This is a genomic window from Paenibacillus sp. J2TS4 (assembly GCF_018403245.1).
In the GTDB taxonomy this organism is placed as follows: domain Bacteria; phylum Bacillota; class Bacilli; order Paenibacillales; family NBRC-103111; genus Paenibacillus_L.
In genome coordinates, this window is record NZ_BOSH01000015.1 from 1 (window position 1) to 115,343 (window position 115,343).

Genomic DNA, 115,343 nt, shown 5'->3' on the forward strand with positions numbered 1-115,343 from the left:
GACGCCGTTGGAATATAGACAATACCTTCTAAATTCAGCAGCATAGAAAATGGCACCAACCATAAGGATACGGTCAGTGCCACAACTTTTTGTTTTTTATACTGTCTACTTGACAGGGGGCAGATCAAAGGCAGCCGAAGGTGGGTTTTTATACTATTCATTACTTTTCTATAGACAAAACAGAGTCCCGAATTTTTCAAGACCTTATAGAGGGTTTAAATAATGCTTTCAGTGCCTTTCTCGCATATTTCCCTTCTGCACCAGGCCAACGGCTGATAAGTCGAAAATCTGTATTGTCGGTAATCTGATCCATGTTACCGATTAAGCGTCTATCAGCTAACTGGCGAATATCCACATCCTTAATATGGTTCAAAATCGTTCTTGCAATCCCTTCACCATCCATCACTTTGAAGGGACGATCATGGAAGTATGAAACGTCAGCAGGAATCATTTCAGTAATCTCTAATCTGTTATGCAACCTGGATAATTGCTTGAAAGCATTATTAAACGCTTCCTCACGTTCTCTCCATATAGTTGCTGTTTGCGCCGCCCAAAGATAAGGCATTAATTCCTTGGAGCATTCCAAATGATTAAAGGCAGTGCCAAACCATTTGGGATAAGGAGCATACTGACGTTCCAACAGAAAACACAGATTTATGATATCGCGGACAATACGTGAAGCAATAATAGCTGATCCAAGTTCATCTCCCGTAAAGCCCGAACGAAGCATCAGATGTTCTTCCTGACCAATGCGCTGCCAGCTTGATGCCATTAAATACAACCAAATATTATGAGGATAGTAATGGAATTGTTTGCGCAACACGGAAAGTTGGCCCGTATCATCCCTGTAGACAGCGCCTCTAGTAATCTCAAGAAACGATTGCGAGGGAACGGATAGCCAGTCCTCTACTCTTACAGGTTCGTTCAAGTTAACACCCAAGCAGTTGTCAACGTACCTGGGGACCGTTGTAATTACGCTCATATTTACATCTACCGGAAAGCCATAGAACTGTTCAGGTGCCCGCTCACGTAGAGATTCCACTATTTGTTCGGAATACCCGATATCTTCTTCCCTCAAAAAAAGATATACCCGTGGTCCCCAATCGTGATCGGTTGACATTTCCGTATCATAACCCAGCACTTCACTCCCAGGACCCATTAGGGCGGATGAATAGAGCAAGGAAGGATAGTTGTCCACCAATACAGGCTCAACGACTTCCTTATGAAATCGTCGACATAATTCTATCCCATTAATAAAAGTCATTTTCTATTACCTCCTCTGCCATTTCGTTATCGCAATACTTGAAAACTATCCATCCGTTGGCTTTGTACTATAATATTTCAGCATAAATGGAATGGGAAATGATCGTTATATTCATTATTGTCCCATAGCCCTTCACAAATCAATTGATCGGTGAACGATTGTTCTACGCCAAAGCCGCTTTTAGTTCGTTTAATCTTTCTGCTGCCTCCGTCACTTCCCTAATCTCTTGATCAGAAAGCGGTAAATTATCCGCCTCTCCCATAAAAGCTCTCGCAAGATTTAGGTCATCCATTGAGATGGCGATGTCGGCTCGCAATACATAAGCTTTATAGCGAAGGATTGCTGATGCTTCTTCAGCTTGCGAAAGAACAAGGTCCAGCACTCTAGCCGCTTCTGCAGGCTCATCTTTGGCATACGCCAATCGATATGCAGTTTCGAAAGCATTTGTAAATCTTGACGGGTGCACTACAATATATGGATCGTCCTGTATAACTTCGGAAGAGGCATGCTTCTGCCCAATCAATAGACGATTTCCGGCAGGATCAATGAGGTTAAATCTCCGGTCTTCTGCAAGATTATTGAGTTTGGTGATTCGCGGAAATCCCTTGGAGGGGACCTTTCGGTAAGTTTTTTTTAGATTTTCGCAAAATTCTTTGTATACGGCATCCACTTCAGGAACGCTTACATAGCACATGCTGTAAGAATTAGCGGGATCCAACTGTTTGAGTACAAAAAAATGCAATTCCACAATACGGTGACGGACGCAAGCGTATAGATTGGGTCTGGCTTGCCGATAAGTCAATTCGAAGCCTAAGGCTTGATAGAAATTCAACTGTTCGTCAATGGACCTGCAAGGGAATATAGGAATGGTTGCCCCGATCCGCTTTGTTGACAAATTACCAACCTCCCAAGACCTAATTCCGGCCTTAATGTAATCCTCACCCTTATAGTACAACATTAGTGCAAATGCTAACGTTAATGAATTTATCCTTATATTAAAAATAACGAATAATAAAAATCCCGCCATCAGGTTGAATTATCCTTGGAAGGTTTAAGGGGAAATTCTCATTTTTGTTTACAAGTCGTCTAACGGAAAACAAAAGAGGGCCGCAACAAGTTACTAGCACCAACCTGTCACAGCCCTCCGATCCGCATCCAGCGAAGGCCTTTCGGCTCTTACTGCTTATGCTTTTATCTCCGTCGCTGGGCCGAATCCTGGAATCCATATCCGAACTTTTCATTCGTTTAATCCGGAATGACCCTCTTGGCAAACAAATAATTTTGGTACCAATATTCCCCTTCTTTCTCGTCATGATGAATATTGCTGATGACTACCCCGACTCCGGGTTCATACGTATGAAGAATTTTCCCCTCGCCCATATAGATGCCGACGTGCCGAACTTTGTCCAATCCCGTTTCGTTCGGGAAATCTTCATCGGAAAAAAACATCAGATCCCCTTTGCGCAAATTGATAAATGGAACTTCGATGCCTTGCTGGGCCTGCTCTCGCGAGTTGTATCCTAACGCAATGCCATGTTTGTTGTAGAGGAACTGGACGTAAGAGGAGCAGTCGAACGTTTTGTCGTTGAACCGCTCTGCTCCGTATACATAGGGGGTTCCCATATATTGCATCCCTTCGGTGACGATCGAGTCGGCGATACTTCTCCACTGTCCAGTGCCTTGTTGTTCTTTGATGCTCAAGCGTCTCTCTTCCTGTATCGCATACGGCTTGTCTCCGCCTTTTCCTTGCAATCCGCTCCCCTTGTTTGTACAAGCGCTCAATCCCCCGGTGATAAGCACACAGAAAACCAGCGTGACCCATATGTTTTTTCCCATTTCCTTCCCTCCTGTGAGGTAGTATTCATGACTGAGGGAATCTTTATTCCATGAATTCTAAAGAAGGATACGAAAAGCCCAAATAGGGCCGCAACAGGTCCCTTCCTCCTGACCTGTCACAGCCCCCAAACCCGCGTCCGACGCAGCCTCTCAGTCCTTACTCTTCTCCCGTCGCGATCGGATTCTCACTGTACGAAATCCAATCGCTCCAGCTTCTTACTCCCCCACGAACCCCCATGCTCGAATGGTTCCGATACAAATAAGTAGGGGTTTGGAACAGCGCGGCGGGAATGCCTCGGAGGATATGCCAGTGTCCAAGTGCAACGACCTTGTTCAACCATGACCGACTGAAGCTTACTCAAAAATCAGATACCAGAATATCGCGATTTCATCACTGTTTTTATGAATGCCCTGATACAAGTGAAAATCAAGCCCTCCTATCACAAAACCACAGCTTGTATAAAATTTGCACGCGTTTACGTTATTGCTTTGCGTCTCCAACATGATTCCAGGCATTCCACCATTTTTTGCCCACCACTTAGCCTGTTCGATCAGTTTACGGCCTACTCCATGCCCTCTATAATTTTTGTCTACTGCTATGTCTTCTACAAGAGCATATTTGTTCCAGTTCCGTTTCAATATAATACGGCCTACTACTTGATTCTCGGCCCACGCCAAGTATACAATTTGATCCGGGCTATCGATGTAGTCTGAATATTCCTCGTCTGCCGCTTCGTTAAACGGTCCTTCCGAATAGCTCTTGGTATAACTGGGAATTTCTTTAACCGTGAATCCAATTTGTCGACCCATCAGGGACAGGACAAGGGTAGAATCAACAGTAAAACTGTCATCTATATCCTTCCAGGCATTTTCATCTCCAACCGCAAGCTCCCGAATCACAATATCCATACTCGTCCTCCTCGTAATTAAATTATATGAAAGTCTTAACTGGCGGAGCGTACGGAATGAGATGGCGGACCTCGGACTTAATGGAATACGATTTTCATAGTCATCGCAACCCCTCTGTGGTATTATTTGGATTTATTGTACCAAACATATTATCCAATCTACAAAACAGTTATGAAGGTAAAGGGCTTCGATCGTCTCTATGAGCCGATGCTGTTAGCAGGTTGTTGGCGATTTGCAGGTCATCAAAATGAACAATCGTTCTTCGTTAGGAACGTTTAGGGGTAGTCCAGTCTGCAATGGCTATTGTATGCTAGCCCTCAATAAATCTCAATGCATACTTAGAATGATGTTCTGCCAAGTCTTTTGCAAATTGTTGATCTGGAAATCCTCTGTGAAGCAACTTCAAACCACCTGAGGTTAACGATATATGGTGGTGGAACCGATAGAACAACATCCTGTCAGGATCGAGAGCATCGTTCTTTAGATATCGATAGAAATCTCCAAAGCGAAACTCTAAAAAACTATGCTCATGTTCAATATCAAAATACATAGCCCCTTCGATATCGATTAACAAGGGGTTTAGTTTTTCATTAACCAGGATATGGTCAGGACCCAATTCCCCGTGGATAAACCCATACTGCGCTCTAGGTTTAATCCTTGATTCAAGCTCATACAAGGTATCGAGGAGCTTGTTTTGATTGGACTTAATGCTCTCAATATAGTGGGAGGCATATGATAACTGCACTTTAGCATTTTCCATTTGTATGAGATGACCATTTTCTGTGGCGTTGATTCCGATTTCATTTGGTTTACCAAAATAATGTCTCTCGTTGGCATGCATGCTGGAAAGCATTTCTCCCAACCGCAGAAATACTTTATCTTGGACTTTTGAATCGGAATGATAAAAATAATCTTCTGCCTTTTGTCCATTTACATATTCAACGAGGGCGTAATCAAAAGGGTAATGGTTTCTTTCCTTATTCAGATCATAAAGAAAGGGGGTCTGAATCCCATGTTGTATTAAAAACTTATTATTGATTTCAAAAAGACTACTTCCATAGGATTGTTCGTTTATATCTTGGTTTGCTATTTCTTCTTCAAAATAATTCATAGATAGATCCCACACATACAGAACACAGGAAAAACTATTGCTGCAGTCGATCTTGTAGACCATCTTTTGTGCGCCTCCACGCATTTTCGTCACGGTATCAACTACATAACTGGCACCAAAGACCTTCCGCACATACTCCTGTAGATCAGCTTGAGCAATGTGGCAAGTAATGTCCATTGAACATCTGCACCCCTTTTTATCAATTTTGCCGGCAACCCAATAGTAGATAAAATCCACCAAAAAATATAGACTGTTTCCTTATGATTTGTTATGATGTTGAATAAGGTCTTGAAAAAAATAGTTATACAAAATCCATACCTTGTCCGGTTGGATTTCCATAATTAAAGATTTAAAAACAGGAGTATTGCCGCCCACTTTCTGGCGGTTTTTTTGCATCGATTTTGAGAAGAACGGTTCATATGCCAAAGGGCAGCAGCAACACGTGAACGATTAACCTCTACTACGGTTTCCTTGCAGCCTCACTGTAGCTAACTTCAGGGTTCCCGCAACTTCTTTCCCCGGCCTCCTGTTTGCAGCTGTTGACAGAAAAGCCAAAAGAGGGCCGCGACAGCCCGCCTTCCGGCAACCTGCCACAACCCTTCATCTTGCGTCCAATGAGGTCCCTCGACTCTACTTTTCACCCAAGTTTATCTTAGCGAAGCAGGTGATCTCAAACATAATTCCGCCGAGAGTTCTGAAGTACAGCGTATATCCATCCCTAATCTTCTTGGGTTTATTCTCAATCGGAATACCAGCCGCCTCCAGACGACGCAATGCCGATCCACCTCTTCCGGCGTTTCGATAGAAGCCTATATGAAAGTCTTTAGGGTATCCGGGATCACTCCCCCAAAAAGCACCGGATTGCTTAAGACGAGCGTGAAACCATGATCGTCGTTCATTACAACCTTGGATGCCAATTTTAGAACCTTCTTCACTGATCCGCTTGACTAACAGAGGACTTCGACAGTAAATCCTCCTGGCGCTTTAACATAAAAAGTATAGCCATGGCTGTGTTGCGGAGGGCTGACATCATAACCATCCTCCCTCAGTTTTTGATTGATGTTATAGCGGCCGGGTTCGATGACAGTCAGATTCCTTGGATCGCTTCCATCCTGAAGAACTATGTGCTTGGATTCGTGGCGGAAGAAACGCGACTCGTCTCTTGGGCGGATCAAAGCGACGCCACGCCTGAGCAATTCAGTCAGGAGTATCAGCAAATGTACAGCATCCTCCCGAAGGAGCAGTTTCCCAACATCATCCGCTTGGCGACCTACACCACAAGTACGGACTGGCAGCAAGAATTTCATTTTGGCTTGAGCGTATTGATCGACGGGCTATCGGCTAAAAAGCCATAAAGGATTGCAAAAGGCCGCCAACCGGCGGCCGATTCAAGCGTCCAAGTGCAACGACCTCCTTTGGCTACGCTTGGGAGGAGTTGTGGAGCAAGACATTGAACTATTGTATCCGATAGTTTAATGAAACAGACTAATTAAGACGTATATTCCTGAATGAGTTGTCGAAGCGCTTGCTTTACAATGCCATGGAATAAACCTCCATGATAACAAATGATCTGATCAATGTCATAGTCAAGTAATCGCTGAACGGAGCGTACGGCCTCAACCATATCCAATGTAAATTTGGGATTAGCGATATCCAACTTTCCCCGTTCGATGACAACGACGTCCCCAGCGATCAACGTTTTGCTTGCGGGCAAATACAACGACATATGCCCCGGCATATGTCCGGGCGTGTGGACTATGTCGATGCCGCCACACCAAGGCAGTCGCTCATCATTGGAGACTGTCCGATCGACAGGAACCGGCTCGATCGATTGTAAAAAACGAATAAACTGTTCCGCATGCGGTTTTGCCTCATCCGGCAATGCGTCAAACGTTAATTCCGCCTGTTCAAGTCGTAGCGACTTTTTCTTTCCTTCAATGTACGGCGCTTCCAACTCGTGCGCGATGATATTGATATGTGGATACGCCCGCTTCAACGCAGCGAGCGAACCAATATGATCCATATCGTGATGCGTCACGATTAGTTTTGTAATCGAATCTAATGTGACGTCGTACCTGTTAGCCGCTTCTTCAAGATGAGGTATAAAATTTGGATAACCGCAATCGATAAGGATTATATCGTATTCATCTTGAAGAATGACTGGGGTAATGGTTTGTTTTTGTCCATTATACTCAAACTCTATTTCCAGTAAATTAGTTTTATCCATCTATGTGGCTCCTCTTTAAATAAACAATTGGGGTAGCAATCACTTTTCATTATCGTTTCCCCAGCAATACTAATAATTCATTATTATAAATCAAAAGTCCCATTCAAGATTATTCATTGCGCATAACACCCGTAGCGATCTTGCATTAAGTAATACGTAGATGGATTGTCCGCTTACGCCGAGGTCACTTTGCACCATGCTCGATTATTATTTGACATGTTTCTTTGCGCCGCGCCAGCTTATGGATGGACGGAAGTAGGGCGCATGATACCATTCAACAACTACCTGTCCCAACTGCGGTTGAATCCGAGCCTCCTTCAACTGTTTACTTCAGCCTCATGTTTGCAAACTATTGAACAGAAAAGCCAAAAGAGGGCCGCAACAGGTCGCTTGCTCCCAACCTGTCACAGCCCTCAAACCCGCGTCCGACGCGGCCTTACGCCTTTCCTTCTTCCCCCGTCGCCACCGGATTCCCCTCATAGCTAATCCAATCGCTCCAGCTTCTTACTCCCCCACGGACCCCTATGCTCAGAGGGCTCCAACACTGAAAGGTAGGGGTTCTGATCATCGCGGCGGGAATGTCTCGGAGGATATGCCAACGCCAATGGGCAACGACCTCCCTTGGCTTGCTTGGGAGGACTTGTGGAGCAAGAAGCCCGTGGAGGACGGGGCTGGCGAAACAGTATGGTTTGAGCCAAGGCGAGTCATCCACCTGTGGCTGGGGCAAGCCGAGCGGATCGCCAACAAAAGGCCAAATGAGTAAGGTAACACCCGGAGGGGGGATGGGCTGGGTTGTGGACGGATGGGAGCTGTTTGCAAATTGTTGAATGGATGTTGGCAGGTTGTTTGCAAACCAGTACCGTTGAACTATCGTTCCCCGTTAGGTCAATCGTCAATTCCATAAATAACTATTTCATTTCGCATAACTGAACAAATTTTAAAGAATAAGGGATCCTCTGACTGCCGCTACAGCCGGAGAATCCCTATTAAAGTAACGTGCCCTTTAGGCCGCTGGGTCAACCGCACAACTAAGCTGGAACGTAGGTCAACCTGATCACCTTCTCGCCAATTCGATCGCTTGCCACGAGGCGCAGCGGCGGCCGCGGACCGGCGAAGAACGGCTTGCCGTGACCCAGCACGACTGGATGGAGATAGAGTCGATACTCATCAACGAGACCGAGCTCCGTTAGACTGTGGGCCAACTCCGGCCCGGCAACTTCAATCTCCCCTTCATGCTGAGCCTTCAGCCCACGTATGGCCGCTGCGAGGTCGCCCTCGATCAGAGAAGCGTTCGGACCGACGGACTTTAACGTCCTCGACACCACCCACTTCGGTTTGCTTTGCCACGCAGCTGCGTATTCCCGTTCCGGCGCATCCCATTCAAAATGGTCTCCGTCCCAATACCGCATGATCTCGTACATGCGGCGCCCGTACAGGCTGCCCGCCAGGCCGCGCACGTCGTCAATGAAATGACGGAATAGCACCGGGTCGGGCTGAAATGCCGTGTGGTCGTGGTCGACGAATCCGTCCAGAGACTGGTTCAATGCGAAAACGATCTTTGCCATGCGACTGACTCTCCTCCCTGGTTTTCTCGCACATTCATCATCAAGATTACACGTTCCATATGCAGCCTCCTTTATGTCTACATTTTATCATCCAACAGCATGTCCGGTTTCTCATGGATTGCTAATGTGCACAGTCCTGGCCTGACCGAATACAAATTTAATTTAACGAAGGATGGTAAATTAACCAATTCTGCCCGTTAGTTTAGCGATCTTGCTTTAAGTAATATGTAGATACCTTGTCCGCTTGGGTTCCCAGATTTTATAATTATTATAAATGGATCAGGTACTTGCCGCCAGCCTTTGGCGGCTTTTTCGCACCCATTTTGAGAGGAGCGATCCAAATGCCCACTGCAACAGCAACACGCGAACGGTTGACTTCCATAGCGATCACCTTGCACCATCCACTTGATCATTACTCCGCCTTGTTCCTTCGTGCCAAGAAAACAGAAGGCTTGAAGCCCCGGATGCTGAACGACCACGAGAGCCACTACCGCTACCTGCAACGTTGGTTGGTCGAACAGTACCCGACGCTCAAACTTGAAGAACTGACCGCCGACCACGTTCGCCAGTACGTCGGGCACATGCTGACCGAACAAACGCTGTACAACGGACACCCGACACTGCAAAGCCATAACATCGTCAAAGGTTTATCTCCCGCAACCGTGAACGTACGCACCCGGACGCTCAAGTGCTTCCTTCGGTTCCTCCACGACGAAGGCTACCTGCAAACCGACCTCGCCTCTCGCATCAAGCTGCAAAAGGTTGCAGAGGACACCATCGGCGCTTTCGAGAAGGAGCAAGTTCTGCAACTGCTAGCCGCACCGAACCATTGGAAGTACACAGGCTTCCGGGACTATGTGTTGCTCACTGTGCTTTTCGACACCGGATTGCGGATCAACGAGGCGCTGAACCTGACCGTGGACGACTTGAACCTGACCGACAAAACGATCACCATCCGCGCCAACGTTGCCAAGAACGGCAAGTCGCGGATTGTACCGATGAGTAAACGTACTGCGGAGCTTCTCGACGCGCTTGTCCAAGAGAACCGAACGCAATTCCGCAACAGCAGTCCTTCCACTGTGTTCCTCCTGAACAACGGCAAGCCGTTGACGTCCAACCAAGCCTATGAACGAATCCGTTTGCACGGTGAGAAAGCTGGCATCACTGGCGTCCGAGTTTCTCCCCACACGTTCCGGCACACTTTTGCCACGCTGTTCGTCATGAACGGCGGCGACCTCAATTGTTCTTACTGAATCTGACTATTTTAATAGACTGGAATTTGAATCTCCTATAGATATAAAATTGCGTTCAGATCTCATTGGTAGAAGCATTCTATTTATGGGTTACAGTTTCTCTGACTTAAACATTCGATATATATGGTATAAGCTTAAAAATATGATGAAGACGATAAATGATTTCGAGAAGCCTAAATCATTTATTTTATTATCTGAATCGGATAAAATTATGAAAATTGATAAGGAAACCACAGAGAAGGAGTGAGCGGAACCGCCACCACGGTGACAGAAGGTGACAGCAGGTGGCGGAGGAGTGCCAACAAGAGAAGAACAATAATAAATAATCAATGTTCTTGAAGCTAAGCGCTCCGCTTTTGACCCTACCGGGGTGTGGCTGAATCATTCTTTTGACCTTGCTAATCATTCAACAACAACTGTCCCGATTGTCCGACTGTGGCTGGCTCTGGGGTTCCTGCAACTGTTTTCCTCGACTTCTTGTTTGCAGGCTGTTGACAGAAAAGCCCAAAGAGGCCGCAACAGGTCACTTACTGCTAACCTGTCCCAGCCCCCAAGCCCGCGTCCGACACGGCCTTACGCCTTTCCTTCTTCCCCCATCGCCACCGGATTCCCCTCATAGCTAATCCAATCGCTCCAGCTGCCGGAATAGAGCTTCACCTGACTAAATCCCGCTTCGGTCAGCGCCAGTATATTGGGACAGGCCGTTACCCCTGATCCACAGTATACGATGATTTCTCCCTCTGCAGGCAGATCCGCAAAGCGTTCGCGCTGGTCGTCTCCTTGTTTCCAACGGCCGGCATCGTCCAATGCGGCCTTCCAGAAAAAATTACGCGCCCCCGGAATATGTCCGGCCACCCGATCCAACGGTTCCTCCAGACCTAAGTAACGCCGCTCATCGCGGGAGTCGATCAGCACCGTATCCGTCTGCCCCAGACGATTCCGCACATCCTCCATACTAACCAGCATTGGAGTTTGAACCTGAGGCACGAACGACCGGGGAGATCGGGACGGCGCCTCTTGAGTGACCGGATAGCCCGCTTCCTTCCAGGAGGAGAAGCCTTCATCCAGAATACTAACTTGTGCATGACCCATAAATTTCAGCAGCCACCAGAACCGGGAGGCCATCGCCCCGCCTTGGTCGTCATAGGCCACGACCTGAACCGTGTCGTCTATTCCTGCCTCGCCGAGCTTAAGGGCGAGCGTCCCCAGATCGGGCAACGGGTGCCTTCCCCCGTGCTCTCTTACCGGCCCGGACAAATCCTTTTCCAAGTCAAAATGAACAGCTCCCGGAATATGCCCTTCCCCATAAGCCTGTCTTCCCGCATCCGGGTTACCCAACACAAACCGGCAATCGACCACGACCACATGGTCATCGTTCAAACGTTCGCGCAACCACTCTTTAGAAACCAGATTGGACATCGGCTCACATCCCTTTTCTTTTTATTATAACGGTCTTGCCGGATCTACAACAATCCTTTCCCAAGCTTCTATATATCTGGCACTAAAGAAAGCGATCATTCCGTTCCGAAGGAAAGTGCCTCCGAGGCTTCAAACATCATACTCTTACCCCAAAAAGTGAGGATATGCTTCGTAGTGAATTCCGATTACTTTTCGGGGACCCCGAACCAACAGATTCCTTCTATAGGGATGGGCCTTCGGATGGTAGGAATACAAAGCCAAAACTCGCCCTGGAAGCATCTTTCTTTCTACACTCCATGATCTATGGTATCTTTAGTTCATTTATATAGTCTCTGCTTAAAGCTGCCTGACGGCATTCGGCTCCTCCAGCGATTCCGACGCCCCTTGCTGAAGCCGGTACATCGTATAATATAACCCACGCTCGTTAAGCAGTTCCTGATGCGTTCCCCTTTCGACGATCTCTCCCTGGTGCAGGACGAGGATCAGGTCGGCGTCCTGGATGGTCGACAGCCGATGGGCTACCGCCAGCGTCGTGCGTCCCTTTCGCATCCGCCCCAATGCATCCTGAATCGCTTCCTCCGTCTCCGTATCGACATGGGCCGTGGCCTCATCCAGAAGCAGGATCGCCGGCTGGCGCGCCATCGTCCGGGCGAAGGAAAGCAACTGCCGCTGCCCGCTGGAGAAAGTGGCCCCTCTCTCGACGACCGGCTCCTCATAGCCATGGGGAAGCTTCCTGATAAAAGAATCCAGCTGCACGAGCTCGACGGCTTCCCGAACCGCATCCTCATGGACCGTGCCATCGTGCAAGCGGATATTGTCCCGCACCGTTCCGGTAAACAGGAACGGGTCCTGAAGCACCAGCCCCATTCGACGCCGAAGCTCTTCGTTCGTATAGTCGGACAAAGGAACGTGGTCGATCCGAATCTCTCCCCCCCGAATCGAATAGAAGTGCAGCAGCAGATTAATAATCGAGCTTTTTCCGCTGCCCGTATGCCCCACTAGCGCCACCGTCTGGCCCGGGAGTGCCGTGAACGAAATGTTCTTCAGCACATCCGTCTGACCATCGTAAGAGAAGGTGACGGAATCGAAATCGATTCGTCCTTCCTGAATCGTCGGCGGCTCACTGCCTCCCTCTTCCGCCCGTTCCCGAACGTCAGGCTTTGGCTTCTCCCCGGGAGACCATTCCTCGGAATCCAGCAGTTCGAACACCCGCTCCCCGGCAATTAACGCCTGTTGAAGCTGGCCCAGCCGCATCATCATCGTATTGACCGGTTCAAAGAAACGGTCCAAATAGTTTATAAAAGCATAGACGACGCCAATCTCAATCACACCATGCAGCGATTCCCTGCCAAAAAAATAAACAACGAGCATTAAAGCCATAATGCGCAGCAAATCGACCGCCGGACGCAGCAGAAGCCCGTTCAGGCGGATATTTTTGATCGAGGCCGTGTAATACTCCCCGTTGATTTTGGCAAATTGGTCTCGCAGCCTTTTTTCCTGCCGCATCGCCTGAATAATATTCATTCCCTGCAGCGATTCATTCAGAATCGCATTCAATTGCGCCAGCTTCTCCCGGGTTACGCGGAACACCTTGGAGCTCAAGCGTCTAAAGACATTCATCAGCACCAGCAGAAGCGGGAGCAATAACAAGCATACAGCGGCCAATCGGACGTCCAGCAGAAACATTGCCGCAAAAATACCTAACAAAAATACAATATTCTGAACAAAAGTGGAAAGCACGCTGACATACAGTTCTTTGACCGCTTCCGTATCATTCGTAATACGGGATACCAGCCCCCCTGCGGCGGTCCTGTCAAAGAAGGACAGCCCCAAATGCTGCACCTTGCCGAACACTTCCGTTCGCAATTGGTGAACGATGCGCAAGGCAACCTGTTGAAACGACAGCAACTGAAAATATTGAAAAACGACGGAGCTGACATGCAGCACCAAGTAGCCGGCCGCCAGCCCAATCAAAGCTCCAAACGGGAACCAGCGGGGCTCCAAATAATCATCGATAAACACTTTAATCAAATACGGGCCGGCGAGATCAGCAAGAGTCCCTAGCAGCAGAAGCAAGAATGCGCCGGCGAGAGCTTTGCGGTGAGGCTTGGCATACCTAATCAAGCGGCGAACGACCATGCTCGGCACCTCCTTGCATAACTAACGATTCGAGCTGCTGACGACGGTACATCTCCGCGTACCAGCCACCCGCCGCCATCAATTGTTGATGTGTTCCACTCTCGGCCAGGCGCCCTTCGTCCAGCACGAGAATGAGGTCCGCCCGCTCTACTGCGCTCAACCGGTGCGCGGCGATCAAGGTCGTGCCCTGCCGGCGATTAGCGCCAAGCGAATCGATGATCGCCTTCTCGGTGCGCGCATCGACTGCGGACAGCGCATCGTCCAGCAGCAGCAGCTCCGGCTGCATGAGGAGCGCGCGAGCGATCGACAGCCGCTGCTTCTGCCCGCCCGACAGCGTCACCCCGCGCTCCCCGACTACCGTCTCGTAGCCGTCGGGGAAGCGGACGATGTCGTCGTGCACGGCGGCGATCCGGGCCGCCGCCTCGATCTCTTCGGCGGTTGCCTCCGGCAGGCCGAAGGCTATGTTCTCGGCAATCGTTGCCGAGAACAGCACGTGCTCCTGCGGGACGTAGCCGATCGAACGGCGAAGCGCCTCCAGGCGGAAGTCGTAAATCGACTTGCCGCCGATAGCGATATCGCCTTCGACGCCGTCGAACTCCCTCAGGAGCAAGCGCAGCAGCGTTGTTTTGCCGCTGCCCAGGCGGCCGACCAGGCCGAGCGTCATTCCCCGTTCGAGCCGGAACTCGATCCCGGTGAGGGCCGGCTCCGAATACCCGGGATAATAGAAAGAGGCAATCGCCACCTCCAAATCGCCTTGTGGAGGCTCGGTCTCCGCATTCTCCCGCTCCTGCACCTCCGATTTCGTCATCAAGAGCGACTGGACCCTTTCGTATGACGCTCGTCCGCGCTCCATAATATTGAACAGATACCCGATAGCGAGCATCGGCCAAATCAAGTGTCCCAAATAGATGGTGAATTGGGTCAGCCCTCCGAGAGACAATTCACCGCCTACGACAAGCTTGGCGCCGTAAGCGATGGCCAGAAAGAACGACAAACCGACAATAAGGGAGATCGTAGGATCGAACAGGGCGTCTATCTTGGCAACCGCCACGTTCTTCTCTACCGCCTGCTCCGAGAGATGGCGAAATCCCTTTTTCTCTTCCTCCTCTTGGCCGAACGCTTTAACAACCCGAACCCCTGAAATATTTTCCTGCACCTTGTCATTCAGTGTGGAAAAGGCCGCTTGAGCGGCATGGAACCGTTCATGAAGCAGGTTGCCGTAGTAGCTTGTAGACCAGGCAATGAAGGGCATCGGCAGCAGGGCAACGAGGGTCAGCTTCCAATCGATAAACAGAGCCATTGTCGCGATGACCATCAGCCCCATGACCAGCGAGTCGACGAGCGTCAATACTCCTTCTCCCGCGGTCAGTTCAATCGCCAATATATCATTCGTCGCATGCGCCATTAAATCGCCCGTTCTCTTTTGCTGATAGAAACGCGGCGACAAGCTTGTAAAATGCTGATACAGACGATTGCGCAGCACCTGGCTAAGCCGGGCGGCGGAGCCGTAGATCATCACCCTCCAAACATACCGGAGCCCATACATCAACACGCCAATAACCGCCAGGAAAAGAAGCCAGCGTACCATGGCGCCGCCGCTCAACGTCCCGGCCGCTATTCCGTCCACCATGACCCCAATCACATAGGGAGGAAGAAGAATCAGCAGACTAACCACAACTAAAGTGAAGATTCCGCCTATGTATCTCGCTTTTTCCATTCGAAAAAACCACATTAAATCAATAAATACCCGCATAAGTTCACCCATTTACCAAAATAATCAATCAAATGATCCCTCTATTCTGCATTGTAGAACACGTTGCCATGTTTTACCACTGCCAAAATATACACTTTTATTCCAAATCATATCCTTGTTATAATGGAACAGCATTTTCTCCTGACGTGCTCCATCTAATTCACTTCATGCTTCGCGGATGTCCAGACAGGGTAACGATGTATAGGATTAACCGACGGAAAGACCGCGAGGATGGAATGGAAATAACCGTGAGGTGACCCTTTGGAATGGCCGATACTTTATTTCGCATTGCCCCTCTAAGCTTGCAGCACTGCCAGGAAATCTGTTCTTGGAAATACGACCCCCCCTACGATATATATAATTGGAACTCCTGGGAAAAAATGAAGAAGGACCAAGAAGAATTTGCCGATCCTCTCATCCGCCAGGAACAGTATGGCTCCGTGCTTGACCGTTACGGACTGCTATGCGGCTTTGTCCAGTTCTTCCCGCTCGTGGATGGGACTCGGCTTGGCCTGGGGATGAGACCCGATTTATGCGGACAAGGGCTGGGAGTTCCTTTTGTCAAGGCGATCGTGCATGAAGCGGTCCTCCGAGATTCGAGGAAAGAAATTGATTTGGAAGTGCTGGTCTGGAATGAACGGGCCTTTAACGTCTATTCCAAAGCTGGTTTCGTTGTTACCGACCAGTATGTCAGAAATACGCCAGCCGGACCAGCCGAATTTTATTGTATGGTGTATCAGCCGCCATTCTAAGCCTGGCATCCATGCCACAAAAGATCGGCTCAAAACCGGAAATCCGTGCTAGACGAATTAAGGTGCAATTGTACACCCCAATTCTGCCAATTTAGCCATTTCTGTGATTAAGGTGTAAAAATGTGCTCTATACTCCACGATTTTAAAAAAACGATGATTTCGCCCATTTAGAGGGTACTTTTGCGCTTTAATCTCCATTTTCGGGAAAAGTCAGGATTTAAGACGCATTTTTGCACTCCAATCCTCCTCCATTTGCTTAGAAGGAGATTGAGCGTCAAGCACTGATTGCAAGCTAGAGCCACAAAAGATCTATCGGATTTTTTCATTCTAAACAAAGTTTATTGCCCCGTAAGGCCACTCTCAATAAGCATTTTCACATAAAATCTGATACTATAGAAGGTAAGCCTTTTTTTGCTTACGGAGGGTTTAATACAAATGCTGAGGGTCAAAATTCCTAAAAACCGGATGAATCTGTTAATCGACAAGCTGCAAAACCGGTTCGATCCGGAAATATTGGAACAAGGATGGGAGCACTACCATAAAGGATTCGTATCCAAGCTGACGCTTCAGCATGGAATAGTTCTGCGTGCCATCGTACATGGAGTCGAGCCTTACGAGGTAAAAATCGATCTGGAGCAGTTTGAACGAAGTGAATGTACTTGCTCCGAGTCACGGGAATGTGCCCATATGGCTGCCGCTATATTTATGGCTTATACCGCCCATGGGAGGCCGGAGTTGCTTCTTATTCAATTGAAGCATACTCTGTTGACCCGCTCCAAGACCGTTCGAGCCGCTGCCAAAACGAAGGCCGAGGAACGTCCTGCAATCCCAGTATCCAAAGAGCTTCCCAGCCAGTGGCATAAAACGCTTGATCAGCGGTTTTACGGATTTACGTTAAGCCATCAGCATTCGGTCGATACGTTCTATTCGACCGCTTTGGATTCTCTTCTTCCCTTTGCCCAATCGTGGAGCGAGGAACTTCGCTTTCTATATAAAATGCATGTTTATTTGTTTGTCCTGCGTAAGCTGGACGAATTCCATCAAATCCATCAGACGACTTATTTATCCACCTACCATGATTCGGGAAGCCGGGCGGTCGCGATGCAATGTTTGGAGCAAATGACCGCAACGGCCGAGCTGGCCGATCCGCTGGCAATTCATCGCCGGTTCCCCCGACATTGGGAAACGACCCTCCGGCTTGTGCACGATTTATCTCTTAACGGCAAACCGGGGCCGGTTCCCTGGCTCGATGTCTATCGGATGCTCTGGACCCGGTGGTTCGAGCCCACGGCGGACCCGGCCGAAGAGCGCCGCAGGCTGGAGCTTCAACTGGAGCAGCCGCGCCTGACTCCCCGTCACGAAGATACCTTGCGGCTCGCCTTGGCTCACTTCGACATAGTCGACGGAGACGATGACTCCGCCTTACAGCAACTGAACCGATTGCACAGCAAATTAATCAGCGATTTCCTGTTCGTACTGAAGCAGCTGCGGCTGGCGGGGGACCTCCAGCGTCTGCTGCGCTGGCTGCGTTGGCTGCTGCCGGTTATGCCGCGGCTCAAGCAGGACGAATTTCATACGCTGTGCGGTTACTGGGTCGAAGCGATGAAGGCCCAGCCATCGGACGAGGAATGGCTCCGCGTCATGGTCGCCCTGCTGCCCCGAAGCTATTCGTATTATGCGGACTATCTAATGAAACAAGGCAGATATCGGCAATGGGTGGATCTCCAGCTCGCTAACTTTGTAGAGCCGGCTAACCTCTATCCGGAGGAGCTGAAGGCGGTCGAAGCTTTCGACCCGGAGCTGCTGCTCCCGATCTACCACCAGTCCATAGAGCGGGCGATTCAAGAGAAATCCCGGCTCTCCTATAAGACTGCCGTCCGCCAGCTAAGAACCCTGCACCTTCTCTATGAGAAGCTGGACCGGCTGGATCGTTGGCAGTTATTCGTTCAGATGCTGGCACATAAATATTCCCGGTTGCGCGCCTTCCAGCAAGAACTGCAGAAAGGACAGTGGCTGTCATGATTGCTAATGCCTCTTACATCGTTCACTCCGTATGGACGCAAGCGGGCTCCTTCTTTCTCTGGGCTGATCGCATGACCGGGGGAAGGGTCGATGCCTTCGAGCTGAAGCAAGCGTTATTTGCCTGGCATGCCCCTTCCTTCTACGGAACGTTCGTAGAAGTATCCGAATTGGGAGACAAAGAAGGGATCCAGCTGCCTGCCGAGCTGGCGCTTGACTATTTGTCCGATCCCTCCTGCCCGGTTCACAGGCAGCTGGAATGGGACAGCGAGCTTCAAGATTTGCGCAAGCTGGCTCCCCAGGTGCGTGACGCCCTGGAGCAAGGACGCTTCATGCCGGATTTCGCCAAATGGAGCAAGGGAGAACCCGGCTGGAAGCTGGAGCTGGCTCCGGAAGCCCGGGCGCTCTTGTCTCCCGCGGCTAAAGAGTGGACCGACCGGCTCATTGCCGATCGGGTCCAAGAGCAGCAGGAGCTGCGGCAAGCGCTCAGCCGGCTGGAAGAGACGTACGAGCGATTACAGCAGGACTCACCCGAGACCGAGACCCCTTGGTGGCGGGACGAGGAAGACTGGCTGATCGCGATCGGCTGGAAGAGCGATCCGCGCCCGTTCCGCACCTGCCTCCAGCTGCTGGAGCCCGAGGAAGGGCGCGGCTGGCGGCTGCGGGTGCTGCTGCAGGACCGCGAGAGGGCGTCGGTCCTCATCGCTGTCGACGATCGGGCTGTGCCGATCGAAGACGAGGCCGCCCTGCCCGAGTCGTGGCAGGCGGAGCTGGACCGCGCCGTGGGAGATGTGCAGCAGTGGCTGCGCATTCTCCCTTGGCTGCGCGACAAGCGCGAGCCGGAGCGGCTGAGGCGGGAGGAGCTTACCCACGAGGAAGCGTGGGAGTTCCTCAGCCAAGGCAGCCTGCGGCTCGCGGAGGCCGGCTTCGCGGTCTTCCTGCCCGCGTGGTGGGACCGCGTCAGGAAGCTGAAGCCGCGGATGAAGGCCCGGCTGAGATCCGCTGCCGGGCCGCAGGGCGATTCGCTGCTGGGGCTGAATCAGCTCATGCGGTTCGACTGGCGCTTCGCGGTCGGCGATATCGAAATGACGGAGGAAGAGTTTCAGCAGCTCCTCCAGCACAATCAACGAATCGTCCGCTTTCGCGGCCAGTGGGTGCTCCTCGATCCGGATCAAATCGCGCAAATCCGCGAAGTGATGCAGCGCATGAATCCGAATCGGGGACTGTCCTTCCGGGATGTCCTTGAGCTTCACCTCAAGGAAGCCTCCGCACCGTCTCCGGAAGATACCGGCGAGGGCGAGCACGACATCCGGATTGAAGTGGAGCTGAACGACCATTTGAAGCAGCTGATGAGCCAGCTGAAGCAGTTGGAAGCCATCCCTCCGGTTAACGTTCCGGACAGCTTCCAAGGCTCGCTTCGCCCCTATCAGCGGGATGGGGTCTCGTGGATGCTTTTTCTCCGGCGCTTTGGTCTTGGCGGCTGCCTGGCCGACGACATGGGGCTCGGCAAAACGATACAATGGATCACCTACTTGCTCGCCGTACAGGAAGAGGAGAAGAGACAGGAGAAGGAACAGGGACGGAAGCAGGCTTCCCCCCCTTCGCTGCTGATCTGCCCGACATCGGTTCTGGGCAACTGGCAAAAAGAGCTCCGGAGGTTCGCTCCTTCTCTTAACGTTCGGCTGCATTACGGGCCCAACCGCCATAAAGGCAAACGTTTTACCTCCTGGGCCCAGGAGGCTGATCTTGTGCTGACCTCCTACAATCTGGCTCATTTGGACGAAGAGGAGCTTCGTTCATTAGCCTGGAACTCTATCTGTTTAGATGAGGCCCAGAATATCAAGAACGCCCATACGAAGCAGTCGTCTTCCATTCGCAGGCTGGAGGGAGGACACCGCGTCGCTCTGACCGGAACGCCGATTGAGAATCGGCTGACGGAGCTGTGGTCGATCTTCGACTTTTTGAATCCGGGATATTTAGGTTCATTGAGGGAATTTACAGGAAAATTCGCCCAAGCGATTGAACGCTCCAGCGATCCGGCCGCATTGCAGGCCGTGCAGAGCCTGATACGCCCCTTCCTGCTGCGGAGAGTTAAGAAGGATCCGGCCATCCAGCTGGATCTTCCGGACAAATACGAGTCCAAAACTTACGTCTCCTTAACCGCGGAGCAGGCTTCCCTATATGAGAACCATATTCAGCAAATGTTCGAGCGGCTGGACCGGCTAACCGCGATGGAACGCCGCGGGCTGATTCTGTCTTCTTTGACGAAGCTGAAACAGCTGTGCAATCACCCGGCCTTGCTGCTGAAGGAGCCCGCCCCCATCCTGTGGGAGGACCGCTCCAACAAAGTGGAGCGATTGCTGGAAATGGTTAGCGAGCTGCGCCAGGAGGGAGATCGCTGCCTTATTTTCACGCAGTATGTAGATACCGGAAAAATGCTTCAATCGATTTTGAATAGCACGCTTCAGGAACCGGTAATGTTTCTGCATGGGGGCACACCGAGGGCAACCCGCGAGCTGATGATCTCGCATTTTCAGGGAGAGCCGACACCAGTGCTTCCTTGGAAGCAAGAAGTGGGCAAGCAGGCAGAGGAACAGCAGGAGAGATGCGGGATCTTCCTGCTCTCTCTCAAAACCGGGGGCACCGGGCTTAATCTGACAGCGGCCAACCATGTCTTCCATTTTGACCGTTGGTGGAATCCTGCCGTAGAGAATCAGGCGACGGACCGGGCCTTCCGGATCGGGCAAACAAGAGATGTGCAAGTGCACAAATTCGTCACCCTAGGTACACTCGAGGAAAAAATTGACGAAATGATTGAGCGGAAGCAGGGGCTCAGCCAGCAAATAGTCGGCAGCGGGGAAAGCTGGATTACCGAGCTTTCTACAGAAGAACTGCAAGATCTGTTCACCTTGCGCCAGGAATGGGTCGAAGCGTGATTATAGTATGGCGCCTCATATGAAACTTTCGGAGCAAAATAAATGCATTTGTACCTCTATTTCAGAGCATTTTAGAATCTGGGGGGCGAAACAGATGCATGTTTCAGACTGTTGAAAAAGTGCTCTTTGGACAAAAACTATCCATGAAAAAGCGCGTAGATACTGGGTTTTTGTACCGCTATTTTTGCAGAAAACGGGGTTTCTCAACAGTCTGGCTTTTGACATTAATTTTACACTGTACTGGGAACTATCCATGCGACATAATAAAGGCTATTTTCAACAGGCTGAGGTGTTCCATTTATACTGCAATACCTGCTTGGTATGGCTGGATTACCTGCACAAAATCCATTTAGCTGGAAAGGATAATGGATGTCAAAAGCCATAGTAAACAAGGCTGTCCTTCAGGTTGGTCACAACCTTCTAGGACAGCCTTTGTTTTAGTTGATCAATGCCTATACCTCAAGCAGCAGCAGAATGATAGAGGTCAAGCTGAAGCAGACACTCACGAGACATAGGAACGCAACGATCTGCTTCGGATTCAATCCGGCGGATAATAACCGGTAATGAATCTGTGTGGCGTCGGCTTTATAAATCGGCTTTCCTTCCTTGAATCTCTTGAGCACCACAAAGATGTTGTCGAAAATCGGCACTCCGAGCGCCAAGATCGGAATGAACAGCGACAGCACCGTAGCCTGCTTGAAGGCGCCATCCAGCGCAATAACACTCAATATAAAGCCGAGAAAGGTTGCCCCGGCGTCTCCCATATAGATTTTGGCCGGTGGCTTGTTGTACTTCAAATAACCAAGACCGACCCCTACTAACGTAATCGCCATAATGGCAGAATCACTCTGCCCCATAGTGACCGCAACAATAAACAGAGTCATAGCCGAAATGACGGATAATGCGCCGGCCAAGCCGTCCATCCCGTCGGAGAAATTGATGACGGTCGTCACCCCAAAGATCCAGGTGATCGTCAACACAAACTGGAGCCAGCCGGGAAGCACAACCATCTGCTCGGTAAAAGGATTATAAAAGCCGGTAAAAACTATCCCCGCTTGATAAATAATATAAGCGGCAAATATTTGCACGAGAAATTTAGGCCAGGCCGGGAATTCCTTGCCTTGGGTTTTAAACCAGTCATCGACCGTACCAATCGCCAGAATCAACATAGACCCCAGCAGCACGGCCATCGTCTCCCCAGCCGGCGCTTCGTTGAAGATCAGGTACGCTACGACAAAGCCTACAAAAATCGCAATGGCCGCCGTCAGTGGAACCGGCTCTTTATGTAACTTCCTGGCGTTATTTTCCTTAGGCTTGTCCACAAAGTCGATTTTTAGCGCAAAACGTCTTAATACAGGAATCGATAAATACACGATAACTAGCGACAAGATAAAAGCGGCAAGATAATGAATGAGTGCTCCTCCTCTCTAGGAAACAAAAGGAAATAATTTGCAGAGCCTGAATCATTATACCACGATCTTGCCGCTCTGTTAAATACCAAGGTGCTTCTTCCTGACAATTATCCGCATATTTCTCGTCAGTCTTCGTCGTTTTTACCGCTCATTTGATGCAATAGCCCTCGAAAAATGTAGAGATAAATGTCATCGATGTCAATCTTTATTTTTCCTTCTCTGCCTTACTTATTTTTCCCTTTGCCGTTGTCATTGTTGAATACCTTGACCCGGATTTTAGCCTTTTTCCCCTCATACTCGACGGTTATGTCCGCACGTCCGGGTTTAAGGGCGGTCACCAGCCCGGCCTCGGTAACCTCAGCCACCCGTTCATGAGAGGAACGGTAAACCGCTCCAGTCACCCTCTCCCGGGTACCGTCCTCATAGACCGCAAATACTTCGGTTTGGTGAGTCTGACCGACGATAAGACTGTAATCGCCCTCGTCAACTTCAATTCTTTGTAATTGGGCCCGCGGGATAACGTTGACCTGAGTCCTTGCCGTCTGACTCCCATATACGGCGGTAACGACCGATGTTCCCTCGTTCAGGCCGGTTAATGTTCCATCCACAGCGATGGAGACCACGTTAGGTTGGGAGGAATGATACTCGACACCTGCCCCGGCTTCTCTCCGGCTTCCATCCGAATAGACTGCGGTCAGCTTCGGCTTTATCGAATCTCCTGCACGAAGCACGTATTCCGCCTGTTCAAACTCCAGACCCGTCAGCTCCGCCGTTTCTCTCGTTACTTTTACCGTTTTACTGTTCGTTTTTCTTCCATCTACCCATACGTTAATTTCTATCGTATTGGGTCCAGGCTGCAAATCTACCCTGCCAACAAAATCCCCCTGATCATCTATCGCTGCAGGAGTTCCATTCAAGGTTACCTGTGTCTGCGCCCTTCCCGGTCCAAACACTTCGACATTTCCCTTCATCTCGAGCACGGACTCAGATATTGTCACTCCATCGTAATCCAAATGTCCGCGAAGCGCAGCCGCTCTAACGTCATCATCCAGACTGTAAGAATACGCGAGAAGCTGGCGCAAGGTGCGGACTCCATCGTTGTCCAGCGCTGAAACCACGAATCCCCCCTGAGGAATGGCACTGTTATTCGGTCGATTGCCGCTCCAGTTCCAATTCATCGCCTGCTGTTTGTTAACGACATCCCGCACGTTGCCATCCGAACCGACGATGACCTCGACGCCGTAGCTTCCCGACGTTCCGGTTGTCGGACCGAACAGATCCGAATAGACGGCCATAGTGCCGACTGCCCGATTCTGGTTATAATAATCAGCTTCTATGAAGCCATTGGCTACCAGCGGCTGCAAATGCTCAGGGAGAGTGAGGTTATCCGGGAGGCTAAGACCTAGCTGATATGGCTTCACATAAGGACGGTCCTCCAATGCCGCTTTTTGAATATCCCAATTGATAACGGACAGATCAAACAGCTTAATTCCATTTGTAAACTGGAGGGCCGCCTGAAAAGATTGTCGCTGGTCCTCGGGATCGGGCAGTTGTTGAAGCTGGAAACCGGCATAGACCGGGAACTCTTCTTCCAGAAGGGTATGAATCATGGTAATGCCGCGCTTTACCGCTGAAGGTGTATTGTAGTAAGTGCCGAGAATCATATAATCGAATATGTCCCTCGTGCCAAAGCCCGTCTGAGCATACTCCTCCGTATACAGGTCTGCCAGAGGCAATCCTAATCTGGCATCATAAGGCACATTGGGATTAGCCCAGTTTTGCCCTACTTCGTAATATGACGAATACCAGGAGCCCAGAGAGATCGCGAACGGAATTTGCTTTCCGGTCTCCGCATTAACCTGATCGATCCTCTCTCTTAGCTTAGTGAAAAACTGTTTGGATACGGTAGAGCGATAAGTAAGCCAGTCATAGAACAGCGGTCCCCGTTCTGTCTGTAAATAGGTTCCTTGCTCGTCATATAGATGCTCCATAATATCCTGGGGCCATCGGGCCAATGATTTTCCTTTACCGGCCAAATAATTTTCGAACTGAAGCCGCGAGATGGGACTGAAATCGGCATAAAGATTATCGTATCTGGCCCGGTCCAGCACAACGCCATCCACGTCATAGTTGCGCATCACTTCTTCAATGACCTTCATTTGGTACTGCTGCGCCCGCTCGTTAGCCGGATTCATGAAGTAGACTGAAGGCTTGTAACGGCTTTGGCGAATCGGCACGATCTGCCCCCCATCCTCCGGCCGGTACACCCACTCCTCGAAATCGTCGAACTGCTCCGGAGTTAATCCTGTATCCCTGGCGGTACCGGAGCCATACAAGTTGAAGACCGCATCAATTCTCAAGCCGAGCTCACGGGAATGATCGATATAATACTGCAGGACATCCATGTCTTCGGGGACTCCTTGTTTAGAAGGCTCTGTAATTTGGCTGATATGAGGAATACCGGACAAATCATTCTGGAGATACGAGGCGAAGCCCTCATGACCCTTCACTGGAAAAGAAACCGCCGTCACTCCGGCATCTTTAGCCTTGACAAGCATTCTGCGAATCGCTTCGGAAGTAGGATATTTGTTAAGATTGGTGGACTGCTCAATCCACAGGTAGACCTCCCTTCCTTCCTGAAGCTTCATATAGCGGTAGACAACAACCGAGAATCGGTTCTGGACTACCTCACCTCTCTGAACCTTCACTTCGATATAATTCGTTTGCGGCTCCAAGTCGACTTCGTGAGCAAATGCACCGTCATTCTGAATGGATACCGGCTGATTAGCTATCAGAATTCGATAAGGTCCCTCTTTATCATAATTGGTCAATTTGCCTGATATAACGGTGCGGCTCTGCTCCTTAGGCACAGTGAACATCGCATCCTGATCCAGGACTAACGTAGACGGCTGCGCCAGCTCCTCGGTCCGTTCCTTGAATTCGGCCATCGATACGGCTTGTCCATCCAGCTTAAGCTTAACCTTGTCTCCAATTTCGAAATTTTCCGCTGCGAATTTTTTGAACCCCTTCTGCTGATAGGAATCATCCACGGCCAGCAAAACGAAGCCGCCTCTCGGAATCTCCAGATTAGGGGAATCCTGCCAGATCGGGGCCACTCCCGGAGCCGGAGCTTTATTCGCGATCTGGGTCACTGTGAAGCTGCTGTCCACTTGTACAGCTACATTATATTTGCTCGTATTGTTGGTTCTGTCGCCATAACGATCCGTCAATACAGCCAAGTAATCCCCCTGCCCCGGAGAGTCTACCACCTGAATTTGTCTAGTAATATTGGAAGCGGTTTCAATTCCGATAAGAAGCTGCTCTGCGGATGCTGATAGATCGAGCGCGGGCTCCGCGGCAGCATCCTCGCTGAACCAAGCCCCTGCCGATCCTGCTCCTGTGAAGCATAACGCGATAACTAACAATAGCGTAAAATACACTTTTGACTTCATAATTTTATCCCTCCCGATTCCGTTTTGGTACATCCTATAGCCTTTTTCCAGTCAGCATTGCCGAAACTTTACGGATTCTCCTCCTTTCGCAAGCAAAATTATCCCTCTACCCCCACCTTTTACAAAAATTATACGTGTAAGAAACAGTTATTTCCATTTGAGAGTGATTGCTTTTTCTGGTACTTTCATTACTTTATTGTCCGAATCGGTACTCTATCTGGTCTCTATTAGAGTTTCTATTTCTTCATAGCGGAGTTCAAATAAGCGGAAGAATGACGCTTGAGCAGATTTCTTCATCCTAATGGTCAATGCCCCGGACTTCTCCAATCAGAACAATGCAGAATTTAAGATAACTATTCAAGTCAGCGCTTCTGTCTATATATGTGGCACTAAAGAAAGGGATCATTCCGTTCCGAAGGAAAGTGCCTCCGAAGCTTCAAACATCATACTAACTCCCCAAAAAGTGAAGATATGGTATGCAATCCGTATATCACGAAACCAGAAGATGTTAAACAAATGAAGAAAAGGCCTGCAGGGAGCAGACCTTTTCTTCTTCGTTACACTTGCAGAGAAATCTCTGGAGTAGAGAGATTTTGAACCATTCGGCTTACGTTCTCCTTGAGGATCTCAAATAGAACGGCTATACTCCCCTTTCTCATTGCCGCACGGCCAAGGTTCCCGCTTTCGGCAAATTGATCCACGACTACTTCCCCTGGGCGCTTGATTGCCTCAAGAATTGCCTCATGCAGCTCAACAGGTTTTTCGGCTTGCCAGCCGGATCCCCGGCGTAACGGACGACGGATAGAGCCGGAAATCCTGATACGGCGATGTGAACTCCGGCAGGAGCCTGTGCGCATCGGCGCGCATGGAGTCTTCGTATAGATCGAACATGAGAGCCTCCTGCATTGATAAATGTTAAAAGCGAACTAGCCCCATTCCCCGACAGCCTGCGTTATTTCCCAGCGGCCGTCCTTTCTTCCGAGCAGAGAGATAGAGCTTCCTGCAGCCGATGCGCTTATTTCTGCTTTGGGACCGGAAGGTGTGAGAATCGTTCCGCCGGCCGCAGCCGCCACGGTCAACCCATACGGCGCCTCCACGAAGAACGTATAGGCGATCGCCGATTTCGCGGCCGGAAGCACCAGCCGGATATCCCCTGCTGCGCCCGTATTGGTGATTTTGCAGCCGATATGGCTCGGGCTAACAGCCCCGGAAGACGGGAACGCCTGAACCAGCTGCGGATGATTCTCCGCGTGGATGTCCTCCGTCGCCGGATCGATCGAATATAAGCTCTGGCCGCCTCCCTTGACGGAGCAGTTCACATAGCGTACGCCGCGAATCGTTTCGGCTTTATTCTGCTTGGCGGCAAATCCCCGCTTCATGAGCGGTGCCTTGCGCGTATCTATCCCTTCGCAGTCGATATAGACGGCATTTCCGATCGCATTTCTCGGTTGAGCGGGCACGGTGGTCAGGATGAAGGAAGAGCCGAATCCATATGGATCGTCCGGTTGGTTGACCGTGTTGCAATTGACGGCCTTGCAGCGAATATACGAGCGCTTCGCGCTGTCCGCGGAGAAGGACAAGTCCGAGAAGCCTGCATACTGCTCGCTTTCCGCCGTGCAATCGATCAGTTTGATGTCGCCCTGCACCGCATTGCTGCCGTCTCCCCCGTAATTCATCGAATACCCATAGGAATTCCCCTTCGTCCTGCAGCCCTGGAAGACGATGTCGATGCGCTCGCTGGCGTCGGTCTGTCTATGTACGGAGACCAGGAAGCCCCGTCCTACATTCCCGTCCGCCGTACAATTGACGAAGCGGATATGCTTCAGCAGATCGAGCTGGCCGTTCGGTTCGATGTCGACACCGCTCTGAGGAGCGGTTCCCTTCGTGTTCGAGAACCGGCAGTTCTCGACTTGCAGGCCGTCCACCGAAATGACCGACAGCCCTTGCCGGCGGTTGTTGTCGGCCCGGCAATTTCGCAGGGTAATATTTCGGTTATACGGGGTCGTCGACAAGTACGCGCCGATGTAGAAGCCGTCCCCTCCGCTGTCGTTGGCGTTGATATCCTCAATGACGACGTTCTCGGAGCCGCTTATATCGAAAATGTGCGCCTGCTCGCCGGACGTATAAGCCGCCTTGTTCATGCGGAGCGTTGCGCCGTTGCCGCGGACATAAACTTCCTTGGCATCCCTGATGCGGATGAGCCGCTCGTACGGCGCGCTCCGGCTCAGCGAATCGACCGCCTGCACGACTGTGCCGGGCTCGAATACAATGACGGATTGGCTGGGCACTAACAGCTGGCCGGTCAAGTAATAGCCGGATTTTTGCTGCGGTATCAGCAGCTTCCGGCCCGCTGCGGCATAGAGCGCCGATTGAAGAGGCTCCGTGTCAACCGTCACGCCATCCGCCTTCGTCCCGAACCAGGATGCGTATACGGTGTCCCCGTACATGCGCTTGAACCGCTTGCCGTTTACGGAAACAAGCACCGTGCCGGTATTATCCATGGTCGCCGTATCGTTCGGGTCGTACCGGAAAACGCCTTCCTGTCCTTCGTTCGTCACGTAATACGCGAAGAGCGGATCGGGGTCCGTTTTCGCACGCAGCTCTTCGATCGTGACGGCCAAGACGAAGTGCAGGTCATTGAGGTAGAGCAGGTCCTTCCAATGCTCCGGCTTGCCGGTCCCGTATACGGCATCGGTCACCGAATCCTCCTTGGCGAAGGCAGTTCCAAATCCCGCGCTTTTCAAAATCCCCCCCGAGGCAGCGGCGACTCCCACCAGCCCGATGGAAGCAAGAAGCTTCCTTCGGCTGATCATGGACTCTTTTTCCGTTTCCGGCATTGTCTCCTCCATCGTCAAGCGGTTGTTCGATTCGTTATTCATCGCATTTTCCCCTTCCTCGTTCCCGAATTGGTATTGGGTTCACGATTCTTTACACGGGTGCCACAGATAACTGTCCCGAATCGTTCACGGTAATTTGATAGCGCGTTCCGTTGGGAGATTTCAGAATGAGCTTCGATTCGCCGATGATGCCGAACGCCTCCCAGACGCCCGGCTGCACAACGTCGTCAATGCACATCCATCCGGCAGGCGCGCCGCTTCCCGGCTGTGCGTTCCAGAGCACGGAGCCTTTTGTCCATGTGCCGCCTCCGGCGCCAGCCGGCGGCTGGGTGCTCCAGCCCGAAAACGCCCCTTTCTTGACGATTTCCGGCGTCCCCCATTTTGTCACGTTAGCGGAGTTCTCTACCGGAGCGCCGGCCCCGGCAAAAATGTTGTTCGTCGTAATCCGGATATCCGATCCTGCTGCGCCGGTGTCCAGCTGGATGCACTTGCTTGAGCATTCCGTGATGTTCCCGTCAAACAGCGTTCCCGTGATCGCCGCATTGCCATTTCCTCTCCTTTGTGAAAATGTTATGGAAAACAGCGACCCGTCGAGCTCGATTTCGTAGCGGAAACGTGCCACTGGGTATAAGGGGCAACGATTTGCTTAGGAATTTTAGAGATTAGTAGCTTACAGTCCTCCGTACGCGAGCCTGCGCACGACGTCCCGGACCATCTCGTAGTCGCCCCCGCTGTGCCTCGAGCTTAAGAGGAACGACCAGCTCCTTCCGTCCGTCGAAATGCAAAATCTCGATTTCGTTATGGTCCAGGTGGCCCCGTAGCATTGACATACTCATCGGTTTTCAGGTCGCGTTTTATGTACGGCTCGAGATACTCAGCCCCCCCCGTTTACCACAATCAAAATGACAGCGTTTTCTTAAAACCAAATGTCAGGTGGATTATTGCCGGCGATGCAGGTCACGATTTTCTGGACAAAATCGCCCCAAAGCGCTTCATCCATTTCCAGCTTGATGTTCGGGAGCTTGGCTTGAAAGCCGTCGATGATCTTCTAATTCGTAATATCATAGCCGCCGGACAGCCCGATCTTCAGCGCTACTTCCTTTGGCAGATTCGTCTTCTCCGGTTGACCCTTGGGCGGATTGTCGTCGTCTTGCCCGCGGAGCTCCCTGTGACCGTTAACGAAAGCGCTGTCAAAAAAGTAAATTAAACAATTGTTTTCTCAAGATCAAAGGCAGTCCATGAAAATGAAATCTTGTCAAACATACAGCGGAAAGATTCGGGTTTTACTGAGGTGTTGGAGCACACGACGTGACGTCGCATGGTGTGGCCATTCGGCATCCATGCAGGGTTGATAGTGGTGTAGGATTGGCATCCGTGCAGAATTTGAATCCGTGCGGGATCGGTCGTGATGCTAGATTGCGGAGGGAAAAACAGATGTTATACGTGTTCGTAAATGGTTAAAAAAATCAGAGTCCAATAAATAATTGGATAAAACCTCTTTTCATACTGGACCCACGATCATTTTATTACACGTGTTCGCTATTCGTCAACCTTTTTCGTCGACGGTCTAACGTTCAATTCGCATTCAGCTCTAAGCCGCTCCAATCCGCGGAATCGTTCGGATCGCACCCTTTTCCACCGTATCCAGCGAAGCTGCGGCCAACGGCGGATCGAAGGTCCGGCCGTCGTCAAGGGCGTTTCCAGCGTATCCATCTCCGGAATATCATCGTATATGATTAAAGAGAAAGGCTCCGGAATATGCATGCCGCTTTCCTTCAACCATTTTTGCAGCGAGAAGCAAACGTCTGGTTGTCTACGATAAACTGTGGCCTCAAGCCCCCACTGTGTTTCGTCCAGTACATCTTTGTCTACGTTCCGGCGAATATATAGCCCAATTGATAACGATCTTTCCTCCAAAGTTTGACAAAACACCTATTTTAGCTTATTGTATGAACATATACTCATATTTGCATATATAATAAAAGACGTGGAGGAAAGCCCTATGGATGAATCCCCGAAAATCGACAACAATATCCATTGTAAGGAATTGGACGAAGAAACGCTGTTTATGGTTTCCCAGACCTTCAAGGCGCTATCCGATTCGACCCGGATTCGCATCTTATATCTGTTGTCGCAAAAGGAATGCTCGGTGAATGAAATCGCGGAGGAGCTGTCTCTTCTGCAATCTACTGTTTCCCATCAGCTTCGTTTTCTTAAAAATTTGCGGCTAGTCAAGTTTCGCAGAGCGGGAACCACACTCTTCTACTCAATAGACGATCAGCACGTTATTGACTTGCTGACTGAAGCGATCGATCACGCTTGTCACGACTAGCATTTGGAGCTGCTTTGTTCCGATTCGTTTCTCCATAAAATTTACGGCCATTGGACCAGGTTTTTCATTCCTGATAAAGGTTCCAGATTAGTAACGATTGGAGGGATCGCAAAATGAAAACCTATAAAGTAGGTGGACTCTCATGCGCCCACTGCACCAACAAATTAGAATCCCGCATTCAGAAATTGAAGTACGGAGAAACTGCGGCCCTTTCTTACAGCAGTGGTCGATTACTGGTCGACGATCATATCCCCTATGCACAAATCGAAAAAATACTTAAAGAAGAAGGGGCCTATATTGAGCACGAGGGGCAGGAAGATCAGAACAATGCCAATTCCTGCTGCTCTTCGACTACTCCGCATGCCGGTGATTACAGCTATCATGATCATCTTAGTCATTCCATTCCGGCGGCGAGCGGAGCCGCCGGCTCCAACCCCCATAGCAAAGCCCGGCTATGGAACAGTAAAACAGAGCTAGGCTTGTCCGCTGTTCTCTATGTGCTGGCTCTAGCTCTGGAAAGGTTCTTGCCCTTATATTTCATCATCGCTCTGTTCGTCGTTTCTGCCATTCTAAGCGGGCGCACCACTTTTATTAAAGGAGCAAAACGCTTATTCCGGTTCGACTTTACCATCGATACTCTGATGACTATCGCTCTAATCGGAGCGGCCGCGATAGGAGAATGGAAGGAAGCCGCACTCGTAGCGATTCTGTTCGGCCTGAACGAGCATTTGGAAGGCCTCGGCATGGAGAAAGCCAGACGATCGATGGACGCCCTGCTCAAGACGGCCCCGCGCGAGGCCATCTTGATTCAAGGACAATCGGAGCAGGTGGTTCCCGTAGCCTCGCTGCAAGCGGGCGATCTGGTGCTGGTGCGCCCGGGAGACCAGATTCCTTCCGATGGAGTCATTGTCGAAGGAGTCAGCTCCGTCAATGAAGCGGCGATTACCGGAGAATCGCTGCCGGTGGATAAAGGACCCGAGCAAGCGGTCTTTGGGGGAAGTCTCAACAACGAAGGCGTTCTGAAAATACGAATCGAGAAGCGCTACGAAGATTCCTCCCTGGCCCAGATTCTGCATCTGGTCAAGGAAGCACAGGAGACCAAGACGCCGACCGAGCTGTTTATTAACCGCTTCGCCAAATACTACACGCCGCTCATTCTGGTCATCTCGGCGCTCGTCATTCTCATCCCGCCCCTCTTCTTCGGAGGGAACTGGATAGATTGGCTCTACCAGGGGCTGGCCGTTCTCATTGTCGGATGCCCTTGCGCACTTATCCTGTCCTCCCCCGTCGCAATTTTGTCCGGGATAACAAGGAACGCCCGGCACGGAATTCTGGTCAAGGGCGGGGCTCATTTGGAGCAGCTAGGCAAGATCAACACGGTCGCCTTTGACAAGACAGGGACCCTGACCACCGGAAAGCCTTATGTGGAGAAAACCATTGCCTACGAGGGGGAACGGTTCCTTCATGCAGCCGCCGCCATTGAGAAGGCCTCCTCTCATCCGCTGGCTCTGGCCATTCTGCGGGAAGCCGAACGGCACGGAATTCGCGCCGGTGAGGCGGAGCAATCCGAGACCATCCCCGGACAAGGCATTACCGCGATCGTAGACGGAGAGCGTTACTGGATCGGCAATGAAAAAAGCCTCTCTCATCTGAACCTGCCCGATTCGGTGCAGGAAGATATCGAGAAGCTTAAAGAGGAAGGGTACACTTTAGTGATCGTTTCCGACTCTGATCGGGTACTGGGCATGTTCGGCATTTCCGACGAGGTGCGTCCCGAAAGCTCCGGGGTTCTGTCTGCATTGCATCGACTAGGCATCCGCCGCACCGTTATGCTTACGGGAGACCATCCCCAGTCGGCAGCCAAGGTTGCCCAGAGGGTAGGCATCACCGATACTTACAGCGGACTGATGCCCGCCGAGAAGGTCGACATCGTGCGCAAGCTGTCCGCAGAGGGCGCCGTAGCGATGGTCGGCGACGGAATCAATGACGCTCCCGCTCTGGCTACCGCCCAGCTTGGCATCGCCATGGGCAAAGGCACCGCCAGCGCCATAGAAACCGCGGACGTCGTCTTGATGCAGAACCATCTGGGCAAATTGCCCGAGGCTATTGCGCTGGCGCGCCGTGTCAACCGGATCATTCGCTGGAATATCTCTCTATCCCTCGGCCTCAAGCTAATTGCGCTCATTCTCGCCGTTCCCGGGCTGCTTACCTTATGGATCGCTATTCTGTCGGACATGGGAGCAACGATCCTGGTTACGTTAATCAGCTTATCGATTCTCATCGAATCTAACAAGGTGTCCCCCAAGTAGATTTTCTACTGCGGGACACCGCTTCTTTTGTTTGGCAAGCCTCATGGACGATCTTTATCCCCTAATCTTTCATAAACGGCCGCCCTTTCGCATAGCCCTGTTCCTCAACATTGATTATAACTGGCATATTTCCTATAGTTAAACACAGGACAGCCATTCTTCCCGCATGCGCATGATTCACTCATCCTTACGGCCGGGTAATAAGCGATGACCAAGCTTGCCCGCAAATCACTGGAAGGAGGGATACTATGAAGCGCTCCATCCAATTTCTAGTTCATCTATATACCCGCTTTCAAGATAATGAAGTGCCCGCGCTAGGGGCTCAAATGACTTTTTATTTGATCTTGTCCTTTTTCCCGTTTCTTATTTTTATGGTCTCCCTGGTCGCCTTCATGCCGATTTCTCCCGATGAAATGATAGAGTCTGTCGCCGGTATTCTTCCTCAGCTATCTGCTGATCTTATCGCCAATTACATACAGCAGCTTAAGCTGGAGAGCAGTGGAGCCCTCTTGTCCATAGGGATGGTCGCTACGATCTGGTCCGCCTCCAAAGGAACGATGGCGATCATGAAAGGACTTAACAAAGCTTACAACAAAAAAGAAACCCGTCCATATTGGAAGGTGCGGGGAATCTCTATCCTATTCACCTTGCTGCTGGCCATGATTATCATCTTCTGTCTCGTCCTTCTCATCTTTGGCAAAGTGATCGGGGAGCGTCTATTCGCCAGTCTCCTAATGCCGGAATATTTCATGACCGTCTGGAACATGGCGAAATATGCCTTTCCTCTCGGTATAATGTCCGCTGTTTTTATGATTCTCTACAAGCTGAGTCCTAACCGCAAAATGACATGGAAGGAAACGATTCCAGGCGCTCTGTTTACTACGGTAAGCTGGGTCGTGGTTTCCCTCTTGTTTTCCTTCTACGTTAATCATTTTGCCTCTTATTCCAAAACGTACGGAAGCATTGGCGGGATGATTGTTTTCCTTATTTGGCTCTATATGAGCAGCACCATCATTGTGATTGGAGGGGAAATTAACGCGACCCTCGCCTTTGAACGGGAGGGCAAGGTTCGGACACCGGACAAGCTCTTTCCTTTACAGCTTCCCTGGACCAAGAACAACAACCGCTCGTCTTGAAATGACCTGGCTATTTGTATGCGCAACCTGTTAACTGCTTGACTCTTGTCATAAGCAATCGTGGCTTCAGCTCTGATTATTCAATCAACTTTACTGTTCCTATGCCCTTGAACTATCCCCTGATTCGATTCTGAATCGTCAGGTAAGGGAGCGTCCCTTCCCTTCAGGATCTTTCCGGTCGCAGTCTTCTCTCTTCTTCCACCTCTTCTTCCACCTCTTTTGCCTGCCTCCGTTTCCCCTCTTCTTCTTCTTCTCCCTCCTCCCGGACCAAAATCCGGCGTCTCATACGTATCTTATAGGACAGTGTTCGTTTCATCCTGAAGAGACAGCAAGGAGTTTGAGGAATGGTTAAAATAATGGTCCGCCCTAACAAAGGGGCCCCTCCCGTTAAAGATAAAAAACGCAAACCCGGTTCCACCCGCCCCCGCTGGGGTCTTCGTCTATTTTTGACAGCCATCGCTCTGTTGCTGGCGCTGACGATTACTTCCGCGATAGGAATCGCTCAATTGGACATCTCTACATTGAAAAACCCGATGCCTCTCCCTTCCTTCATCTATGATCGAAATGGCGAGAAAGTATCTCAGCTATCTTCCTCCAAAATCATTCCTGTCTCCCTGGAGCAAATTCCGCTGCATTTACGCCAAGCGGTAGTCGCTGTGGAAGACAGACGGTTCTATGAGCATCCAGGTGTCGATGTACTGTCGATTGCCCGAGCGCTCGCCCGGGATTTGAAATCCCAAAGCTGGGCCGAAGGAGGAAGCACGATTACTCAGCAATTGGCTAAAAATATGTTCCTCACCTCGGACAAAAGCCTGGGCCGAAAGCTGAAGGAAGCCGGTTATGCCTTAAAAATTGATCTGCTCCATGATAAAGATGAAATTCTCGAGCTGTATTTGAATAATATATACTTCGGGGAAGGCTCTTGGGGAGTGCAAGGGGCTGCCAAAAAATATTTTGGCAAAGACGCCGCGGAACTGACGCTGGAAGAGTCCGCTCTACTGGCCGGTCTGCCTAAGGCGCCCACTCATTACTCTCCATTCCAGCATACGGAGAAAGCATTGGAGAGAAGAAACACTGTCCTGGCCCTAATGAAAGAACAGCAGTATATTACTGAAGAAGAATATCAGGCGGCGGTCACCCAACCGATTGTGCTGGCCCCTGCGGAAGAAGAATTAAAAGGGAAGTACCCTTCCTACCGGGATTATGTCGTACAGGAAGCCATTGGACGGTACGGGTTCACCGAAGAGGAGATTCTGACCGGCGGATTGCAGATTTATACCGAGCTTGATCCGATTGTTCAGGAAGCGGTGGAGGAAGTGTACCGGGAAGACAGTTTTTTCCCCGCCGGCAAGGAGGATCAATTGCTGCAAAGCGCTATTGTCCTTCTCGATCATACCAGTGGAGGAGTACGCGGTTTAATGGGTCACCGCGGCCCCGGGGTGTTTAGAGGCTTCAATCGAGCCACCCAGTTAAAAAGACAGCCCGGGTCAGCCTTTAAACCTATCGTTGTCTATGGGCCGGCTTTGGAGAAAGGATATACTCCCTACTCCTACCTGTACGACGGCGAGCTGAATATTAACGGGTATCAGCCGCAGAATTGGGATCACCGCTACCGGGGCCAGGTTTCCTTGACGGATGCGGTTACGAATTCCTGGAACATTCCGGCCGTGTGGCTGCTTAACGAAATTGGAATCGATACGGGACTGGACTACGCTCGTTCGATGGGATTGCCGCTTTCTGAGCAGGATCGTCATCTCAGCGTTGCCTTGGGAGGATTGTCGGAAGGAGTGTCGCCGCTTCAAATGGCCCAAGCTTTCGGAACCTTTGCCAATCAAGGAGTCATGAATGAAGCGCATGCGATAACGAAAATAACGACCCAGGAAGGACGGGTTCTGGCCGAGGCTAACCCCCTTTCCAGACAGGTTACATCGCCGGAGCATGCCTATACCATGACCCGGTTGTTGGAGAATGCGGTCCGATACGGCACAGGCACCCAAGCCCGTCTCAACCGGCCAACGGCAGGTAAGACCGGAACGACGCAGCTTCCCGATACGGAGGAATTCGCCGGCATCAGCGGAGCGGTTTCGAAGGACGCCTGGTTCGTCGGCTACACTCCCGAATTGACCGCAGCGGTCTGGCTTGGTTATGACCTGACAGACCGGAATCACTATCTGGAGACCTCCGGGTCGGCCGCACCGGCGGCTTTATTCCGGGAGATTATGTCCCGCTCGCTGCAAGGGGTGGCTGTCGTTCCCTTTGAAGCTCCTCCCTCCTACCGCGAAGACAAGTGGCCAGTTGAACCAGGAGGCAAACCCGGCAAAGGGAAGGAGAAGAACAACGAGTCCAAAAACAAAAAGGACAAAGGGAAAAAATCCGAAAAAGAGAAAGAGAAAGAGAAGAAGAAGAAAAAAGAGAAAGATTGAGGGGAAAACGCATCGGGACGGTATGCTTAAACATGGACTTAGAGCTTGGGTTCGAAGCTCTTCCGCATCCTAGAACGAAATTCATGATGAGCGTAGATATTGGGGGCGATTTGCAGCCAAATACAAGGGATGCTCGACTCCAATTCTTGAAGCTGTGAAAAGAGACGATTACCTGCAAAAATGCACGTCTTTGGAATGATTATAATAGTTAAAATGAATTAATGACATACGATTGAGCAGGTAAATCTAGCCCTTTGGCCGATTTTCGGCTTTTGACGGAGAATGACGTGTACTTTTGCATGTCTTCTTCGTTATTTACTCGATTCTCGCGAAATAACATGTATTTCTGCATGTCATTTGCGTTTTGAAGCGACACCACAATGGTGTGGGGAAAATCAGGTATGAACAGTGGAGGGATCATTTGATAAGATATGCCGTTCTCCCCCCTTCTCTTCCGGGTAAGGTGCTGGAATACTTTGATTCTATAAGAGAATCTATATTCAACATATTCATGGAGGAATATAGCAAATTATCTGGTATTACATATGAGGAAGTATATCCTTGGCTTGTACCTATTGCCGCACGCAAATTATCAACGGATATATCTGCGGATGAGAGGAATTTATTAATTCAGAAGATTAGAACATGCCTGCGTACCCCTAAATAAGGCTACGCTGCTCCGTGACCCTTCCCCTCTAGTTTTCTATTATCTGGGAGTAATAGGCCGTTCATGATAGAATATATTAAAGGAGTGGAAGCTATGACAAAGGTGCTTGTTATAGGAGGCACGAGGTTTTTCGGAAAAAAATTGGTGCAGAGGCTTATTCACGATCAGGCGGATATTACCATCTTAACCAGAGGTACTACTCCCGATCCCTTTGGTGATTCGGTGAAGAGGCTTCAGGTTAACCGTACAGACAGGACAGCACTAAGCCAAGCTCTGGGTTCGATGAGCTTTGACGTAGTATATGACAACATTTGCTTCACTGCTCAGGAAGCGGAGGATGCCGTCCATCTATTTGCAGGCCGCACCGATAAGTATATCGTCACTTCTTCTCTTAGCGTCTACCCATTCGGAGAGGGGAGAAAACGAGAAAGTGATTTCGACCCGTACAGCTACCCTCTTCCAGAAACTTATCCTGGCAAAGACGACTATGCAGAAGGAAAACGGCTTGTCGAAGCAGTCCTATTTCAAAAAGCCCCTTTTTCGGTAGCCGCTGTTCGTTTTCCTATTGTATTAGGACACGATGATTACACTCGAAGGCTGCATTTTCATGTGGAGCATATTCAGCAGGGCCAGCCTCTCGGGATCCCGAATCCGAAAGCGTTCTTGTCGTTCATTCATTCCGATGAAGCGGCGGCTTTCCTGGCCTGGCTTGGACATTCTCAACTGCAAGGGTCAGTCAACGCCTGTGCTCAAGGTGAAACCTCACCTGGAAAGATCGTCTCGCTCATCGAGCAAGCTCTACATACGCAAGCCCAAGTGATGCAAGAGACAGAGCCGGAGCATCGATCTCCCTTCGGTATTCCCCGGCCATGGTATATGGACACGGCAAAAGCGGAAGCTGCGGGCTTTGTATTTGAACAATTGGACGATTGGCTGCCCAGGTTGATTCAAGAGATTGCTGCCCAATCCAGCGCCAGTTATTAAATGCTAACTAATCCCCCTCCATCCCGATAAACAGCATGTTTATTAGACTACGAGACTCATTGGGGACTCCTATTACACACAATCTAAAAAGAAAGAAGGAATATTAATGAAAAAAGTTAATGTAGTGTACTCCTTAATTACCAATTCAACTAAAACAAAAATTTTAATGGTCAAAAATAAAGATAATGACCAGTGGTCTCTGCCGGGCGGTGCTGTAGAAGGAAATGAAACTCTGGAAATGGCGGCCATACGAGAAGCTAAAGAGGAAACAGGACTAGATATTAAAGTATTTGGTGTTGTCGCCGTTAATGAAGCCATGCTTGAAAAGCACGATGAGCACGTGCTGTTTATTACTTTTAGAGCGGAAATTACTGGAGGGCAGCAGGAAATAGTTAGACCCGATGAAATTACGGATATTCAATGGATAGATGTGAAGGAATCCGATGCATTGATGCCTTTTTACAAGGAAGGGCTGAGTGAAATTGTACGAAGAGAAGCAGAAATTACGTATTTTGATGAAGGAAGAGTTTAATCGCCTATAATAGTTCTTCCGATAAGACATTTAATCACTCCCTAGAGAAACCGGCGCCCCCTTGTCATGGATACCGCTAATATGAGCGATACTGCAGGACTTCAATAAGATTAGAAGCTGCTTCGGCTTGTTTCACCTTCCCGGGGCTATGGGTAAAACAAGATTAGAACGTAGGACAAGCTTAATCCGAAGGATAATCGATGAATTTCCGGACAAAACTATTCAAGGAGGTTCAGCCTATGCCTTGGAATAAAAAAGATTACCCCCTTTCCATGAAAAATCTGGAGCCTCGCGTAAGAAACAAAGCGATAGAGATCGCCAATGCGTTATTAGAGGAACATTATGAGGAAGGACGAGCCATCTCGATAGCAACAGCCAAAGCCAAAGAATGGAATGAACGGCATCCCGTTAGCAAATCATGACCGTCTTAACCATAACTGAAAAGAAAGGTGATTCCGATGACTGCACCGAGCCCACCGAATCAGACCATGCCTCCCCAGCATCAAGAGCGTCAACCTGGACTAGAGCAGGACATGTTTCCCCGCCCAGAAGCTATAGATCCCCAATATAAGGGAAGCGGGAAGCTGACAGGCAAAGTGGCCATTATTACCGGGGGAGACAGCGGAATAGGCCGAGCGGCGGCTGTCTGCTATGCCAAGGAGGGGGCAGATTTAGCCATTGTTTATTTGAACGAAAGCGAGGACGCCAACGAAACCAAGCGAATGATCGAAGCAGAAGGGCAGCGCTGCTTGCTTATAGCGGGTGATCTAGGGGACGAGTCCTTCTGTCAGGCGGCCGTGAAGCAGACGATCGATACGTTCGGCAGACTCGACATTCTGGTTAATAACGCGGCCGAACAGCATCCGCAAAAAAGATTCGAGAATATTACAGCGCAGCAGCTGGAACGGACGTTTCGCACCAACCTGTTTGCGATCTTTTATATGACCCAGGCCGCTTTGCCCCATCTGGGCAGCGGGTCCGCGATCATTAATACGGCCTCGATCACGGCTTATCGGGGGAGCCCCGAATTGATCGATTATTCGGCAACCAAAGGCGCGATTGTTTCCTTCACGCGCTCCTTATCGGGGCATTTGGTCGGCAGGGGGATCCGGGTCAATGGCGTAGCTCCAGGGCCGATATGGACTCCCCTTATTCCATCCACCTTTGACGAACAGCAGGTGGCGACCTTCGGCGCCGACACCCCAATGAAGCGTCCCGGACAACCGGAGGAGTTGGGCCCCGCCTACGTCTTCCTGGCTTCCAGCGACTCCGCATACATGACCGGCCAATTCATTCACATTAATGGCGGAGAAATCATTAACGGTTGACCTTGTCCGTTCAACGCTAAGTTTTTTAGCTTTCGTAGTCTATCTATGTATGTTCTATAGCTGGAGGCGATAGATCCCGGTCACGGGCAAATGATCCGATACGACGCAATTTATTCTCTCAGCCCCTATAAGCTGAACCTGCCCGGAAGAAAACACATAATCAATCCTCTTGGTTAAATGATACTCCGCAGGTTCCGCATGGATGTCCTTATATTCAAGCAAGGTAGGCTCGTCCTGCAATCCAAATGGCTCAAAGGCATCTTGGAAGACCTCCTTTAATCTTCTAATTTCGGGGCTGGAGGGCTCCGCATTAAAATCTCCTGCTAATAGAATCGGCTCGGGACAGTCTCCATACTGCTGAATGATCCAGTTTACCTGAGCATTCCTTTCCACCTCATTCAGCCCCAAATGAGTATTTAGAAATACAACTCTCTGACCCTCTATATTCAAATGAGTCTCCAGCAGACCTCTGGGCTCGTTGTACCCTTCCTCGCTATCGACCTGGGGAAGGGCCCGGTTGCGCCGGGAGACGATTGGATAACGGCTTAATATGAGTGTGCCATACTCTCTGTCCGGCTCCCCGGTGGATGAGGTTTCCAGCTTCAAATTGGCGCCGTAAGCATAATCCATGCTCAAGGACTCGGCCAGCCTCTTTCCCTGATCCTCGTAGTCACTTCGTTCGGAGAAATGCTTGTCCACCTCCTGCATGCCGATTACATCCGCTCCGCTTTCCCGGACCACCTCAGCAATTCGCTGCAGATCCAGCTTGCCGTCAAGCAATCCTTCCCCATGATAAATATTGAATGACATCACCTTGATCGTTACAGCCGTCCGCAAATCTCCCATTTTCAATCCCCTCTGCATGTTTATTTTGTTCCAATACGTTTATATAAGTGGCGGTGCTATAAAATCTTTATTCCAACCATATGGTCATCGTAAAAAGATCAGTTCTTTGGAAAAAACCTGAGGGCAGAGCCTCAGGTATCCGTCGTTGATTTACGCTGGCCTTGGCCAGGTTGTGCTTGGTAGAGAAATTCTTTGTGAACCGAGAACAACCCTCGGTAATTTTGCTTCAACCTGCGAATCACTTCTTCTCTTTGTTTAAGCTCAGCCTCACTCACCCGTTTGAGAGGCCTCTGTACTTCCAATAATAACATTTTTTCACCTCATCCAGAGATTTAACAACAAGACCATTGTATTCGGCATCCTAAATTTTATTACCGACTTTTTGGCTATCCGAGCAAAATAGGGCATTCGGGCCGCTCTGGTATCCTCATCCTTTGGATGGTACATACTATGAATTGAAGAAATTCACCCGGCTAGCGGAATTCTCGTCTTTTCGCCTTCCGGCTTTCTCTCCTTCTTCCTAATCTTCCGCTTTAGGTTTAAAGGTGCCGTTTAATAGAAGCGGAGTGAGTACGATCTTCCCTCAAGAAGCTGCAAGCATGGAAGCTGACCTATTATTATCTTTTGGGTCATTAATTTCATTATTGTTACATAATGGAAGTTAAGGGGTAAGTAGTTGGACACCTATAGCAGAAAGGGGAGCGATGAGTTGTTCGCAAACTCCATTATTTTAACCATCATTATTATAAATATCGTTTACGTATCCTTGTTTACGGTTCGGATCATACTAGTCATGAAATCAAGAAGATTGCTTGCTTCTTTAATCAGCATGGTGGAAGTCTTTGTTTATTTAATGGGTCTGAACATCGTTCTGAATAATATTGATCAACCTCTTAACCTTATTGCTTATTGTGTTGGCTGGGGGAGCGGAGTATGGCTCGGCATCAAGATCGAAGAGTGGTTGGCACTCGGTTACTCGACTGTGCAAATTGTAGTTGATTCCGCGGAGACCAGTCTTCCCGCCCGATTAAGGGATAAAGGATACGGGGTTACAAGCTGGACAGCCGAAGGCCGGGACGGACCGCGTCTGGTCATGCAAGTGTTGGCCAAGCGGACCAACGAAAAGAAACTGCTGCGTTATATTCAGGAGTTTGCCCCAAAAGCATTTGTCATTTCGTATGAGCCGAGGTTTTTTCGCGGGGGCTTCTGGACCAAAAGACTTCACGAACGGGAGTAAATTTTACATATTTCCAAAAAATTTATTTTTTTCGGTTTCAGGGCTGGAAATTTTGGGTAAGTATTCTAGCCTGATTGCTGCCCGAAAAGGACTCCAACCTGCCTCCGCACTTCAACACTCTGATAAAAAACAGAAAGGGTAAGATTCGGACTTGGAGCAGCAGCGGCAAGCTTCTTAAGATCACTACCGTCAAGCCAAAGGCATACCGCGTTGCTTCGGAAGCCTGCATTACCCGAGGTTAGGCCAAAATCTTTAGCATTTCAAACTAAATAATTGGGGTGGTTGTAAAGAATGATTCGGTTAGAAGGGGTTAATAAAACATACGACGACGGATTCGTCGCGATTAAAAATCTGGACCTGGAGTTTGGTGAAGGCGGCATCAATGTGCTGATTGGTCCAAGCGGATGCGGCAAAACGACTACAATGAAACTAATCAACCGACTGATTTATCCAAGCAAAGGCAAGGTATATATTCGGGACAAGGACATTTCTGAAATTGACCCTGTCGAATTGCGAAGAAGCATCGGATATGTCATTCAGAACATCGGGCTATTCCCCCATATGACGATCGCCTCCAACGTAGCGGTCGTTCCCCGCTTGCTTAAATGGGATAAAGAGCGCATCGACCGCAGAGTTGATGAACTGCTTCACCTCGTTAATCTCGATCCTGATACCTATAGAAACCGCTATCCGTCCGAATTAAGTGGCGGGCAGCAGCAACGTATTGGAGTCATTCGGGCTTTGGCCGCCGAGCCCAGCGTCATCCTGATGGATGAACCCTTCAGCGCCCTGGACCCGATCAGCCGGGAACAGCTTCAAGATGAATTGATCCGATTGCAGCAAGAGCTGAAGAAGACTATTATCTTCGTAACCCATGATATGGACGAGGCGATCAAAATCGCCGATAACATTGTACTGATGAAGGACGGTGAAATTGTTCAGCAGGGAAGTCCGGAGCAAATTCTCAGGCGTCCAGCCAACGATTTCGTCAAAAGCTTCGTCGGTAAAAAACGGCTGCAGAATGAAACCGACAGTCCGGATGTGCCTACGGTAGACGAAGTCATGGCCGATCAACCGGTTACCGCTTTTCCGACCCGGGGTCTGGCAGAAGCGATTAAAATCATGGAAAGACGAAGAGTCGATTCGCTAGTCGTGGTTGATAAAAACAACGAGCTGTTAGGCCATGCCTCTATCTTCCAGGTCCTGGATCGGTTTAGAGAGGAGAACATTACCTTGGCTGATGTTATGAAGCCCTTTGAGCATGTAGTTCCTACCGGAACCTCTTTATCGGTGGCTCTTAATCTGATGAATGAGCACAATTTGCCCTATGTCCCGGTCGTTCGCAACGGCACTAAATTCGCAGGCTTGATTACTAAAGGAAGCATCGTCCGCCATATTGCCGACGTCTATACGCCTGATGATGATGGGGAGGGGGCTGCGGGATGAACGAATCTCTGTGGGAATTTCTAATCCATCGGCTTCCCGATATTGGCAAAGCGTTCCAGGAGCATTTGATCATCGCTTCTACAGCGATGCTATTGGGATGTCTGGTAGCTATCCCTGTCGGAGTAGGTTTGGCCGGCAATCGAATCAAGTGGATTAATTCCATCGTATTCACCGTAGCTAGTGTTCTGCAGACCGTCCCCAGCCTGGCTCTTCTCGCTTTGCTCATTCCGTTGCTTGGAATTGGTACAACACCTGCCATATTGGCACTCTTCTTGTATTCACTCATGCCTCTTTTAAGAAACACTTATTCCGGCTTTCAGGCGGTAGATCCGGATGTTCTGGAGGCTGCGCGCGGAATGGGTTATAACACAACGCAAAGATTGTTCAAAATTCAATTGCCGCTGGCTTTTCCCTATATTATGACGGGGATAAGAGTCACTACGGTTTACATTATCAATTGGACCACTTTGGCCGCATTAATTGGTGCGGGCGGACTCGGACAGCTTATCTTAACCGGCCTGGCCGTCAATATGAAGACAATGGTTATCACCGGGGCGTTGGTGGCGGTTTTGCTCGCCCTCTTGGTCGATTTCTTATTCGGCAAGCTGGAGCGTATCGTCTCGAATCGAATGAAGGTTCAAGTCGCGGCCGATCCCGGTTAGTTCAGAGCTTGTTAGAAGAATCGGAAGCGTATAAAAAGTTAATGACGGGGGTACCAGATGAAAGCATATATAAACAAACCAGTGGGATTCCTTCTGCTGCTGGCCCTCTTGGCAGGGGTATCTGGCTGCGGCAGAGGAAACCAGATTATTATCGGTGCGCAAACGTATACCGAAGCAAAAATTATTGCCACCATGTACCAAATTCTGATCGAAGAACAAACTAATCTGCGGGTTCGTACCATGCCAGACCTCGCATCCAGTCCGGTTATCATCAATGCAATGAAGAATAACGACGTACAAATGGCAACCCTTTACACAGGAGAAATCTTTAACAATCATTTTCCCGTACAGGAAGGCCGCGGCCGGGAGCAGGTGCTGCAGCAGGCGAAGGACGGCTTCGATGAATATTTCAATTTCAAATGGTTTGATCCATACGGCTTTGAAAATACTTATGCCTTCACCGTGCGCCAGGCAGAGGCAGAGAAGTATCAGTTGGAGCAAATCTCTGATTTGCACGATGTGGCTTCCACCATGCGGCTCGGAGTAGATATGTCCTGGCTGGAGCGCAGCGAAGATGGTTACAGAGCCTTCTCTGAACAATACGGAATTCAATTCGGCGAAACCTTCCCTATGGAGATTGGTCTTGTATACGAAGCAGTCGCTCATAATAACGTCGATATCGTACTGGCCTACTCCACCGATCCCCGGCTCAAGGAGTTTAACCTGACCACCTTGAAGGACGACAAGCAATTTTTTCCACCCTATGACGCTTCTCCGGTTATTAAGAAAGAAGTTCTCGAGCAGCATCCGGAATTGAATGAAATCATCGAACAGCTCGTCGGTAAAATCGATGGGGAGACGATGACCTCATTGAATTACGAAGTCGATATCAATAAACGAAGCGAAAAAGCGGTTGCGCGTGAATTTCTGAAAGAAATCGGCCTGTTGAAGTAATGGAAATCGATGAATCTTCTTTAAGAAAGGTAGATGACCATCGGTTTCTTGTACACTTATAATTAAAGTTAGGGGAATCGATATGGACAGATTTGTGGAGTATATCCGCGAAAACTGGGTAGATTTGTTGAGTCTGACTTACGACCATATTGTCATGGTAGTTATGGGCGTTGTTCTTGCTCTTATCGTTGGTATTCCGCTGGGAGTGGTTTGCAGCTTGAATCGCAGATGGGCGGCCCTTATTCTAGGAATCGCCAATGTCGTTCAGGTCATCCCTAGTCTGGCGCTGCTGGTCATGCTGATGATCGTTTTTGGCCTCGGCTCCCAGACGGTTATCGTCGGGCTGTTCCTCTATTCATTGCTCCCGATTATCCGCAACACGTACGTAGGATTAACCGAGATTAATTCCAGCATCACCGAAGCCGGCAAAGGAGTCGGGATGAGCCCCCTGCAAGTTCTGATGAAGGTGCAGCTCCCCCTATCCCTGCCCTTTATTATGACGGGTGTCAGAGTAGCCGCCGTTATCGCGATCGGCGTCGCGGCTGTAGCCCCTTTTATTGGAGGAGACGGACTGGGCCGGGAAATCTATGCCGGAATTAATTACCGCAATGATTTACGGATCTATGGAGGCGCTATTCCCGCTGCTCTCTTGGCGATACTGGCCGACATCTTTCTGGGTAAACTGCAGAAGAGGGTAAAACTGGACAAATGACCGTTAACATTTGCCATAATGAAACTAGCTTGCTTGGGAACACGTAAATATGTTTATATTAACATCAAATGATCTATATAAATTGAACTAATGATTGAATAGTTATGAAGTGGAGAAAGAAAGATGCTTCCAGGGCGAGTTTTGGCTTTGTATTCCTACCATCCGAAGGCCCATCCATATAGAAGGGAATCTATTGGTTCGGGGTCCCCGAAAAGTACCTGGAATTGCTTCGAAGCTCGTCTTCACTTTTTGGGGAAGGAGTATGATGTTTGAAGCTTCGGAGGCACTTTCCTTCGGAACGGAATGAGGCTATTCTTTAGTTCAACATATATAGATTAAATACTGGAGGGATAACAATGAAATGTCCCGTTTGTAACGATGTCCGAATGCGTGAAGTAACCAAGGATGGAGTCCTCATTGACGTGTGCCCAGACTGCAAAGGAGTATGGCTGGATCGGGGAGAATTGGAAAAGCTGATGAAGGGTGTCCATGAGCTAAAGGAAGAATATGATTACTCTTACCGGGAACGGAACGAACCGAGAGAGTTTGCCCGTCAGGACGATTATGGCGATCTCGACGAACGCCGCTCCTATCGGGAATCTTATCCGTCCAAAGATGATCACCACTACCCGAAGCATAAGAGAAAAAAGAAAAGAAATGTGTTTGATATTTTTGAAGACTTGTTTGATTAAAAACCCGGACAAACTTGAAGCCAGAGGATTCCTCAACCGCAGGAATCCTCTTTTTATTGTTTAGGCTTGTTTATAGGCAGAAGATGGCTATATACTCTTTTTTGGGGCTAGTGATATGATAATAGATAGAGATAGTTCTCCGATCAGAGCATGAATGACGGGGCAAATGATAAAGGAGTTGGCATAACATGAGTCGGGCCAAGCTGTTTCTTAAAGCATCGCGGTTTCAAGTCGTGCCTGTCATGATCGTGCCGGTTTTGATCGGCGGCATCGGAGCCTATGCCTGGAATGGGGTCTTCGATTGGACATGGTTTGCTGTCACGCTGATAGGTGCAGTTGCACTGCATTTATTTTCTAATATGATCAATGACCTGTGGGATTACCGCAATGGCGCCGATATTGCAGCACACTCGGAAACGGGAACGATTTCCACTAATTCCGGAATGCTGACTAGCGGCGAATGGTCTGAGCGCACGTTCGCAAGATTAACCTGGAGCTTATTTGCCTTCAGTTTAATTTGCGGCATCCTGCTTATTTTCTTTCGAGGCGGCATGGTAGCCGTCTACGGCGGGATAGGCGCCTTGCTAGCTTATTTCTATGTGGCTCCTCCTATCCGTTACGGGTACAGAGGCAAGGGCTTCAGCGAAGTTTCGATCTTCATAAGCTTTGGCATCCTGCCCGTTCTGGGAAGCCACTATGTTCAAGCGCTGCAATTTGATTCCCGCGCTCTGCTAGCCTCCCTGCCCATTGGGGGATTAACGACATTGATTCTGTTTAATCATCATTTCTTACACTGGCAAGCGGATAAACTGGCCGGCAAAAACACTCTGGTCGTTATCCTTGGGGAAAGAGGCGCCCAGAAGGTGTCGTTGGCTATTTTTGGAGCGGCCTATGCCATGCTGCTGCTGGCTGTCGCGCTTGGAGCGCTGCCCGTCTATTCGCTGATTGCGCTGATTACAGCGAATCCGGTATTAAAGGCTTACAAACAGCTGCAAGAGCATAACCCGGCCGCCGCTTATGCACCGTTAATGAAAGCTTCCCTCTCGGCCAGTGTAAACACCGGACTGATCATCAGCGCATCTTTGGGACTGCATGGATTTCTCCAATAGCAAGTATTACTCGACATCACTTGACATTACTCGGTACCATTTGACGAAATCCGATAGCATTTGTTATCTGTAAAGTATTGCGCAGATTAAGAAGATAATTTGGGTGCAGGAGGTTTAGAACCACTCAACCCCTACCAAAATTCTGGATCACCAATGGAAACATAATCGGCTCCGCTCTTCAGCGCGGTTTCGATTTCTTCTTTGTAGCGGATCAATCCTCCGACAATGAGCGGGCGATTGATCCTTTTTTTCATCTCGTTGATCACTCTGGGCATCAATCCAGGCATAAGCTCCACCTTGTCGGGCTTACTGGAGGCAATCATTCGGATGGCCGTTTCAAAGGCGGCCGAATCTATCGCGAACACCCGTTGAATCGTTTTCAACCCCGCTTGCTTGGCGGCGGAAATGGCATGGCTTTTAGTGGATACGATTCCGTCCGCCTGGAACATTTCAGCCAAATATTGAACAGCTGAAGCATCTCTCCCAATTCCGTCGACCATTTCGATATGCACATAAACTTCCTTGTCAGACTCATGCAGACTCGCAATAATTTCACGCAGGCTCATAATATCGCCTGACATAAGAATGACCTTGTCGACCTGGCTCTTCTTCACTTCCTCGAGCTGTTCTTTCCTGATCATGGATGCAATAATCGAATAATTTGCCATTTTGAAGTCAACCTTTCTTTTAGATAGAGTAGCGGTCTAGACTTGTCTGGATATATTCTAGCATATTCCCGTGGTTTAAGGAGTTTTACCGCTGCTTGATTTGCTATCAAGCCTCTCAACTCGTATACTAATACAGGGTCTTCCAAATTTTGTAGCATTCTTCAACATGATTTGACTTTTCTTGAAGTCTTTCAGCTGACTTAAAACTTTTTTGAATACTAGTCGTTATAAGAATTGGATAGAATTGTGAAAAACCTGTATCGCAATATTTCGAGGTGAGCGGCCGCGTTGTAAAGATACTTGAACACAAATAGAATGGAAGCCGTTCACCAAGTAGAAACTTATAAAATTCTATGATGGTCATAATTACGGCAAATCTTGCTCAGCGGGTCCGGACGACCGTTCCCTAAGAGCTTAATATGGAGGAACAGCATGCTTGAGGTAAAGCAATTATTCCATACTTTTCAGAATGGCGCTGAACAGACTCCTGTGCTGAAGAACATCAATTTTCGTGTCGCTAAAGGGGAAATGATCTCGCTGCTCGGGAGTTCCGGTTCGGGTAAATCGACCTTGCTGAATCTTATGGCAGGGCTAATGAAGCCCACCGAAGGCTCTATACTTATTTCAGGTCAATCGATAGAAAAGATGAGCGAGAATCAATTGGCCGAATTTCGCAGAACCCACATTGGGTTTATCTTTCAATCCTATGAGCTCATCCCCCATTTTACCGTTAGGGAGAACGTAGAACTGCCCCTGGTCTTCCATGGTGCAAGCCCGGCAGTTAGAAAAAGCAAATCCCTCACCCTGCTTAAGCAGGTAGGATTAGCTGATAAAACCGAGCTGTTCCCCTCTCAATTATCTGGCGGACAGCAGCAGCGGGTCAGCATTGCTCGTTCGCTGATCACCGAACCGGCGATTGTCTTCGCGGATGAACCGACCGGGAATCTGGATTCCAAGACGGAACAGGAAATAATCGATTTGTTAATCCAGCTTAATACCACATCCGGGATTACGTTCGTCATTGTTACCCATGAACATGAAGTCGCTATGCAGACCCAGAGGATTATTCAGTTAAAAGACGGTGAACTGACCGAGGATATTGAAACCGCTGGACGGCCATTGATCGCAGCTCCCGACGAACCTTCAACGTTTTCTTCACCAAGAGACCATACGGGAGCACCAGATGCAGGACAAGAGACATAGCATCCATGGATGCTATAAGTAAAGGGCAGGGGTAGGGATTATGAGAATCACCGATTATTTAAAATTAGGTTGGGACCAGCTTAAGCGGCGCCTGGTCGTCACTATGCTTTGCGTTATGGGCATAGCTATCGGTTCGTCCTCTATTATCGTTGCGCTGGCGTTTGGAGAATCGGTGACCCAATTCAGCGAACAGCGCATCGGTTTTTATTTGAAGACGGATGAAATTCAAATTTCCCCCGGACAAGATTCCCGTGATTCCAACGAGAATGCGCGGTCTGTCTCTTCACTCGGGGTCAATGACATTTCCAGGCAAAAGATAGACATTATTCGTTCGCTGCCGCACGTCGTCAGTATCGCCCCCTTCACCCGGCTTCAGCATTTCAGCTTTAATGTGGATACTACCAAGAGAGGATCCTTGGAGCTGATAGCTACCGATTTGGGAGCAATGAAAGATTTTGGATTCGAGCTGCAGCAGGGAGGCTATCAGGATCTCAATAACGCCATCATATTAAGCTACGGAGCCACCGTCGACTTATACGATGAACGAACCGCGGCCATTCGCAGATTGAAGGCCGGACAATCCCCCGCCTTTAGCGAGGATGAGCCTCCCATCCCCTATCCGCTCTATCAGAAAACGATTGTGCTGGAATACCACAACGAGCGAGACGATGGGACATTGCAAACTACTTCTTTTCCGGTCAGGGTCATTGGTGTCCTCAAGAAGCCGGAAGGGATACCTGATTATGCCATACGCTACGACCGGGCAGCCTACATCTCTCTCGAGCTTGGAGAAAGAATTCAGGAAATGATGAAGCAGACCGGGCGAAAGGATCTGTATTTCGAGAAAAGTGTCAAGGTGAAGGTTGACTCTGTCGATCATGTGCAGCAAACAGAAGAGCTCATCCAGAAGCTTAAATTAAACACACAATCGAATCTGCGCCAGCGGGAATCGATGCAGCAGGAATTCGTCATCGTCCGCCTCATCTTTGGCGGCATCGGCCTGTTCATTCTGTTCGTGGCCTCCATTTCCATTATTGTGGCCATGACCATGTCCACCTATCAGCGCAGACGCCAAATCGGCATTATGAAGGTGCTGGGCTCTAATTTAAAACAAATTAGAAATATGTTTATCGTAGAGTCTACGCTGTTAGGATTGTTGGGAGGAGTAGCCGGAATCATCCTATCCTATTGGGTCATATGGACGATTAATATCGTCATCCAGAAGTTCTCGGAAGGCAATTCCGGAGGCGGGGATTTATTGTTCATCAGCTTCTGGGTTCTACCGGTCGGTCTGTTCTTTGCCGTGCTGACCGGAGTTATGTCCGGAATCTTCCCCGCTATCAAAGCATCCCGAACCGATGCGCTGACGGCGATCAAGAGGGAATAAGCGTTACGGGCATAGCGAACCGTACGTTCAGGGCAGCATGGTTCATAGATGACATCACTACATAAAGAATTATGCTTCATCATGCTTAGGAGGTATGAATGCCGATGCGAAAGAAGAGAAGATGGGTGCCGGTGCTGTTCCTAGCCGGAATAATAGGCATAACCGGCTTCCTTTATATGCAGAGCCGCTCCCCAGTGGATACCGGAATCCCTGCATCGCCGCTTTATAGCCAGGCGCTGGAATTTGAAGCCAAGCGCGAAGCGATTAAACAAAACTTGGAGGTTAAAGGGAAATCATCCTATGTTAACGAAGCCAATGTGTACGCCCCGTTCGCCGGAACGATTGGGTCGTGGGCAGTTAAAGAAGGTGGGCAGATTAGCGAAGGCGCTCTGCTTTTTGAAATGGAAACGGAGGAGCTGCGCAAGCAATTAGCCATCAAGCAGGCCAATGTTGAAAAAATGCAAACCGAGCAGAAAATTCAACAAGCCGTTCAATCCCTTGCCCCCGACGATTCCCGTCCCGGAGGCGGCACTATGGGAGAGCAGGAAGCCTTCTCCCGCTTTACCAATAAAGAGAAGGATAAGCTGCAGCAAAAAGTCGATTCGATCAACCTGAATTTGGTTCAGACCGAAATCCAGGAATTAAATCGACTGCTATCCGAAGCGCGGTATGCATCGACGGCTAGCGGAATTTTCTTGTTCGCGGAAAACAAAGAGCCTAAGAAGGTGACAGAACAAGAGCTTCTCGGCAAAATCGTCGACCTGACAAAGTTAAAAATGGTGGCGACCGTTGGTGAGTATGAAGTATTTCAAATTACAGAGGGACTGCCCGTAGACATCAAAATCGACGCGCTGCCCAATGATAAGCTGAAAGGTACGGTAACGGAAGTATCCAAGTTTGCCAAAAGCGGCAGCGACGGGATTTCCAAGTTCGACGTTACGATTGAGCTGGAGCCGCACGATCGGTTGATTGCCGGCCTGGGCTTAACCGGAACGATCCTGATCGATGAAAAGGACGACGCCCTCGTCGTGCCGACACTGACCGTACAAAGAGACGATGATGATTATTTTGTCTATGTGCTCAATGAAGGGGTTCCGGAAAAAAGAATAGTTCGAATCGGCATGGAAACCGCCGAGCAGACGGAAATCATAGAAGGCTTGCAGGAAGGGGAAACGGTTGTCCTCCAATAAGGAGAAAAGGCAGGCTCCCATAAGGAGCACAGGAAGAGCTTCAATAAGGAAGAAAAGGCGTTACTCCCCATAAGGAGCAACGCCTTGTTCATATATGCCGCTTGTTCATTCTCGACCTGGACCGCGGGAGCATCCGCTAATTAGAAGCTTGTTTACCGCGGACCACTAACGAAACATTTCCAATCCCATTGCTGCCGAGCCTTCTTCACAGACCCATTCCCGCTTTCTTCTCGCCGCTATAAGGCGAGCAGAACGCTTCTATCACCTCCACGACCCCATCGCCGTAGCCTCTCGAGCAAACATAATCCGCTTTTTCCTTCAATAGCGGGTGACTATTCGCAACAGCGACGCCGATTCCCGCATTCTCGATCATATCGAGATCATTCAATTGGTTGCCGATAGCCATTACTTGTGACCGATCGAGCCGAAGCCTGCTCATCAGCTTCTTCAGAGCTTGTCCCTTACTCTGGTTGTGCGGAATAATCTCCAGGTAATCCTCCTCGGATTGAAGGGCCCCATACCGCTGACCGAAGCGAGGCAAGTGAGCATCCCAGATTGGCCGCATGATCTGATAATCTCCGATCCACAGCACTTTCTGAAAGCGGGCCTTCTTCCATTCGTCGCTCGAAAAATCGATAAGATCACAGGAGATGTTCTCTTTATGTTCAAACTTTTCTACATTGAACGTTTTTCTAAAGACAGAAATCCGCTCTTCTTCGAACAACAACACGGAGACTCCCTTCCCGTCTGCTTCCTCCATTGCCGGAATCAAATCATGCAGCTTCAATTCAGCCATCTCCAGCGTACGGTAGCGGTCGGCAATAACCGATCCGTTGCACAGAATAAACGGATGCTCGATCTCAAGCTCATCTACAATAGAGCGGACGGTCAGTCCGGGACGGCCCGTCGCCACTGTAAACATCCCACCTGCTCTCGTAAACCGACTAACGGCATTGCGGACCTCCTCGGTCAATTGGTGTTCGGCAGATAGCAGGGTTCCGTCTAAATCACTTACAATCAGTTTAATTTCAGTCATTTGTTTTCCTTCTCCCTTATATTCGCACTTATAATCAGGCTTATAATTCACCGCGAAACGTCAATCCACCGTTAAAGGACGGCGGCAGCCGTTTACGCTTGTCTAGTCAAGTCCATTCGCCCCATTCGCTTCAATTTACCTAAACAAAATACAGGTATACGCTACCCTTCCCCCAGGCGAAAAAAGTAAGGTGCCTAATCTCTTCGCGCTCCAGTCACTGCAAGGTTTCAAGCTGATTTTCGCTCTGCGAAACTTGACTTACTTATAAATTCTGGATTAAAAAAACCGCGGACGGCAGCAGCCTCCTTATCCAGTATCATAAGGAAGCTGATGCGCCCACGGGTTTTCTCATCATCTCTACCCTTGGCTTATTCTATTTCGCTTTATTTACGTTCTGCCCTTTTGGAAAAGGGATTGGCTTACCGGCCTTCGTTCCGGAAATATGCCCGGAATCGATGGCCAGCACCGTCTCTATTCGTGATATTTCGTCCAGTGCTGAGACGAGCTTGTCTCCGCCTTGAACCTGCAGTGCCAGCCGGACTTTGACGATGTAGTCCTCCTCTCCGAACATCAGGCCTTGCTCATGCTCCATTTGGATATTTTTAATATGGATACCCTGATTGCCAAAGGCCGTCGCAATATTCCCGAGACTTCCCGGGCGATCCACAATTCTCAGGGTCACTTCCTGGGTGCGGCGGTGCCACAGCATATGCTTCTCCCATTTGTTCAGCAGGAACAAACTGATCAAGACTAGACCGGTAGCCAACACGGCGGCATAGTAGAAGCCGGCTCCAACGGATAACCCGATAGCAGCCACTACCCAAATGGATGCTGCCGTCGTGAGACCCGATACGGTCGGACCCGTTCGGAGAATCGCGCCCGCTCCCAGAAAGCCGATCCCGCTAATTACCTGAGCAGCGAGACGGGCCGGGTCGGTACGAACATTAGGCTCATACACAAAAGCGGAAAATCCGTATATCGACAGCAGCATGATCGAAGCTGATCCGACACATACGAGAATGTGCGTTCTAAAGCCTGCCGCGTGATTGTTCCACTCCCTTTCTAACCCGATCAATCCGCCTAATAGCAATGCTAGAATGATTCTTATTGTTAAATCAAAATTACTGATTTGCCATATTTCCGGATGGAACTCCATACAGTTACTCCTTCCACAATAATCACTTTGTATGAAAAAGACGATGATGAACCCATCAGAAAGCCACACCTGCAATCAGGTGCTTCAGGCTTCCATGGGGGTTCTCTCATCGTCTCTACCCGAAAGGAATGATATTATATCTATTATGCTCGCATACTCTACGAAATGTCAATCATTTTCAACTTCATTCCACGTATTGGACAGAGCGGTCAAGCTTTAAGGAAAGAAGGCTCCTGAGGCGGAATTTCCTCATCGCTCTCCATTTTTTTCTGGAAGTACGGAATAGAGAACAAAGCGGAAAGTGCAACGGCAATTAAGAGCACAAAAATCGCCCCGGAAAAATCCTTGACAAGTAATATGAGCAGCAGCATGACGCAGCGGGTTACGCAGATCAGGCATTCCCGCCACACCATCAGGCTCGATTGCCTCTCTGGAGGATGATGGCTAATCGCCCGGAATTGCTGGGCGTTCCAGGTCGTACCAAAGTAGAACATACCCATGGTTGTCATAATGTTGGACAGGATGAGCACGACCGGAACCGGGTAGAGCATCATCAAAAAACCGCCTGCCAGCATAAGAATGGCTGCATGCAGCCAGCTGCGCTCCTTGAAATTAAGCTTGCGGTACAAGAATAAAGCCAATAAGGAAGAGGTGGTATATAAGGTGTTCAGCAAAGCGATGATGGTCTTGTCTTCCGTTACGCTAAATGTAAAAAGCAAAGCAAACAGCCCTTGGAACTGTAGAAACAGTCCGGCGGCAAGACAAGACGGGATCAGCCATTTCAGCCGTGAATCGATGAAGACATTCCGATATTTCATCGTCTCCCGCCAGGTTTCCTGGTGCGGCGCAGTAGACTTCAATGAGATTTTGGGAAGCATCAGTGAAGTCACCAGCATTCCGGTAACGAACAGAAGCATCAGCGAGAAGGAGCCGGAATACCCGAACCAGCCAATGACCTGGGCAGCGACAATCGGAACGGACATATTCGCCATCTGCGAAATGGTGTTGGAGGCGGCAAAAAAATTGCCGAACTCTTTTCCTTTCCCGGAGGTAGAGACGCTCAGGTTTTGTGCGCAGGAAAAAAATCCCCACATCATGCCCACGGGCACGCCGATTATGGAGATCCACAGCAGCCGATTATCCAGATGAAGAAAGGAGAGCAGTAAAAAGGCCGTCCCTCCCGAAAGAGCAGAGAGCCCAAACAGCAGCCGGATGGTCCAGCGTCTCAACAACCTGGCCCCCAGCGTAAAGGACAATGCCCAGAATAAAAATAGAAACAAATTAAACCAGGCCACATCAGCGATCCGATGATCCTGCTCCCAAATGTACAGGTTCACGAAAATTCCGATGTAAATAAAGATAATGAACGACATCGCATTCATCATTAACAGCCTGCGAAACTCTTTGGGCAGCCCCACGGAAGATCCTCTTCCTTCCCAGATGTTATTCACTTGAATGAGGGTTCCAGAAAGTAAGCTTTCTACACAACCTCATTAACCTTAAGTTAGCACGCGGGTTGCCGTTTTCCTAGAGTCAAATACCGTCTAAAAGCGTCTATTAGAGTCAAATTTAAAGGTTTCAGCCATTAAAGCTCGTCGCCGCGAAACGTGCAGTCTTATTTAACGCTTTTGAGCGTGTTTTAACAGAGTGGTGATCCGGATATCCGTCCTAACGGAAAAACGGCCCAATAATCAGCCGTTTCTTTTGGAAGATTTGACCGCATTTCTCGTCTTTTCCAGAGCTAGAATGTTCACATCATAATTTTGGCTAGCAATGCCTACATACAAGATATCGATCACATTCAGCTGCGCGATCCGGGAAGCCATAGCTCCGCTTCGGATGCTTTTCTCCAAGGAGCTTGTAAAAAGCCGAATATCAGCCAGCTCCATAACCGGATTATTGCCAAACTTGGTCAAGGAAATGATAGAGGCCCCGCTTTCCCTGGCTACGGTCAATGCCTGAATGATATCCTCCGTCTGCCCGGAATAAGAGATGCCAAACGCGACATCGGATTCCACCAGGTTAGCGGCAATCGTTGCCATCGAGTTAAAATCATAGGCGGCTTCGCACCATCGGTTGATCCGCGTCAGCTTCTGCTTGAAGTCTTCAGCGATGACGGCGGAAGCGCCGATTCCGAACACAGTAATCTTGCGGGCAGAGCTCATCGTTGCGATAGCACGCTCCACATCCGGGATCCGCAATACCGACATCGTATCCTGAATGGATTGAATATTGTTATGTGATATGGATTCGATCAACGAAGCCGCCGAGCCGTCCATCTGGATTTCCTGATACGAATCGTATTCTCTAGTCGTTTGCGCCAAATCCGCCGCTATCTTGATCTTAAGCTCCTGGAAGCCTTTGAGCTGCAAGGAGCGGGATAAGCGGACAATCGTCGCCACGCTGACCCCGGCCAGCTCGGCCAGCTTCTGCACGGACAAATTAACGACTTTATCCGGATGCTCCAAAATGTATTTTGCCGCTTTTTGCTCCATGGGCTTTAATGAACTTAAGGCTTCCCGCAAACTAACCAATCCGCCGCTTATCATTGTTATCACTCTTTTCAGTTAATGTTTTCTTAGTCGCCTTATGTCATAGCCGACAAGTGAGTCTTAGAAGTTCTCCGCTGGAACGGGAAAAAGGATGTATTTTTGCAGGCTTTGCTGCGAAACGGATTACAACGGTCTAAAAGGCTGCAGAAATGCAGGCTTTCTCAAAGGTCGGTAAGGGAAGGCTCGACCTTATCAAAATTATAATGAATATTATTTCTCTTATCAAATTATACTTTGGAATTTTATTCCTGAATCAAGCGTAAACGGCTGCCGCCGTCCTTTAACGGTGGATTAACGTTTCGCGGTGAATTATAAGCATGATTATAGGTGTAAATCTTTATAAATCCTTATAATTTGAGAAAGGCCCCAGCCTTAAGCGGCTGGGGCCCTGTGTACTACCGTTCCTTTAATGTTTTGATCAGGCGTTTGGCCTCTCCTTGCGGAGTCTCCATTGCTTCATAAATGTGGATGGTTAATGGATATTCATGCTGTTCTGTGCGTAAATTTTTGAATTGGACCGTTTGAATTCCGCTGATTAAGCGGTTCATTCCAGTAAACGAGAAATATTCCTCGGCAATGGTCCGACCTGTAGTGTCGACCAGTTCGATTTTCATCTTGGAAAAATTCTGATCGATGACAACTCTGTCCTTCCGCTCAATATCCAAATCAAGCTGAAGCTTGTAAGAATAAGTAACATAGCCCGGCATCGGATCGGTTGTCGTAACAAGCGTCCAATCCTTCATCTCAACCTCGAACGGATAGAAGGACATCCACTTGCTGGTTTCGTCCTGAGTCATAACCTCCGTCTGATAAGCGCTGATCGTTGTCCGATAGGGCTCAGCCGTCTGACTGTCTACCAAAAACAGCCCTATTCTCTCTTCGCTTTCCGATTCAGGAATAGCGAAGGAATAACTGACAATATAGCTTAAATTGGGCATTAACCGCTCCGTGGAGGCCATTTGACGGACTCCGCCATAAGTATACCCTCCACCGCTCTTCAAGTCTACATCGAAGATCGGTACAGGAACCGGCTGCGCAGATTTATTGTGCAGCTTGAACTTGGCGATAGCCGTCTTGTAGCCATCTCCCTGATTTTCATGCATGAACAGTTCTACCAGGGAGACATCTACATTAGGATCGATGAGCGAATTAACTGCATCGATTTGCATCGGGGTATCCATTACATATTTTTTTAGTCCGTACAGCGAGAATCCCTCTTCACCCGGCAGAACAATATTAAGTCTGCCTATGCTGTACTCCACTGGAGTCAATTTGCCGTTCGCATCAGCTACCATATAGGTTTCCGGAGTCAGCAAGTTCAAGCTTTGCAGAACGACGTTATTTTTAACCGGAATCGCATAGTGAATATATTCGCGCTTTCCAGGCTCCAAGGTAACGGGCTCCTGCTCCACCCTTTGACCCGGGAATACGGATTTCCCCGCCTTGCCGTCCAATCTGAAATCGGGAACAGTCTCCATCGATTCTCCCGGGTTCTCTACGAGCACTGTGATTAGCTTCACGGGACCGGACGGCGTATTCTCCTCTTCCACTTTGGAAGGGGTATAGACTAACGGAGAGGACACAGAGGGAATCTTGAACGATTCGTCCCATTTCCGTACCGCTCCTTGCCCCTTAATATCATCCTCATTGCCGGTCCATTCCAGATCCTGGGCCGGGACAGATAATATATCTGTCTCGACTTTAGGATAGACATAGACATCGATATCGACCCAACTGATTTCGGATATCGTAAATTCGTTCCGATCCACGGAGGCCATGTAGCTGAGTTCAATTTTTTCCTTAGGCTGTACCGTTCTTGCATTAGTCGCACTGGAATGCAGCGTATATTGCAGCCCTTCGGACGTGCGCGCTCTTACTTCATAATCCGGCACCCTGACGTTTTTGCTGCTGTTGTTCTGCATCTTGACCACTACACCAATTCGTGAGCCGGTATCATTGCGTTCATTAAGCACGCTCTTGACCTCAACAGATAGAGCATCTGTCAACGAATAGACCTTGTTCATCTGTTCCACTGCTGCCGGTTGGTCCGCAGCTGCATAGGCACTGTAGCCGGAAGACAGCAGGGAAGCGGTCAGCACAACCGCCGACATTGTTTTTTTCCAACGCATAACCATTCGTATCTCCTCCCCAGGCGATCATTTATGTCTTGTTTCTCCGTATTAGTCGGCTACTTTAACAGCTTCCTGATCGGTCAGTTGATGCTGACCCGATATGACCAGCCGTTCCCCTTCCTCGACCCCGGACAGGATTTCTTGATTCAATCCCTCCAAACGACCCAATTCCACCTTGCGTCTCTCCACATGCTCCTGCTTGAGAATAAAGACATAGCTGTCTGATCCCTCACGAACGATGCTGGAGGTCGGCACAGCCACTACAAGCTGCTCCTCTTCCGTAAGCATCAGCTGAACACGGGTTCCCGGCTTAAGCTCGAGATCGTCGTTAGCTACTTCTACATCTAAATCATAGGTTTTCGTATCGACATTCATAACATCTGCCAAGTAGGTAATGGTCCCTGTCAGCTTCTCGCTGCTGCCCGGCACATAGAAGGTCACTTCGTCTTTGCCGCGCAAGTAGGAGGCTGCTTCCTCTGTGAGTGTAGCTGATATCTTGGCCGGGTTCAACTGCTCTATCCTCCCTACCTGTACTCCCGGAGACAGGGTCGCCTTCACGACTACCGGAAGCTCGGTCAGGATGCCGCTCACCGGCGCCCTGACTTCATAGTGCTGCAGGCTGCGGTCGATCTCCTGCAAGGTGAGCTGAGAAGACTCCAACTGCACCTCCAGAGCGGCCAAGGAATCGGACGATTCCAACGTTGCGAGCTTCTTCTGCAGGATGTCGAGGTCCATCTTCTGATTGTTGACCTGCGTCTCCATCTGCTCCAGCTCTATCTTGGTCACCAGACCAAGATCATAGTCATTTCGCATTTTATTGTAATTTTTTTCTAGATCAGCGATGCCTTGCTCCATCTTCTGAATCGAATTATTCATTTCAGTCACGCCGTTGGTGTAATCTTCCTTCCCCTGCTTCAGTTGAGCCTGGGCGCTCTTAATGCCGAGCTGTCCCTTCTGTCTTTGCAGTCGTACGTCATCCATATCGATTTTAAGAATGACATCTCCTTCATTCACATAGTCGCCGCGGTTCTTCAACAGCTGGACCACATCGCCGCTTACCTTGGCAAAGACGTCCATCCGAAGAGACGGAACAACTTCTGCCACTTGCTCTAACGGCTCTCCAATTTTCTCCTTGCCTATAGTCGTCGTCTTAACCGTCTTTATCTGCTGCTCCTGACCGGCCGGTGCTTCGGCAGAAGTCACCGGATCCGCGCCGCTGCACCCGGAGATTACGGCCACGCTGAGGATGACCGCTCCAAGCACTGCGGAAGCCTTGTTCCGTTTGTTCTTTCGTTCCCTGTGCTTCATCATGCCTGACTCCCCTTTTTTACTTACTAATATTAGATTGCGCAATGAGCTGCCGTTTGGATGTTTTCGGCTCCCTGCGGAAGATCCGGGCCATCCGTCCGTTAAAGGAATGGATCAAATCATACACTATCGGTACGATAACCAGCGTCAAGATCGTGGAAGTAATCAAGCCTCCAATAACGACCACGGCCAAGCCTTTGGAGATCAAGGCTCCTTTGGACATGCCCATAGCGAGCGGCATGAGAGCAAAAATAGTAGCTCCAGCGGTCATCAAGATGGGACGCAGACGCTCCATCGATCCTTCGACCAGTGCCTCGCGAACGGTATAGTTCTCTTCCCTTAACTGCTGTACCCGGTCTATCAGAACGATCGCATTGGTCACTACAATTCCGATCAACATCATGAACCCGATTAACGAGGTGACGTTCAGTGACTCCGAGGTTATCAACAAGCCTAGCAATCCGCCAATAACAGCCAACGGCAAGGAGAACAGGATGGCGAAAGGCGCACTGGCATTGCCGAAGGTGAGCACCATGATCAAGTAGACAATGAAGACGGCCGCTGCCATCGCCACGAATAAATCGGCAAATCCTTCATTAATGTTATCCGATACTCCGGAAACTTCCCGGCTGACACCGGACGGCAGGTCTATTTCGTTAAGGGCCGCAGCTACCATGGCGCTGACCCCGCCTTTGTTCTTACTCTCGATCGTAGCGGTAACCCGCAGCGTCTGGTGCTGGTTATCCCTTGCTATGGACACCGGAGCTTCAATCTGTCTAAGCTTAGCGATTTCATTGAGGAATACTTTCGCTCCAGTAGGTGACGTTAATTCGATTTTACCCAGTGAATCTAATGAATTCTTATATTTATCATCCAGTTCAACGACTGTTTTGTACAGGACATTGTCAAACTTTAGATCGCCCAGATTTTCCTTGCCGATCCAACTGGCGACGGTCTGCATCACTTGGGCGGAGGTCAGCCCGTAGATTCTCGCCTTGTTTTGATCCACCAGAACTTCAACTTCTGTTTTGGATTCGCTCAGGCTATCCTTCACAGAGGTCAATTCCGGGAATTCCTTGAGCTTCTCTTTAACGATCGCAGCCGCCTGCTGCAGCACCAGTGTGTCTTCCCCTTTAAGCAAATAGGAGAAGTCGGCTCCGCCCCCGCCATCGCCGCCGAACGAAATCAGAGAACCCTCGACTCGCGAGCCTTTGGGCATATCGTACATAATTTGATCTTTCAGTTCTTTCAAGGCCGTCTTGGCATCCGTTGCCTCGGAGACGGAAGTGAACATGGTCGCTTTATAAGGTACGGCTTCGTCGCCAAACTCATAGCCGACCAGCGACTCGATATAAGTGAACTTGGACTGTCCGTTAACATCCTGCTGTTCCTTCATCATAGCCTCGATTTCCTTCATCTTGGCATCCATCATTTCCATAGAGGTTTCTCTCGGCATATCAATCATGAGATACATATGCTTGTCTGATTCACTCTCCGGCATAAAGGAAACGGCCAGGTTAGGAACAATCAGCACAATGGATAGGATAAAAAGCAATCCGGACAGCAGCAAAGTTTTAATCCGATGCTTCAAGCTCCAATTCAATGCGCTCTTGTAGCTCAGAGCCATTCGGCCTACTTTATATTCCTTGGCTACACTTTTGCTTCTCATGACCAGCAGTTTGGCCAGCATCGGAATAACGGTCAACGCGACCAATAGAGACGACATGAGAGCAACTCCCAGAGTAATGGCGAAGGGACGGAAAATCTCCCCAATCATGCCCCCAATGAAACCAAGCGGGCCAAAAACTCCAACCGTAGTAATCGTAGAGGAGGTGATCGCTACAGCCACCTGTTTGGTAGCCATCAATATAACCGATTCGTTGCGCTCCTGAGCCTTCTGAAGCTGACTGTATATGTTCTCGATAACAACGATGGAGTCATCCACTACCCGGCCTACCGCTATGGCCATTCCGCCTAGTGTCATTATGTTAAGAGAAATGCCGAGCGGCGCCATCACCAATAGAGTGATTAGAATGGACAACGGAATCGAAACCAGTACGATTAAAGTCATTCTCACGTTTCTAAGGAACAGCAGGATCATGATGGAAGCAAGCAATGCGCCGAGCGCTCCCTCTTGAACCATTCCATTGATCGAATTCTGAATATCCGTTGCCGTATTATAAATGGTTTGAAAAGCTATGTTCGGATGGGTTACTTTCCAGCCTTCGATCATCCGATCTACAGCGTCGCCGAATTCCACTGCATTGGCGCTCTTGGTTTTGTATAAATGGACTCCAATAGCTGCTTTATCGTCCAGCCGACCGATAAATTTAGACTCGCTGATCGCTTCTATACTGGCTATGTCCTTAAGAATTAAGGCTTCTCCTTTGCGTGTCGTCAGCTTCAGGTTCTCTAAATTATAGATCGAATCGAACTCGCCCGTAATCCGGACCATTTGGTTGTTTCCGCGAAATTCGACGGTCCCGGCCGGGCTGGACATGATGGAGGATTGGATATAGCCCGCCACCTCTGCTGGAGTAAACCCGTAATGGCTGATCGCATTCGCATCGAGTTTAATCGTCAGCGCCGCTTCCTGGTTTCCGATCGAATCGACGTGATCCAGTCCGCTGATCGAGTTGAATCCCGGCAGAATAACATCCCGATAGATCTTATCGAGCTCCGCCTGATTCATCCCTTCCTCTCCGTAGACGGACATGTAATACACCGGTGACGAGGCAAATCCGAAGGTTTGAACCCGGGGCTTCTCGGCGCCTTGCGGCATTTTAACATTAGCGACCAGGCTCTCTACCTCTCTCTTCGCTTCCTCGGGGTCCATGCCCTGCTCGAGCTCGATCATAATACTGGAGAAATTGTCACTCGAGGTAGAATTCAGATTCTTTAATCCTTCCAGCCCGGATATCGTCTTTTCCAACGGTTTAGTTACATGCTCAAGCACATCGCTAGGTGGTGCCGTATATTGCGTGCTTACCATAACCATGGGTAAGGAGATATCAGGCATACTTTCCACTTTCAATATAGATGAGGCATAAATTCCCCCGCCGACCAGCATTAGCATCATAATGATCAATGCCGCGACGTTCTTCATGGAAAACTTTGTCATACTCTCCATATTGGCTTTGCTCCCCCCACTCCTAATTAACGGAACGGCCTTCTGTTCAACCGATCCTCTCTTTAATTGTTACAGAATAAGTATATAGGTTGGCCTCAAAAGTAACAGGTGGAGAAAGTCATAAATTGGCATGATACCGGTCATATTTTCCATATGACCCTCGTAATAATTCCATATGACTAGGTCAAAATGGAAAAGAAAAAGAGCATCCTGCCTCTTATCCGCCCCGTAAGAGGGGCGAAAACAAATAAGATGCAAAAATACTCTTCGTTATAGAAAGCTGTTCATGATAGTAAGCCGGCAGCCTTCACCGAGGAAAGCGGGTCATGCTTCCTCCAGCATCAACTTCTTCAGCTTGCCCGGGCAATCCGTAATGATCCCTGATACTCCGGAAGCGATCATTCTTCTCATGCTTTGTTCATCATTCACGGTGTAGACGTACACTTCATAGCCACTCTCGCGCAGCTCGCGAATGTCTTCATCCCCAATATTTATATAGTGGGGATGAAGTGAGTACAAGGGGACCGGACTTAAATCCGCATAGCCTTTATGACTGTACAGTTCATCATATAAAATGCCGACCTTCAGTTCCGGTTCGAGTTTCTTAAGCCGAACCAGACTTTGGTGACGGAAGGAAGAGACGACGACAGACTCCAGTCGGTCCGATCTCTTGAGCAGATCAACCAGTCTTCCTTCAATAAGGCCGTCATAGACATTCTTTACTTCAATATTAATCATGATCTGTTTCGGAATAGCCTCGAAAACCTCCGACAACAATGGAATCCGCTCGCCGCGAAACGCCTCTCCATAACGGACTCCCGCGTCCAGCTTCTTCAAATCGGACACGGTCATTGCCCGAATGGCTCCCGTGCCATCCGTCGTCCGGTTCACGGTGGAGTCATGGCACACGACAATTTCCCCATCCGCGCTAAGATGGATGTCCAGCTCCAACCCTTCTGCTCCTTGCTCCAAAGCTTTCTGAAAAGCGACCAGCGTATTCTCCGGAGCATCCATGGCGGCTCCGCGGTGACCGATAATCATTGTCCTGTTCATGTGTATGGTATCTCCTTCATCAAAAATATGGATCGGGCTATGGATCATCAAGATATAAAGACAGAAGGCCCAAGTGCTCGTCCCCCGCTGCTAGAGCTTCGCAACCAAGCATAAACGGCTGCGTCCTTTAACGGCGGATTAACGTTTCGCAGTGAATTATAAGCATGGTTATAAGTGTGAATCTTATAACTTCTTATAATAAAAAAAAGACGCACTAAACCTATCCATCCCTTGCCTCACGGCAAAGCTTAAATGATTTCAGGTTTTCTCTCGCGTCTCTACCTAGCCCTATTCAATTATTATTAGTATGCATCCGTTAATCTCATCCGTCAATACCTTTTCTTCTCCTGCCTGGCTTCTTTGCAGTTCTGCTCCAGGATGATGCCTATTTTCACCCCCGTGCCTCTAATTTCAATCATTTTCTGTCTTTTCTCCGTTTGGATTTAATTTCTCCCTTAAGCTTATTGGTCTTGCTGTCGACTATTTGTATACTGAGTCCCTTGAAAGCGTGACTCAGCTCGAACATCTCGGCTATGGCCTCTTCCCTCGTCATAGGCCCGCGAAGTCTTCTTCCTTTATAGCAAATATAATACTGCAGCATCGATGGCTCCATTTGGACGGCCGGTATAATCGGGTCAAAACGTAACGGATGGGAGCAGCTATAAGTGGGGAGACGCTACAAAGGCGGCAAACTAGCACCGTATAGACCTGGGGCCGATTATTGAAAAATGGTTGGACTTCGATGGAAACCCTTTGGAAATCTACCGTCCATTATAACATACCCTCGTCTACTCTCTTGGAGAGTTACTACCAATTCTAAGCCAAAACTATGGGAGAGATGCAGTCCAGGGAGCTTACTTAACAGCTCCCAGTGTCATTCCTTTAACCAAATGCTTTTGGACCGCTATCCCAAAAATAAGCATAGGAAGCATAACAATCGTTCCCGCTGCCGTCAGCGGCCCCCATTCGGTGCCTTGGAATGTCATGAACGACGTAATCAAGACAGGCAGTGTCTGCGTCCCTCTACCGGTTAATACAAGCCCGATCAAAAACTCATTCCATACAAGCAGCATCGATAGAATGAAGGTAGCGGCGATTCCTCCCTTGGCCACTGGGACAATAATCCGATAAAAGGCTTTAAATTCCGTACAGCCGTCTACAAAAGCCGCCTCACGGAGCTCATGTGGAATTTCCTCGAAGAAGGTGAGCAGCATCAGCACAACAAACGGCAAATTCATTAAGGTATAAACGAAAATCATCAGCAAATAAGAGTCCGTCAGCCCTAACTTTACAGCCATAAAATATACGGGCAGCAGCATTAAGATTGGCGGAGCTATTCTCGCGCTAAGAATAAAAGTGATCCACTTTGACTTCCGACGAAATTGGAAATAAGCAAGAGCATAGGCGGTCACCATCCCCAAACATAGACACAGAACGGTAGATACGCTCGAAATGGTCAAACTGTTAAAGATGGCCTTAAAAAAATCAGATCTAGCAAATACGTTGTCATAGTTTTCAAACGTTGGCGTAAATAGAAAAACGGGAGGCAAGGCAAAAGCGTCCCTATAGTTCTTAAGGGACGTTAATATTAACCAGACAAAGGGCATCATAAAAAACAGTAGAATTACTATTGCACCAATGTAATAAAAGCTTTCTTTCGCTGCGCGCATCCTTATCTCCCTCCTAACCTGTTCTCGATGTCATTGATTTATAAACAAACGTAAATACAAACGTCAGCAGAACCGTAATAGACAAGTTAATAACCGTGGCGTAGCTAAGGTTAAAGTTATTGAAGCCTTGAATATATGCGTACATATTTGCTGTTTCGGTCGCCAGCGACGGGCCTCCGCGTGTCATGACATAAATGATATCGAACGTTTTAATGCTGTCCATGAGACGCAGCAATAACGCGATCATGAGAGCAGGCTTCAACAAGGGCAAGGTGACATGCATAAACGTCTGTACGGGGCTTGCTCCATCCACTTTGGCCGCTTCCAGGGGCTCGCTGGGCATCGCATCCAATGCCGACGCCAGAATGAGGAAAACAAAAGGTGTCCATTGCCATACGTCGGCAACAATGACAGAGTACATGGCCAAGTCAACGCTACCCAGCCAATCATGCTTGCTCCCCAACCCGATCAAGCCCAAATAATAGTTAACAATCCCAGCGTTCGGATCATAAAAAATACGCCAGATCAAGCCGGAAACGACCGGGGTCATAATCATTGGGATCAGCATCAGAGCCCTGACCAGCTTACGTCCCGGGAATTGACGGTTAAAATAAAGAGCAATGGCGAGACCGAGTGACAATTCTATAAACGTAGCAATCAGTGAAAATTTCAGCGTTTTTCCAACAGAAGCCCACGCCCGCTTATCCTGAAACAAATCAATAAAGTTAGATAACCCGACAAAGGAGAAAGTCTGTTTAATCATGCTAATATTGTGAAGACTTAAATAAATTGAGTATCCAAGCACCATAACCGAAAAAAACACCAGAACTACGACGCTTGGCATCAGCCAGTAACGTTGGCTTTTATGCATTCCTCTCACTTCCTTAAAAAAGCCAAGGGCGAATTCCTCAGCTCTTGGCCTTCAGTATGAAATTGATTATTTAGCCTCTAGCAGTCTGTTATTCAACTCGTTCGCTTCTTTCAAAGCTTCTTCTGCCGGAGTATGTCCGGTCAATGCTTTGGAAATCGCGACTCCCGTATTGTTAATCATCTCGTTTGCTTGTGCGATTTGGGGCAAATAGTTCATATTTCCTTCTTCAATCGCTTGCAGCATAGCATCTTTAAATGCGCCAAATTTCTCAACAAACACTTCTTCCTTCATGGCACTGAGCGAAGTGACGCCGGCATTAGGATCGATCGACATCGATTTGACCTGTTGTTCTTTGGACGTAGCCCAGCTCATAAACAACCATGCCGCTTCTTTATTCTTGCTGTCCTTCGACAAATAGATTCCGTGCACTGTCAATGTAGAAGCTCCGCCTTTCGGGCTGTCCGTTTGAGTAGGGACCGGAGCGTAGCCCACATTGCCCACGATCGAAGACTCGTCAGGGTCTTCATTAAAAGCGCCGTTGACGGTAGCGTCGATGGTCATCGCCGCTTTCCCTTGTTGGAACAACAATCGGTTTTCCTGCCACCCGAAGTTGGCTACCCCAGTGGGGCCGTATTGCGTTAACAGATCTCTATAAAATTCCAACGCCTTGACCGCTTCCGGAGAAGCGATGTCCGATTGACCCTGCTCGTTCAGCCATTGTCCCCCGAAGCCCCAGAGGAACGTCGACCATACATACACATTCTGAATCCCTTGTTCTCCCCGGAGCGTCATCCCGGCGATCTCGCCATTGGTCTGCTCGTGGATCGTTTTCGCGGCATGCATCAGCTCATCGTAAGTTTTAGGCACCGGAATGTTATATTTTTCAAAAAGGTCTTTCCTGTACATCAGGAAATTACTTTCCCCATAGACGGGAAGCCCGTATGTTTGACCTTCCACTTTCATGACTTCCAAATATTTAGGGACGAAATCCTGCGCATCGAAATAGGATTTTAAAGCCTCGTTATTCATATATTCATCCAGCGGCTCGACATAGTCGGCGTTCACATATCCAATGCCATGTACCATATCGTCCATAATGACATCATAACGGCCGGATCGGCTAGAGAAGTTCATCAAAGCTTTAGAAGTCAAATCACTGTAAGGTATAATCTCCAGATTGACTTTAATTCCTGTCTGCTCCTCGAATTCTGGAAGCATTTTTTGAATCGAGTTACTGGTCGGATGACCTTCCAGCAGAACACTGATTTGCTGACCTTTATACGGCGTGTCTCCTCCCGCATTCCCTGCCCCCTCCTGAGGACCCGTTCCGTTGGTACCGGAACACCCGGCTGCAACGGATAGCGCGATCAAAGAAACCGCGACGACTTTGAACGATTTGTTCACCAATAACCCCTCCTCAGGAATGTTAAGGCTGAACCGTGACCGGCCGGCCTATCCGTAAAGATTCTTCCATGCAATGTGCTATATAAACCGATCTATAAGCCTCCTCCACCGAAATGGGAAGCGGTTCCCCGTCCAGGACGGCTCTTACGAAAGAGGTTAGCTCCTCCTTCATTATGCCCGTCATTCTACCGTACATCTCGACCCCGTATGCGGTATCTGGGAAGGTGAACCGGGAGCCGGAGTGTATAGATATATTTTGATTGATAATATCAATATCTACAGCGCCCTCCGTTCCCGTAATGTTCAGCTTCGCATCAAGCTCCAGGTGATGCTCCGGGAGAACCCAGCTCGTTTCGTAATTGCCGACCGCACCGGAAGCAAACCGGAGAGTCGTTAAAGTCGCGTCCATAACCCCGAACGCGGCCAGACGTTCACTGACTCCAACAGCATACACTTCAACAATTGAATCGCCCGTCACCCACTCGATAGCGTCAATATCATGGACGCCCAAGAACATAAGGACGGATGTCCTGCCTTTTAACCGCTGCCCGTTCAGAAACGAATTGTTTCGTCTGGCATACAAATGCAACGGCTTGCCGATCTTGCCCTGCCGAACCGCTTGATACGCTTGATAATAACGCGGATCCCAGCGCAGCGTATGTCCCACCATCATCTGGATGCCAGATTGCTTAACCTGGTTCACGATTCCTTTGGCTTCTTCTATTTCCGCGGCCAAAGGTTTTTCCATCAGCACGTGCTTACCGTATTTGCAAGCAAGGAGCGCTAACTCATAATGTTGATCGTCGGCTGTACAAATGCTGACTGCATCCAGGTCCGGTATTTGAAACACAGACTCGATATGTTCGGAAGCAATAGCGCCATATTGAGCCGCGATCCGCTCGGTCAATTCTCGGTTTATGTCATAAACAGCAGTCAATTCCACGTTTGGCATTTCCGTATAGATACGGGTATGCGACTGCCCCATGACACCTAATCCAATGACGGCAACTTTTAATTTACGCATGATGCTCGTCCCCCTTTTATTCATTTGATAATGCCGGCTCATCGTTTTCAAGCGCTTACATTTGTATTTTAATTTTTGCGGAGGATAGATGGAATGCACAAATTCTGCGATATTGTTCACATTTTTACCCTCGATTGCGGAATGGACCGGAGCTTTTCATTTTTTTTAGATTCATTGTCAATATTTATAAAAAGCATCTATGATGCCTTTATTGAAGTGTCATCGGATCAAGATATGTGGAAAATAAAAAGTTCCCAAAATTATATTTTGGGAACAAGGCTCTCTTTGGAATTATTATGCACTTGCAAGCGGTAGTTCTGAGGGCTGACGCCCATAATCTTTTTGAAAATCCTGCTAAAGTAGTTGACGTTGTCATAGCCTACTTTTTCTGCGATTGAATAGCTGGGCATATGGGTCTCCCGTAAATATTCGGCTGCTTTCTCCACACGGATTTGATTTAGATAAGCGGTAAAACCGACCTGGGTTGCCTTCTTAAACAGATAGCTTAAGTAGCTTTCGCTCATGTTGGCCATCTGAGCTGCCTGCTTTAGCGACCAATCGTCAGCATAGCGTTCTTTCATCTTCAGAATGAGCTGGCTGATTTCTTCACGATACGTTCTGCTTAAGATGTCACGCGCACGACGCACTTGATCTTCTATAAACCGTTCGAACCATTCCTCGGCCTCCCACACATCCTGAAATCCGATCACTTGTTTATATAAAGGAGGCTCTGAATCGGGTTCAGCCATTCCTTCCTCGTCATATCTTTTCAGGCCGGTTTGTATATAGTGCAGCAGTTTCAGACAAACTTGAATGTAGTATTCGGAAGAATATTGACCCTCCCTCATCCTTCTGAAAATATCCCCTATCGTTTGTTTCAAACCCTCATCATCGAGAAGTTCTATCTTTTGGCGCAATTCTTGCTCTATTTCGTTGGTAAAAAGATGCTCTGATCCCGTACATTCGATCCTCATAGCTTCTTCATATTTATACACGTTTTCTTTCCCCGCAAAAAAATATTGCCGAAGCGCTTTATCGGCTTGATCGTAGGCCCGCTTTAGTTCCGTCTTCCCTGCAAATCGTGCGCTGACGCCTATGCTGACCGAAATCCCCAAAAATCTCTTCAATGCGCTGATTATATCTTTGCCTACGGAGTCGATTACTTCCGCCGGATCAGAGACGTGAACCTCCCAAGGAATCAGGAGGACCAGGCTATGTTCATTGTAAGGAATAACGCAGCCTTTTACCCACTTGTTCATTCCTAGTTCGGCCAGGTTAGCCAATGTATGATAGGTTTCCGGGTCGACAGACGAATTCGGGGGCGGCGGATGAATATGCATCAGCAGCAGAATACTTTCCGCTTCCCATGTCCATTCAGAATTATCCATCGAACCTTCCCTGGAATAGGATGTATTGGCAGAAGGCGGGCTATCCAGCCATTGGCGCAACGTCTGCGTCAGCTTGTGACGAACATCCGTTTCCACCGGAGGATGAAGCACGCTTCCCTCCCGCGTCCGTTTATCGGCAGCGATTTTATTCGCGGTTTCTAAAAGCAGCTCGAGCAGCTCCTCAGGTTTCATCGACGCCTTCAGAATATAATCGTCCACGCCCATCTTCATCGCTTGTCGTAAATACTCGTACTCGTTATGACTGCTTAAGACGATAATTCTCATCTCGGGATCCATCCGCTTGGCCTGATGAATTAAATCAAGTCCATTCATATTAGGCATGACAATATCCGTTAATAAAATGTCAGGTCTCGTCCGTTCTATCCCTTCGAGGGCTTCAATACCATCAGAGGCGTCTCCGATGTAGACGAACCCGTGCTTCTCCCATTCGATCACCGATCGGATTCCGAGACGGACCAGAATCTCATCATCAACCAGCATTACCTTATAAGGACCCATGGGATTCCTCCCTTTCCATCATTGATTGGTATGGAAGCGATAACCGGACCTTCGTACCTTCCCCTAGTATGCTTTCCACGGTTACCCCGTAAGAGGCTCCGTATTGGAGCTTGATCCGGTCATGCACATTTTTGATTCCAATCCTCTCCCCTTGGGCAACCTCCGAACCGCTAGACAAGAAGCCCTGAATTTTGCGAAGCTTATCTCTATCCATTCCAACCCCGTTGTCCTGAACGGTAAGGATCATATGGCTGCCTTCAACCTCTGCCCGGATCTTTACCACTCCCTTTTCTCTTAAAGGCTCGATTCCGTGCTGGATACAGTTCTCTATAATAGGCTGAAGCATAAATTTGACGACCTGCACAGACAGCAGTTCATCCGGCACATCATAATCTACCGTTAATTTTTCGTTATATTTAATTTTCATCAGTGCGGTATAGTTTCGGATATAATCCAGCTCGTGCCGCAGTGGAATCAGATTCTCCCCTCTGCCTATAGCCGATTCCATAATCCCTCCGAGATTGGACAGCATGTCCCCTACTTCGCGGGCATTGCGGATATAGGCCATCCACTTGATGTTATTCAGCGTATTGAGAATAAAATGCGGATTGATTTGCGCTTGTAGAGCTTTAAAACGAAGCTCTTCCTTCTGCTGATACTGCTCTTTCAGCCTCTGCATCAACTCGTTGATTCGCCTGATCATTTTATTATAAGTATCGGCCAACAACGATATTTCTTTTGGCCCTTTCACTATAAAAACGCTTTCAGATGATTGCTCCTCGAAGGCAAGCATTTTTCGGGCAAGCGATTTTAGCGGTTTGCTTATGCTGTAAGAGATTGTAATTGTAATCAAAATGAAGAGGATAAAAATGACGATAGTTATTGCAATATTCGCCCTCCGAATATCAAAGATTTCTTTGAAGACCATGTCGTACGGGATCGCCTGAACGATCTTCCAACCCGTTTGATTAAATGTGGAATAGTTAACTATCGATTTATTCTCGTGCTTCTCCACAATGGTCTGACCTTTAGGCTCCAACCAGATCCCCGGATTGTCCAGATCTTGTGAAATCAGCTTGCCCAGCACCGCTTTATTTGGACTGGACATAACGATCCCATCCTTATCCAGAATAAAAGTGTCCCCATCCAGCCTGGATAAATATTTGCCGATATCCCCCTCGCTTACGCTAAAGAGAAGTACCCCGACAGGGTTATGGGTTAATGGATCGAATACGTTCTTGGCCAAGGAAATGACCGGACTATGATCAGCAAACGTATAATTATGGCTATAAAACCAAATGAGCTTGGAAGGTTCGCGGGTCAACTCCTGATACCAATCGGTTTGCGTCAATTCTTCATATTTGGATGGTTCCGCATGTCGGGTGCTAATCCAATTGCCTTGCCGATCCAATATAGCCACATAAGCTGTAAAATTGTAAAAGGACAATTTATGAAGGATGCTTTGCTTGATCTCCAGTTGATCGTACTCCCCTAATTTCCCGGGATTTTTCAACAAATGGATAACATCGGGATCGATGGACAAATCTGTTGACAACTTGAACATATCCTGAAGGACGGCTTCGATATTCATATTGACTAGCGATAAAGCGTCTTGGGAAGAATTCCCGATTTTCTTCTCAATAACCTTTTCCAACGGTCTGTCGATATAATAGAAAGAAATCAAAAAAGGAATGATCAGGAAGACGACAATCGAGAAAAAGATTTTGCTTCTTATGGATCCTTTACGCCGTAATAAACCAATAATGATGCGCTTCATGTTGACTGTTCCTGCTCCTTTCCAGGATGAAAGCGTTTATCCTATTATAACATCTGATTTCAAGAAGCAAGCTTGGAAAATTTTCAGATCCCGGGTGACATGCACAGACATAACAGATAGCGATCCTGTAAAGAGACCGCCCCTGCTACCGTATATAAAAAAAGAATGCTCCGTTATTCAAGGCATTCTCGGCTATACTCTATCCGCCTCTCAACGTTTGCTTAAGATAGGCCTGGCGGCTAAGGATGAAATAAAGATACTGCATGACGAAAAACAGACCGATGACGACGAATCCATACTGCCAGACCGTGATCCCGATCAGATTCCCCAATGCTTTAAAGGCGAAGACAGTATGCAGGGTTCCAACCAGAAAAGGAATGAAGAAAACCAGTCCGATTTGCAGCGTAATCACTTTTTTCAGTTCCTCCATGGACATCCCTATCCGTCCCAACGACCGGTAAAACGCTTGATCCTCCTGAAGCTCGGTAAACAGTTTAAAATAAATCATACTTCCTGCAGCGATAAAAAACAGAATGCTGATGAAGAGCCCGATAAACAGGGTCAGAGAATTGAACTGTCTCATGTCCAGGTAATCCTGAACCCGCGAAGAAAACTGCCCCCTCTGATCCGGGGGAAGCTGGTCCAAGACGCGATTAACGATTTCGCCGGCCTGCTCCCAATGGGCCAGCTCATACCCGTAATATCTTACTTTAAGCTCATCCGGCGTTGAGGCCATCAGTTGATTGTAGTGCTCATCGTCAACAATCAGTAAAGCTTCAATCCTTCGGCTCGTATTCACAATTCCTCCGTAAATCTGCCCATCCATCTCTAAAGTGAGCGGACGTCCATCAATCGATGTCGTCAACTCTTCTCCTTTAGCGAACCATTCCATCCCCAATATGTTGCGGTACGGAAATACATAGAGTGCATGACCCTCTTCCACCTGCAGCTGTTTCCTGTGAATCCGCTTCGCATACTCGTTGTAGTCGCTTGCCGGGATAATAATGGCCGATGTTTCCTTGCCGGGCCGGTCTTTCAGCTTCAACGGTACGTGAATCCCTGTTAATTCGATGGCATATTCGATTTCTCCCCCATACTGTTCCACTGTTTTTTTCACAATTTGTGGATCCAGGACGGAATGACCCTCTGTTCCGCTTTCTTCATAGCCTATAGTCTGCGGATACTGCTCCATGAGCTGATCCCGCGAATCTTGATAGAACACATAGAACGTTCCGGATGCGGTCAGTACAACCGCGCTTAGAATCGATACGGAAAAGAACAGCCTCGCGTTATCCTTCATTTTGAAGACAAGCTGGGAAATCGTTAATAAATTCGTCTGCTTGTAATAAACGGATTTCGTCCTTTGCAGCCAGCGGAACAAGGCTACACTGCCCTGCGTAAACAGAAAATACGTCCCGATAATGACAATGAAAATAACGGGGAAAAAGGTGATCACTATATTCCGCATATTCGAAATATAGGCCATATAATAACCCGCCCCCAGGCAAAGCACCGACAAAAGAACGAGCAGCCATGAAAAAACCGGGATCTTCTTCGGTTTTTTAGCCGCTTTAAGCAAATCAATAATTTTGCTGCGTCCAACCTGGATGAGATTGATCAAAGTAATGACCTGGAAAAGCAGGAAGAACCCTCCTGCCGTTAAACCCACGGCTTCAGGAACAAGCTTGAATGGAATCGGACTAACACTCAGCAATTGAGCAATGACCATAAAAAATAATTTGGAAAACAGAGAACCAAAGGCGATTCCGACGACGATTGCCAGCAGCGCAATGAGCGAATTTTCATACCAAACCATTCTTTTCACTTGCCGCTTGGTCATTCCCAGCAAGAAAAACAAGCCAAATTCCTTCTTGCGTGATTTAATAAAAGCGGAATTGGAGTACAGCACGAAAAAAAAGGAGAAGAGAATGATGATGTACTCACAAGCAATGAGGGCATTGCGAACTTTATCCGCGGCCCGAATAGTTCCGCCCACTACATCGGGGTGAAAAATAAACTGGGAGTAAATAAAAAAAATCATAACCGAAAAGACGCTGCTCAAAAAAAAGGCAATATAGCGATGCCAGCTGCCGGAAACGTTCCTAGAAGCGAGCTGTCGGAATTTCATCGAAACTGCCCCCCAGAACACTCAGCGAATCCAATATTTGTTGAAAAAAAGCTTGCCGGTTAGAGCCCCGGCGAATTTCCGAGAACAGCTTCCCGTCTTTAATAAACACTATCCGCTGGCAGAAGCTTGCAGCGAAAGGATCGTGGGTAACCATCATGATGGTGGCGTGCTGCCGCTCGTTCAGCTCTTTAAGCGAATTCATCACATCATTAGCCGATTTGGAATCCAGATTGCCCGTCAATTCATCCGCAAGCAAAATAGCGGGACGGTGAATCATAGCCCGGGCGATGGCCGTTCGCTGCTGCTGCCCGCCCGACACCTCGAAGGTGCGCTTGTTCAAGATAGGATAAATCCCCAGTACACTTGCTATTTCATGCAGCCGCTCTTCAATCTCCTTCACCGGGGTGTTATCCAGAACAAGCGGTAGGATAATATTCTCCTGGATGGATAAGGTATCCAACAAATTAAAGTCCTGAAAAACGAAGCCCAGCTGTCTTCTGCGGAAGAGAGCCAACTGGTTATTGGTGAGCCGGGAAGGATCGATCCCGTTAATTTCAATCTGGCCGGAGGTAGGAGTATCGATGGTGGCCAGCAGGTTGAGCAGAGTCGTCTTGCCGCTTCCGGACGGCCCCATCACCCCCACAAACTCTCCTTCCTGAATTTCCAATTGGAAGTTGTCCAGCGCTTTATAGGTCATGCTGCTATTTTTGGTGCCATATATTTTGGTGAGAGCCTCGGCTTTTAACACACTCATTAAAAAACCTCCATTCCCCTCTTTTGCTTAAGTATAGAACGAAGAAGAGAAGTCTCCCATCGAATCGGCTTACAAACCTATCGTTCTGTCTTACAATATTGTCATCTTGAGAGCCGCCTATTCGTATAAAAGCTCATACATATTCGTTGGCTTCGGGAATAGGATCACCGCCGTCGTCCCCTCCCCTTCCCGGGAGCTTAATGAAAGGCGATGGCCCAGCCTCCGGCAAACCTGCTGCGCCAGAAACAACCCCATCCCCGTCGATTCCGCGGTAGTCCGGCCATTGGCCCCGGTAAAGAACGGATCGAAGACCCGCGGAAGATCCTGCTCCGGAATTCCGATTCCTTCATCCCGGATCACCAGGCTCCAGCCTTGGCCGCTCTCTTCGACTGTAATCCAGAGCTGCTGCCGCCCGGGCTTCTCATCTTCCAGCTCGTTAGAGGGCATCGATTTGCGCTTGGCTATGGAATATTTAATGGCATTAGTCAGCAACTGCCTGATAACGAACTCCATCCACTTGCGGTCCGTCTCGACGTAGACCTCCTCCGAATCGGCAGACAGCTTCGGATAAAGAGAATGCCCTATCCAGACCGTCTTGTATTCATTGATAATGCCCCGAACCAATGCGACGAGCTCTACCCGGTCCGCTGCAATGTCCAGCTCGAATTTTTCCAATCTTGCGGTATGCAGCATCATGTTCAGCCCGTGACTCAGACGATCGGTTTCCTCCCGCATGCTTTGCAGGAAAGGCTGCAAACGGCCAGACGGCTCTTCTCGCGACGTTTGCTGAATGAGCAGGTCGATAACCGAGACCGGCGTCTTCATTTGATGAACCCACTGGTTCGCAAAGTGCAGATGCTGCTCCTGCTTAGCCCGGTATTCCTGAAGCTCTTTGGCATAGAGACTATAAGAGGTGTGCATTAGCTTCTGCATAAGAAGCTGCTCTCGGGTAACCGCCGATGTCAGACTAAGAATATGCTCCGGCTTCCCTTCTTCCTTCGATACTAGAGCCAATTCGCGAAAGAAGGAGCGTTGGCGGACATAATCAATGAATAAGAAGCAGGTGAGCCCTGTCAAAGATAAGACCAATATATAGAGGAGATTTCCGAAGGGAAGGATCACCCCTTGATGGGAATAGCTCAAATAGACGACAAGGACGATTAAAGCTGCATTAATGAGAAAGAACAAAATATACATCAGACGGTCCATAAGAAATTGTTTAAACGTCATGGTGAGACCTCTCCCAGACCGGCTCCAGCCGGTACCCTTGCCCACGCACCGTTTCGATAGCGTCGGTAATGCCCAATTCCTCCAGTTTTTTGCGAACCCGGGTAACATTCACCGTAAGGGTATTATCATCGACAAAATGGGCGTCATCCCACAGCTCCTCCAGCAGCTCTTCCCGCGTCACGATTTGGCCGACTTTCTGCGCCAGGCAGTCCAGTAAGCGGAATTCATTTTGACTTAACGAGCTTTTGTTCCCTTTCCACTGAATCAGGTTTTTGGTTCGATCCAGTTGGAGCCCGCTAATTTCATACCGTTCGGCAGTTCCTCCGGAAACCGCGGCATATTCTCCGTAAGCTCTGCGAAGGATTCCTTTAATTTTCACAACGATGACGTCCAGGTTAAAAGGCTTGGTAATATAATCGTCGCCCCCATTTTCGATGGCCATCACCTGATCCATCTCACCGACCCGGGCCGAAATAAATAGAATGGGCACATTCGATACCGTGCGAATTTGTCTGCACCAATAAAATCCGTCATATTGAGGCAAGTTAACGTCCAGCAGCACCAAATGCGGATTAATTTCGACGAACTCGTTCTTAATATCGTGAAAGCGGGAGGCGCGCACCACTTCGTAGTTATATTTGTGAATATACCCGCTCAGAATATCGGCTATTTTGTTGTCGTCTTCCACAATCATTATCCGGTACACTTTCTTTCCTCCCCTATCCATCAACCGAAAAATCTTATTAAGCCAGGTATGGATGATTATTCCTTTCCTTGCACATGCTAATGACAGCGATGGATTCTGCTTATCGTCCCCCCTCCATCCGATCCTAATAGAAACTGAACCCAGGAAGGAGAACCCATCTTGACCCAACAAAAACAACATCAACAATCTTTAGAAAAGGCTATTCTAAACAGCCATCATGCTCTTAACAGCTCTCAGGACGCCGAGCAAGCGGTCGAGCAAGCTCAAATCAGCTCCGATCCGCAGCTCCTTCAGCAAGCCCAACAAATCGTCGGCCAAGCCAATCGCGAAGTTCACGAGGCCGAGCAGCGGCTGACAGCCGAAGCTAACGAATCCCAAGAGCCGCAAACGGTTCAGGTGCTGGAGCAGTTGGAGCAAGCAAAGCAGGATTTGGCAGAAGCCGCAGAACGAACGGAGCAGCCAAAGCAAATGCGCTGATCGATAGAAGCAGTAATTATTGAAAGCGAGGAAACTCCTATCGGAGTCCTCAGAAGATGTGCAGCCGAGTTTACAAGATTTTTGACCGCCAAATAGAATTTGATGAAATCAAGAAGCAGAAGCCTATAAATTCTATATGTTGTTAAAAAAACGAGCACAGGTTGTGTTCGTTTTTTATATGGGGCCATTCATTAGACATTATCGCCTTTTTTCTACCGGGAAAACCGGGTTTGTCTCTCATTCACCTTTTCACAGTGGCAATCCGCACCGTTGGCTAACGGGAGGTTTTCCGTTTGCCGGGATATAGGAAGCAGTCCGCCGTATGGTCATTAACCATTCCGACCGCCTGCATAAAAGAATAGCAGATGGTACTGCCAACGAATTTGAAGCCTCTCCTCTTCAAATCCCGACTCAGCTTGTCCGATAATGGAGTAGATGCCGGCACCTCATCGGCCCTATGCCAATCATTAAGGATCGGCTCGCCATCGACAAACTGCCAAATATATTGGTCAAAGCTGCCGTACTCCTTCTGAACCTTGATAAAAGCCTGGGCATTAGTTACCGCAGCCTTCAGCTTAAGCTTATTCCGAACGATACCGGCATCGTTAAGCAGCCGATCGATATCTTGCTGTCCATAAGCAGAAATGAGACGAGGATCAAACTGATCCAGCGCTTTGCGGAAGTTTTCTCTTTTTCTAAGAATAGTAATCCAGCTCAAGCCCGCTTGCATTCCTTCCAGAACGAGCATTTCAAACAGCTTGGAATCCTCATGAACGGGGACGCCCCATTCATGGTCATGGTACTGGATATACAGCGGGTCGTCCGTTGTCCAAGCACATCTTTTTTGCATAAGCGCCCTCCGAGCTTTTAACATTTATTATACCTTCCGAAATTAACTGTTCCAAACATTGATTTCTAGAATAGGGCATGGCACACTGAAACAAAAGAGGAGAAAGGTGGAAAAATTTTGAAGAAACTATTTGCCGGTATAGTCATAGGCTGCTCCTTAACGTTGTCGACGACTGTTTTTGCCCAGATGGTTAAAGAGTACAAACTGGTTGAAGCCACTTATCCCGTCCTGATGAACGGAGCCAATTACAGCAATGAAGAATGGCCGATTCTGAATTACGATGGGACGACTTACATTCTTTTGAAGGAGTTGGCGGAGGGCCTTCAAGCAAAGGTCCGTTGGAATGAAGAGCTGAAGCGGGTTGAAGTTCGGGGAGAGCAATCGAATCAAGCGTTTGTTATTCATGAAATCGATGGGGATAACGGAAGCTACACCATTACAGGAGAAGCCAGAGTGTTTGAAGGAGTCTTTCAGTATGCGATCAGTGACGGTCATGATTACCTGTTGACGGATCACCTTCAGTTGGAGGCCGGAGCCCCCGAGTGGGCCCCATTTACGATAGAGATAGCGCTGCCCCAGAGCAAGCTTCCGGGGAATGGCACCCTGATGCTGGAAATCTACGAGGAGAGCGCCAAGGACGACTCCCGGATGAACGAACTGTTCGTTCCGCTGCAGAGCTTCCGGTGAGCGGAAAACATCGAAGGGATGGAAACGAAATAACCTCTTCATATAGATTATACTCACCTTCTCATGAATCGCTTAGCTGCAGTAGGCAGCATTAGTTGATGATTACATTCGTCAGCGATAGAAAAGTTATGGAAAAGTTCGCTATTGGTTTTCGACAACGGTTGCTTTATCGGAGCTAACCGATAAGCAACCGCCCGTATCTTTTATGAGGCCGAACGAACAATTTTGATTAGTTTGTAGCCTTAATTAGTCACCTTTCGCAAAGGTGAAGATCAACTTGAAACCTTGCAATGACTGGAAAGATCAGGTCTCTTATTTTTTCGCTGGAGAAGGATAAAGGGTAGTGTCTAACTGTATTTTATGTAGGTAAATTGAAGCAAAAGGAGCGAATGGACTAGACTAGATGGAAAAACTACATTTAAAATGGAGTTTTTTTGCAGATATCCCTCTTTTGGCCCAAAACAGATGGAGGTTTTCCACTTAGATTTCGTTTTTGACCTCAAACGGAGCAAACTAGCTGCATGAAATCCATTTAGATCCCGCATGTTGCGATGGACACTGTTAGTTTACAATGTGCCCGCTGCCTTCAAAAAACGTCAGGGGATGGATTTGATCAATTAACCCGCTCTTATTCCAAGGATGTCCTGTAATATTCCAGATTACAGCCCATCCCACGATAGATCCCTTGGGTTTTCAGCTCGTCACTACCTACAACTGAATAAGTTACTTCAAACGGACGTTTTAGTTTAATAAAATAATCACCAGTCGGCAGGACTTCACCATCCATTCCTTTTCGATCCCATGGTATCTCAAAGCGATATCCGTATTGGCTGGGAACTAACCCCTCAAAAGTTGACAGAGGCTGGCTGTAGACCAGAGTGTCCATTTCTCCCGTATCGGCTTTTGTACTGTATACTTCAAAAACCAGGTCAACGGGACTCATCAGGATATCTTCATCCATGAAATTGTACAGGTAGAATGAAAATTTATATGGATTTGTGGGGGTAAAGCTACCCGGAACAATATAAAACGGGTACCCCTCACAGCGCTGAAACTCCCTTCGTTCCAACTTCCATTGGAGCGAAGGCTCTTGATAAATACCGATTTTATGCAATCCATCCGTGCTTTCCGACGGATACTGATAGTTTACAGTAGCACCCATCGCCTCAGAAAATGTGCGAAGAGGAATATAGGCTTTATTGTTGTAGTTAATCATTTCATTTCCGTCGACACTTATCTCCTGATCGCCATTGTGAATTGTTACTTTACTGGGAAACAACGTGGCCTGGATCGTATCCGAGGACACCGCAGCGGTAGCGACCATCAATACAATGCCGCACAGCAGCCCGGTTAAAAGCTTCTTCACGCGCAAACACACCCTTCCTTATTTGTAGATTTATACTCTTCTACCAATAATTTGGTTTCGATTGGATTGGAAATCTATTTCCAAATGAAGGCCGCGTCGAAAAAAAAACTGCCGACAAAAGTAATTTTGTCGACAGTCTAGTTGGCTCCGTAATGGACCCGAATCTCGTCCCGCATCAGGCTGCTGAGTTGCTTATCCCCCGGTGTTGCATAATCCCGCATTGCATCTCCAGCATTGCATCTCCAGCATTGCGGTATCTACCCTACATTACTACGCGTTGCATTTTGGCTATTGCCTTTCCCGCGTCGGATGACTGGCCCTCTCATCCTGCTCATGCTCGATCACATAGCCCGTCTGATCTTGGAGATATTGTATAACGAGATTAGAATCGCGATGATACGAGGAACATAACCTACGATGGGAATGAAGCTAAGGATCGCCATAATAATATTGAGCCCCGTAGAAAACACGGTATCGTTCTTCAGAAATAAAGAAAAGATGAAGCTGATAATCACTAACGGGATTACCCAGCCCGATGACCATAGATAAAGAAACGGAACCAGGGCCAGTACAAACCCGATGATGATGGCGACCTCCAGGATTAACTGAATCGCGCCCAGTAAACGCGCGGTATCTCTGCTCATTGTTATTGCCTCCTCGCAGCTTGTTTATAAATTTATTATATTTTACGTAACTGCGAGCCATACGTTTCAAGGCATATTCCACGAAACCAAACTTCTTTTTACTTCCAGCTAGAGGGGGTAGCTTACCACAAGAATAGCTTTCTACATAGAAATATATTGAGGCTTGCCGTGAAAGCTACATACTTATCGATTTCCATTTGCCGCTTTTGTAACGGCGATAAATGAGGAACGAGCGGATGATTTGATCTGCTGCAATTCCCAGCCACGCCCCCAGAATCCCCCATTCGAACCACAGAACAAAAATCAAGCTAAGAATGACCCGAAATCCCCAGACTCCGATAAAAGTAGAATAAAGCGGGAACTTCGTATCGCCGGCTCCCCGGAGGGCACCTGCCAAAATAAACTGGGTCGCTTGGGATACCTGAACGAACCCGACCACTCTAAGTGCTATGCTGCCTTGTCTAATAATCTCCGGGTCATTCGTATACGGCATCATAATATAAGGGGCAAACAGAATAAACCCGACGCCCAACGAAGCCGCTACAATGACACCCAGCTTGCGAATCTCCCAGCCGAATTTCTCAGCCAGCTCCGGCTTGCCGGCTCCAAGCGATTGGCCCACCATAGTCGTCGCCACCAGGGAGAAGGCCATCCCCGGCATGAACGTCAGTCCCAGAATGCTGAAGGCAATTTGATTGGCGGCAAAGGTCAGCGTCCCTAATCCCGCAACGACCTTGCTGAAGATCAACTGGCCCCCGCGCATGGCGAATTGTTCCCCGGCCGCAGGCAGCCCGATCTTTAATATTCTGCGAATCAGCTCGGAATCGAAGCGGAAGATCGATTTTAACGTTAGCCGGACAGTCGATTGGCCGCTGAACAGAACATACACGACCCAGGTCATAGCGGTAAAGTTGGCTATCATCGTAGAAACCGCCGCTCCTACCACCCCGAGCCGCGGGAAGCCAAACAGCCCGTAGATTAGTGGGAAGCCGATGATCACTACAAGTGCGTTAGACAGAACGTTAATTTTCATGGGAGTCTTGGTATTGCCTGCTCCCCTTAATATCGCGGAGAGGCTCATGGAGACCGTGGTAAACCCTATCGACAGAAAAATAATCTTCGCATACGCGACCCCTTCTACAAGAACCTCCGGGGAAGCTCCCATCAGAACAAGCATTTCTTCTGCGTATAGGAAACTAAACAAAATAACAATGACCGAAATAACAATGTTCAATAAAAAAGCCTGGCCAGCGGCGCGGTTGGCCTCCTCGACCTCACCGGAGCCTATCGACCGGGCGACGATGACCGTCGTTCCGACGTTCAAGGTCATGAATATGGCCAACAACAGAAAAAAAGGCTGGTTGGTCAGCCCAACCGCAGCTACGGCTTCCGCTCCTACCCGCCCTACCATTATCATGTTCAGCATTTGCACCAGGTTAAGCAGAAGCATCTCTACAAGGGACGGACCGGCTAATTGAAGAATTCGCTTCCTGACTGCTTTAGGATCATCGATATCAACTTCAGTAAACGGGTTATGCTCAGGATTTGTGCCCGGAGGGGTTTTCCGTTTATCTGATTCCGGCTTGGAACGCGCTAACTCTCCATTAATTTCATTCACCTTCACTTCTGTAAATTGGCGGTTTTCCTATATTATACTAGACCGCATCTGAAAACGCATTCTGAGCCAACGGTTACCTGAACCCCAATTCCTCCAAATGTTCCATAAATTCACTCGCTTTCATAAACAATTGGCCTTTTTACGACCCGATCTCCGGTTGACCTGAAGCAATTGATAAAACCCGCCCCCCTTTATCATCATAAAAAGATAAGAACATAAGAAAAGCCGAACCCGCAGCAGGCCCGGCTTTTCTTGTAGATGAAGTTGGCATCGAGAGAGGAGATTCTCTTAATACTAACTTATGCGATTCGATTCAAATAGATTGGATGATAGATAGAGAGAATTCGCCCTTTTTCACTTGTTTCCGTTCATTTGATCCTTAGCCTTTGTCTGATCCGGCTGAGTGGCTCCGCTTCCGGATCTCGCTCCCCATACCTCGCTTTCTCATAAGCCTCGACCAGTTCCTGGACGGTATTTCCTTCGGAGGCTGGCGGAGCGTCCAGCTCGCGGCCGGTTTCTTTAGGCGTGTTGGACGGCTTGAAGGAATAACCCTCTGATATTTGCTTCAGTACATAATGCCGATACAAATATCTCGCTTTCTCCCGGTTATTCGGCAGTGCCTCCCATTTGACTTCCCGCTCAGTCAGCCTCCGGAGCCAATCCTGAAGCCGATCCGCGGAGCGTCTGCGCCAATGCTTCAAGCCGCCCTCCAGATTTTCCTCCTCATCGGTATAACCCGTATTTTCGGAGGAATCCAGATTCCTCATCCCCATCCTTTCCTTTAACCACCGATTCAGCCAGCGAACCAGCATGACTGATTTCCTGGCCAGCCAATAAAGCAGCGCGAAGAAGGCTATCAGCATAATGATAAAGAAAACAAACTTCGCCGCCTTCTCCAGCCACAAGAACAGAGCGGAGGGCTCCCCTCTATCCAGCCCGGGGGGCATGGACATGTCCGGAGGGGGCGGAGGTCCGTTATCTATCGGTTCCTCTGCCGCTTCAGACGCAAAAAGAGCATTAAGCCAAGCGACCAACTGCTCATACAGCCAAGCGATTCCATCCTTCAATTGTTTCCACAAGCTGCCCAAAGCAATGATAGCTAACAGCATAAGGAGCACAAGGCGATTGTGCCATTCGATGCCTGATCCCAGCTTCTGCTCTTCTCCCTCCTGTTGATTCTTGTTGCGGGAAAGCGCCGTCCATTGAAGATGAACCCGGTTGGACATAAATATACAGATCAGCAGAGCGGCTATTCCCAACCAAAACATAAGAGGAACGTAAGGGCTGAGCGCTTCGATTTTCAGATAAAAAATCGAGGTCACAAAATAAGCGAGCGGTCCCAGCCAGTAGAACATTTCTGGATAAATATGCACCGCCTTCCGGTTCGCCATATGGGCTCCTCTATAGAACAGGATTAAACCGATCACCCAAGTGACCCAACCCGCCAGCCCGTTGCCGAACATCCCTACGGAGAGCAGTCCGGTTGTAAGAACAGCATATAACAACCTCCATATTCTTCTCGTCAGACGAAGGAGCACTACCGCAGTCGTCCCCAGCAGATAGAACAATGTCAGCAGAAAGAGCCATAACGGGAGCCGGCCGTCCAGCGGAAGAAATATACCCGGCAAAATGACAAATGGCATATATAAAATAAGTTCGACCCAACCATGCATCCAGCCGGTCAGCGAATCGATCAATTTACGCACTGGCCTGCTTCCCCTCCTCTCCATGAGCAAGAGGAACAATCTCTACCCTATTGCCGTTGCTCTCTAGCCGGTGGATCTTCTCCTGGATCTTACCGCTCACATAGGAAGTTATCAGAAGGTACACCGTATTCTGCTGTCCACTTCGCACCTCGGCTTCCAGGAACGCGGACATTTCGCAGTTGCATTCAATGACAAGCTTCGCCATTGTCTCATAAAGGAGTGTCATCTGCCCCTGTCCACTAAGCGGTTCAATCCGGACCGGATGCTGCGGATCGTCCACCGTATATCCGTTACAGCCAAATCCGACCTCCATGCCTTGACGAATCCCGTCTTCGGTCAGGGTCGCCGCATACGCTATCCCCTTCTCGATCAGCTCAGGGTCAGTGACGGCATTCCACATCTCCTCGGACACTTCAAAATTGACGCAGACCATCATTCGGTGATCCGCCGTATACCCCCGGTTATGGACCTGAAGCTTGCCGGTGCGGGCCGTAGCTTTCCAGTTGACGTCCTTCATCGAATCCCCATAACGATACTCGCGAACTCCGTTGATCATAAAAGGATCCTCCATCATCCAGCGGCGAACAAGTAATTCTCCTTGCCAGCTTCGATAAGGAAGCGGAATTTCGTCCATCGGTACAGCTCTGGGATAGACAAGCAGCTCGGCCTGTAACGGCAGAGTCTTGAATACCGACTGCATTCCCAGCACATCTCCGCAAGTGATCGTAGCCGAATTAACAGAGTACGCCCCTCTCTTGAGGCAGCGGATGTGATGGCGGCGAGTGATCTGAGTGTACGGCATTAAGCTGAACAAGCTGGAATGGTTCTGAAACATCTGCCCTCCGCTTATGTTAAGGTTGAACTGCTTCTGGAATTGCAGGTTGGCATGAATCAGTGACTCCAGCTTCAGCCAAGGAACAGGAAGAAGCTTCCGGTTGGCGATCCTCTCCACCATCTGCACATCTTCTCCTTCGAAGACGGCAGATTTACTAAAGCTGCGGTGTACAGACAAGTTCTTGAGAGCCAGCCGTTTATAGATCAGACTCTGGGCCAGAACGACGATAAAGCTTACAAATAGAATCCAATGAATCCCCATAGCTCACCTCTCGAGCAATTGCTCTTCGGAGGGGACTTCGATCTCACTCAATATTTTATCGATAATTTGCTCGCTCAGGTTTTCCCTGTGTCTCATTGCATTCTTCAATAATATTCGGTGGGCCAGTACGGGTTTCGCCATCGCTTTGACATCATCCGGTGTCGCATAATCCCTTCCTTGAAGGATCGCATAGACTTGAACCGCTTTCAATAACGATTGACTGCCCCGGGGGCTGACTCCCATCGCTACCTCGCTGTGCGATCTTGTTCTCTCCACGATAGCTATCATGTAGCGGAGCATGTCATCGCTCACCGTGACGTGAGCATACTGATCCTGCGCCTCTATGATATCCTTGGCTGCAGCGACGGGCTCCAGCCGCTCCAGCGGATTCGATTCCTTGAACCGTCTCAGGATATGCACCGCTTCTTCCGATGTCGGATAGCCCATCTGGATCTTTATGAGGAAACGGTCCAATTGTGCCTCCGGCAGTGGAAAGGTGCCTTGATTCTCTATCGGATTCTGCGTAGCCAGAACAAGAAAAGGCCGCTCCAGCCGGCGCGTATCGCCGTCTACGGTAATTTGCCGCTCCTCCATACATTCCAGCAGGCTGGATTGTGTCCGCGGGGTGGCGCGATTGATTTCGTCCGCCAGCACGATTTGCGAGAAAATGGGGCCTTCCCTGAACTCGAAATCACCCGATTTCTGATTATAATAATTAATCCCGCTCAAGTCCGAGGGAAGCAGATCGGGGGTGAACTGAATCCGTTTAAACGAGCATCCCAATGATTTGGCCATCGCCTTCGCCAGAAGCGTTTTCCCGGTTCCCGGAACATCCTCCAGCAGAACATGACCCGAAGAAATTAAAGCGACCAACAGCAAATCGACCACGTCTTCCTTACCGACAATCACTTGATGAACGTTATCCTTGATCCCGTCGGCTAACCTTCTTATTTGTGTGAAATCGATGGTTTCCACCGCCTATCCCATTAATGTTTATCCTTCCATCTAATCCTACTATACCTTTTATCGGGAAAGTTTCCCATCTGTTTTCTTCGGGAAATGGTTGCTTTCTTTCGATATTTTGGCTTGATTCCTGGTTCCACCATGCCCGGTACGCTGAAAAAAACGAAACAAATCTTTTTTATCCCCGTATGATTATAAAGGAGAAGGCGAATATTCTACCCAGATTCCCCCGATATGTCTTCTTATTTGCGCTGATATTATTGTTTGATCCATAGGACTGACCAAGGTGAGCAGGAGGTGACTTTCTTGGATTTTTTATCTATTTTCTTTACGCCCTGGGCTTCCATCGCTATTATTCTGACCGCTGTGGCGGTTTTCTCGCTTCTGCTAGGAAAGTACGACCGGAAAACGATCGTTTCCAGCTCTATCCGGGCATTTCTGTTCTTATATTTGGTCATCGTCTTCTATAACGGAGTCATTACATATGACAATTACGCTGTGGACCAACATATGAATGAAATACTGGATAAACAATACGAAGTCGTGCAGCAGCAGAAATCCAAATTAACCTCTTCTGATAAATACGTAGTGGCCCTCAGCCGGGAAAATGATAATGACGATCACATTAATCACATATTCGTGGGCAATTACAGCGACAAGCAGCTCGTATCAGGGGAGCTTACTCTAATGCTATACAATGAAAACGGCGATTCAATCATGAATAAAAAAATCGAGGTAACCGATTTGAAGCCCGGTGAAAAAAGAAAGCTGGATCGCATAATAACGGAAGAAAAAGCAGAAAAATACCGGTACCGCTGGGGAAAGATTAAGTAATCCGGTAATATGGGCATGCCCCGGGAAGAGGTGACAGCAATTGATCAGGTTAGACATGGACACAACGGTTCTCTATGAGCGTCAGGAAGTGAAGATGCAGCCTTTTTATTGGATTCTTACCTTCCAGGCTCTATTCGTTCTGCTTGTGCTTGGGATCGGACTTATTGTTTTTCCCTTTTATCTATATAAGTTTAGCGCCATCTGGGCCACCGTTTGTTTAATCATCGGTCTTCCTCTGGGCTTCTATTTTATTAAAGTAGCATGGAAGGACGGCCGCAAGAGAATATGGGAGAACTGTCATCTGGACCGTTACCGGCTGTTGGAACACGGCTTTGATTATGAGCAATATGAGGTGGAATCGAGAACGAAGCATAGCGCGTTTGTTGCCTTCTCTAAGGTCGAAGCCGCAGTAGCTTCCAAGTTTATTGCCAAGTATCATTATGCATATAAGCAATCTGGTTTTTTTGAAAAGCAGCCTTATGCTCACATCTTCCCCGTCCTGTTCTTCGTTTATAGTGAAGAGGGGGCAAGGAAGCTGGCACGGGTTTATTTTAAGGATGAGGATAGCATTGATCTGTGGCTGGAACAGCTGCGCAAGCATTCCATTCCGATTCGGATAACGGTCGACCACCTGGATGCTCTTAAGGAGGAGCAGCTGCTGAATACGATAGAGCAAAAGGAAGAGACCTGGCCTTTCATGGACTTCTCTGATAGTGGCGATGATCCAGGCCGCACCAACGAATCCCCCGGCACTTTTTATTACCGATTTCAGCAGTTGGCGGTAGAAACCGCAAAGAAGCAAGCTTACGAGCAAAGAGAAGAGAGACTGGAGGAAGCCAAGGCCCAATCTGCTCTGCCGCTATGGCTGCCCTTCGTCCTGCAAGCTATCGGTCTGGCCTTGCTCTACGGAGCGGCCGACCACGGACTGATTGCCGTGGACAATTGGTGGATCTGCCTGGTGATGCTTCTTGCCGGCTATGCGATGTTTATTTACTTATTGAGGAAAACGGGTCTGTGGAAAGCCATTCTGCACATCGTGATATCATCTGTTGTCTTATTTATAGTTATAGTGTTTGGCATAGAGACGGGGGCGGAGGAGACCGAAGCCTTTATCGATAGTTTACTACTGGCTTATTTCATCTATATCCCGGCGAGCTTCATCTTATATCCTTTCATAATAAAGCTGCGCCAAAGACGTTCCCTGAAGTCCCATCTCCGCCGATAATCGTTATTCCTGGTTCAGATATAGAAAACCCCTGTCGGATTTAAAAGAAATCGACCGTTCCCATAAGGGAACGGCCGATTTCCAGAGGAGAGTCGAGCAAGTCACTCGGCTCTCTTTTTTCTTATCCATTAGAATTACATGGAAGTATCGATTGTAGATCCTGCCTTTTCTTTATTGGTAAAGGGCCACCAGTTGGCCGAGCCAAACGTTTTGACCATCACCGGGACAAAGAATGGCATAAAGACAAACGCATAGAGAAATAGTCCGGTAATAGCAATCGTAGCGATCTGCAGCAAGGACAGCACCCCCGACGGCAGCATCGCTGCAAAGGTTCCTCCCAAAATAACCGCCGCCGAAATAATGACCGTCCCCATATTTTTCATCGAATGGATCAATGCCTCTTCGACAGGCAAATGCTTGTATTCGTTAAAGCGATCCATCAGGAAGATGCTGTAGTCGACTCCCAGAGCGACCAATATGACGAAAGCGAAGAACGGTACAGGCCAGCTTATTCCCGAGTACCCGAGCATATCGACGAAGATGATTTCCGTCACCGCTACGGACGTAAAATAAGTAAGAATAAGCGACAAGATCAAATATAGCGGCATAATGATCGATCTCAACAACAAGATCAATATAATCGCTATGCCAACGAGCATTAATACGACGGTCCGGGAATAGTCCGCAGCCGATATTTCATTCAAGTCGGCATACATTCCGGTAACCCCGCTGATTCCAAAGGAGGCATCGGATAATGCGGTGCCGCTGAGCGCTCGCTGCACGGCTGCGTTAATTTCGTCAATTTTGGCAATCGTATCCGTGCTGTAAGGATTGCCTGTAAAGACGACATCCAAGGTAGTAACCTTACGATCCGGAGACATGTAGGTGTCGAATACTTGTTGGAAATCTTCGTTATCCAACACTTCGGCCGGGATATGCCAGCCTGCCATAGTGTCGTCCGGCGCTCCCGCCAAGCCGTTCAAATATTGCTGAGCCGATTCCAAGCCGCCCGTCAGCTCCGACAGGCCGGCCACGCTCTGCTCTAACCCTTCGGTCAGTTGGGCTAGTTGGCCGTCCAGCTGAGTAAAGCCTTGCTGGATTTCTTTTTGGCCCGCCGAGATTTGCTCCAGTCCCTGAATCACTCCCGGAACCTTCGCCACAATCTGTCCCTGGCCATCGGCCGCCTGATTCATACCCATCTGCAGCTGCTCGATTCCCGCGATCAATTGCTCGAATCCGCCGGCCAGCAGTGTCTGACCTTCGACCGATTGAGCCAGACCCAGGTTGGCTTGTTCCAACGAAGCCCCGACTTTGGCGAACTCCGTATTCAACTGGCCTAGGCCGCCTGCCAATTGACTGACGCTTTGCCGCAGCTGGGATACGGTTCCTTGAATAGTTAAGAAATCCTGATCCTGACTGAGCTCCGGATAACGCTCCGCTAAACTCTGGAAGTTGCGGTCCATTCCTCCTAGTGCTTGATCAATTCCGCCAAGGCCCTGCTCGATCTCCTTATATTTACCGGAGAAAGTAGAGATTCCGCTCTCCAATTGACGATAGCCTGCAAGCAGCTCTTGGCCTCCCGCTGCGAGCTGCTCCGCGGATTGCTTCGCTTGCTCCAAGCCTTGCTTCAACTCGCCCGCTCCGGACGAGCCCTGGCGAATTCCCTGCTCGATCTGTTTCAGACCCTGATTCAGCTCGCTCATGCCGCTCTTGATCTGATCGGTTCCCTTAACGAGATCACCGGCTCCGGATGCGGCTTTGGAAAGCTCAGGGGCGGACTTGCTTAATTCAGCGCTGGCCGTAGCCAGGCCTTCACGGATTTGCCCCAGTCCATCCGTGCCTTCGCCTAATCCTTCGTCCAGTTTCTTGACCTGCTCGGTGACGAGAAGATCCTTCATTTCCTCACCGACCGGCCGGGTGGCGCTGCGAATCGATTCTACGCCTTCCACCTTTGCCACTTCCCGGCTGATTCTCTCAATCGCAGCCAGCGACTCGGAATTATCCATCGGTTGATCATGCTTGAGGACAATTTTGGCTGGCATAGACTGTCCCGGGCCGAAGCTGTCGGAAATAATATTGAAAGCTTTGACCGAGTTGTAATCATCCCCGATTTCGTCCAGCGAATTATAAGATTTCACCCCGTCATACGTTAACAGCAGCGGAACGACCAGGACGGCGATCAGTAATAGCGTAACCATCGGCCTTTTAAGTGAAAACCGTCCAGCCGCCTCCCATAAACGACTCGGCTTGTGTTCCAGCGAGCCTTTGGAAGGCCAGAACAGCTTGCTGCCAAGCACCGCCATAAAGAACGGAACCAGCGTAATAAGCGCAACAAGCAGCACCCCGACACCGACTGCGACGGCCGCTGCCGATTGGTACAGGATAAAGGTCGAGAATCCGATGGAAGCAAAGCCGACCATAACGGCCAACCCGGAGAAAAACACCGTTTTCCCCGCCGTCCGATAGGTCTCGATAACGGCAGCTCCTACATCGTCAGGCCGCTTGGCCAGCTCTTCTTTGAACCGGCTGATCAGCAGAATGCAGTAGTCCGTTCCGATTCCAAACATGACCGCAACCATGAAGATTTGCGTAAAGTTGGAGAGGGGAAAATTCCACCAGTCTACCAAAAAAGCTACGACAGACTGTGCGGCAAGGTAGCTTATTCCTACCGCAAGCAATGGAACGAGCGGCGCAACCGCCGAACGGAAGACGATGAACAGAATCGCCAATATAAAGCCGACCGTAATCAATTCGGTCCTCTTCAGCCCTTCTTCCGAGCTGCTCATTACATCCTCATCGATAAACCGGCTGCTCGTAAAGTAATGCTCCACCTGCACATCCTGAACCGCTTCGTATAATGAAGCACTGATGTCCGCAGCCGACCGCTCCTCCCAGTTGCCTCCGATCAAGGCCATAATCGTCTTCCCATCCTCGGCCACCAGCTGATCTTCCAGCTCACTCTGCTCGAAATGGCTCGTCACCGAGGTAAGGCCGAGTTCTTCCTTCTTGCTTTCCAGGAGCTGAATGGCCCCTTCTATCTCTGTGAGATTATCAGCCGTTAATCCGTCCTTATTATGAAAGACAAGGACGGTATCCCCAATCTCGCTGCCTCCTCCCTGCTTGCTGACTTCCTGCAGGATGTCTTCCGCAAATGAAGAAGAGTAGCCGTCCGGCACCGTAATCTGGCCCTTCTCCCGGACAAGATCCGCCATGTTGGGCGCCGTTAAAAATAAAGAGACCACAGCCGCTATCCATACGATTAGAATAAGCCACCGGGCTTTTAATATTCCTCTCATTGACCTTCGCCTCCTTCCCCGCTTTTCTGCATAAGATCGGCCAGCATTTCATAGCTATGGATGAAGGCCTCAATCTCTTCCTCGCTGAAGTACTGCAAGTACGCACCAATCTGCTTCTCAATTTTGTCCTCGGCCGATTCTATGATTTGTTCTCCCTTGTCGGTGAGAGACAAATAAACGACTCTTCGATCCTTATGATCTCTTACGCGTTCAATCAGCCCCTTATCCTCCAGTCGGGTGACGATCGCTGTGATGGCACTTTTGCCAACTCCAAAAAAATCAGCAAGTTCCGTTGGAGTACACAGCTTTATCTCGCCAATGTAACATAACAGGGAGTGCTGCTCGATCGTCAGTCCATCCTCAATATTGTCCCGAATGATAAGGTTAATTCGCTTGTTAACGACAAAATGCGCAGATTTATATCGTTGAATCCACAGCCTCAGTTTCTGTTCCTTACTCAAGCGTGGTTTCTCCCCCTTTCCGCTTCTCGTCCCATATAGTTCAATCAGTGAATAGTTCCACAGTAGAACTATTTTGCATTTATACACTATAGCAATAAATTCGGGCTAAAGTCAATACGGTCCGGACCTTTGGTACCCATACCCCACAAAGTGACGTATGCCTTCGAAGCGTATTCCGTCCGCACCTAACAGGGTCGGCGTCTAAACCTTCCTCTAAATGCGGTCGATCTTCCTGACTTTGCTTCGAAAGAAGTTTATACATTACTTTGCGGGGAGCCCCGGAACTTATAAATTCTGGATAAAAAAAGAGCCCGGCATGATACCGGGCTCCAATGTGCGCCTAATTATTCGCGGTATGATCATTTAGGGGTCAAAAGTTAAAATTATCCGGATCGGCCCCAAAACGTTTATTTTCGTTCATGCTATCGATTTTCTCCATATCTGAGGCCGACAGCTCGAAGTCGAAAATGCCGGAATTTTCTTTAATTCGCTGCTCGTTCGTCGACTTGGGAATGACAATGACTCCGTTTTGCAAATCCCAGCGCAGTATAACCTGTGCCGGGCTTTTTCCGTGAGCCTGGGCGATTTCCTGAAGCACAGGATGGTCCAGATTCCCCTGCATCAGGGGGCTCCACGCCTCCATCTGAATCCCCTTGTCTTTGCAATAACGCAGCAGTTCTTTCTGCGACAGGAGCGGGTGTGTCTCTACCTGATTCACCATCGGTACGATTTCCGCATCCGTCAGCAAATCGTCCAAATGATGGGGATGAAAATTGCTGACCCCGATCGCCCGCACGGAACCTTCTTTATACAGCTTCTCGAGAGCCTTCCAGGTATCTTTATACTTGCCTTTGACCGGCCAATGAATCAAATATAGGTCAACATAATCCAGACCGAGCTTCCTGCGGCTTTCTTCGAATGCCTGCAGAGTCGTCTCATACCCTTGGTCGGAATTCCATACTTTAGTCGTAATGAATAGTTCTTCACGGGGGACTCCGGCTTCCGCGACCGCTCTGCCCACGCCTTGCTCATTCCCGTAAACAGCGGCGGTATCGATACTCCGGTATCCTGTCTGGATAGCGGATCGAACCGCATTCTCTACCATATGGCCATCTTCAACCTTCCATACTCCGAGTCCTAGCCAGGGCATCTTCACTCCATTACTTAGCTCCGTGCATTCTGCCAAACGATTGTTCATGGCTTATCCCTCCCGTTATGTAGTGGTCCTACTTGTTTACAAGCGTATCATATCATGTTTTCCAGAATCATACCAAGTCAACAACTCATGACTCAAGTTACGAGCTTGTAACTGCCCGGAAGTGAGTGCGGCGGTTAGCCTCCTTCCTTGGGGTGGCGTTACCATAGGCAGGTTGACTGCTGCCCGACTGCATAGGTATACCTATGCAGTCACTTGAGCGATGTACTGGATTCCAATGCGCTGAAGATTCATAGCGCCAATGCGATCATCATTCGAGCGATACCCGCACTTCTGACAACAGAAGCGGTGCCTCTTCTTATCCCGATTGGCTCTCTCTGTATGCTCACATTTGGGGCAGGCTTGTGAGGTCCATGCCTTTCGATTCATAAGGTACCTTGATGCGACCCTGCAGGGTATTGATGGAAAACATCCGTTGCGTAAGCAAGTAATCTCGACGCCAAACGAGGTCGAGCTCCGGTTTCTTGAACCGGACGAATGTCCAGAGGTGGCCGTTGCCGACTAATGACTTGTATCGAGCAATCACCGTTCGCATGACCGATTGGGCCATTTGGGATCGTAAGGAAAAGGCAGAGCGCAGCTCTCGATACATCAACTGATGCAGCTTCGTCCTGGAGGGAATTTTCTCTTCAAATACAAGCTTGGACAGGTAATCACTTGCCAGACGATAAGCCCGTAAAGTCTGTCGTAACGAATCGATTTGTTCAGGAGTGGGCAAGATCTTCACTTTGGCGGTTAAAGTGATCTGCAACTCGAGTCATCTGGCTTCACGTTAAGATTCAGCTAGGCTGTAAGTTACTCACCCTACATCCTACACACTTCATTATATCAAACATATGTTCCTGTTTGAAGCAGGAATTCAGAAATAAGTGGAAGATCACTTATCTCATCAAAAGAGGAGGAGTAAAGGGGTGTGACTAATAAGAGAAGGGCGTAAATTCCTCTCACGACTCAAGTCGCGAGTATCCTTTACGCAGATCATGAATACTCCCGCCACTTATCTACGCTGTCGCTTCGATGGAAGTGGAGGTTTCTGATGTCTCTTCCTGAGTTATCCCAGGAGGCTTAACACCAGTGGAGTTGACACGTTGATGGTCTGGTGACCATCCAACCCCTCTATCCCATTCGCTTCTTTGGCGGAGACGTTTGGGAATACTTTTGGCATGATATTGGCTGCGCCATTGACGTCGGCATGAATCAAGCCCTGAGGGCTTGTATACAAGCCCCGATACATCCGTCTGCCTGTGAAAGTCCATGTTCCTTAGTCGCCGATTCACCTCGCCACTTATAGAAGGGGGAGTCCTCTCGGCGAGAAATGATAGACATTCATTCGCTTCTTCTATTTTTTAAAGGATTTTAAAGCTGTTTCACGAATAATATCTATATTGACTATGACTACCGTACCGGGGGATATTTCATGACACGATTCTTGTTTATTACCGATACTCATATCGCGGGCAAATCTATCGGATTCTACCAGCAGCCGACTTATCCGGATAAAATTGAAGAACTGCTAGCAACCATTAGAAGAGATGTAGAGCAGGAAAAGATCGATTTTATTATTCATGGCGGAGATTTGGTGCACCAATGCGACAGACCGTCCATCCAGGAGGCCAAACGGTTATTTCAGTTCTCGGTTCCCGTTCACTTGACGCTCGGCAATCATGACCTGGACCGTAGCGATGCTCTCGAGCTTTGGCTGAAGGAAGCGCCGGAATTTTTCGTGGGGAATTCTCCTCAGTATACGGTTCGTTATCCTTCCTGTGTCATCCACATCGTTCCTAACCAGTGGGAGCCAGGCTCGCCATACTATTGGAAGCACTCGCAATCTCCGTATTTTCTCCAGGATCAACTGGAGAAGCTGGAGGAAGAAGTGCGGAGTTATCCGGAAGCCGTACATCTCTTGGCTATTCACAATCCGATATTCGGCGTTCCTCGGGAACAAAGCGGCCTGGATAAAATCGCTCATGACGTTCCCGCTGATTTTAGGCACATCATTCTTCAGTTAATGCAGCGATACCCCAATATTAAAGGTGTTTTGTCTGGCCACAATCATATTAATACTCTCGCCCGTACAGAAGAGGGCATTTTTGTCAGCGGCAGTTCGTTCGTAGAAACTCCGTTCGAATATAAACTAGTGGAAGTGTCCGAGCAGCAGATTAGTATAGAGACGCGCAGGGTCCATGCTGGACTGAGCTTTACCCCATCCTGGAAGGAAGAGCGCAGATTTGTTCTGGGCCGGGAGCAGGATCGCAGGTTGGAGTGGAGATTCACCTCGTAGAGCGTCAGCTTGCTATTATCTCTCTTTCATGACAATGACACGAAGGCCGGCTCCCGGGGAGCCGGCCTTCGCTACTTCCCCTATTTATTTACCGGATCTTCTACATGTTCTGCTTTGTTTCCTTTGCCCTCTATTTCTTACAGTGCTTCTTCGAGAAACATTGCGTTTCGTACATCTTCTCCGACTACTTCCATGACTGCTTCTATGATCTCCGCTGCTATGGCTGCTTCTTTGGCCACTCTTTTGCCCACTTCTATGGCCGCTTTTTTGACCGCTTCTTTGACCACTACTATGGCCACTTCTTTGACCACTACTATGGCCGTTTCTTTGACCGCTTCTTTGACCGCTTCTATTGCTGCCGCTTCTATTGCTGCTAGAGCTCTTATTCTTCTCTTTAACAGAAATGCTGCGAATGTGAAAAATCGGAATACGAATGACTTCTCGATTAACGACAAGAAGCACGTGAGTGGAGGTAACTTCTACAATAAAGCCTTCCAGCTTCTCGGGACCGCCCCCGTTGATTTGACAAAAGTGGTGTTTCAATTGCTCCAGAAGCTCATTGAAGTTGCTGCTAACATAATATCTTGGAGCCTCGCTATAAGTTGAACTCTTATTCTTCCTATTTTCTGTTATGCTTTTAATATGGGATGTTTGAACGTAGACAGCTCCATCCCGGGAATGCAGTATCAGATAATCGGATTGAACATCCAGGAGCTTGCCAAGCACCGTATCCGGTCCTCCACGATTAATCTTCACTTCTTTGCCTACTAACGACATAAGATAATTAGATTCGTTACTCATGAATGATAACTCCTCTCACAATAATTTGAAACGGCCAGAGCTTCTTCTCTCTCAACCACCAAACGAAACACCTCTTTCAAAACGGAAATCTCAGAGCAGGCCGATCCCCCCTTTCAACTATCAATAGTGTTTATCTCTACTTCATGTATATGAGTCCTTGAGAGAAAGGGGACTAGTTGTAAACCCCAATCCTCTAAAATTCCACCAGTATCTATCAACATAATGGAAGGGTTGAGAGAGTCACCGGGCTTATGCCCCCGGAACAAACGCCGTGGCAACTGGGGAAATGTCAGCATAAGGTAAGATAAAAGCCTATTGTTTGCGGGCATTTTGCTTAGCATGTGGAAGGTGGATATGTTCATGAGTTTGCCTATTCGACATGTAATCATCCGTGATCCCCAACTGGATTTGCTTCAGAAAGATGTATGGAGCAAAAAATTCGTCGACGCGTATATATTGAATCAAGACTCGCGAGAGCCGATCAAGCTTCGCCATCGCGGAGGGCATACCCGAGAGTATCCCAAGAGATCTTATGAAATTGTAATGGACAAAGAAACGTATCATTGGAATGCCGAATACGATGATCCATCGATGATCCGTAACGCTCTATCTTTTCAGTTTTTTCAATGGATTGGAGTTCCCAGTCCGCAGACCAGGCCCGTTCGGCTTTATATGAACGGACAAAATCTGGGAGTCTACTTGGAAATCGAAGCCGTAGACCGACGTTTCTTTAGAAGAAGGGGAATTTCCGTACAATCGATTTTTTACGCAATAAATGATAATGCCAACTTCGGAGTGATTGATCCGGATACGAGCCGAAGGAAACATTCGTTGTTCGATGGGTATGAATTAATATTGGGAGGGAACAAAAGCCGTTTGCAGCTGCAATCCTTCATCTCCAAATTGAATACGCTTAGCGGCCAGCGCTTGTCTACCTTTCTATCGTCCAATCTGGATATAGAAAATTATTTACGCTGGCTGGCCGGAGCTGTTTTTACTGGTAACTATGATGGTTTTGACCATAATTACACTCTGTACCGACATAAATCACGAGGGATCTATCGAATGGTCCCTTGGGATTATGAAGGGACCTGGGGAAGGAATTGCTATGGCAAGCCATGCGGCAGCGACTTGGTCCGGATAACCGGCTACAACCATCTGACTAAGAAACTGCTGGAATATCCGAGGGTGCGAAAACGATATAAAGCAATACTGGAAGATATTCTGAAGACACATTTTACGACTAGACGAATTATGCCGGTCATCCATCAGCTTCATTCCAAAATATCACCCTATATTTATAGAGATCATGGACGAAAATGGTCTTTCTCTACGTTTCACGGGGAGCCCGACTTTATGCGTAACTATATTGTGGAACGAAGAAAATTGATTGCCAAAGATATGACTCGGCTGTGACGGGAGAGCAGCGTTCTCTAAATATACTTGTCCCCTTGTAGGACACGCTGCAAGGAGGAGAACTCTGTCTTGATCGAGTGGCAAGGTAGAGAAGCGATTGGCTTTTGCACAAGGAGCACGTTTTTAACGCCTATTTTGATTTAGCTCCTGATACTTTAAGTAAACTTAAAGCCTTCTACATGGACAAAAGGGTTAGGATCGAGATGCTCCTAACCCTCATTCTTTATCTGTGCGACGGCATTGTTTGCGGCAGCTTTGATACTCGCATCCATGTCGTCTGCTGCGATGTTCGCCGCTCATGCGTCTACTCTGATACCTCAGCGCTGGTCTGCCGATGGCTTCGGTGGGTGCCGCCCGTGCGGTGGCTGCGATGCTCACCGCTGGTATGCCGGTGACTTCGGTGAGTTCCGCCCGTGCGGTGGCTGCGATGCTCACCGCTGGTGCGCCGGTGGCTTCGGTGGATGCCGCCCGTGCGGTGGTGGCTGCGATGCTCACCGCTGGTGTGCCGGTGGCTTCGGTGAGTTCCGCCCGTGCGGTGGCTGCGATGCTCACCGCTGGTGCGCCGGTGGCTTCGGTGGATGCCGCCCGTGCGGTGGTGGCTGCGATGCTCACCGCTGGTGTGCCGGTGGCTTCGGTGAGTTCCGCCCGTGCGGTGGCTGCGATGCCCACCGCTGGTGCGTCGGTGGCTTCGGTGAATTTTGCTCGTGCGGTGGCTGCTGCGATGCTCACCGCTTGTACAGCGTTTGCCTTCGCTTTCACCGCCAGCAAGGTGCTCACTCGATTGACTCCCATTAATCTCTCTTTCCCAAGAACGGGTAGAGTTGCTTATTCTGCGTCGGGTCCGGCTTCTCTTCCTTTCGCATCGACAGCTCCAACGCGGGTTCTTTCTTTTTCGGGACCATTTTTTCTTGCTGCTTCCCCCTGCTGTTGACATATTTATCCCTACCTCCTAGTGGATGACCATACGGATGATGAGAAATCCGATAGCTTAAACATGCCCGCTGCAAATGATGATTAAGGGGCATTTCTTACTGTTTCTCGTAAACAGGCTGAGAGTGGGTTGCAACCAGTGGCGCCTCCAGGAAGAAAGAGTCCTGCTTTAAGGCGACAGCAGAATAAGCTTCGCTTTCCACCTCTAATGGGATTACAGCCGGCTTTAATAAATAGTAGACCGAAACCGCGGCCGCTGTAACAATAAGAAATATGGCCAATGAATATTCCTCCTTTCCTCTATCTGCCTCTCGGCTCCGATAGCTTTAGAGCACCATCGGCCCTCCTCTGTGTTCGCCACCTTCCATATATCATTACTGGTTAGTAATACTTCATGTTTATGTATAAGGATAGTTTCCGGTTCGAGCTTTGAGCCTAATAGGAGGAAAATTCCACTTCTATCTACTAACGCATCCAACTTCCGGTGCAAATCTACCAAATCTATGGATCCAAGCGGAATTTATAGAAAATATAGTTGGACATCCAGTCCTCTAGTCTATGAGATACATATACTTGTAGTAGAAATCATCACTAATGATATTTGAGAGGAGGCAATAAGTTATAGAGTAGAAATATGCCGAATCGGGAACAAAAGGTCAGTAGTACAATTAGAAAGGAGGTTGCTTCCATGGGTCATCTTCGTTCTCTCATTGGCCAGCCTGTGGAATTGGAAATCTCAGGGAGGCAAAGCCCTATTCAAGGAACCCTTGTCGATTTAGGAGACGATATTCTCGTGGTGCATAACCGATTGCAGCAATTTCTGTATGTTCCGCTTCTTCACCTTAAAACAGTTAAACAAGCCCAGCTTTCGGAGCTGGAAAGCATGCCCGTACCCGGAGAAGCCCCTTTCGAGAGGCAAGCCGAAACGATTTCCTACCGTAAAATATTAATGAACGCGAAGGGAGTATTCTGTGAGCTCTATATTACCGGAAGTCAATCTATTCATGGCTATCTTACAAGCATAATGAATGATTTCTTTGTATTTTATTCTCCGGTGTTCCATACGATCTATATTCCCTTGCACCATTTGAAATATTTAATTCCCTACACGACCAGCGCCACTCCTTATTCACTCCGGCACGAACGTTTTCCGGTCAAGCCGGCGGCTCTTACCTTATCTCGTACGTTCGATCAGCAGCTAAAAAAGCTGGAGGGAGAGTTCGTTGTTCTCGACCTCGGAGAGAATCCCAGCAAGATCGGACTGCTTCGCTCTGTCGAGAATCAAACACTCGACCTGGTAACCGCCAAAGGGGAAACGGTCGTTCTCCACCTGGAACATATCAAGACCATCCACTTGCCCTAACCCTATCAAGCGCCATGATAAAAAACCGACCCTTCCTTTAAGAGGGTCGGTTTCTGCACAATGAGCGTGCAGGCAGAGTCTGTCTTGCTATTCTATATCAAGAGCCTTCTTCCTTCGTTCGATTCAACTCGGCCTGTCCCTTATCCTGAATCGTCGCCAATGCTTCCGCTACACTTTTCTCGTTCTTGGCCACCAGATCCAGTTCCTCTTGTATCCACTCGTTAAAAGTCATTAAAAAGTTTTCTGGAAGCTTGTCATAGTTTTTGTACAGAGAGGTTTCCTCCGGCTTTAATTTGTAGAACGCTTCGATATTGCGTCCCTCTTCATTTTTAATATATTCCGTTCGGGCCAGCAGCCCTCTCTCCGTACCCGATTTGGACATCACTCTCGCATATTCGTCTCCACTGATATACTTTATTAATTCCCATGCCGCTCGAGTATTGCCCGATTTAGCGTTGATGGCAAAAATTTGATCGGCTGAAAAAGAACTGCTCACGTCCGGTTGACTCGGATCCACAGGCATCGTTACAACATCCCATTCCGGCATCTTGTCCTTCAGCACCGTTTTGGCTTGAGCCAGTTCACCCAACATATAGTGATAGTCCAGAGACATAGCCGCCCTTCCGTCGATAAACACTTGCTCCTTATAAAAATCCTCCATGGTATAGAAGGAACGGGGTCCGGAATCCCTCTCTTCCTGATGCAGCGCTCCGGATTGGAATAAATCGACAGCCGAAGTGACAATATGATTCCAGCCTTCCGTATCTATCGTCACCGTCATCGTATCGGGATTAACATAGGTTTGCCTCATCGTATTGCCAATCGTACTAACGACATATTCCAAGGTAGTGTAATTCCCCAGGCTTAACCCATAGACAGGCTTTCCATCCTTTTCAAGTCCCGCAAATCTTTTGGCCAAATCAAATACTTCGTCCCAGCTCATTTGATCCTGAGGAAAGCTGACCCCATGCTGATCGAATAAATCTTTATTGTAATAAAGAGCTCTGCCACTAAAAGTCGGCGATAGCCCGTAAAGCTTCCCCCCGCCTTTAATCTTCAAATAATCGATCCCTGCCGGCAAAATTCCTTCCAAGTCGAAATTGCTTTGTTGAATATAGCTTTCCAGATCGTATAAATAGCCTTCTTCAGCATATTTCTCGTATTGATCCGAAGTCAGCATCAGAATGTCCGGCTGCTCTTCCTCGATAAACTTCGCAAACTCTTCCCTATAATCGGTATCCGGCTTATAAATCCCTTGGGTAGACACCACTTCGATGTCAATATTCGGATACTTCGCGTAAAACAAATTGCCATATGTTTGGTAAAAAGATCTTTCGTCGTAATACATTACTCTTATGGTCGCTTTCTCCTCTTGATCCCATTGACCCGCTTGTCCTCCGCCGCCAAAAGTACAGCCTGCCATAACAACAGTAGACAGAAGAATGGCAGCCCCACTTTTTATCCATCTCTTCAAATTCTCCACCCCTTGGAAATATTTTCTATGGCAATATTATACTATAGAACCATTAAGTATTGTTTCACATGTGCTTATGAAACGCTTAAGGATTTCTTAACATTACTTTAATTTATCCGCAGCACAAAAAGGCCGCCCCCACCGGTCTATTCGTGACCTTTCCGGGGCAGCCTGCATGATTATTCTATTGGGATGTCATGTCAGTCTGGAAATATTAAAGCAGTTGACCGCGCCAATCGCGTTTATAGTAAGGCTAAACCGTCTGCCCGCTCCTTTGGCCAATTCCATCCAAAAATTGAAACGTTCTTTGCAAATATTCTTCAGGATGGGTTCTGAATATCATTTCATGTATAGAGTCCGGCAGTAACCACAGCTCTGTCAGCGGCTGATCCTTCTGATTGGCGTAGAAGCGGGTGATTGTACTGTACGGGGCTTTATCGTCCAGCTCTCCGTGTATCAGGAAGATAGGAACCGTATAGGATGTCGCATTCACCGTACGGTAGGGAATCTGACCCAGGCTGTAGCCATTAAATACAGGAAGGAACATATTCACCAGTGCAATGGAAGGAAATCGGGGAAGCAGGCTTACCTGCTGCTTAAGATTATAGAACATTGTGTCCGGCTCAAGAATAAAAGTACTGTCTAATATCATCCCATCGATCAGGTCGGTTTTAAGCGCCGCTTGGAGTGCCGTTCCCGCCCCCATGGAAAATCCCCATACGTAAACTTGCTCGGCCCCTCTCTCCTTGACATATTCTATCGCCCCCAGAAGCTCCTGCGTTTCGATTATGCCTCCGGTAAAGGGACGATCGGGATGGACGAACCCATAGTCGAACATCAGTACATTATATTGATGGCGGTTGATCTCTGTCGCCAATTCATAGCTGGGGACCCATGGCTCTTCCCGATTGGTTCCGTAACCGTGTGATAAGACGACCGTCGCGGCAGTGGAGCCGGGAATATACCAGCCGTCCACCATCGTTCCCCCGTTAGCGCTTGGAAACTCGACTTCCTCATATGCCAGCCCGACAGCCAGCAGCGGATTCGACTGAAGCGGAGGAATGACCGGTCTTGAGAGCACCCATGCAATATAAGCATAGAAACTGAGAACAGCCGTTACGGCAGCAACAAGAATCAGAGCCAAACTTAGAAAAAGCCACTTGAATCGTCTGGAGACCACTACTCTCTCGGTAGCGCTTTCACCAAATAACGGCGCTGAAGTGATGACGGGTGTCGAATTCATGCTGTTCTCCTCCTCGTATAGTAAGACATGATGAATATTAATTGTTGGAAAATTTAATTAATTTTATTATACTATTTATTTTTTTCGACAAATAGTACTTTAGCATTACGCAATGATTAAGCTTATATTACAGAAGGATGACAGAAGGACTAGTCCAAAGCTGGAATTCCATAAATATCCTTTTTCCCATTAGCCCAGAGCCCCATCTTTGCACGCAAAAAAAGCAGCGGAACCGCTAATCATGCGAATCCCGCTGCTCTGGCGAAGAGCTGATATTTATATATGCTTCCGTCATTTAAAGAGACGAGTCTCCTCTACTCAGAAAGTTTGTCCCGTTAAGCTTTCCACCGCATCCTTCAGCATCATAAAGACCTCTCCGTCGGTTAATTTATCTTGATTCGATATGATTTCAATAGTGGCTGAACTTACGAATCCTTTATCCTTAAGATCAGTTAAGGCTTGCTCCCGAGTCGTTTTGAACCCGATAGCCTTGGCCATCGTAAAGCTGGCCTGCTGCAAATCTAGCGGCTTCTTGGCAGGCTCCTCGATATTTTTCAAAGCCGCATTGGGATCTCCTTTAAAATGATCCGGATACATCCGTCTGGCTCCGTTCATTTGGTTCACCATCCGTTGGGCATTGGAAGGCTGATCCAGATCAAACGCCTCGTTGCCGTAAGAGCCATAAGCGATGCCCATATAAACAGCCGCTTTCAAGCCCGGATAATTTGGATGCTCCATGTACTCCATGTAGGTCTCGGGTTCTAGTGAATAAGGCTCAAGCTTCATCCCCTGCTCATTCAATCGACGCTGCAATTCCTCGATTAAAGGCTTCGATTCAGCCATCTCCCGGAAGGTCACGCCCTGTTCCGCCGCCAATTGGGCGGCCGCTCCTGCCGCTTGGCCCTCAGCCATTCCGGTCGGAATGACCCGGGCGCTGCCATGTGCCAGCGTATCGTAGCTGGCGGACCGTCCAACAACGAGCAGTCCATCGACGTCCTGCGGGACGATGCTGCGAAACGGAACGGCATATCTCAACGGATGAACCACGATCGCCCCGTTATCGGAAGGTGAAGTTCTCTGAATATCGGCCGGATAAGAACCAAAGGCAATGCGGTCCCATTGATCCCGATTTTCCAGCAAATCTATGACACTCAGGCGATACAATCCAACCATATGGCGGGTCTCCCGAACATACAGCTCCGGGGCTATAGCGTCCAGCTCAGCGTTTTTAAACTCTTTATAATTTTGTAAATATTTCACTACATGCGGGATTTCCTGACGAGCAATTTCCAGCCCCTCCTGAAGGGATTCCTCACTCAAACCGTCGATTTCAAACAGGTGAAGCGCATTGATCAGGATGGTTCCGTCCAGTTGCCGACCAATGTTAAGGCCGCGCATTTTGGTGCGTTCCTTATTGGCGGGCTCATAGCCGCTCATTTCCTTGCCATAGCCCCAGGCTGACATTTTACTGACGCCTGTATTGCTGTCACCGTCTCCATTAAGACGCTTGGCGATCAGATCCCATGCCCGATCATCCATATTCTTGAGGCGAAACACAGCTGTCACCGCCATCCGCGAATTGGCGTCGCCCAAGTCCTCGCGCCCGATGGTGAACTTTACACCTGCGGCGGCGGCTATATCTGCATCCTGGGTTGCATCAATAACCGCCCGGGCCATAATCTCCTGCTTCGTTCCATCGGATTGGGTAACCACAATGCCTTCAACTGCAGCTGCTCCGGAGGCTCCTTCCTTGTTCACCATCGGCTCAATCATCTGTGCGTTCATGAACAGATCAAGCTTCTCTTCAGCACGAACCAGTTCGTAGAAGGCATTGGCCGCTGTAGTCACATCGAAGGAATGTCCTTCTGTTTTTTTATACCATTCAGTAAAAATTCCTTCATTCAGATGATCCTGCTCCCGTCCAGGCAGGGGGGCCTTCGTCCGGTCCCAATTCATGTCGATACTATTCAACCATCCGACGGTCATCAAACCACCTAACACTTCTCGCTCTCTGCCATCCACGAGCAGGGTCGTAGAGCCATTGCGCGCTGCGGAAATAGCCGCACTGATGCCCTCCGGATCTGTCCCCACGACAATCACATCATATTGTTCCTGAAGCTGCTCTACCGAGACCACCTTGTGGAGCTCCTGACCTGTCTTCTTGTCTAAAGAAACAGTCCGGCCTCCCCCTTTTCCTTGGAAATAATACCATCCCGCGCTGACTCCGAGTAATACAGCCAGGACGGCTGTAATAATGACTTTCTTCGACATATATAGCACCTCAAATTTCTGTAAGATTTATCTGTTTGCTGTTCATTATGCACCCCTAGTGGAGGTATCTCCGAACGGATACTCTATTGCTGTCTGTTAATAATTGAATGGCTTGTCCGGATCTAGTGTCCCGCTTGGTTCGCTTCTATCTTGTCCTTATCCCTGGCCTGCTCTCTGTCTTCTTCGAGCTTACGCAGCCTTTCCTCATAGAGCGCCGCCGACTGGGCCAGCTTAATCGTTCGCTCGGTCATATGGGAAACCGCCACGGTCAAATGTAATAAGATAAATAAAATACCGAGGACAGCCAACAAATAGAGCAGCGAGGGCGCATACGAAACGTTTAACCAAGCAGCCAGCCAATCCAACCCAAGCGGAAACAGGGAAAGAATCATCATCACCGCGCTTAACGCCAACCATAGAAGAGAATACTGTTCCTTAAGCTTTCTTAAGCGAACCAGTCGAAGGATGACTATAAGGAAGGCGAGGCTCAATCCAAAGCAAAGATAGAAAATGTAAGCCGTCATGACAGCTGCTCCCGTCCGGCCTTCCAGGAATGAGATAAGAATATCGCCAACGTCACTTTAATCATGTAGTACATCGATTTTAGCGCTGTTATGCTCGATTTCCCGAATGCCCGGCGACGCATCGTTACCGGAGTCTCGATAAAGCGAAGCCCATGATTGTTCAGCAGGATGAGCGATTCCACCTCCGGATAATCGGTAGGATACCGTTCCGCGAACAGGGAGATCGCCCTGTGGCCGCATACACGAAACCCAGAGGTCGTATCGGTCGCCTTGTGTCCGGTCAGCCCGGAAACCAGCATGGAGAGGAAGCGAATGCCGATTTGCCTCATCCGCGTCGACTGATACCCTGCCTTGTCCAAAAAACGGGAGCCAATCGCCATATCCGCCCCACTGTCGATCAGGTCGCTCAATAATTGGGGCAGATCGGCCGGATCATGCTGGCCGTCTCCGTCGATTTGCACGGCAATATCGTAATGCCCATTCATTGCATGCAGATACCCTGTCTGAACAGCGCCTCCAATGCCCAGGTTGTAGGGCAAATTCAAGACGGTCGCTCCGGTGAGCAAAGCCTGCTCCAAAGTATCGTCCCCGGAGCCGTCATTGACTACGACAATATCCGCATAAGGGGCATGGCTACGAATATTGTTCACGACCCGTTGGATCTGCTCCGCTTCGTTATAGGCCGGCACTATAATCAATACTTTCAAATTTAATGAAGAGAATGACATTCAATATCCCTTCCTTTATCCTTCAATTTTGTTGGCACGGAGGCTTCGCTTGGCAGACAGCCATTGCCAGGCCTGCACGCCCACAATGCAATTGATCATAATAATCAGAGGCATCGTCATCACGTTATATCGGTATTCCGGTACAAAACCTAGTCGGATCAGTGTGATCGTGGCAACGATAACGACCAGCAAAGCCGTAAGCTGCCTCCAACGGAGAGAAATCGCCAATGCCGCCAGTCCTCCTAGCAAAATCAGGACACGATGGATCGTATTCGGATTGACCCAGGAGGGAAAGACATTGTAGAAAGGCTGATGGCCGCCGCCATAATACACATGATAGTAAAGGTACTGCAGCTTGCCGACGGTATACCATTTAATAAAGAGCCAAGGCTGTGTCGAGAAGCCTGTCTTCAACCTTTCCACGGCAACCTCCATTTCCGTTTTGCCGCTCTCGTCTATCAGTCCGTCGCTGTAGTTTTTGTACGGATAAGTTCCGGCCTTGAACGGATTGGCCTGGGTAGCGGTAACTACCCATTCGTCTAGCGTCACTACGTTGCGAATCCACCAAGGCATCAGGATAAGCACAAGCCCCAGGCAGGATAGTGCGAACAGCTTGAGAATCTCCTTCGCCTTCTTCTTCCAGGCCCAATAGAATAAGTAATTGACGACCAGCAAAGGCAGGTATTCCGGCCGGACCAGAACCGTCAAACCAAGCAGGATGCCTGCGGCCAAAGCCGAAAGTGTGGTTGGGGAGCGGAACACCCGGAGCTGGACCCACAAGTACCCGAGCAGCAGGAAGATGCCCAGCACTTCCGTAAGAATGGCTCCGTTAGCCCATACGAAGGGAGGATAGACCGCGGCCAGGAATGCCGCGGCCAGACCGCCTGCGGTATTCGATAACTGCCGGGTGATGCTGTACATCATCCAGACCGAGAGCAGGCTGAGCAGGACCTGAGCCATCCGGATCCAGGGCAGCGGATCGTTCCACGGGTAGGCAGCCAGCCAATAAATAGCCGCCATAAAGAGGGGATACCCCGGAGTGACCAGTGCATTCGGGCTGGAGTCGTTATAGGCGTAGACCCCGATTTCCAGAAGCTGTCGGACCATGGCATCATAGTTAATCGAATCGTGAGGCATTTCATGGTCGACCGATCGCAGGAAATCCACCCGCAAATAGGCAGCCAATACAAGGATGGCTATGAACACAATAAAGGTGATTTTTTGTCGATTCATGGATTCATCTCCTACCAAACGCTTTATGGCATTAGTATACCAGCCACATATTAAGTGCTCGTTTGCGCCCACTTATGAACCGCTTAAGTAATCCTTAATAAAAATTAATATTTTTTCCCGGGAAAATGAGAAAACCGCCCGAAGGATCCCGGACGGTTTTAGAATGCAACAACCTGGTGGTTGTGCGTAATATTCTATATTGGCAAGAAAACAAAACTATGAAATAAGCGGGAATCTCGTTTCGAACACGGTCTGTTCCCGGCTGCTTCTCACTGATATTTGGCCACCATTCAACTCCACAATACTCTTGGTAATAGCCAGTCCTAATCCGGAGCCCCCGGACCTGGAGGATCTGGATTTCTCTGCCCGGTAGAATCTTTCAAAGATACGGGGGAGATCTTTCTCCGGGATCGGCTTGCCGTAATTAATAATTTGTATGACGGCTTCGCCGCCCTCCTTGCTGAGGCGAATATCCACCACTTTACCGTCCTTGCCATAACGAATCGCGTTGGAAATCAGATTTTCAAATGCCCGCACCACCTGATTGCCGTCCGCGTAAATGGACAGTTTGGCGTCACTGGCCATTAATCGATAGGTCATTCCCTCTTGGGTCAGCAAAGGGTTGAATTCTTCTGCCAGCTGTTTTAACAAACCATTAATATTAATTTTTTTAGGCTCCAACTGCGGTCCTTTATCGTGAATAGAGGTATATTCGAACAAATCATCGATCAATTTTTTCAATCTCAATGCTTTTTCATAGGCAACATTAGTGTAGTAACGAAATTCAACCTCGTCCTTGTAGCGGTCGTTTTCAATCAATTCAAGATAACCGAGAATCGAGGTGAGCGGCGTGCGAAGATCGTGGGATACCCCTGTGATCAACTCGTTCTTCGTCTTCTCGGCCAATCTTTCCTCTTCGATCGATTTCTTCAACTGCTTGGTCATGCTGTTAATGGCCTCCGCTACCGTGCCTAATTCATCCGATGATTTGGCGACAATCTCGTAAGACAAATTTCCCTTGGCTATCTCCTGCAGGCCTAGAGTAATTTCCTCCAGGTAACGGATAATTTTCTGGCTTAGGAGGAAGAAGAAGAACAGGAACAGAATCCCGCCGCTGACTGCCATAACGGGGATAGAGCCAATCTCATGGACCACCCACCTGACAACGGGGGTATAAATCAGCAGGAGGCCCAACTGATAGCATAGTAATAAGGTGAGCGCCGTGAACGCAACACTGAGGATAAAGACAAATATAAACTTCCAGCGAACGGTGCGAATAAATTTATTTCTCATCTGGATCGCCTCCGGCTTCTCCCCTTCCGCTATTCGATCGTATAACCGATTCCCCAAACCGTTTTAATATATTGCGGTTTGCTTGGATCCTTCTCGATTTTCTCACGGATTTTACGTATATGAACCATCAGCGTATTATTGGCCTCAAAGAAGGGCTCGTTCCATACTTCCTCATAAATCTGCTCCATGCTCAGCACAATTCCGCGATTTCTGGCCAGCACTTCCAGGATGGAGAATTCCCTCGGCGTTAACCTCACTTCATTTTGTTCGACGCTCACTTTATGAGTGGCGGTATTAATCATTAAATCGTCGATAATGATCTCGTTATCATTGCTTGTGCGGGACACGTTCAACTGCCGGTACCGGCGAAGCTGGGATTTGACCCTGGCGATGATTTCAAGCGGACTGAACGGCTTAGTGACGTAATCGTCCGCCCCGATGCTCAGTCCGGTAATCTTATCGATTTCCCGGCCTTTGGCAGATAGCATAATGATAGGCATATGTTTCTCTTCCCTGATTTTCATGCAGGCCTGAATGCCATCCATATTCGGCATCATGACATCCAGAATAATTAAATCGACTTCATTCGTATTTAACAGCTCCAGCGCCTCGTTGCCATCGCTCGCCTTCAATAAGCGGTATCCTTCATTCTTCAAGTAAATTTCCAAGAGGTCAATAATTTCCTTCTCGTCGTCTACGAGAAGAATCGTCCCTCCAAACATACTAAGCCCTCCTAAGTTCCGACCATTTTATAATGGATTACACAGTGCATTCTCCCCATTAATATAGCACTCTCATTATACGATATCTCTTAAAATATTCTTAAGGGGATCGTTGGAAAAAGATCGGAGAGCCCAAATGAAACCTCTGCAGAATACCTGATTCTGGCCACTATCTGGAAACGACATAGACCCCGATCAGAATGATGGCGATCCCTACCCAGCGCGTCAGTGTAACGGTCTCGCCGAAGAGAAACCCGGCTACGAGGAGCGCCAAAACATAAGCTATACTCTGAAGCGGATAAGCCACACTTAACGGCAATCGAGACAGGACTACAAACCATAAAGCCGTCGCCATTCCATAAAGAGCCAACCCTCCTAATATGTAATAGGAGGTCACTATTCTGGCCCAGACCAGACCGCCGGCTTGTTGAATGCCAAGCTTGAATAACGTCTGTCCCGAGACCAACAAAATAATATTGCATAACAATATCCCGTAACTGGCCAGATTCTTCACCCGAAATCACCCGCTCACTATTAGTCGGATTAAAATGTCCTCCCCGAACATACCCAGCCATCCTGAGCTCCGACCCCTTATTATTTTGCTGCAAATCGATTCTCCCACTAAATATAGCACTCCCTTTTTACGATATCTCTTAATATATTCTTAATGACTATGCTTCGCGGAACCAAATACCAACCAGACTATCGGCTTCTCGCTCTCCGTCCATCCTTCCAGTCATCATTTTTGCCCTCATAAAAAAAACAGCCGCTGCCGGTCATTCACCGGACAGCAGCCGTTGTTATTCTCATTAGAGTCCTAGGAATCGCCCTAACCGCCGAAGCCGCTGAGGATCAGAAACCTTGCGCCACACCCATTAGCATAACCAAGAAATACTCAGCAATACCAGGCAATGTTATCCACCTATAGCCAAGACTCAATGTCCTCCTCATCGATATCGTCCTCGATCGGATCATCCACGACTTCCTCGAGCTCCTCGGCTTCAGTCGCAGCTTCTTCAGTTGCTGAAACTGCTGCCGAAGCTTCGACTGTATCGGCGCCGGTCTCACCTGACGCTTGTCCGGCTTCCCCAATCTTCCCGGAGAGCGATTCTCCGGAAGTCGTTTCGCTGGCGCTTGAAGCTCCTTCGGCCGATACTGCCTCGACATGAGCCGGCGAATTCTCAACATCCGCCGGGCCAATTGCCTCTGCGGTTGCCGCGGTCTCCTGTTCAGTACTAACGAGATCAATCCCCTCAGGGACCCTGCTGGCAGGAGACACCGGAAGGACTCCCAATGCTCTCTCCGCCGGAATATAATTTTGCAAATTGCGAACCCCGTTCTCTCTAACCTCATTCTCTATTAGATAACGGATGGAATCCATTAAATTCGTCTGACTGTTAATCCAGTCCATTATCGCGGGAGATTCGCTTTTTTTCGTTTTTAAGCTGATATTTTCGCCGGGTTTTTTCAGCTTTTTCATAGATGATCACCCCTTTGGAGCGCCGTTCATAATGCAGCGCTTGGCCGCCGCATCGTTTAGACCGCTTTTTTCGCTTTGCTCTTCAGAGCGTCATAGATTTTACCCCGCACGAAGGCATCCAGGCCTTGGGCATTCATAGTCACCGCATATTGAGCGGGAATGTACAGCAGTTGAATTTCTCTCTCGTCACAAAGCTCCTTCAGCATCGGATAAAGGATCGAGCGCATTAGAATGCTTCCTCCGCCATAGACGCAAATAACGTCAATTTCGTTCCTGGCCTTGGTCAACTGCTTGCGAATGTTCTGAATGATATGGCGGGATTGCCCTTCCAGAGGCCTTCTCAACGTCTTAATCGCGCGGGCATGGTATTTGTGCCGGGGATTCTTGATCACATCGCTGAAAAATTGCCTTGGGCTGTCCGGCAAATAAATAAGACGGTTAAACTCGTCCAGCGCCTCCTCAATCGCGTAACCGGCGCCGTGGTTGCTGCCGTGAATGAATTGGCGCAGAAATTTATTTCCTTCTGTAATCGGATATTCCGTCGAACCGTCGCCAATGTCGATGTGCAGAATTCTTTTATCCTTAAAGTAGCTGCCGTTGAACTTCTTGTCCAGCCCGTAGGTTTCTGCAAATTCTTTAAAAATATCGCCCTCACGCCAATTGCCTTCCGTATCCTTCTGCAAGGCGAAGGTAACCGGGGTCGCTTCGGGGATCGCTTTGGCATAGACGAAGACAAGCTTCACCGTCACACGCTGTTTGCCCAGATGAACGGTTACGTGGTGAGGGCCGTTCGTAAATCTTTTTTCAAACTTGGAGGAGCTTTCATCCGTGTGCTGAGTAATCGGCAGGGCCGTGGCCATATCGACCTGCACCTCGATATTATCCACCACTTTCTTCTCTTCCTCATAAGTTTTTTGAACCGCTACAGCTGCAATCTGCGCCAGCGTGTTAATAATTGGAAGATCGACATCGCACTTGCGGTCGAGTCCAACCTGCATATTCTCGATCAATTCGCCGCTTTCCAGAGCGAACTTGCCTATGTAATACATTCCCGGACGGGCTGCTGGAGAATCAATCGTCACAATCAGTTGATCCTGAAGGTTTTTGATAAAACTCTCGGGGGCCTGCTCCTCACTCCACGGCAGTCGATCTACGGTGCAATTCACATTCGGCTGCTGAACCAGCTTTCCATCGACGATGATATCGTGTTCGCTGTTCCCGTTGTCATTCCCTACGAAAAAATGAATTTGCATAATTGTGCTCCTCCTCTTTCTCCTTACTTGGCTCTTTCTCCTTACTGGATCCGCTAGACAGCGTATCTTAAATTCCTATAATGTATGAGTGCTTCGAACCACACATTTTCCTGCTTCCCATGGACTATTTCTGGCAGAAAATAATGACTGGCTTACCTACTTCGATACGGTTTAATCTCATCAGGACCTGGTGACTGGACAAAGACGACATACCATTAATATTCGATTCAAGCACTCAATTTCCTGCCGTAAGCTGCAATTCAGTCATAATGTACTATTTGGTAATACCGGCTTGTCAGGCTCAGTCATTATTATACAGCAGCCACCTAATGGTTGCATCTTTCGAGTCGATTCGCCACGGATTTTTCGTGTCCACTGGACATTTTATGCGCAGGACTCTACAATTCTTGTAGGTGTTATGCTAGACTTGGGGAAATTTTGCACTCCATTTTTTTGTTTAGTGATATTTCGAGAAGTAACTTATCTGTAACGAGAAATACCAGTTTTCGCAGAAGCCCCGCTTCGCATTAAAGTGCAAAAATACCTCTTAATTTCAGTGTTAGCCCAGTTAAAGCAATTAGAGAGCAAAAGTACCTCTTAATTCCACGAAATCGTCGTTTTTCGCAAAATACAGGCAAATATAGAGCGTTTTTGCACCTGAATCTGTAAATCTGCAAAAATCGAGGAGTTGAAGTGCATGTTTGCACCTAATTCCACGTACCTGATGACCGAAGCCATTTTGAGCCACCCCAATAATAATGTCAAAGGAGACCCGCACGATGAGAACATGGCAAACCCGAAAAACGGACATCCTCCGTCTTGCTGCGGAAACGGCTCTAGCTTTACCCGTTCTTCCGAGCGGATTCTGGTTTCATAAAGATATTCGCGACAACTTATTTTACGCGCTTCACTTGCATGTTGCCGCCTGCAGAGAGGACATTGCGCTGCCGGTGGACGACCACACCGCCAAGACCCGGGCCGAAGAGATGCTGCTTCGGGTATTGAGACTGCAGCAGCGGAATCCGGAGGAAGAGCGTTACGGACATTGGCCGTTAAATTTAGGAGACGAGCCGGCGTCCGCCCCTCCCCATCCCTTGCCTGCGGAACTCGTTGGCAACATCCTGAGCTTGTACTATGTTAAATTCAAAGCAATCCTGAGCCATACTTTGCAAGAGGAGTTGCAGACCAGTCTGACCCATCTGTACCAGAGCCGGCTATACGAAATTCCTCAACAGGCCTATCATCATCACGAAGCCAAGCTGTTCAATATGAAGATAGCACTGGGGACAACCCAAGGGGATGCGGCACTGGTTGAGGAAGGTCATCAAAATTTGCTTGCCATCCTCAACACGT

Annotated in this window: 98 protein-coding genes and 2 pseudogenes (1 of these 100 running past the window's edge); 34 read left to right on the forward strand and 66 right to left on the reverse strand. The window is 48.8% G+C overall.

The window, feature by feature from the left end:
- Positions 1–196: 196 nt before the first annotated feature.
- The 6 genes and pseudogenes from KJS69_RS24065 to KJS69_RS29820 form a co-directional block, all read right to left on the reverse strand.
- Positions 197–1,264, reverse strand: a complete 1,068-nt coding sequence (locus KJS69_RS24065) for a DUF4037 domain-containing protein (protein WP_213586354.1) — start codon at positions 1,262–1,264, stop codon at positions 197–199.
- 163 nt (positions 1,265–1,427) lie between these two features.
- Entirely contained in the window at positions 1,428–2,291 is an 864-nt protein-coding gene (locus tag KJS69_RS24070; RefSeq protein ID WP_213586355.1) for a bleomycin resistance protein, read from the reverse strand.
- A 218-nt stretch (positions 2,292–2,509) separates the two neighbouring features.
- Complete coding sequence (locus tag KJS69_RS24075; RefSeq protein WP_213586356.1) at positions 2,510–3,100, reverse strand: C40 family peptidase; 591 nt, start codon at positions 3,098–3,100, stop codon at positions 2,510–2,512.
- 354 nt (positions 3,101–3,454) lie between these two features.
- Positions 3,455–4,009 (reverse strand): GNAT family N-acetyltransferase, encoded by a 555-nt coding sequence (locus tag KJS69_RS24080; RefSeq protein WP_213586357.1) that lies wholly within the window; start codon positions 4,007–4,009, stop codon positions 3,455–3,457.
- A gap of 310 nt (positions 4,010–4,319) precedes the next feature.
- The gene (locus tag KJS69_RS24085) at positions 4,320–5,252 is read right to left on the reverse strand and encodes a phosphotransferase (RefSeq protein WP_213586486.1); all 933 of its coding nucleotides are present in this window, start codon (positions 5,250–5,252) and stop codon (positions 4,320–4,322) included.
- Positions 5,253–6,067: 815 nt separating this feature from the next.
- Positions 6,068–6,181 (reverse strand): annotated as a pseudogene (locus KJS69_RS29820) (VOC family protein); the annotation flags it as partial.
- On the opposite strand from KJS69_RS29820, the gene KJS69_RS24090 reads away from it, so the two are divergent.
- Positions 6,131–6,475, forward strand: a complete 345-nt coding sequence (locus KJS69_RS24090) for a TetR/AcrR family transcriptional regulator C-terminal domain-containing protein (RefSeq protein WP_283777484.1) — start codon at positions 6,131–6,133, stop codon at positions 6,473–6,475. The pseudogene KJS69_RS29820 and the gene KJS69_RS24090 sit on opposite strands and share 51 nt — an antisense overlap.
- Positions 6,476–6,609: 134 nt before the next feature.
- On the opposite strand, the gene KJS69_RS24095 is transcribed toward KJS69_RS24090, so the two are convergent.
- Entirely contained in the window at positions 6,610–7,347 is a 738-nt protein-coding gene (locus tag KJS69_RS24095; RefSeq protein WP_213586359.1) for an MBL fold metallo-hydrolase, read from the reverse strand.
- A 592-nt stretch (positions 7,348–7,939) separates the two neighbouring features.
- Between KJS69_RS24095 and KJS69_RS24100 the strand changes: the two genes are divergently transcribed.
- Positions 7,940–8,110: a hypothetical protein gene (locus KJS69_RS24100; protein ID WP_213586360.1), complete on the forward strand. Its 171-nt coding sequence runs from the start codon at positions 7,940–7,942 to the stop codon at positions 8,108–8,110.
- A gap of 265 nt (positions 8,111–8,375) precedes the next feature.
- Here KJS69_RS24100 and KJS69_RS24105 read toward each other — a convergent pair whose 3' ends face one another.
- Positions 8,376–8,912 carry a dihydrofolate reductase family protein gene (locus tag KJS69_RS24105; RefSeq protein WP_213586361.1) on the reverse strand — a complete coding sequence of 179 codons (537 nt, stop codon included), beginning with the start codon at positions 8,910–8,912 and terminating at the stop codon, positions 8,376–8,378.
- A gap of 341 nt (positions 8,913–9,253) precedes the next feature.
- Between KJS69_RS24105 and KJS69_RS24110 the strand changes: the two genes are divergently transcribed.
- Together KJS69_RS24110 and KJS69_RS30345 are read left to right on the forward strand one after the other, a co-directional pair.
- Positions 9,254–10,165, forward strand: a complete 912-nt coding sequence (locus tag KJS69_RS24110) for a tyrosine-type recombinase/integrase (RefSeq protein ID WP_213586362.1) — start codon at positions 9,254–9,256, stop codon at positions 10,163–10,165.
- A 43-nt stretch (positions 10,166–10,208) separates the two neighbouring features.
- On the forward strand, positions 10,209–10,412 hold the full coding sequence (locus tag KJS69_RS30345) for an SIR2 family protein (RefSeq protein WP_374706729.1): 204 nt from the start codon (positions 10,209–10,211) through the stop codon (positions 10,410–10,412).
- 326 nt (positions 10,413–10,738) lie between these two features.
- On the opposite strand, the gene KJS69_RS24120 is transcribed toward KJS69_RS30345, so the two are convergent.
- The 3 genes from KJS69_RS24120 to KJS69_RS24130 form a co-directional block, all read right to left on the reverse strand.
- Complete coding sequence (locus tag KJS69_RS24120; RefSeq protein WP_213586363.1) at positions 10,739–11,584, reverse strand: sulfurtransferase; 846 nt, start codon at positions 11,582–11,584, stop codon at positions 10,739–10,741.
- Positions 11,585–11,920: 336 nt separating this feature from the next.
- The gene (locus KJS69_RS24125; protein ID WP_213586364.1) at positions 11,921–13,723 is read right to left on the reverse strand and encodes an ABC transporter ATP-binding protein; all 1,803 of its coding nucleotides are present in this window, start codon (positions 13,721–13,723) and stop codon (positions 11,921–11,923) included.
- On the reverse strand, positions 13,701–15,476 hold the full coding sequence (locus KJS69_RS24130) for an ABC transporter transmembrane domain-containing protein (RefSeq protein ID WP_213586365.1): 1,776 nt from the start codon (positions 15,474–15,476) through the stop codon (positions 13,701–13,703). Before KJS69_RS24130 ends, KJS69_RS24125 begins: the two co-directional genes overlap by 23 nt.
- A gap of 266 nt (positions 15,477–15,742) precedes the next feature.
- On the opposite strand from KJS69_RS24130, the gene KJS69_RS24135 reads away from it, so the two are divergent.
- The 3 genes from KJS69_RS24135 (at position 15,743) to KJS69_RS24145 (ending at position 21,183) form a co-directional block, all read left to right on the forward strand.
- Positions 15,743–16,228, forward strand: coding sequence for a GNAT family N-acetyltransferase (locus tag KJS69_RS24135; protein ID WP_213586366.1), 486 nt, complete (start codon positions 15,743–15,745; stop codon positions 16,226–16,228).
- Between the two features lie 435 nt (positions 16,229–16,663).
- Positions 16,664–18,250, forward strand: coding sequence for an SWIM zinc finger family protein (locus tag KJS69_RS24140; RefSeq protein WP_213586367.1), 1,587 nt, complete (start codon positions 16,664–16,666; stop codon positions 18,248–18,250).
- Positions 18,247–21,183 carry a DEAD/DEAH box helicase gene (locus tag KJS69_RS24145; RefSeq protein WP_213586368.1) on the forward strand — a complete coding sequence of 979 codons (2,937 nt, stop codon included), beginning with the start codon at positions 18,247–18,249 and terminating at the stop codon, positions 21,181–21,183. Before KJS69_RS24140 ends, KJS69_RS24145 begins: the two co-directional genes overlap by 4 nt.
- Before the next feature lie 452 nt (positions 21,184–21,635).
- Here KJS69_RS24145 and KJS69_RS24150 read toward each other — a convergent pair whose 3' ends face one another.
- From KJS69_RS24150 to KJS69_RS24170, 6 genes are all read right to left on the reverse strand, one after another.
- Positions 21,636–22,595 (reverse strand): MraY family glycosyltransferase, encoded by a 960-nt coding sequence (locus KJS69_RS24150; protein ID WP_213586488.1) that lies wholly within the window; start codon positions 22,593–22,595, stop codon positions 21,636–21,638.
- A gap of 224 nt (positions 22,596–22,819) precedes the next feature.
- Positions 22,820–26,047, reverse strand: a complete 3,228-nt coding sequence (locus tag KJS69_RS24155; protein ID WP_213586369.1) for a family 10 glycosylhydrolase — start codon at positions 26,045–26,047, stop codon at positions 22,820–22,822.
- Between the two features lie 557 nt (positions 26,048–26,604).
- Positions 26,605–26,862, reverse strand: a complete 258-nt coding sequence (locus KJS69_RS24160) for a DNA methyltransferase (RefSeq protein ID WP_249730692.1) — start codon at positions 26,860–26,862, stop codon at positions 26,605–26,607.
- Positions 26,798–26,938 (reverse strand): hypothetical protein, encoded by a 141-nt coding sequence (locus tag KJS69_RS29825; RefSeq protein ID WP_249730694.1) that lies wholly within the window; start codon positions 26,936–26,938, stop codon positions 26,798–26,800. The genes KJS69_RS24160 and KJS69_RS29825 overlap by 65 nt, the downstream gene beginning before the upstream one ends.
- Positions 26,939–26,973: 35 nt before the next feature.
- Positions 26,974–28,926, reverse strand: a complete 1,953-nt coding sequence (locus KJS69_RS24165; protein ID WP_213586371.1) for a right-handed parallel beta-helix repeat-containing protein — start codon at positions 28,924–28,926, stop codon at positions 26,974–26,976.
- A gap of 49 nt (positions 28,927–28,975) precedes the next feature.
- Entirely contained in the window at positions 28,976–29,506 is a 531-nt protein-coding gene (locus tag KJS69_RS24170) for a hypothetical protein (protein ID WP_213586372.1), read from the reverse strand.
- 234 nt (positions 29,507–29,740) lie between these two features.
- On the opposite strand from KJS69_RS24170, the gene KJS69_RS24175 reads away from it, so the two are divergent.
- Positions 29,741–30,091 carry a hypothetical protein gene (locus tag KJS69_RS24175; protein WP_213586373.1) on the forward strand — a complete coding sequence of 117 codons (351 nt, stop codon included), beginning with the start codon at positions 29,741–29,743 and terminating at the stop codon, positions 30,089–30,091.
- Positions 30,092–30,423: 332 nt separating this feature from the next.
- Here the strand turns inward: KJS69_RS24175 and KJS69_RS24180 are convergent, their stop codons facing one another.
- Positions 30,424–30,801, reverse strand: a complete 378-nt coding sequence (locus tag KJS69_RS24180; RefSeq protein WP_213586374.1) for a hypothetical protein — start codon at positions 30,799–30,801, stop codon at positions 30,424–30,426.
- A gap of 85 nt (positions 30,802–30,886) precedes the next feature.
- Between KJS69_RS24180 and KJS69_RS24185 the strand changes: the two genes are divergently transcribed.
- From KJS69_RS24185 to KJS69_RS24220, 8 genes are all read left to right on the forward strand, one after another.
- Positions 30,887–31,216 (forward strand): ArsR/SmtB family transcription factor, encoded by a 330-nt coding sequence (locus tag KJS69_RS24185; RefSeq protein WP_213586375.1) that lies wholly within the window; start codon positions 30,887–30,889, stop codon positions 31,214–31,216.
- A gap of 113 nt (positions 31,217–31,329) precedes the next feature.
- A complete protein-coding gene (locus KJS69_RS24190) occupies positions 31,330–33,525 on the forward strand; it encodes a heavy metal translocating P-type ATPase (RefSeq protein WP_213586376.1) in 2,196 nt (731 codons plus the stop codon).
- Positions 33,526–33,773: 248 nt separating this feature from the next.
- Positions 33,774–34,661, forward strand: coding sequence for a YihY/virulence factor BrkB family protein (locus KJS69_RS24195; protein WP_213586377.1), 888 nt, complete (start codon positions 33,774–33,776; stop codon positions 34,659–34,661).
- Between the two features lie 344 nt (positions 34,662–35,005).
- On the forward strand, positions 35,006–37,084 hold the full coding sequence (locus tag KJS69_RS24200) for a transglycosylase domain-containing protein (protein WP_213586378.1): 2,079 nt from the start codon (positions 35,006–35,008) through the stop codon (positions 37,082–37,084).
- Positions 37,085–37,844: 760 nt separating this feature from the next.
- A complete protein-coding gene (locus KJS69_RS24205) occupies positions 37,845–38,735 on the forward strand; it encodes an NAD-dependent epimerase/dehydratase family protein (RefSeq protein ID WP_213586379.1) in 891 nt (296 codons plus the stop codon).
- A gap of 106 nt (positions 38,736–38,841) precedes the next feature.
- Positions 38,842–39,267 carry an NUDIX hydrolase gene (locus tag KJS69_RS24210; protein ID WP_213586380.1) on the forward strand — a complete coding sequence of 142 codons (426 nt, stop codon included), beginning with the start codon at positions 38,842–38,844 and terminating at the stop codon, positions 39,265–39,267.
- Between the two features lie 239 nt (positions 39,268–39,506).
- Positions 39,507–39,689: a DUF2188 domain-containing protein gene (locus tag KJS69_RS24215; protein ID WP_213586381.1), complete on the forward strand. Its 183-nt coding sequence runs from the start codon at positions 39,507–39,509 to the stop codon at positions 39,687–39,689.
- Between the two features lie 36 nt (positions 39,690–39,725).
- A complete protein-coding gene (locus KJS69_RS24220) occupies positions 39,726–40,595 on the forward strand; it encodes an SDR family oxidoreductase (RefSeq protein ID WP_213586382.1) in 870 nt (289 codons plus the stop codon).
- A 54-nt stretch (positions 40,596–40,649) separates the two neighbouring features.
- On the opposite strand, the gene KJS69_RS24225 is transcribed toward KJS69_RS24220, so the two are convergent.
- Positions 40,650–41,441, reverse strand: a complete 792-nt coding sequence (locus tag KJS69_RS24225; RefSeq protein WP_213586383.1) for an endonuclease/exonuclease/phosphatase family protein — start codon at positions 41,439–41,441, stop codon at positions 40,650–40,652.
- 131 nt (positions 41,442–41,572) lie between these two features.
- Complete coding sequence (locus KJS69_RS24230) at positions 41,573–41,752, reverse strand: hypothetical protein (RefSeq protein WP_213586384.1); 180 nt, start codon at positions 41,750–41,752, stop codon at positions 41,573–41,575.
- 365 nt (positions 41,753–42,117) lie between these two features.
- Between KJS69_RS24230 and KJS69_RS24235 the strand changes: the two genes are divergently transcribed.
- The 7 genes from KJS69_RS24235 (at position 42,118) to KJS69_RS24265 (ending at position 48,253) form a co-directional block, all read left to right on the forward strand.
- Positions 42,118–42,678: a DUF2179 domain-containing protein gene (locus KJS69_RS24235; RefSeq protein ID WP_374706715.1), complete on the forward strand. Its 561-nt coding sequence runs from the start codon at positions 42,118–42,120 to the stop codon at positions 42,676–42,678.
- A 291-nt stretch (positions 42,679–42,969) separates the two neighbouring features.
- A complete protein-coding gene (locus KJS69_RS24240) occupies positions 42,970–44,124 on the forward strand; it encodes an ABC transporter ATP-binding protein (protein WP_213586385.1) in 1,155 nt (384 codons plus the stop codon).
- Positions 44,121–44,786: an ABC transporter permease gene (locus KJS69_RS24245; protein ID WP_213586386.1), complete on the forward strand. Its 666-nt coding sequence runs from the start codon at positions 44,121–44,123 to the stop codon at positions 44,784–44,786. Before KJS69_RS24240 ends, KJS69_RS24245 begins: the two co-directional genes overlap by 4 nt.
- A gap of 57 nt (positions 44,787–44,843) precedes the next feature.
- On the forward strand, positions 44,844–45,740 hold the full coding sequence (locus KJS69_RS24250) for a glycine betaine ABC transporter substrate-binding protein (RefSeq protein ID WP_213586387.1): 897 nt from the start codon (positions 44,844–44,846) through the stop codon (positions 45,738–45,740).
- Between the two features lie 82 nt (positions 45,741–45,822).
- Positions 45,823–46,452: an ABC transporter permease gene (locus KJS69_RS24255; RefSeq protein WP_213586388.1), complete on the forward strand. Its 630-nt coding sequence runs from the start codon at positions 45,823–45,825 to the stop codon at positions 46,450–46,452.
- Positions 46,453–46,808: 356 nt separating this feature from the next.
- Positions 46,809–47,144: a TFIIB-type zinc ribbon-containing protein gene (locus KJS69_RS24260; RefSeq protein WP_213586389.1), complete on the forward strand. Its 336-nt coding sequence runs from the start codon at positions 46,809–46,811 to the stop codon at positions 47,142–47,144.
- 188 nt (positions 47,145–47,332) lie between these two features.
- Positions 47,333–48,253 (forward strand): prenyltransferase, encoded by a 921-nt coding sequence (locus KJS69_RS24265; RefSeq protein WP_213586390.1) that lies wholly within the window; start codon positions 47,333–47,335, stop codon positions 48,251–48,253.
- A gap of 131 nt (positions 48,254–48,384) precedes the next feature.
- On the opposite strand, the gene KJS69_RS24270 is transcribed toward KJS69_RS24265, so the two are convergent.
- Entirely contained in the window at positions 48,385–48,921 is a 537-nt protein-coding gene (locus KJS69_RS24270) for a glycerol-3-phosphate responsive antiterminator (protein ID WP_213586391.1), read from the reverse strand.
- A gap of 432 nt (positions 48,922–49,353) precedes the next feature.
- On the opposite strand from KJS69_RS24270, the gene KJS69_RS24275 reads away from it, so the two are divergent.
- The 3 genes from KJS69_RS24275 (at position 49,354) to KJS69_RS24285 (ending at position 52,701) form a co-directional block, all read left to right on the forward strand.
- Positions 49,354–50,124: an ABC transporter ATP-binding protein gene (locus KJS69_RS24275; protein WP_213586392.1), complete on the forward strand. Its 771-nt coding sequence runs from the start codon at positions 49,354–49,356 to the stop codon at positions 50,122–50,124.
- Between the two features lie 40 nt (positions 50,125–50,164).
- Complete coding sequence (locus KJS69_RS24280; protein WP_213586393.1) at positions 50,165–51,511, forward strand: ABC transporter permease; 1,347 nt, start codon at positions 50,165–50,167, stop codon at positions 51,509–51,511.
- 104 nt (positions 51,512–51,615) lie between these two features.
- On the forward strand, positions 51,616–52,701 hold the full coding sequence (locus KJS69_RS24285; protein WP_213586394.1) for an efflux RND transporter periplasmic adaptor subunit: 1,086 nt from the start codon (positions 51,616–51,618) through the stop codon (positions 52,699–52,701).
- A gap of 205 nt (positions 52,702–52,906) precedes the next feature.
- Here the strand turns inward: KJS69_RS24285 and KJS69_RS24290 are convergent, their stop codons facing one another.
- From KJS69_RS24290 to KJS69_RS24375, 18 genes are all read right to left on the reverse strand, one after another.
- Complete coding sequence (locus KJS69_RS24290; protein ID WP_213586395.1) at positions 52,907–53,737, reverse strand: HAD family hydrolase; 831 nt, start codon at positions 53,735–53,737, stop codon at positions 52,907–52,909.
- 373 nt (positions 53,738–54,110) lie between these two features.
- The gene (locus KJS69_RS24295; protein ID WP_213586396.1) at positions 54,111–54,893 is read right to left on the reverse strand and encodes an MgtC/SapB family protein; all 783 of its coding nucleotides are present in this window, start codon (positions 54,891–54,893) and stop codon (positions 54,111–54,113) included.
- 209 nt (positions 54,894–55,102) lie between these two features.
- A complete protein-coding gene (locus KJS69_RS24300; RefSeq protein ID WP_213586397.1) occupies positions 55,103–56,311 on the reverse strand; it encodes an MFS transporter in 1,209 nt (402 codons plus the stop codon).
- A gap of 273 nt (positions 56,312–56,584) precedes the next feature.
- The gene (locus KJS69_RS24305; RefSeq protein ID WP_213586398.1) at positions 56,585–57,442 is read right to left on the reverse strand and encodes a MurR/RpiR family transcriptional regulator; all 858 of its coding nucleotides are present in this window, start codon (positions 57,440–57,442) and stop codon (positions 56,585–56,587) included.
- Between the two features lie 398 nt (positions 57,443–57,840).
- Positions 57,841–59,580: a hypothetical protein gene (locus KJS69_RS24310; protein WP_213586399.1), complete on the reverse strand. Its 1,740-nt coding sequence runs from the start codon at positions 59,578–59,580 to the stop codon at positions 57,841–57,843.
- Positions 59,581–59,625: 45 nt separating this feature from the next.
- The gene (locus KJS69_RS24315; protein ID WP_249730688.1) at positions 59,626–60,888 is read right to left on the reverse strand and encodes an efflux RND transporter periplasmic adaptor subunit; all 1,263 of its coding nucleotides are present in this window, start codon (positions 60,886–60,888) and stop codon (positions 59,626–59,628) included.
- 16 nt (positions 60,889–60,904) lie between these two features.
- Positions 60,905–64,015, reverse strand: a complete 3,111-nt coding sequence (locus KJS69_RS24320; RefSeq protein ID WP_213586400.1) for an efflux RND transporter permease subunit — start codon at positions 64,013–64,015, stop codon at positions 60,905–60,907.
- Positions 64,016–64,339: 324 nt separating this feature from the next.
- A complete protein-coding gene (locus KJS69_RS24325; protein ID WP_213586401.1) occupies positions 64,340–65,068 on the reverse strand; it encodes a glycerophosphodiester phosphodiesterase in 729 nt (242 codons plus the stop codon).
- Positions 65,069–65,922: 854 nt separating this feature from the next.
- Positions 65,923–66,738 carry a carbohydrate ABC transporter permease gene (locus KJS69_RS24330; RefSeq protein WP_213586402.1) on the reverse strand — a complete coding sequence of 272 codons (816 nt, stop codon included), beginning with the start codon at positions 66,736–66,738 and terminating at the stop codon, positions 65,923–65,925.
- A 13-nt stretch (positions 66,739–66,751) separates the two neighbouring features.
- Complete coding sequence (locus tag KJS69_RS24335) at positions 66,752–67,609, reverse strand: carbohydrate ABC transporter permease (protein ID WP_213586403.1); 858 nt, start codon at positions 67,607–67,609, stop codon at positions 66,752–66,754.
- Positions 67,610–67,675: 66 nt separating this feature from the next.
- On the reverse strand, positions 67,676–69,013 hold the full coding sequence (locus KJS69_RS24340; protein WP_213586404.1) for an ABC transporter substrate-binding protein: 1,338 nt from the start codon (positions 69,011–69,013) through the stop codon (positions 67,676–67,678).
- Positions 69,014–69,035: 22 nt separating this feature from the next.
- Positions 69,036–70,037: a Gfo/Idh/MocA family protein gene (locus KJS69_RS24345; RefSeq protein ID WP_213586405.1), complete on the reverse strand. Its 1,002-nt coding sequence runs from the start codon at positions 70,035–70,037 to the stop codon at positions 69,036–69,038.
- Positions 70,038–70,297: 260 nt separating this feature from the next.
- Positions 70,298–71,944, reverse strand: coding sequence for a response regulator (locus KJS69_RS24350; RefSeq protein WP_213586406.1), 1,647 nt, complete (start codon positions 71,942–71,944; stop codon positions 70,298–70,300).
- The gene (locus tag KJS69_RS24355) at positions 71,931–73,721 is read right to left on the reverse strand and encodes a sensor histidine kinase (RefSeq protein WP_213586407.1); all 1,791 of its coding nucleotides are present in this window, start codon (positions 73,719–73,721) and stop codon (positions 71,931–71,933) included. The genes KJS69_RS24350 and KJS69_RS24355 overlap by 14 nt, the downstream gene beginning before the upstream one ends.
- A gap of 199 nt (positions 73,722–73,920) precedes the next feature.
- Positions 73,921–75,849, reverse strand: a complete 1,929-nt coding sequence (locus KJS69_RS24360; protein WP_213586408.1) for an FtsX-like permease family protein — start codon at positions 75,847–75,849, stop codon at positions 73,921–73,923.
- On the reverse strand, positions 75,824–76,603 hold the full coding sequence (locus KJS69_RS24365; RefSeq protein ID WP_213586409.1) for an ABC transporter ATP-binding protein: 780 nt from the start codon (positions 76,601–76,603) through the stop codon (positions 75,824–75,826). The genes KJS69_RS24360 and KJS69_RS24365 overlap by 26 nt, the downstream gene beginning before the upstream one ends.
- A gap of 117 nt (positions 76,604–76,720) precedes the next feature.
- Entirely contained in the window at positions 76,721–77,833 is a 1,113-nt protein-coding gene (locus KJS69_RS24370; protein ID WP_213586410.1) for a sensor histidine kinase, read from the reverse strand.
- The gene (locus KJS69_RS24375) at positions 77,823–78,539 is read right to left on the reverse strand and encodes a response regulator transcription factor (RefSeq protein WP_213586411.1); all 717 of its coding nucleotides are present in this window, start codon (positions 78,537–78,539) and stop codon (positions 77,823–77,825) included. Before KJS69_RS24375 ends, KJS69_RS24370 begins: the two co-directional genes overlap by 11 nt.
- 159 nt (positions 78,540–78,698) lie before the next feature.
- On the opposite strand from KJS69_RS24375, the gene KJS69_RS24380 reads away from it, so the two are divergent.
- On the forward strand, positions 78,699–79,016 hold the full coding sequence (locus KJS69_RS24380; protein WP_213586412.1) for a hypothetical protein: 318 nt from the start codon (positions 78,699–78,701) through the stop codon (positions 79,014–79,016).
- A 274-nt stretch (positions 79,017–79,290) separates the two neighbouring features.
- On the opposite strand, the gene KJS69_RS24385 is transcribed toward KJS69_RS24380, so the two are convergent.
- Positions 79,291–79,866: a DNA-3-methyladenine glycosylase I gene (locus KJS69_RS24385; RefSeq protein WP_213586413.1), complete on the reverse strand. Its 576-nt coding sequence runs from the start codon at positions 79,864–79,866 to the stop codon at positions 79,291–79,293.
- A 117-nt stretch (positions 79,867–79,983) separates the two neighbouring features.
- Between KJS69_RS24385 and KJS69_RS24390 the strand changes: the two genes are divergently transcribed.
- On the forward strand, positions 79,984–80,553 hold the full coding sequence (locus KJS69_RS24390; RefSeq protein ID WP_213586414.1) for a Gmad2 immunoglobulin-like domain-containing protein: 570 nt from the start codon (positions 79,984–79,986) through the stop codon (positions 80,551–80,553).
- A gap of 628 nt (positions 80,554–81,181) precedes the next feature.
- On the opposite strand, the gene KJS69_RS24395 is transcribed toward KJS69_RS24390, so the two are convergent.
- From KJS69_RS24395 to KJS69_RS24420, 6 genes are all read right to left on the reverse strand, one after another.
- Positions 81,182–81,919, reverse strand: coding sequence for a stalk domain-containing protein (locus KJS69_RS24395; protein WP_213586415.1), 738 nt, complete (start codon positions 81,917–81,919; stop codon positions 81,182–81,184).
- A gap of 341 nt (positions 81,920–82,260) precedes the next feature.
- A complete protein-coding gene (locus tag KJS69_RS24400; RefSeq protein WP_213586416.1) occupies positions 82,261–82,563 on the reverse strand; it encodes a hypothetical protein in 303 nt (100 codons plus the stop codon).
- A gap of 175 nt (positions 82,564–82,738) precedes the next feature.
- Entirely contained in the window at positions 82,739–84,181 is a 1,443-nt protein-coding gene (locus KJS69_RS24405; protein ID WP_213586417.1) for an MATE family efflux transporter, read from the reverse strand.
- 368 nt (positions 84,182–84,549) lie between these two features.
- On the reverse strand, positions 84,550–85,887 hold the full coding sequence (locus tag KJS69_RS24410; protein WP_213586418.1) for a DUF4129 domain-containing protein: 1,338 nt from the start codon (positions 85,885–85,887) through the stop codon (positions 84,550–84,552).
- Positions 85,880–86,983, reverse strand: coding sequence for a DUF58 domain-containing protein (locus KJS69_RS24415; protein WP_213586419.1), 1,104 nt, complete (start codon positions 86,981–86,983; stop codon positions 85,880–85,882). Before KJS69_RS24415 ends, KJS69_RS24410 begins: the two co-directional genes overlap by 8 nt.
- A gap of 3 nt (positions 86,984–86,986) precedes the next feature.
- Positions 86,987–87,949 carry an AAA family ATPase gene (locus KJS69_RS24420; protein WP_213586491.1) on the reverse strand — a complete coding sequence of 321 codons (963 nt, stop codon included), beginning with the start codon at positions 87,947–87,949 and terminating at the stop codon, positions 86,987–86,989.
- A 303-nt stretch (positions 87,950–88,252) separates the two neighbouring features.
- Between KJS69_RS24420 and KJS69_RS24425 the strand changes: the two genes are divergently transcribed.
- Positions 88,253–88,780, forward strand: coding sequence for an FxLYD domain-containing protein (locus KJS69_RS24425; RefSeq protein WP_213586420.1), 528 nt, complete (start codon positions 88,253–88,255; stop codon positions 88,778–88,780).
- Positions 88,781–88,820: 40 nt separating this feature from the next.
- A complete protein-coding gene (locus KJS69_RS24430; RefSeq protein ID WP_213586421.1) occupies positions 88,821–90,005 on the forward strand; it encodes a hypothetical protein in 1,185 nt (394 codons plus the stop codon).
- A 134-nt stretch (positions 90,006–90,139) separates the two neighbouring features.
- Here the strand turns inward: KJS69_RS24430 and KJS69_RS24435 are convergent, their stop codons facing one another.
- From KJS69_RS24435 to KJS69_RS29830, 6 genes and pseudogenes are all read right to left on the reverse strand, one after another.
- A complete protein-coding gene (locus tag KJS69_RS24435; RefSeq protein WP_213586422.1) occupies positions 90,140–93,301 on the reverse strand; it encodes an MMPL family transporter in 3,162 nt (1,053 codons plus the stop codon).
- Positions 93,298–93,762, reverse strand: a complete 465-nt coding sequence (locus tag KJS69_RS24440; protein ID WP_213586423.1) for a MarR family transcriptional regulator — start codon at positions 93,760–93,762, stop codon at positions 93,298–93,300. The genes KJS69_RS24435 and KJS69_RS24440 overlap by 4 nt, the downstream gene beginning before the upstream one ends.
- A 370-nt stretch (positions 93,763–94,132) precedes the next feature.
- Positions 94,133–94,960, reverse strand: coding sequence for an aldo/keto reductase (locus KJS69_RS24445; protein WP_213586424.1), 828 nt, complete (start codon positions 94,958–94,960; stop codon positions 94,133–94,135).
- A gap of 201 nt (positions 94,961–95,161) precedes the next feature.
- Positions 95,162–95,347 (reverse strand): zinc ribbon domain-containing protein, encoded by a 186-nt coding sequence (locus KJS69_RS30350; protein ID WP_374706718.1) that lies wholly within the window; start codon positions 95,345–95,347, stop codon positions 95,162–95,164.
- The gene (locus KJS69_RS24450; RefSeq protein WP_374706720.1) at positions 95,304–95,729 is read right to left on the reverse strand and encodes a hypothetical protein; all 426 of its coding nucleotides are present in this window, start codon (positions 95,727–95,729) and stop codon (positions 95,304–95,306) included. Before KJS69_RS24450 ends, KJS69_RS30350 begins: the two co-directional genes overlap by 44 nt.
- A 300-nt stretch (positions 95,730–96,029) precedes the next feature.
- Positions 96,030–96,230, reverse strand: a pseudogene (locus tag KJS69_RS29830) (RNA-guided endonuclease InsQ/TnpB family protein); the annotation flags it as partial.
- Positions 96,231–96,395: 165 nt separating this feature from the next.
- Between KJS69_RS29830 and KJS69_RS24455 the strand changes: the two are divergent.
- Positions 96,396–97,259: a metallophosphoesterase family protein gene (locus KJS69_RS24455; protein ID WP_213586425.1), complete on the forward strand. Its 864-nt coding sequence runs from the start codon at positions 96,396–96,398 to the stop codon at positions 97,257–97,259.
- A 137-nt stretch (positions 97,260–97,396) separates the two neighbouring features.
- Here the strand turns inward: KJS69_RS24455 and KJS69_RS24460 are convergent, their stop codons facing one another.
- Complete coding sequence (locus tag KJS69_RS24460) at positions 97,397–97,714, reverse strand: hypothetical protein (RefSeq protein WP_213586426.1); 318 nt, start codon at positions 97,712–97,714, stop codon at positions 97,397–97,399.
- A 706-nt stretch (positions 97,715–98,420) separates the two neighbouring features.
- Here KJS69_RS24460 and KJS69_RS24465 point away from each other — a divergent pair.
- Positions 98,421–99,476 (forward strand): CotH kinase family protein, encoded by a 1,056-nt coding sequence (locus KJS69_RS24465; protein WP_306434430.1) that lies wholly within the window; start codon positions 98,421–98,423, stop codon positions 99,474–99,476.
- A 216-nt stretch (positions 99,477–99,692) separates the two neighbouring features.
- Here the strand turns inward: KJS69_RS24465 and KJS69_RS24470 are convergent, their stop codons facing one another.
- Both KJS69_RS24470 and KJS69_RS24475 read right to left on the reverse strand, forming a co-directional pair.
- Complete coding sequence (locus tag KJS69_RS24470) at positions 99,693–100,253, reverse strand: hypothetical protein (RefSeq protein WP_213586428.1); 561 nt, start codon at positions 100,251–100,253, stop codon at positions 99,693–99,695.
- A 251-nt stretch (positions 100,254–100,504) separates the two neighbouring features.
- Entirely contained in the window at positions 100,505–100,687 is a 183-nt protein-coding gene (locus KJS69_RS24475; protein ID WP_213586429.1) for a hypothetical protein, read from the reverse strand.
- Between the two features lie 407 nt (positions 100,688–101,094).
- Between KJS69_RS24475 and KJS69_RS24480 the strand changes: the two genes are divergently transcribed.
- A complete protein-coding gene (locus KJS69_RS24480) occupies positions 101,095–101,769 on the forward strand; it encodes a DUF2642 domain-containing protein (protein WP_213586430.1) in 675 nt (224 codons plus the stop codon).
- Positions 101,770–101,866: 97 nt separating this feature from the next.
- Here the strand turns inward: KJS69_RS24480 and KJS69_RS24485 are convergent, their stop codons facing one another.
- The 11 genes from KJS69_RS24485 to KJS69_RS24535 form a co-directional block, all read right to left on the reverse strand.
- Positions 101,867–103,243 (reverse strand): ABC transporter substrate-binding protein, encoded by a 1,377-nt coding sequence (locus KJS69_RS24485; RefSeq protein ID WP_213586431.1) that lies wholly within the window; start codon positions 103,241–103,243, stop codon positions 101,867–101,869.
- Between the two features lie 253 nt (positions 103,244–103,496).
- Entirely contained in the window at positions 103,497–104,486 is a 990-nt protein-coding gene (locus tag KJS69_RS24490) for an alpha/beta hydrolase (protein ID WP_213586432.1), read from the reverse strand.
- A 318-nt stretch (positions 104,487–104,804) separates the two neighbouring features.
- Complete coding sequence (locus KJS69_RS24495) at positions 104,805–106,757, reverse strand: FAD-dependent oxidoreductase (protein WP_213586433.1); 1,953 nt, start codon at positions 106,755–106,757, stop codon at positions 104,805–104,807.
- A gap of 122 nt (positions 106,758–106,879) precedes the next feature.
- Positions 106,880–107,281 (reverse strand): DUF2304 domain-containing protein, encoded by a 402-nt coding sequence (locus KJS69_RS24500; protein ID WP_213586434.1) that lies wholly within the window; start codon positions 107,279–107,281, stop codon positions 106,880–106,882.
- Entirely contained in the window at positions 107,278–108,009 is a 732-nt protein-coding gene (locus KJS69_RS24505) for a glycosyltransferase family 2 protein (RefSeq protein WP_213586435.1), read from the reverse strand. Before KJS69_RS24505 ends, KJS69_RS24500 begins: the two co-directional genes overlap by 4 nt.
- 15 nt (positions 108,010–108,024) lie before the next feature.
- On the reverse strand, positions 108,025–109,242 hold the full coding sequence (locus KJS69_RS24510; RefSeq protein ID WP_213586436.1) for an ArnT family glycosyltransferase: 1,218 nt from the start codon (positions 109,240–109,242) through the stop codon (positions 108,025–108,027).
- 216 nt (positions 109,243–109,458) lie between these two features.
- Positions 109,459–110,535: a sensor histidine kinase gene (locus KJS69_RS24515; RefSeq protein ID WP_213586437.1), complete on the reverse strand. Its 1,077-nt coding sequence runs from the start codon at positions 110,533–110,535 to the stop codon at positions 109,459–109,461.
- Between the two features lie 29 nt (positions 110,536–110,564).
- A complete protein-coding gene (locus KJS69_RS24520) occupies positions 110,565–111,257 on the reverse strand; it encodes a response regulator transcription factor (RefSeq protein WP_213586438.1) in 693 nt (230 codons plus the stop codon).
- A 169-nt stretch (positions 111,258–111,426) separates the two neighbouring features.
- Entirely contained in the window at positions 111,427–111,771 is a 345-nt protein-coding gene (locus KJS69_RS24525; protein WP_213586439.1) for an EamA family transporter, read from the reverse strand.
- Positions 111,772–112,179: 408 nt separating this feature from the next.
- A complete protein-coding gene (locus KJS69_RS29835; RefSeq protein ID WP_249730689.1) occupies positions 112,180–112,737 on the reverse strand; it encodes a hypothetical protein in 558 nt (185 codons plus the stop codon).
- A 56-nt stretch (positions 112,738–112,793) separates the two neighbouring features.
- Entirely contained in the window at positions 112,794–113,990 is a 1,197-nt protein-coding gene (locus KJS69_RS24535; RefSeq protein ID WP_213586440.1) for a ParM/StbA family protein, read from the reverse strand.
- A gap of 779 nt (positions 113,991–114,769) precedes the next feature.
- On the opposite strand from KJS69_RS24535, the gene KJS69_RS24540 reads away from it, so the two are divergent.
- On the forward strand, positions 114,770–115,343 hold the 5' portion of the coding sequence (locus KJS69_RS24540; RefSeq protein ID WP_213586441.1) for a hypothetical protein. It continues 1,091 nt past the right edge of the window; the window shows 574 of its 1,665 coding nt (coding positions 1–574); its start codon is at positions 114,770–114,772; its stop codon lies off the right edge, out of view.

What these genes read in the sequence shown, in the direction of transcription:
- KJS69_RS24295 (WP_213586396.1), bottom strand. Translation starts at nt 54,893, where the DNA reads ATGGAGTTCCATCCGGAAATATGGCAAATCAGTAATTTTGATTTAACA.
- KJS69_RS24305 (WP_213586398.1), bottom strand. Translation starts at nt 57,442, where the DNA reads ATGATAAGCGGCGGATTGGTTAGTTTGCGGGAAGCCTTAAGTTCATTA.
- KJS69_RS24505 (WP_213586435.1), bottom strand. Translation starts at nt 108,009, where the DNA reads ATGTCATTCTCTTCATTAAATTTGAAAGTATTGATTATAGTGCCGGCC.
- KJS69_RS24195 (WP_213586377.1), top strand. Translation starts at nt 33,774, where the DNA reads ATGAAGCGCTCCATCCAATTTCTAGTTCATCTATATACCCGCTTTCAA.
- KJS69_RS24345 (WP_213586405.1), bottom strand. Translation starts at nt 70,037, where the DNA reads ATGCGTAAATTAAAAGTTGCCGTCATTGGATTAGGTGTCATGGGGCAG.
- KJS69_RS24110 (WP_213586362.1), top strand. Translation starts at nt 9,254, where the DNA reads ATGCCCACTGCAACAGCAACACGCGAACGGTTGACTTCCATAGCGATC.
- KJS69_RS29825 (WP_249730694.1), bottom strand. Translation starts at nt 26,938, where the DNA reads ATGTTCGATCTATACGAAGACTCCATGCGCGCCGATGCGCACAGGCTC.
- KJS69_RS24520 (WP_213586438.1), bottom strand. Translation starts at nt 111,257, where the DNA reads ATGTTTGGAGGGACGATTCTTCTCGTAGACGACGAGAAGGAAATTATT.
- KJS69_RS24200 (WP_213586378.1), top strand. Translation starts at nt 35,006, where the DNA reads ATGGTTAAAATAATGGTCCGCCCTAACAAAGGGGCCCCTCCCGTTAAA.
- KJS69_RS24155 (WP_213586369.1), bottom strand. Translation starts at nt 26,047, where the DNA reads ATGAAGTCAAAAGTGTATTTTACGCTATTGTTAGTTATCGCGTTATGC.
- KJS69_RS24100 (WP_213586360.1), top strand. Translation starts at nt 7,940, where the DNA reads ATGCCAACGCCAATGGGCAACGACCTCCCTTGGCTTGCTTGGGAGGAC.
- KJS69_RS24165 (WP_213586371.1), bottom strand. Translation starts at nt 28,926, where the DNA reads ATGAATAACGAATCGAACAACCGCTTGACGATGGAGGAGACAATGCCG.
- KJS69_RS24510 (WP_213586436.1), bottom strand. Translation starts at nt 109,242, where the DNA reads ATGAATCGACAAAAAATCACCTTTATTGTGTTCATAGCCATCCTTGTA.
- KJS69_RS24260 (WP_213586389.1), top strand. Translation starts at nt 46,809, where the DNA reads ATGAAATGTCCCGTTTGTAACGATGTCCGAATGCGTGAAGTAACCAAG.
- KJS69_RS30350 (WP_374706718.1), bottom strand. Translation starts at nt 95,347, where the DNA reads ATGAATCGAAAGGCATGGACCTCACAAGCCTGCCCCAAATGTGAGCAT.
- KJS69_RS24075 (WP_213586356.1), bottom strand. Translation starts at nt 3,100, where the DNA reads ATGGGAAAAAACATATGGGTCACGCTGGTTTTCTGTGTGCTTATCACC.
- KJS69_RS24105 (WP_213586361.1), bottom strand. Translation starts at nt 8,912, where the DNA reads ATGGCAAAGATCGTTTTCGCATTGAACCAGTCTCTGGACGGATTCGTC.
- KJS69_RS24330 (WP_213586402.1), bottom strand. Translation starts at nt 66,738, where the DNA reads ATGCGCGCAGCGAAAGAAAGCTTTTATTACATTGGTGCAATAGTAATT.
- KJS69_RS24465 (WP_306434430.1), top strand. Translation starts at nt 98,421, where the DNA reads ATGAGTTTGCCTATTCGACATGTAATCATCCGTGATCCCCAACTGGAT.
- KJS69_RS24290 (WP_213586395.1), bottom strand. Translation starts at nt 53,737, where the DNA reads ATGACTGAAATTAAACTGATTGTAAGTGATTTAGACGGAACCCTGCTA.
- KJS69_RS24480 (WP_213586430.1), top strand. Translation starts at nt 101,095, where the DNA reads ATGGGTCATCTTCGTTCTCTCATTGGCCAGCCTGTGGAATTGGAAATC.
- KJS69_RS24400 (WP_213586416.1), bottom strand. Translation starts at nt 82,563, where the DNA reads ATGAGCAGAGATACCGCGCGTTTACTGGGCGCGATTCAGTTAATCCTG.
- KJS69_RS24175 (WP_213586373.1), top strand. Translation starts at nt 29,741, where the DNA reads ATGTACGGCTCGAGATACTCAGCCCCCCCCGTTTACCACAATCAAAAT.
- KJS69_RS24370 (WP_213586410.1), bottom strand. Translation starts at nt 77,833, where the DNA reads ATGACGTTTAAACAATTTCTTATGGACCGTCTGATGTATATTTTGTTC.
- KJS69_RS24140 (WP_213586367.1), top strand. Translation starts at nt 16,664, where the DNA reads ATGCTGAGGGTCAAAATTCCTAAAAACCGGATGAATCTGTTAATCGAC.
- KJS69_RS24535 (WP_213586440.1), bottom strand. Translation starts at nt 113,990, where the DNA reads ATGCAAATTCATTTTTTCGTAGGGAATGACAACGGGAACAGCGAACAC.
- KJS69_RS24230 (WP_213586384.1), bottom strand. Translation starts at nt 41,752, where the DNA reads ATGTTATTATTGGAAGTACAGAGGCCTCTCAAACGGGTGAGTGAGGCT.
- KJS69_RS24415 (WP_213586419.1), bottom strand. Translation starts at nt 86,983, where the DNA reads ATGGGGATTCATTGGATTCTATTTGTAAGCTTTATCGTCGTTCTGGCC.
- KJS69_RS24455 (WP_213586425.1), top strand. Translation starts at nt 96,396, where the DNA reads ATGACACGATTCTTGTTTATTACCGATACTCATATCGCGGGCAAATCT.
- KJS69_RS24315 (WP_249730688.1), bottom strand. Translation starts at nt 60,888, where the DNA reads ATGATGAAGCACAGGGAACGAAAGAACAAACGGAACAAGGCTTCCGCA.
- KJS69_RS24365 (WP_213586409.1), bottom strand. Translation starts at nt 76,603, where the DNA reads ATGAGTGTGTTAAAAGCCGAGGCTCTCACCAAAATATATGGCACCAAA.
- KJS69_RS24515 (WP_213586437.1), bottom strand. Translation starts at nt 110,535, where the DNA reads ATGAGAAATAAATTTATTCGCACCGTTCGCTGGAAGTTTATATTTGTC.
- KJS69_RS24120 (WP_213586363.1), bottom strand. Translation starts at nt 11,584, where the DNA reads ATGTCCAATCTGGTTTCTAAAGAGTGGTTGCGCGAACGTTTGAACGAT.
- KJS69_RS24185 (WP_213586375.1), top strand. Translation starts at nt 30,887, where the DNA reads ATGGATGAATCCCCGAAAATCGACAACAATATCCATTGTAAGGAATTG.
- KJS69_RS24275 (WP_213586392.1), top strand. Translation starts at nt 49,354, where the DNA reads ATGCTTGAGGTAAAGCAATTATTCCATACTTTTCAGAATGGCGCTGAA.
- KJS69_RS24490 (WP_213586432.1), bottom strand. Translation starts at nt 104,486, where the DNA reads ATGAATTCGACACCCGTCATCACTTCAGCGCCGTTATTTGGTGAAAGC.
- KJS69_RS24225 (WP_213586383.1), bottom strand. Translation starts at nt 41,441, where the DNA reads ATGGGAGATTTGCGGACGGCTGTAACGATCAAGGTGATGTCATTCAAT.
- KJS69_RS24190 (WP_213586376.1), top strand. Translation starts at nt 31,330, where the DNA reads ATGAAAACCTATAAAGTAGGTGGACTCTCATGCGCCCACTGCACCAAC.
- KJS69_RS24125 (WP_213586364.1), bottom strand. Translation starts at nt 13,723, where the DNA reads ATGGTCGTTCGCCGCTTGATTAGGTATGCCAAGCCTCACCGCAAAGCT.
- KJS69_RS24350 (WP_213586406.1), bottom strand. Translation starts at nt 71,944, where the DNA reads ATGGGTCCTTATAAGGTAATGCTGGTTGATGATGAGATTCTGGTCCGT.
- KJS69_RS24135 (WP_213586366.1), top strand. Translation starts at nt 15,743, where the DNA reads ATGGCCGATACTTTATTTCGCATTGCCCCTCTAAGCTTGCAGCACTGC.
- KJS69_RS24265 (WP_213586390.1), top strand. Translation starts at nt 47,333, where the DNA reads ATGAGTCGGGCCAAGCTGTTTCTTAAAGCATCGCGGTTTCAAGTCGTG.
- KJS69_RS24495 (WP_213586433.1), bottom strand. Translation starts at nt 106,757, where the DNA reads ATGTCGAAGAAAGTCATTATTACAGCCGTCCTGGCTGTATTACTCGGA.
- KJS69_RS24220 (WP_213586382.1), top strand. Translation starts at nt 39,726, where the DNA reads ATGACTGCACCGAGCCCACCGAATCAGACCATGCCTCCCCAGCATCAA.
- KJS69_RS24435 (WP_213586422.1), bottom strand. Translation starts at nt 93,301, where the DNA reads ATGAGAGGAATATTAAAAGCCCGGTGGCTTATTCTAATCGTATGGATA.
- KJS69_RS24325 (WP_213586401.1), bottom strand. Translation starts at nt 65,068, where the DNA reads ATGAACAGGACAATGATTATCGGTCACCGCGGAGCCGCCATGGATGCT.
- KJS69_RS24270 (WP_213586391.1), bottom strand. Translation starts at nt 48,921, where the DNA reads ATGGCAAATTATTCGATTATTGCATCCATGATCAGGAAAGAACAGCTC.
- KJS69_RS24145 (WP_213586368.1), top strand. Translation starts at nt 18,247, where the DNA reads ATGATTGCTAATGCCTCTTACATCGTTCACTCCGTATGGACGCAAGCG.
- KJS69_RS24250 (WP_213586387.1), top strand. Translation starts at nt 44,844, where the DNA reads ATGAAAGCATATATAAACAAACCAGTGGGATTCCTTCTGCTGCTGGCC.
- KJS69_RS24130 (WP_213586365.1), bottom strand. Translation starts at nt 15,476, where the DNA reads ATGCGGGTATTTATTGATTTAATGTGGTTTTTTCGAATGGAAAAAGCG.
- KJS69_RS24500 (WP_213586434.1), bottom strand. Translation starts at nt 107,281, where the DNA reads ATGACGGCTTACATTTTCTATCTTTGCTTTGGATTGAGCCTCGCCTTC.
- KJS69_RS24255 (WP_213586388.1), top strand. Translation starts at nt 45,823, where the DNA reads ATGGACAGATTTGTGGAGTATATCCGCGAAAACTGGGTAGATTTGTTG.
- KJS69_RS24445 (WP_213586424.1), bottom strand. Translation starts at nt 94,960, where the DNA reads ATGAACAATCGTTTGGCAGAATGCACGGAGCTAAGTAATGGAGTGAAG.
- KJS69_RS24320 (WP_213586400.1), bottom strand. Translation starts at nt 64,015, where the DNA reads ATGGAGAGTATGACAAAGTTTTCCATGAAGAACGTCGCGGCATTGATC.
- KJS69_RS24355 (WP_213586407.1), bottom strand. Translation starts at nt 73,721, where the DNA reads ATGAAGCGCATCATTATTGGTTTATTACGGCGTAAAGGATCCATAAGA.
- KJS69_RS24080 (WP_213586357.1), bottom strand. Translation starts at nt 4,009, where the DNA reads ATGGATATTGTGATTCGGGAGCTTGCGGTTGGAGATGAAAATGCCTGG.
- KJS69_RS24070 (WP_213586355.1), bottom strand. Translation starts at nt 2,291, where the DNA reads ATGGCGGGATTTTTATTATTCGTTATTTTTAATATAAGGATAAATTCA.
- KJS69_RS24335 (WP_213586403.1), bottom strand. Translation starts at nt 67,609, where the DNA reads ATGCATAAAAGCCAACGTTACTGGCTGATGCCAAGCGTCGTAGTTCTG.
- KJS69_RS24245 (WP_213586386.1), top strand. Translation starts at nt 44,121, where the DNA reads ATGAACGAATCTCTGTGGGAATTTCTAATCCATCGGCTTCCCGATATT.
- KJS69_RS24280 (WP_213586393.1), top strand. Translation starts at nt 50,165, where the DNA reads ATGAGAATCACCGATTATTTAAAATTAGGTTGGGACCAGCTTAAGCGG.
- KJS69_RS24285 (WP_213586394.1), top strand. Translation starts at nt 51,616, where the DNA reads ATGCGAAAGAAGAGAAGATGGGTGCCGGTGCTGTTCCTAGCCGGAATA.
- KJS69_RS24360 (WP_213586408.1), bottom strand. Translation starts at nt 75,849, where the DNA reads ATGAAATTCCGACAGCTCGCTTCTAGGAACGTTTCCGGCAGCTGGCAT.
- KJS69_RS24095 (WP_213586359.1), bottom strand. Translation starts at nt 7,347, where the DNA reads ATGGATAAAACTAATTTACTGGAAATAGAGTTTGAGTATAATGGACAA.
- KJS69_RS24240 (WP_213586385.1), top strand. Translation starts at nt 42,970, where the DNA reads ATGATTCGGTTAGAAGGGGTTAATAAAACATACGACGACGGATTCGTC.
- KJS69_RS24385 (WP_213586413.1), bottom strand. Translation starts at nt 79,866, where the DNA reads ATGCAAAAAAGATGTGCTTGGACAACGGACGACCCGCTGTATATCCAG.
- KJS69_RS24310 (WP_213586399.1), bottom strand. Translation starts at nt 59,580, where the DNA reads ATGGTTATGCGTTGGAAAAAAACAATGTCGGCGGTTGTGCTGACCGCT.
- KJS69_RS24210 (WP_213586380.1), top strand. Translation starts at nt 38,842, where the DNA reads ATGAAAAAAGTTAATGTAGTGTACTCCTTAATTACCAATTCAACTAAA.
- KJS69_RS29835 (WP_249730689.1), bottom strand. Translation starts at nt 112,737, where the DNA reads ATGAAAAAGCTGAAAAAACCCGGCGAAAATATCAGCTTAAAAACGAAA.
- KJS69_RS24065 (WP_213586354.1), bottom strand. Translation starts at nt 1,264, where the DNA reads ATGACTTTTATTAATGGGATAGAATTATGTCGACGATTTCATAAGGAA.
- KJS69_RS24205 (WP_213586379.1), top strand. Translation starts at nt 37,845, where the DNA reads ATGACAAAGGTGCTTGTTATAGGAGGCACGAGGTTTTTCGGAAAAAAA.
- KJS69_RS24215 (WP_213586381.1), top strand. Translation starts at nt 39,507, where the DNA reads ATGCCTTGGAATAAAAAAGATTACCCCCTTTCCATGAAAAATCTGGAG.